94 protein-coding genes, 1 tRNA gene and 4 pseudogenes (1 of these 99 cut by a window edge) are annotated in these 113,980 nt (G+C 71.9%); 50 read left to right on the top strand and 49 right to left on the bottom strand.

Features of this window, described 5'->3' with window-relative positions; genetic code table 11:
* Together scpA and meaB are read left to right on the top strand one after the other, a co-directional pair.
* On the top strand, nucleotides 1-1,449 hold the 3' portion of the coding sequence (gene scpA / locus ACZ4VK_RS18445) for a methylmalonyl-CoA mutase (RefSeq protein WP_468353403.1). Its footprint begins 726 nt before the window's first position; only the last 1,449 of its 2,175 coding nucleotides appear in the window; its start codon lies beyond the left edge, outside the window; it ends in the stop codon at nucleotides 1,447-1,449.
* Nucleotides 1,446-2,429, top strand: coding sequence for a methylmalonyl Co-A mutase-associated GTPase MeaB (gene meaB / locus ACZ4VK_RS18440; protein WP_468353402.1), 984 nt, complete (start codon nucleotides 1,446-1,448; stop codon nucleotides 2,427-2,429). The genes scpA and meaB overlap by 4 nt, the downstream gene beginning before the upstream one ends.
* A gap of 148 nt (nucleotides 2,430-2,577) precedes the next feature.
* Here meaB and ACZ4VK_RS18435 read toward each other — a convergent pair whose 3' ends face one another.
* On the bottom strand, nucleotides 2,578-2,928 hold the full coding sequence (locus tag ACZ4VK_RS18435) for a winged helix-turn-helix transcriptional regulator (RefSeq protein ID WP_468353401.1): 351 nt from the start codon (nucleotides 2,926-2,928) through the stop codon (nucleotides 2,578-2,580).
* Nucleotides 2,929-2,991: 63 nt separating this feature from the next.
* Here ACZ4VK_RS18435 and ACZ4VK_RS18430 point away from each other — a divergent pair, with 63 nt between their 5' ends.
* Entirely contained in the window at nucleotides 2,992-3,906 is a 915-nt protein-coding gene (locus ACZ4VK_RS18430) for an NAD(P)-dependent oxidoreductase (protein WP_468353400.1), read from the top strand.
* A gap of 131 nt (nucleotides 3,907-4,037) precedes the next feature.
* A complete protein-coding gene (locus ACZ4VK_RS18425; RefSeq protein WP_468353399.1) occupies nucleotides 4,038-4,328 on the top strand; it encodes a hypothetical protein in 291 nt (96 codons plus the stop codon).
* 20 nt (nucleotides 4,329-4,348) lie between these two features.
* On the opposite strand, the gene ACZ4VK_RS18420 is transcribed toward ACZ4VK_RS18425, so the two are convergent.
* Complete coding sequence (locus ACZ4VK_RS18420) at nucleotides 4,349-5,560, bottom strand: nitric oxide synthase oxygenase (RefSeq protein WP_468353398.1); 1,212 nt, start codon at nucleotides 5,558-5,560, stop codon at nucleotides 4,349-4,351.
* 197 nt (nucleotides 5,561-5,757) lie between these two features.
* Here ACZ4VK_RS18420 and ACZ4VK_RS18415 point away from each other — a divergent pair, with 197 nt between their 5' ends.
* Nucleotides 5,758-6,402 (top strand): DNA alkylation repair protein, encoded by a 645-nt coding sequence (locus tag ACZ4VK_RS18415; RefSeq protein ID WP_468353662.1) that lies wholly within the window; start codon nucleotides 5,758-5,760, stop codon nucleotides 6,400-6,402.
* A 16-nt stretch (nucleotides 6,403-6,418) separates the two neighbouring features.
* Here ACZ4VK_RS18415 and ACZ4VK_RS18410 read toward each other — a convergent pair whose 3' ends face one another.
* The 13 genes from ACZ4VK_RS18410 to ACZ4VK_RS18350 all read right to left on the bottom strand — a co-directional run bounded on the left by ACZ4VK_RS18410 (nucleotide 6,419) and on the right by ACZ4VK_RS18350 (nucleotide 18,671).
* Nucleotides 6,419-7,210 (bottom strand): hypothetical protein, encoded by a 792-nt coding sequence (locus ACZ4VK_RS18410; protein ID WP_468353397.1) that lies wholly within the window; start codon nucleotides 7,208-7,210, stop codon nucleotides 6,419-6,421.
* Between the two features lie 112 nt (nucleotides 7,211-7,322).
* Nucleotides 7,323-7,865 (bottom strand): nuclear transport factor 2 family protein, encoded by a 543-nt coding sequence (locus ACZ4VK_RS18405; RefSeq protein ID WP_468353396.1) that lies wholly within the window; start codon nucleotides 7,863-7,865, stop codon nucleotides 7,323-7,325.
* Nucleotides 7,866-7,891: 26 nt separating this feature from the next.
* Nucleotides 7,892-8,581, bottom strand: coding sequence for a hypothetical protein (locus tag ACZ4VK_RS18400; RefSeq protein ID WP_468353395.1), 690 nt, complete (start codon nucleotides 8,579-8,581; stop codon nucleotides 7,892-7,894).
* A 23-nt stretch (nucleotides 8,582-8,604) separates the two neighbouring features.
* On the bottom strand, nucleotides 8,605-9,120 hold the full coding sequence (locus ACZ4VK_RS18395; protein WP_468353394.1) for a hypothetical protein: 516 nt from the start codon (nucleotides 9,118-9,120) through the stop codon (nucleotides 8,605-8,607).
* Complete coding sequence (locus ACZ4VK_RS18390; protein ID WP_468353393.1) at nucleotides 9,117-10,391, bottom strand: MCE family protein; 1,275 nt, start codon at nucleotides 10,389-10,391, stop codon at nucleotides 9,117-9,119. Before ACZ4VK_RS18390 ends, ACZ4VK_RS18395 begins: the two co-directional genes overlap by 4 nt.
* A complete protein-coding gene (locus ACZ4VK_RS18385) occupies nucleotides 10,388-11,605 on the bottom strand; it encodes an MCE family protein (protein ID WP_468353392.1) in 1,218 nt (405 codons plus the stop codon). The genes ACZ4VK_RS18390 and ACZ4VK_RS18385 overlap by 4 nt, the downstream gene beginning before the upstream one ends.
* Nucleotides 11,602-12,663 (bottom strand): MCE family protein, encoded by a 1,062-nt coding sequence (locus ACZ4VK_RS18380; protein WP_468353661.1) that lies wholly within the window; start codon nucleotides 12,661-12,663, stop codon nucleotides 11,602-11,604. The genes ACZ4VK_RS18385 and ACZ4VK_RS18380 overlap by 4 nt, the downstream gene beginning before the upstream one ends.
* A complete protein-coding gene (locus tag ACZ4VK_RS18375) occupies nucleotides 12,663-13,709 on the bottom strand; it encodes an MCE family protein (RefSeq protein WP_468353391.1) in 1,047 nt (348 codons plus the stop codon). The genes ACZ4VK_RS18380 and ACZ4VK_RS18375 overlap by 1 nt, the downstream gene beginning before the upstream one ends.
* Nucleotides 13,706-14,755 carry an MCE family protein gene (locus ACZ4VK_RS18370; protein ID WP_468353390.1) on the bottom strand — a complete coding sequence of 350 codons (1,050 nt, stop codon included), beginning with the start codon at nucleotides 14,753-14,755 and terminating at the stop codon, nucleotides 13,706-13,708. The genes ACZ4VK_RS18375 and ACZ4VK_RS18370 overlap by 4 nt, the downstream gene beginning before the upstream one ends.
* Nucleotides 14,752-16,005: an MCE family protein gene (locus ACZ4VK_RS18365; protein WP_468353389.1), complete on the bottom strand. Its 1,254-nt coding sequence runs from the start codon at nucleotides 16,003-16,005 to the stop codon at nucleotides 14,752-14,754. The genes ACZ4VK_RS18370 and ACZ4VK_RS18365 overlap by 4 nt, the downstream gene beginning before the upstream one ends.
* Nucleotide 16,006: 1 nt before the next feature.
* Nucleotides 16,007-16,813, bottom strand: coding sequence for an MlaE family ABC transporter permease (locus ACZ4VK_RS18360; protein WP_056555096.1), 807 nt, complete (start codon nucleotides 16,811-16,813; stop codon nucleotides 16,007-16,009).
* Nucleotides 16,814-16,816: 3 nt separating this feature from the next.
* The gene (locus tag ACZ4VK_RS18355; protein ID WP_468353388.1) at nucleotides 16,817-17,581 is read right to left on the bottom strand and encodes an MlaE family ABC transporter permease; all 765 of its coding nucleotides are present in this window, start codon (nucleotides 17,579-17,581) and stop codon (nucleotides 16,817-16,819) included.
* Nucleotides 17,582-17,657: 76 nt separating this feature from the next.
* On the bottom strand, nucleotides 17,658-18,671 hold the full coding sequence (locus ACZ4VK_RS18350) for an ABC transporter ATP-binding protein (RefSeq protein ID WP_468353387.1): 1,014 nt from the start codon (nucleotides 18,669-18,671) through the stop codon (nucleotides 17,658-17,660).
* Nucleotides 18,672-19,288: 617 nt separating this feature from the next.
* Here ACZ4VK_RS18350 and ACZ4VK_RS18345 point away from each other — a divergent pair.
* The 9 genes and pseudogenes from ACZ4VK_RS18345 to ACZ4VK_RS18305 all read left to right on the top strand — a co-directional run bounded on the left by ACZ4VK_RS18345 (nucleotide 19,289) and on the right by ACZ4VK_RS18305 (nucleotide 29,451).
* Nucleotides 19,289-19,924 (top strand): hypothetical protein, encoded by a 636-nt coding sequence (locus tag ACZ4VK_RS18345; protein WP_468353386.1) that lies wholly within the window; start codon nucleotides 19,289-19,291, stop codon nucleotides 19,922-19,924.
* Nucleotides 19,925-20,041: 117 nt separating this feature from the next.
* Nucleotides 20,042-21,679, top strand: a complete 1,638-nt coding sequence (locus ACZ4VK_RS18340) for a DUF6801 domain-containing protein (RefSeq protein WP_468353385.1) — start codon at nucleotides 20,042-20,044, stop codon at nucleotides 21,677-21,679.
* Nucleotides 21,680-21,752: 73 nt separating this feature from the next.
* Nucleotides 21,753-22,697, top strand: coding sequence for a hypothetical protein (locus ACZ4VK_RS18335; RefSeq protein WP_468353384.1), 945 nt, complete (start codon nucleotides 21,753-21,755; stop codon nucleotides 22,695-22,697).
* Between the two features lie 216 nt (nucleotides 22,698-22,913).
* Complete coding sequence (locus ACZ4VK_RS18330; protein ID WP_468353383.1) at nucleotides 22,914-24,125, top strand: PucR-like N-terminal domain-containing protein; 1,212 nt, start codon at nucleotides 22,914-22,916, stop codon at nucleotides 24,123-24,125.
* 157 nt (nucleotides 24,126-24,282) lie between these two features.
* Nucleotides 24,283-24,417, top strand: a complete 135-nt coding sequence (locus ACZ4VK_RS18325) for a hypothetical protein (RefSeq protein ID WP_468353382.1) — start codon at nucleotides 24,283-24,285, stop codon at nucleotides 24,415-24,417.
* Nucleotides 24,418-24,427: 10 nt separating this feature from the next.
* Nucleotides 24,428-26,896, top strand: coding sequence for an MDR family MFS transporter (locus ACZ4VK_RS18320; RefSeq protein WP_468353381.1), 2,469 nt, complete (start codon nucleotides 24,428-24,430; stop codon nucleotides 26,894-26,896).
* Between the two features lie 65 nt (nucleotides 26,897-26,961).
* On the top strand, nucleotides 26,962-27,420 hold the full coding sequence (locus ACZ4VK_RS18315) for a CBS domain-containing protein (protein ID WP_468353380.1): 459 nt from the start codon (nucleotides 26,962-26,964) through the stop codon (nucleotides 27,418-27,420).
* A gap of 301 nt (nucleotides 27,421-27,721) precedes the next feature.
* A pseudogene (locus ACZ4VK_RS18310) lies at nucleotides 27,722-27,922 on the top strand (carbonic anhydrase); the annotation flags it as partial.
* A 32-nt stretch (nucleotides 27,923-27,954) separates the two neighbouring features.
* Nucleotides 27,955-29,451 carry a SulP family inorganic anion transporter gene (locus ACZ4VK_RS18305; RefSeq protein WP_468353379.1) on the top strand — a complete coding sequence of 499 codons (1,497 nt, stop codon included), beginning with the start codon at nucleotides 27,955-27,957 and terminating at the stop codon, nucleotides 29,449-29,451.
* A gap of 66 nt (nucleotides 29,452-29,517) precedes the next feature.
* On the opposite strand, the gene pntB is transcribed toward ACZ4VK_RS18305, so the two are convergent.
* The 9 genes from pntB to ACZ4VK_RS18260 form a co-directional block, all read right to left on the bottom strand.
* Complete coding sequence (gene pntB / locus ACZ4VK_RS18300; protein WP_468353378.1) at nucleotides 29,518-30,936, bottom strand: Re/Si-specific NAD(P)(+) transhydrogenase subunit beta; 1,419 nt, start codon at nucleotides 30,934-30,936, stop codon at nucleotides 29,518-29,520.
* Between the two features lies 1 nt (nucleotide 30,937).
* Nucleotides 30,938-32,467, bottom strand: coding sequence for a Re/Si-specific NAD(P)(+) transhydrogenase subunit alpha (locus ACZ4VK_RS18295; protein ID WP_468353377.1), 1,530 nt, complete (start codon nucleotides 32,465-32,467; stop codon nucleotides 30,938-30,940).
* 222 nt (nucleotides 32,468-32,689) lie between these two features.
* Nucleotides 32,690-34,036, bottom strand: coding sequence for an NAD(P)/FAD-dependent oxidoreductase (locus ACZ4VK_RS18290; protein ID WP_468353376.1), 1,347 nt, complete (start codon nucleotides 34,034-34,036; stop codon nucleotides 32,690-32,692).
* A 59-nt stretch (nucleotides 34,037-34,095) separates the two neighbouring features.
* Nucleotides 34,096-35,643: a long-chain-fatty-acid--CoA ligase gene (locus ACZ4VK_RS18285; protein ID WP_468353375.1), complete on the bottom strand. Its 1,548-nt coding sequence runs from the start codon at nucleotides 35,641-35,643 to the stop codon at nucleotides 34,096-34,098.
* Nucleotides 35,644-35,688: 45 nt separating this feature from the next.
* A complete protein-coding gene (locus tag ACZ4VK_RS18280; protein ID WP_468353374.1) occupies nucleotides 35,689-37,179 on the bottom strand; it encodes an aldehyde dehydrogenase family protein in 1,491 nt (496 codons plus the stop codon).
* Complete coding sequence (locus ACZ4VK_RS18275) at nucleotides 37,179-38,276, bottom strand: Zn-dependent alcohol dehydrogenase (RefSeq protein ID WP_468353373.1); 1,098 nt, start codon at nucleotides 38,274-38,276, stop codon at nucleotides 37,179-37,181. Before ACZ4VK_RS18275 ends, ACZ4VK_RS18280 begins: the two co-directional genes overlap by 1 nt.
* Before the next feature lie 57 nt (nucleotides 38,277-38,333).
* Entirely contained in the window at nucleotides 38,334-40,673 is a 2,340-nt protein-coding gene (locus ACZ4VK_RS18270; protein WP_468353372.1) for an AMP-binding protein, read from the bottom strand.
* 168 nt (nucleotides 40,674-40,841) lie between these two features.
* Nucleotides 40,842-41,543, bottom strand: a complete 702-nt coding sequence (locus ACZ4VK_RS18265) for a transporter (protein ID WP_468353371.1) — start codon at nucleotides 41,541-41,543, stop codon at nucleotides 40,842-40,844.
* 26 nt (nucleotides 41,544-41,569) lie between these two features.
* The gene (locus ACZ4VK_RS18260; RefSeq protein WP_468353370.1) at nucleotides 41,570-41,842 is read right to left on the bottom strand and encodes a phytanoyl-CoA dioxygenase family protein; all 273 of its coding nucleotides are present in this window, start codon (nucleotides 41,840-41,842) and stop codon (nucleotides 41,570-41,572) included.
* Between the two features lie 201 nt (nucleotides 41,843-42,043).
* Here ACZ4VK_RS18260 and ACZ4VK_RS18255 point away from each other — a divergent pair, with 201 nt between their 5' ends.
* Nucleotides 42,044-42,634, top strand: a complete 591-nt coding sequence (locus tag ACZ4VK_RS18255; RefSeq protein ID WP_468353369.1) for a TetR/AcrR family transcriptional regulator — start codon at nucleotides 42,044-42,046, stop codon at nucleotides 42,632-42,634.
* A gap of 130 nt (nucleotides 42,635-42,764) precedes the next feature.
* Here the strand turns inward: ACZ4VK_RS18255 and ACZ4VK_RS18250 are convergent, their stop codons facing one another.
* Genes ACZ4VK_RS18250 through ACZ4VK_RS18240 form a run of 3 tightly spaced genes read right to left on the bottom strand, consistent with a single transcriptional unit; the run spans nucleotide 42,765 to nucleotide 45,560 of the window.
* On the bottom strand, nucleotides 42,765-43,538 hold the full coding sequence (locus ACZ4VK_RS18250; RefSeq protein ID WP_468353368.1) for a gamma-glutamyl-gamma-aminobutyrate hydrolase family protein: 774 nt from the start codon (nucleotides 43,536-43,538) through the stop codon (nucleotides 42,765-42,767).
* Nucleotides 43,535-44,905: a glutamine synthetase family protein gene (locus ACZ4VK_RS18245; RefSeq protein WP_468353367.1), complete on the bottom strand. Its 1,371-nt coding sequence runs from the start codon at nucleotides 44,903-44,905 to the stop codon at nucleotides 43,535-43,537. The genes ACZ4VK_RS18250 and ACZ4VK_RS18245 overlap by 4 nt, the downstream gene beginning before the upstream one ends.
* Nucleotides 44,898-45,560 carry a hypothetical protein gene (locus ACZ4VK_RS18240; RefSeq protein ID WP_468353366.1) on the bottom strand — a complete coding sequence of 221 codons (663 nt, stop codon included), beginning with the start codon at nucleotides 45,558-45,560 and terminating at the stop codon, nucleotides 44,898-44,900. The genes ACZ4VK_RS18245 and ACZ4VK_RS18240 overlap by 8 nt, the downstream gene beginning before the upstream one ends.
* A gap of 157 nt (nucleotides 45,561-45,717) precedes the next feature.
* Here ACZ4VK_RS18240 and ACZ4VK_RS18235 point away from each other — a divergent pair, with 157 nt between their 5' ends.
* The 3 genes from ACZ4VK_RS18235 to ACZ4VK_RS18225 all read left to right on the top strand — a co-directional run bounded on the left by ACZ4VK_RS18235 (nucleotide 45,718) and on the right by ACZ4VK_RS18225 (nucleotide 48,939).
* Nucleotides 45,718-46,728: an alpha/beta hydrolase gene (locus ACZ4VK_RS18235; protein WP_468353365.1), complete on the top strand. Its 1,011-nt coding sequence runs from the start codon at nucleotides 45,718-45,720 to the stop codon at nucleotides 46,726-46,728.
* Nucleotides 46,729-46,897: 169 nt separating this feature from the next.
* Nucleotides 46,898-48,562, top strand: coding sequence for a flavin-containing monooxygenase (locus ACZ4VK_RS18230; RefSeq protein WP_468353364.1), 1,665 nt, complete (start codon nucleotides 46,898-46,900; stop codon nucleotides 48,560-48,562).
* Nucleotides 48,559-48,939, top strand: a complete 381-nt coding sequence (locus ACZ4VK_RS18225; protein ID WP_468353363.1) for a hotdog domain-containing protein — start codon at nucleotides 48,559-48,561, stop codon at nucleotides 48,937-48,939. Before ACZ4VK_RS18230 ends, ACZ4VK_RS18225 begins: the two co-directional genes overlap by 4 nt.
* 235 nt (nucleotides 48,940-49,174) lie before the next feature.
* Here the strand turns inward: ACZ4VK_RS18225 and ACZ4VK_RS18220 are convergent, their stop codons facing one another.
* From ACZ4VK_RS18220 to ACZ4VK_RS18200, 5 genes are all read right to left on the bottom strand, one after another.
* Nucleotides 49,175-49,318, bottom strand: a complete 144-nt coding sequence (locus tag ACZ4VK_RS18220) for a DUF6126 family protein (protein ID WP_468353362.1) — start codon at nucleotides 49,316-49,318, stop codon at nucleotides 49,175-49,177.
* Nucleotides 49,315-50,889 (bottom strand): sodium:solute symporter family transporter, encoded by a 1,575-nt coding sequence (locus ACZ4VK_RS18215; RefSeq protein WP_468353361.1) that lies wholly within the window; start codon nucleotides 50,887-50,889, stop codon nucleotides 49,315-49,317. Before ACZ4VK_RS18215 ends, ACZ4VK_RS18220 begins: the two co-directional genes overlap by 4 nt.
* A gap of 4 nt (nucleotides 50,890-50,893) precedes the next feature.
* Complete coding sequence (locus tag ACZ4VK_RS18210; RefSeq protein ID WP_468353360.1) at nucleotides 50,894-51,208, bottom strand: hypothetical protein; 315 nt, start codon at nucleotides 51,206-51,208, stop codon at nucleotides 50,894-50,896.
* A 149-nt stretch (nucleotides 51,209-51,357) separates the two neighbouring features.
* Complete coding sequence (locus ACZ4VK_RS18205) at nucleotides 51,358-52,245, bottom strand: crotonase/enoyl-CoA hydratase family protein (protein ID WP_468353359.1); 888 nt, start codon at nucleotides 52,243-52,245, stop codon at nucleotides 51,358-51,360.
* Nucleotides 52,246-52,288: 43 nt separating this feature from the next.
* Nucleotides 52,289-53,263, bottom strand: coding sequence for an NAD(P)H-dependent flavin oxidoreductase (locus tag ACZ4VK_RS18200; RefSeq protein ID WP_468353358.1), 975 nt, complete (start codon nucleotides 53,261-53,263; stop codon nucleotides 52,289-52,291).
* A gap of 277 nt (nucleotides 53,264-53,540) precedes the next feature.
* Between ACZ4VK_RS18200 and ACZ4VK_RS18195 the strand changes: the two genes are divergently transcribed.
* Entirely contained in the window at nucleotides 53,541-55,685 is a 2,145-nt protein-coding gene (locus ACZ4VK_RS18195; RefSeq protein ID WP_468353357.1) for an ATP-binding SpoIIE family protein phosphatase, read from the top strand.
* Between the two features lie 41 nt (nucleotides 55,686-55,726).
* Here ACZ4VK_RS18195 and ACZ4VK_RS18190 read toward each other — a convergent pair whose 3' ends face one another.
* Entirely contained in the window at nucleotides 55,727-56,287 is a 561-nt protein-coding gene (locus ACZ4VK_RS18190) for a TetR/AcrR family transcriptional regulator (RefSeq protein WP_468353356.1), read from the bottom strand.
* 184 nt (nucleotides 56,288-56,471) lie between these two features.
* Between ACZ4VK_RS18190 and ACZ4VK_RS18185 the strand changes: the two genes are divergently transcribed.
* The 3 genes from ACZ4VK_RS18185 to ACZ4VK_RS18175 all read left to right on the top strand — a co-directional run bounded on the left by ACZ4VK_RS18185 (nucleotide 56,472) and on the right by ACZ4VK_RS18175 (nucleotide 59,066).
* Entirely contained in the window at nucleotides 56,472-56,747 is a 276-nt protein-coding gene (locus ACZ4VK_RS18185; RefSeq protein WP_468353355.1) for a hypothetical protein, read from the top strand.
* Between the two features lie 2 nt (nucleotides 56,748-56,749).
* Complete coding sequence (locus ACZ4VK_RS18180; protein ID WP_468353354.1) at nucleotides 56,750-58,000, top strand: acyl-CoA dehydrogenase family protein; 1,251 nt, start codon at nucleotides 56,750-56,752, stop codon at nucleotides 57,998-58,000.
* Between the two features lie 172 nt (nucleotides 58,001-58,172).
* Nucleotides 58,173-59,066 carry an MBL fold metallo-hydrolase gene (locus ACZ4VK_RS18175; RefSeq protein ID WP_468353353.1) on the top strand — a complete coding sequence of 298 codons (894 nt, stop codon included), beginning with the start codon at nucleotides 58,173-58,175 and terminating at the stop codon, nucleotides 59,064-59,066.
* 74 nt (nucleotides 59,067-59,140) lie between these two features.
* Here the strand turns inward: ACZ4VK_RS18175 and ACZ4VK_RS18170 are convergent, their stop codons facing one another.
* Nucleotides 59,141-60,496 (bottom strand): flavin monoamine oxidase family protein, encoded by a 1,356-nt coding sequence (locus ACZ4VK_RS18170; protein WP_468353352.1) that lies wholly within the window; start codon nucleotides 60,494-60,496, stop codon nucleotides 59,141-59,143.
* Nucleotides 60,497-61,079: 583 nt separating this feature from the next.
* Here ACZ4VK_RS18170 and ACZ4VK_RS18165 point away from each other — a divergent pair.
* The 9 genes and pseudogenes from ACZ4VK_RS18165 to ACZ4VK_RS18125 all read left to right on the top strand — a co-directional run.
* A complete protein-coding gene (locus ACZ4VK_RS18165; protein WP_468353351.1) occupies nucleotides 61,080-62,759 on the top strand; it encodes a type 2 periplasmic-binding domain-containing protein in 1,680 nt (559 codons plus the stop codon).
* Nucleotides 62,756-63,751: an ABC transporter permease gene (locus ACZ4VK_RS18160; RefSeq protein WP_468353350.1), complete on the top strand. Its 996-nt coding sequence runs from the start codon at nucleotides 62,756-62,758 to the stop codon at nucleotides 63,749-63,751. Before ACZ4VK_RS18165 ends, ACZ4VK_RS18160 begins: the two co-directional genes overlap by 4 nt.
* Complete coding sequence (locus ACZ4VK_RS18155) at nucleotides 63,748-64,668, top strand: carbohydrate ABC transporter permease (protein WP_468353349.1); 921 nt, start codon at nucleotides 63,748-63,750, stop codon at nucleotides 64,666-64,668. The genes ACZ4VK_RS18160 and ACZ4VK_RS18155 overlap by 4 nt, the downstream gene beginning before the upstream one ends.
* 43 nt (nucleotides 64,669-64,711) lie before the next feature.
* Nucleotides 64,712-66,205 carry a glycoside hydrolase family 43 protein gene (locus ACZ4VK_RS18150; protein ID WP_468353348.1) on the top strand — a complete coding sequence of 498 codons (1,494 nt, stop codon included), beginning with the start codon at nucleotides 64,712-64,714 and terminating at the stop codon, nucleotides 66,203-66,205.
* 94 nt (nucleotides 66,206-66,299) lie between these two features.
* Complete coding sequence (locus ACZ4VK_RS18145) at nucleotides 66,300-68,048, top strand: cellulase family glycosylhydrolase (protein ID WP_468353347.1); 1,749 nt, start codon at nucleotides 66,300-66,302, stop codon at nucleotides 68,046-68,048.
* 95 nt (nucleotides 68,049-68,143) lie between these two features.
* Entirely contained in the window at nucleotides 68,144-70,297 is a 2,154-nt protein-coding gene (locus tag ACZ4VK_RS18140) for a beta-galactosidase (RefSeq protein WP_468353346.1), read from the top strand.
* A gap of 94 nt (nucleotides 70,298-70,391) precedes the next feature.
* Nucleotides 70,392-71,441: a LacI family DNA-binding transcriptional regulator gene (locus ACZ4VK_RS18135; protein WP_468353345.1), complete on the top strand. Its 1,050-nt coding sequence runs from the start codon at nucleotides 70,392-70,394 to the stop codon at nucleotides 71,439-71,441.
* Nucleotides 71,442-71,845: 404 nt separating this feature from the next.
* On the top strand, nucleotides 71,846-72,217 hold the full coding sequence (locus ACZ4VK_RS18130) for a tyrosine-type recombinase/integrase (protein WP_468353344.1): 372 nt from the start codon (nucleotides 71,846-71,848) through the stop codon (nucleotides 72,215-72,217).
* 12 nt (nucleotides 72,218-72,229) lie between these two features.
* Nucleotides 72,230-72,361 (top strand): annotated as a pseudogene (locus ACZ4VK_RS18125) (ATP-binding protein); the annotation flags it as partial.
* A 254-nt stretch (nucleotides 72,362-72,615) separates the two neighbouring features.
* Here the strand turns inward: ACZ4VK_RS18125 and ACZ4VK_RS18120 are convergent.
* Both ACZ4VK_RS18120 and ACZ4VK_RS18115 read right to left on the bottom strand, forming a co-directional pair.
* A complete protein-coding gene (locus tag ACZ4VK_RS18120) occupies nucleotides 72,616-74,334 on the bottom strand; it encodes an aldehyde dehydrogenase family protein (RefSeq protein ID WP_468353343.1) in 1,719 nt (572 codons plus the stop codon).
* Between the two features lie 28 nt (nucleotides 74,335-74,362).
* Entirely contained in the window at nucleotides 74,363-75,727 is a 1,365-nt protein-coding gene (locus ACZ4VK_RS18115) for a flavin monoamine oxidase family protein (protein WP_468353342.1), read from the bottom strand.
* A 61-nt stretch (nucleotides 75,728-75,788) separates the two neighbouring features.
* On the opposite strand from ACZ4VK_RS18115, the gene ACZ4VK_RS18110 reads away from it, so the two are divergent.
* Together ACZ4VK_RS18110 and ACZ4VK_RS18105 are read left to right on the top strand one after the other, a co-directional pair.
* Nucleotides 75,789-76,397: a TetR/AcrR family transcriptional regulator gene (locus ACZ4VK_RS18110; protein WP_468353341.1), complete on the top strand. Its 609-nt coding sequence runs from the start codon at nucleotides 75,789-75,791 to the stop codon at nucleotides 76,395-76,397.
* A gap of 152 nt (nucleotides 76,398-76,549) precedes the next feature.
* Entirely contained in the window at nucleotides 76,550-77,173 is a 624-nt protein-coding gene (locus tag ACZ4VK_RS18105) for a TetR/AcrR family transcriptional regulator (protein WP_468353340.1), read from the top strand.
* A 52-nt stretch (nucleotides 77,174-77,225) separates the two neighbouring features.
* On the opposite strand, the pseudogene ACZ4VK_RS18100 reads toward ACZ4VK_RS18105, so the two are convergent.
* Nucleotides 77,226-77,999: pseudogene (locus ACZ4VK_RS18100) on the bottom strand (ferredoxin reductase domain-containing protein); the annotation flags it as partial.
* 59 nt (nucleotides 78,000-78,058) lie between these two features.
* Here ACZ4VK_RS18100 and ACZ4VK_RS18095 point away from each other — a divergent pair.
* Complete coding sequence (locus ACZ4VK_RS18095) at nucleotides 78,059-78,460, top strand: tyrosine-type recombinase/integrase (protein WP_468353339.1); 402 nt, start codon at nucleotides 78,059-78,061, stop codon at nucleotides 78,458-78,460.
* A 32-nt stretch (nucleotides 78,461-78,492) separates the two neighbouring features.
* Here ACZ4VK_RS18095 and ACZ4VK_RS18090 read toward each other — a convergent pair.
* Nucleotides 78,493-78,566, bottom strand: a tRNA-Pro gene (locus ACZ4VK_RS18090).
* A gap of 53 nt (nucleotides 78,567-78,619) precedes the next feature.
* Nucleotides 78,620-81,358, bottom strand: coding sequence for an AAA family ATPase (locus ACZ4VK_RS18085; RefSeq protein ID WP_468353338.1), 2,739 nt, complete (start codon nucleotides 81,356-81,358; stop codon nucleotides 78,620-78,622).
* 161 nt (nucleotides 81,359-81,519) lie between these two features.
* Between ACZ4VK_RS18085 and ACZ4VK_RS18080 the strand changes: the two genes are divergently transcribed.
* Nucleotides 81,520-82,050 carry a DUF309 domain-containing protein gene (locus ACZ4VK_RS18080; protein WP_468353337.1) on the top strand — a complete coding sequence of 177 codons (531 nt, stop codon included), beginning with the start codon at nucleotides 81,520-81,522 and terminating at the stop codon, nucleotides 82,048-82,050.
* A gap of 10 nt (nucleotides 82,051-82,060) precedes the next feature.
* On the opposite strand, the gene ACZ4VK_RS18075 is transcribed toward ACZ4VK_RS18080, so the two are convergent.
* Together ACZ4VK_RS18075 and ACZ4VK_RS18070 are read right to left on the bottom strand one after the other, a co-directional pair.
* On the bottom strand, nucleotides 82,061-82,432 hold the full coding sequence (locus ACZ4VK_RS18075; RefSeq protein WP_468353336.1) for a DUF488 domain-containing protein: 372 nt from the start codon (nucleotides 82,430-82,432) through the stop codon (nucleotides 82,061-82,063).
* A 130-nt stretch (nucleotides 82,433-82,562) separates the two neighbouring features.
* Nucleotides 82,563-83,165 (bottom strand): TetR/AcrR family transcriptional regulator, encoded by a 603-nt coding sequence (locus tag ACZ4VK_RS18070; RefSeq protein ID WP_468353335.1) that lies wholly within the window; start codon nucleotides 83,163-83,165, stop codon nucleotides 82,563-82,565.
* Nucleotides 83,166-83,373: 208 nt separating this feature from the next.
* On the opposite strand from ACZ4VK_RS18070, the gene ACZ4VK_RS18065 reads away from it, so the two are divergent.
* From ACZ4VK_RS18065 to ACZ4VK_RS18035, 7 genes are all read left to right on the top strand, one after another.
* The gene (locus ACZ4VK_RS18065; RefSeq protein WP_468353660.1) at nucleotides 83,374-84,237 is read left to right on the top strand and encodes a phosphatase PAP2 family protein; all 864 of its coding nucleotides are present in this window, start codon (nucleotides 83,374-83,376) and stop codon (nucleotides 84,235-84,237) included.
* Nucleotides 84,234-85,436 (top strand): DMT family transporter, encoded by a 1,203-nt coding sequence (locus ACZ4VK_RS18060; RefSeq protein ID WP_468353334.1) that lies wholly within the window; start codon nucleotides 84,234-84,236, stop codon nucleotides 85,434-85,436. The genes ACZ4VK_RS18065 and ACZ4VK_RS18060 overlap by 4 nt, the downstream gene beginning before the upstream one ends.
* A 109-nt stretch (nucleotides 85,437-85,545) precedes the next feature.
* On the top strand, nucleotides 85,546-86,553 hold the full coding sequence (locus tag ACZ4VK_RS18055) for an SPFH domain-containing protein (protein ID WP_468353333.1): 1,008 nt from the start codon (nucleotides 85,546-85,548) through the stop codon (nucleotides 86,551-86,553).
* Nucleotides 86,550-87,449, top strand: coding sequence for a hypothetical protein (locus ACZ4VK_RS18050; RefSeq protein WP_468353332.1), 900 nt, complete (start codon nucleotides 86,550-86,552; stop codon nucleotides 87,447-87,449). Before ACZ4VK_RS18055 ends, ACZ4VK_RS18050 begins: the two co-directional genes overlap by 4 nt.
* 194 nt (nucleotides 87,450-87,643) lie before the next feature.
* Complete coding sequence (locus ACZ4VK_RS18045) at nucleotides 87,644-88,510, top strand: GNAT family N-acetyltransferase (protein WP_468353331.1); 867 nt, start codon at nucleotides 87,644-87,646, stop codon at nucleotides 88,508-88,510.
* A gap of 582 nt (nucleotides 88,511-89,092) precedes the next feature.
* Entirely contained in the window at nucleotides 89,093-90,793 is a 1,701-nt protein-coding gene (locus ACZ4VK_RS18040) for a S8 family serine peptidase (RefSeq protein WP_468353659.1), read from the top strand.
* 226 nt (nucleotides 90,794-91,019) lie between these two features.
* On the top strand, nucleotides 91,020-93,908 hold the full coding sequence (locus ACZ4VK_RS18035) for an AAA family ATPase (RefSeq protein WP_468353330.1): 2,889 nt from the start codon (nucleotides 91,020-91,022) through the stop codon (nucleotides 93,906-93,908).
* A 159-nt stretch (nucleotides 93,909-94,067) separates the two neighbouring features.
* Here the strand turns inward: ACZ4VK_RS18035 and rox are convergent, their stop codons facing one another.
* Together rox and ACZ4VK_RS18025 are read right to left on the bottom strand one after the other, a co-directional pair.
* Complete coding sequence (gene rox, locus ACZ4VK_RS18030; protein ID WP_468353329.1) at nucleotides 94,068-95,495, bottom strand: rifampin monooxygenase; 1,428 nt, start codon at nucleotides 95,493-95,495, stop codon at nucleotides 94,068-94,070.
* 155 nt (nucleotides 95,496-95,650) lie between these two features.
* Nucleotides 95,651-96,454 carry a caspase family protein gene (locus ACZ4VK_RS18025; protein WP_468353328.1) on the bottom strand — a complete coding sequence of 268 codons (804 nt, stop codon included), beginning with the start codon at nucleotides 96,452-96,454 and terminating at the stop codon, nucleotides 95,651-95,653.
* 103 nt (nucleotides 96,455-96,557) lie between these two features.
* On the opposite strand from ACZ4VK_RS18025, the gene ACZ4VK_RS18020 reads away from it, so the two are divergent.
* The 3 genes from ACZ4VK_RS18020 to ACZ4VK_RS18010 all read left to right on the top strand — a co-directional run bounded on the left by ACZ4VK_RS18020 (nucleotide 96,558) and on the right by ACZ4VK_RS18010 (nucleotide 104,051).
* Nucleotides 96,558-97,445 carry a DNA/RNA non-specific endonuclease gene (locus tag ACZ4VK_RS18020; RefSeq protein ID WP_468353327.1) on the top strand — a complete coding sequence of 296 codons (888 nt, stop codon included), beginning with the start codon at nucleotides 96,558-96,560 and terminating at the stop codon, nucleotides 97,443-97,445.
* 177 nt (nucleotides 97,446-97,622) lie between these two features.
* Complete coding sequence (locus tag ACZ4VK_RS18015) at nucleotides 97,623-102,965, top strand: trypsin-like peptidase domain-containing protein (RefSeq protein ID WP_468353326.1); 5,343 nt, start codon at nucleotides 97,623-97,625, stop codon at nucleotides 102,963-102,965.
* A gap of 6 nt (nucleotides 102,966-102,971) precedes the next feature.
* Entirely contained in the window at nucleotides 102,972-104,051 is a 1,080-nt protein-coding gene (locus ACZ4VK_RS18010; RefSeq protein ID WP_468353325.1) for a trypsin-like serine peptidase, read from the top strand.
* A 15-nt stretch (nucleotides 104,052-104,066) separates the two neighbouring features.
* Here the strand turns inward: ACZ4VK_RS18010 and ACZ4VK_RS18005 are convergent, their stop codons facing one another.
* Nucleotides 104,067-104,732 carry a maltokinase N-terminal cap-like domain-containing protein gene (locus tag ACZ4VK_RS18005; protein WP_468353324.1) on the bottom strand — a complete coding sequence of 222 codons (666 nt, stop codon included), beginning with the start codon at nucleotides 104,730-104,732 and terminating at the stop codon, nucleotides 104,067-104,069.
* 301 nt (nucleotides 104,733-105,033) lie between these two features.
* Here ACZ4VK_RS18005 and ACZ4VK_RS18000 point away from each other — a divergent pair, with 301 nt between their 5' ends.
* Nucleotides 105,034-105,507 (top strand): GreA/GreB family elongation factor, encoded by a 474-nt coding sequence (locus tag ACZ4VK_RS18000; RefSeq protein ID WP_468353323.1) that lies wholly within the window; start codon nucleotides 105,034-105,036, stop codon nucleotides 105,505-105,507.
* Between the two features lies 1 nt (nucleotide 105,508).
* Here the strand turns inward: ACZ4VK_RS18000 and ACZ4VK_RS17995 are convergent, their stop codons facing one another.
* Complete coding sequence (locus ACZ4VK_RS17995) at nucleotides 105,509-106,351, bottom strand: family 1 encapsulin nanocompartment shell protein (protein ID WP_468353322.1); 843 nt, start codon at nucleotides 106,349-106,351, stop codon at nucleotides 105,509-105,511.
* A 5-nt stretch (nucleotides 106,352-106,356) separates the two neighbouring features.
* A complete protein-coding gene (locus tag ACZ4VK_RS17990; protein ID WP_468353321.1) occupies nucleotides 106,357-107,343 on the bottom strand; it encodes a Dyp-type peroxidase in 987 nt (328 codons plus the stop codon).
* Nucleotides 107,344-107,612: 269 nt separating this feature from the next.
* On the opposite strand from ACZ4VK_RS17990, the gene fdhD reads away from it, so the two are divergent.
* On the top strand, nucleotides 107,613-108,473 hold the full coding sequence (fdhD, locus tag ACZ4VK_RS17985) for a formate dehydrogenase accessory sulfurtransferase FdhD (RefSeq protein ID WP_468353320.1): 861 nt from the start codon (nucleotides 107,613-107,615) through the stop codon (nucleotides 108,471-108,473).
* Nucleotides 108,474-108,510: 37 nt separating this feature from the next.
* Nucleotides 108,511-109,788 carry a YhgE/Pip domain-containing protein gene (locus ACZ4VK_RS17980; protein WP_468353319.1) on the top strand — a complete coding sequence of 426 codons (1,278 nt, stop codon included), beginning with the start codon at nucleotides 108,511-108,513 and terminating at the stop codon, nucleotides 109,786-109,788.
* A 37-nt stretch (nucleotides 109,789-109,825) separates the two neighbouring features.
* Here the strand turns inward: ACZ4VK_RS17980 and recQ are convergent, their stop codons facing one another.
* The gene (gene recQ / locus ACZ4VK_RS17975; protein ID WP_468353317.1) at nucleotides 109,826-111,859 is read right to left on the bottom strand and encodes a DNA helicase RecQ; all 2,034 of its coding nucleotides are present in this window, start codon (nucleotides 111,857-111,859) and stop codon (nucleotides 109,826-109,828) included.
* Between the two features lie 234 nt (nucleotides 111,860-112,093).
* Here recQ and ACZ4VK_RS17970 point away from each other — a divergent pair, with 234 nt between their 5' ends.
* Both ACZ4VK_RS17970 and ACZ4VK_RS17965 read left to right on the top strand, forming a co-directional pair.
* Nucleotides 112,094-112,345 (top strand): EF-hand domain-containing protein, encoded by a 252-nt coding sequence (locus tag ACZ4VK_RS17970; RefSeq protein WP_468353315.1) that lies wholly within the window; start codon nucleotides 112,094-112,096, stop codon nucleotides 112,343-112,345.
* Between the two features lie 135 nt (nucleotides 112,346-112,480).
* Nucleotides 112,481-113,668 carry a thiolase family protein gene (locus tag ACZ4VK_RS17965; RefSeq protein ID WP_468353313.1) on the top strand — a complete coding sequence of 396 codons (1,188 nt, stop codon included), beginning with the start codon at nucleotides 112,481-112,483 and terminating at the stop codon, nucleotides 113,666-113,668.
* Between the two features lie 24 nt (nucleotides 113,669-113,692).
* On the opposite strand, the gene ACZ4VK_RS17960 is transcribed toward ACZ4VK_RS17965, so the two are convergent.
* Both ACZ4VK_RS17960 and ACZ4VK_RS17955 read right to left on the bottom strand, forming a co-directional pair.
* A complete protein-coding gene (locus ACZ4VK_RS17960; RefSeq protein ID WP_468353311.1) occupies nucleotides 113,693-113,839 on the bottom strand; it encodes a hypothetical protein in 147 nt (48 codons plus the stop codon).
* A 27-nt stretch (nucleotides 113,840-113,866) separates the two neighbouring features.
* Nucleotides 113,867-113,980, bottom strand: a pseudogene (locus ACZ4VK_RS17955) (IS5/IS1182 family transposase); the annotation flags it as partial.

The following is a 113,980-nucleotide window of genomic DNA, read 5'->3' as shown; positions in this document are numbered from 1 at the left end:
TACCACATCCAGGAGGCGGGGGCCACGGCCGACCTGGAGCTGGCGTACACCCTCGCCGACGGCGTGGAGTACATCCGGGCGGGCCGGGAGGCCGGGCTCGACGTGGACGCGTTCGCGCCGCGCCTGTCGTTCTTCTGGGCGATCGGCATGAACTTCTTCATGGAGATCGCGAAGCTGCGCGCGGCCCGGCTGCTCTGGGCCAAGCTGGTCAAGCAGTTCGACCCGCAGAACCCCAAGTCGCTGTCCCTGCGGACGCATTCGCAGACCTCCGGCTGGTCGCTCACCGCGCAGGACGTGTTCAACAACGTCACCCGCACCTGCGTCGAGGCGATGGCGGCCACCCAGGGCCACACCCAGTCGCTGCACACCAACGCCCTCGACGAGGCGCTCGCCCTGCCCACCGACTTCTCCGCGCGGATCGCCCGCAACACCCAGCTGCTCCTCCAGCAGGAGTCGGGCACCTGCCGGACCATCGACCCGTGGGGCGGCAGCGCGTACGTCGAGAAGCTCACCCACGACCTCGCCCGGCGCGCCTGGAAGCACATCCAGGAGGTCGAGCAGGCCGGCGGCATGGCGAAGGCGATCGACGCCGGCATCCCCAAGCTGCGCGTGGAGGAGGCCGCGGCCCGTACCCAGGCCCGGATCGACTCCGGACGGCAGCCGGTCATCGGCGTCAACAAATACCGGGTGGAGACCGACGAGCGGATCGACGTCCGGTCCGTCGACAACTCCTCCGTCCGCGCCCAGCAGATCGCCAAGCTGAAGCGGCTGCGCGAGGAGCGCGACGAGCAGGCCTGCCAGGACGCGCTCGCCGCGCTCACCCGGGCGGCCGGCGGCGACGGCAACCTCCTCGAACTCGCGGTGGACGCGGCCCGCGCGATGGCCACGGTGGGCGAGATCTCCGACGCCCTGGAGAAGGTGTACGGACGGCACGCCGGGCAGATCCGTACGATCTCCGGTGTGTACCGCAACGAAGCCGGCGAGTCCCCCTCCGTGGAGCGCACCCGGGCCCTGGTCGACGCCTTCGGCGAGGCCGAGGGGCGCCGGCCGCGCATCCTGGTCGCCAAGATGGGCCAGGACGGCCACGACCGCGGCCAGAAGGTCATCGCCACCGCCTTCGCCGACCTGGGCTTCGACGTCGACGTCGGCCCGCTGTTCCAGACCCCTGCCGAGGTGGCCCGCCAGGCCGTCGAGGCGGACGTGCACATCGTCGGGGTCTCGTCGCTGGCCGCGGGACACCTCACGCTCGTACCGGCGCTGCGGGAGGAACTGGCCGCGGAGGGCCGCGAGGACATCATGATCGTGGTCGGCGGGGTGATTCCTCCGCAGGACGTGGCGACGCTCCTGGAGATGGGCGCGGCGGCCGTGTTCCCGCCCGGGACGGTGATCCCGGACGCGGCCCACGACCTGGTGACGCGTCTGTCGGCCGGCCTCGGGCACGAGCGGTGATCGATCTCGACACGTACGTACGGGGTGTGCGGGAGGGGAAGCGGGCGCTTGTCGCCCGCGCGATCACCCTCGTCGAGTCGACCCGCCCGCAGCACCGGGCTCTCGCCCAGGAGCTCCTGACGGAACTCCTTCCGCACAGCGGGAACGCCGTGCGGATCGGGATCAGCGGAGTGCCCGGTGTCGGCAAGTCGACGTTCATCGACGCGTTCGGGACGATGCTCACCGGGCTCGGCCACCGGGTCGCGGTGCTCGCCGTCGACCCGTCGTCGAACCGCACCGGCGGCTCCATCCTCGGCGACAAGACCCGGATGGAACGCCTCGCCGTCGACCCGGCCGCGTTCGTCCGCCCCTCCCCCACCGCCGGCACGCTCGGCGGCGTCGCGAAGGCGACCCGCGAGTCGATCGTCGTGATGGAGGCCGCCGGATACGACGTGGTGCTCGTCGAGACGGTCGGCGTCGGCCAGTCCGAGACCGCCGTCGCCGACATGGTCGACTCCTTCCTGCTGCTCACCCTGGCCCGCACCGGCGACCAGCTCCAGGGCATCAAGAAGGGCGTCCTGGAGCTCGCCGACGTCGTCGCCGTCAACAAGGCCGACGGCCCGCACGAGCGTGACGCCCGCGCCGCGGCCCGCGAACTCGCGGGCGCGCTGCGGCTCATGCACGGCGTCGACTCCTTCTGGACGCCGCCCGTCCTCAGCTGCAGCGCCCGGGAGTCGGCCGGCCTCGACGAGGTCTGGGAGCGCCTCCGGCAGCACCGGACCCTCCTCGACTCGACCGGCCGCCTCACGGCCAAGCGCCAGGACCAGCAGGTGGACTGGACCTGGACCATGGTCCGCGACGAGCTGCTGCGCCGCCTCCACACGGACCCGGCGGTCCGGGACCTCGCGCCCGCCCTGGAACGGCGAGTCCGCGCGGGGGAACTCACGGCGACGCTGGCCGCCGAACGCGTCCTCGACGCCTTCGGCGAGCGCCGGGACTGACGACTCCTCCTGTTTCAGGGGGCCTTCCCTTTCGGGAAGGCCCCCTTTTCACGCTCCCCCGCATACCCACTTTTTTGTACGTACTTGTCGGGGCGCGCGCCCCGGGCGAAGCTGGAGGCGGCCCGGAGGAAGGGAGCGGGACAGGGCCTCAGGAAGCGGTCGGCACGGCCGTGAGCCGGTCCAGGCGGCGGTGCCCCCAGTCGGACAACGGGGCGAGCGCCTCGGACAGTTCGAGTCCGAAGCCGGTCAGGGAGTAGACGGTCTTCGGCGGCAGCACGTCGTACACCTCGCGGTGCACGAGACCGTCCTCCTCCATCTCGCGCAAGGCCTGGGTCAGCACCTTCTCGCTGATCTCGGGCAGCTTCCGGCGTATTTCGCCGGGGCGGTGCGGGCCGGTCTCCAGCAGCCACAGCAGGGCCGTCTTCCACTTGCCCTCGATGACCACGATCGCGGCGCTCACTCCGCAGACGTTGGTGTCCTGGGCCCGGGCGCGATTCATCCGCGTCCTTCTCCTTCTCCTCCGGCGTTTCTTACCTTCACCTTTCTACAAGGGAGTTCACCCATGTCTTCTTCCGCCCTGCCTTCTTCCGGTGCCTCCTCGGCCGGGCCGCGTGCCGTCACGGTTCTCGGTCTCGGGCCGATGGGACGGGCCCTTGCCGCCGCGTTCGTGGCGGCGGGCGTACGGACCACCGTGTGGAACCGCACCCCGGGCCGGGACGGGGAACTCGTCGCCGCGGGTGCCGTGCCGGCCGCGAGCGCCGAGGAGGCGGTCGCGGCGAGCCCGCTCACCGTGGTCTGCCTGGTCAACTACGACGCCACCGACTCCGTCCTGCGAGAGGAGGCCGTGACGCGTGCGCTCAAGGGGCGGACCGTGGTGAACCTCAGCGCCGACACCCCCGAGCGGGCCAGGGACACCGGCCGCTGGGCCGATGAGCACGGCATCGGCTATCTCGACGGCGCGATCATGACCCCCGCCGCGACCATCGGGACGCCCGCCGGCGTCTTCCTGCACAGCGGCCCGGAGCCGCTCTACCGCGAGCACCGGTCGGTGCTCGACGCCCTGGGCGGCACCCACACCCACCTCGGGGAGGAGGTCAGCCGGGCGGCGGCGTACGACATCGCGCTGCTCGACATCTTCTGGACGGCGATGACGGGGTACGTCCACGCGATGGCGCTGGCCCGCGCCGAGGGCATCACCCCGACCGAGCTCGCGCCCTTCGCGCAGGGCATCGGCGCGATCCTGCCGCCGCTGTTCGGGGACCTGGCCGAGGACGTGGAGAGCGGTACGTACTCCGGTGAGGGCAACCCGCTCACCTCCGCGGTGTCGACGATGGCGCACATCGTGCACGCCTCGGAGGCGCACGGCATCGACGCGGGGGTCATGCGGGCCGCGGAGGGCCTGGCGCGCCGCACGGTGGCCCTCGGCCACGGCGCGGAGGGCTTCACGCGGGTCGCCGAGGTCCTCGGGCGCCGCTGAGGCACGCCCGGACGGGGACGGCTCCCTCGGATGCCGTGCCCGGCGGGGCGTGATGTGCTGGCTTGTAGGGGGAGTGGCCCCATCGGGGCGGCGCCGACGGTACCGCCCCGCCTCACAAGGAGTGATCCGCCATGGCGGTCTTCGTCCACAGCGTCCTCCCGGATGTCACAGCGGACCAGTACGACACCCTCAACGCCAAGCTCCAGGAGACTCCCGAGATCTTCGACGGCTGCATGTCCCACGCGTGCGTCGAGACCGACGGTGGTCTGGAGATCTTCGACCTCTGGGAGTCCGAGCAGCAGATGAACGCGTTCGTGGAGCGCATGATGCCGGTCGCTACCGGCCTCGGCTGGCCCATGACGGGAGACCGGCCCAGGATCATGCCGGTGCACAACCAGTGGGTCCCCGGCGCGGGCCGCTGACGGCCCCGGCGTCCCACGGCTCACGTCCGCGCGAGGAAGGCCGGCCGGAGCGAGGCGTCCACCGGGTCGTAGTACCGGTGGAAGACCGGGGTGGCGGAGCCGGACACCGGAGGGACGATCCAGCTCCAGTCGGCGGGCGTGGACCTGCCGTGGCGGCTCTCCTGGTCGATGTGCCGGAGGAAGCGCCGGGACTCCGTGTGGTGGTCGGCGATCGTCACCCCCGCCTCCTGGAAGGAGTGCAGCACCGCCACGTTGAGCTCCACGAGCGCCCGGTCCCGCCAGAGGGTGCGCTCGGTGGAACGGTCGAGCCCGAGCCGGTCGGCCACCACCGGGAGGAGGTCGTACCGCTCGGTGTCGGCGAGGTTCCTCGCGCCTATCTCCGTGCCCATGTACCAGCCGTTGAACGGCGCCGCCGGATACCGTACGCCGCCGATCTCGAGCGTCATGTCGCTGATCGCGGGCACGGTGTACCACCGCAGCCCGAGCTCCGCGAACCACGCGTGCCCGGGGTGGGTCAGCGGCACCTCGCGTACGGCGTCGTCCGGCAGTTCGTACCACCGCGGCCTCCCTCCGGGGTGCTCCCGCACCATCAGGGGAAGGACCTGGAAGGGCCCTTCGTCGCGCTTCCATCCCAGGTCACGGGCGTGCGCGGTCAGGGCGGCGCTGCGCGGATCGCCGCACCGGCGGCCTTCGGGCGTGCGGTGTCCCGCGTACCGGACCAGCTGGTCGTTGACGATCCGGGGCGCGGGGCGGCCCGGCCGGTCGGGGGCGAAGACGGTGATCACCGGGCGGATCCTGCCGCCGTTGCCGGCCAGCCGCAGATGCTCGAAGCAGGCGTCGGCGACGGCGTCGGCGGAGGTGACGTGACGGAGGTCGCGCACGACGAGGCTGCGCCAGTAGAGCCTGCCGATGCAGCGGGCCGCGTTGCGCCAGGCGACCCGCGCGCCGAAGGCGAGCTCGGCCGGTGTGTGCTCGTAGGTTCCGGTGCGGTCGATCTCGGCGAGTACCTCGCGGACCCGGCTCTCCCGTTCTCCGGCGCCGGGCTGCTCGTCGTGGAACTGCCTGATGAATCGTTCCGCCTGCTGCCGGTCGGTGAGCTGCGGCGGAGGGGCGGGATACCCGGGGGCCGGGACGGCCGGCTCTCCGGACGCGTAGGGGCAGGTGCCCGTGCTGGGGACAGACTTCCGGCGGCGGCTGCGACTGAAGATCAAGGTGTTCCTCCCGGCGTCCATGACTACCGTAGGAACACGCGTGGGCGCGGAGGGTAGGTGAATTCCCGTCCCCGGATGTGCCTTGGCTGGTAGCCTGCCCCGCCCGCCGGGACAGGGCGCTGTCCGACCTCCGCCGTAGGGTGAGAACCGCACGCGACGGGCAGGAGGCGGACGTGGCCGGGACGACGACACCCACCGGGACGACGGTGGCCGAGGTGATGGCCGAGCTGGCCGGACTCGAGGATCCGAAGGCACGCGCGGTGAACGAGCGACACGGCGACGACCACGGTGTGAACCTCGGCAGGCTGCGCGCGCTCGCGAAGCGGCTGAAGACGCAGCAGGACCTCGCGCGCGGGCTCTGGGAGACGGGTGACACCGCGGCGAGACTCCTGGCGCTCCTGATCTGCCGCCCGAAGGCGTTCGGGCGGGACGAGCTCGACACCATGGTGCGCGAGGCGCGCGCCCCCAAGGTGCACGACTGGCTCGTGAACTACGTGGTCAAGAAGAGTCCGCACGCCGAGGAGCTGCGCCTGGCGTGGTCCGCCGATCCGGATCCGGTGGTCGCGAGCGCCGGGTGGGCGCTGACCACCGAGCGCGTGGCGAAGAAGCCCGAAGGCCTCGACCTCGAAGGACTGCTCGACGTCATCGAGGCGGAGATGAAGGACGCCCCGGACCGTCTGCAGTGGGCGATGAACCACTGCCTGGCCCAGATCGGCATCGGACACCCCGGGCACCGCGCCCGTGCCCTCGACATCGGTGAGCGTCTGGAGGTGCTCAAGGACTATCCGACGTCACCGGGGTGCACGTCTCCCTTCGCGCCCGTCTGGATCACCGAGATGGTGCGCCGGCAGCAGACCCCGTGACCGTACGGGCCGGGTCTCAGCGGCCGAAGGTGTCGATGTTCTCGACGAGCCAGCGCCCGTCGCGGCGCACGACGTCCACGGCGAACATCGCGCCCGCGTAGACCCCCTGGTCCTGGGCCTTCGGCTGCTGTTTCGCACCGCCGGCCCTGCCGGTCCCCGCCGTGCTCACGCTGCTCTGGTCGGCGTAGACCAGGACCCGGGCGCGGTCGCCGTCGATCCGCTCGACGGCGCTGTCGGTGACCGTCGTGGTGATCACCGTCTTCTGCCGCGCGGCCTGGGCGAGCACCCCGCCGAGCAGCGCCCGGTGCTGGGCGACGGCCTTGCCCGTGAGGAGGGTCTTCCCTGCCCGCTCGAAGGGGCCCGTGTCGGCGTGGTCGTACGAGAAGAGGGCGGCGACGGCGGCCGAGGTCTGCCCCTTGATCTCGCTGGTACGGGCGAGGTCGGTGAGGGCCGTGTTGCCGCGGGCGGGGTCGTCGCGGAGCTCTCCGGCCCTGCTGTACGCCCATCCGGCGAAGCCGCCGAGAAGGAGCGTCAGGACGCACAGGACGACGAGGGGCACGAGGTGACGCGGCCGCGCCCGCTCCTCGGCCGCCTGACCGGAGGACGACGCGCTCCGGGTGGCGTCGTCGGCGCGGCCTGTGGTCTCGGCAGCGGCCTCCCGCCCTGGTGTTCCGGCCGTTCCCCGCGCGGGCGCCGCCGCCGGCCGCTGCCGGGTCCGTGGGCCGGCCTCGGCCCTCACGCCCGTCGGCTGCTCGGCGAGGGCCAGGCGGCGGCGCTGGCGGTTGAGGTGATGGCGGGGCGTCGGCATCGTGCGTGTCCTTTCGGGGTGCGGGTGGCTCTCGCGGTGGGGGTGCCCCGACGGTCGGGCCGGATCGGCGTCACGAGCCCGGTCCGATCGGCACGGCACCCCCGGGGGCCGGTCAGCCGGCCGCCGTGCCGCCCACGGGGGCCTGCCCCAGTCCGCTGAGCTTCCAGTGGCCGTCGGTGCGGGTGAGTTCGCCGAGCATGCGGCTGTCCTTCTCGGTGCTCTTGCTGTCGGAGGTCGTGACGGTGATCCGCAGGGCGACCAGCACCCGGGCCCGCCCGGCCCGGTCGTCGAGCTCCGTGACGGCGCCGGAGAGCACCCGGGCCTTGGTCACCGTCTTCGCGGACCGCACCTGCGTGGTGAACTCCTCGCGGCCCTCCACGAGTTGCTTGTTCAGGTCGCCGGTCGTCGAGGACTCCCAGAGGTCAAGGCCCTGCTCCACACGCCGGTGGTCGAGCGTGTTGAGGTTCTGCACGGCCTGCTCCCCGGCCGCGAGCGCCCGGTCGCGCTGCACGGCGTACGCGGCGGAGTCGTCGTGGGCCGCGGCGTACCAGTCACGGCCGGCCCAGGCCGCGAACCCGCCCGCGACGAGGGTGAGCGCGAGGGCCCCGGCCAGGGCGGGCCGGATGCCCGCCGGGGTGCGGACCGCGCGTGTCATGGGGTGCTCCCGTCTCCCGCTCATCGTCAGCGGGCCTTGATGTCGACGATCAGCCACCGGTCGCCCTCGAACCTCGCGGTGACGGTCAGCTGGGCCGCGGCGGACGTGGCGGCGGCCTTGTCCCGCCGCGAGGTCTGGTCGAGGAACACGAGGAGGCGTGCGCTGTCCCCGTCGAGTTCGATCACCCCGGTGCGGACGGCCTGGGTGGTGAGGGTGATGCGCTGCTCGGCCAGACGCGCGCGGACCTGGGCGAACAGGTCGCTGTACTGGCGGCCGGCGCGTCCGGCGAGCACGGTGCGGGCGGAGCGTTCGGCGGCGTCGGCCCTGGCGGGGGCGTAGGAGAAGACCCGGGCGAGTCCTTCGCCGACGTCGCCGCTGACGCGGGTGGTGGCCCCGGTGTCGGTGAGCGCGAGGTTACGCGCGGAGGGAGTCGAACGGAGCTGGTGGGCGCCGTAGAAGAAGCCGCTCCCGGCGAGGAGCGGGGCGACGACGGCGACGACGAGGCCGGCCCTCCGCCAGGAGGCGGTCGAACGCCGACCGGCCTGGCCCGAGTCCCCCGGCCCGTCCCCGCCCGAGGCCTCGGGACCGTCCGCGTCCGTGGACGCCGACCCAAGACCGCCCGAGGCCTCGGGACCGTCCGCGTCCGAGGCCTCCGGCCCGGGAAGGTTCGTGACCTCCGGACCGCTGTTCTCGTCCGTGGCCGTCTTGCGTGGCACTCGCAGCGCCCTCAGCACTCGTGTCACTCCTCCTCGCTCTCCTCGGCTCCGGCGACGGGCACCGCGCTCAGTGCCGACACCCGCCATGTGTCCTCGCCGGTGCGCGTCAGGACGGCCTCCAGGCGCTTGCGGTCGGTGGTCGCGCTTCCCGCGCCGCGTGGGGTGACGTCGACGCGGACGGTCGCGATGAGCTTCGCCGTACCGGCTCTCGCGTCGAGCGCGGTGAGGGCCGCCTCGGTGACCGTGGCGCGCGCCGAGGCGCCCACCGAGGGCTCGGTGCGCCCGAGTTCGGTGCGGAGCGCGCCCGTGGCGGCGTCGCGCCAGGCCCGGATGCCCGCTTCGGCGCGCTCGCGGGTCGAGGCGTCGAGCGTGTTCAGGACGGTGATGCCGTGCCGGCCCTCGGCGAGCGCGGTGTCCCGTTCGCGGCTGAAGGCGAGCTCCTGGTCGGTGCGGGCCTGTGCGTAGGTCCACGCGCCGGTCCCGCAGAAGCCGAGGGCGGCGACGAGGGCGCCGGCGCCGAGGACCCCGGCCCGCCTCATCGCGTACTCCCGGTGTCCAGGCCGAGGAGGCCGGCCATGTCCGTCGGTCCGCCGGACTGGCCGGGCAGCGCGAGCGCGCCGGGCAGCGCCGCCCGTGTGTCCGCCGCGGGGCGCGCGCTGCCCGAGGGCAGGGAGCCGGGCTTGGCGGGGACGGGCACGCGGCCGCCCTTCGGCGCCTGGGCCGAGCCGCGCACGTTGACCCCGGCCGCCGCGGAACCGGTGCAGGAGGCGCCGGTGTTGAGGGCGGGCGCGGTCCCGAGGTCGAGTCCGTTGCGGTAGCGGGTACCGCCGTATCCGGAGGTGCAGGGCAGCGGTTTGAAGAAGGTGACGGCGAGGCCGATGTTCAGGCGTCCTCCGTGGACGGCGGTGGCTCCGGCCGACACGGCCGCCGGGAGCCTCACGAGCAGTTCCTCCGTGCCGCGCTGCCGGGTGACGGCGATCTCGGAGGTGGTGAGGAGGTTGGCGAGGACGACGCTGAGGCTCGGGTCGAGGTCGCGCAGGAGGCCGCTGATCTGGCCGCTCGCGTCGGGGGTGACGGCGAGGAGGCGGCGCAGGTCGGCGTCGGAGCCCTTGAGGGTGGCGGCGAGGTCGCGCGCGCCGGTGGCGAAGTCCCTGATGGCGCGGCTCTCCTCGGCCTGGGTGCGCAGGACGACCTCGCCGTCCTCGATGAGCCGGGTGGTGGCCGGCAGTGATCGGTCGGCGGCCTCGACGAAGGCGCTGCCGTTGTCGAGGAGGACCTGGAGGTCGTCGCCGTGTCCTTCGAAGGCCTTGCCGAGTTCGTCGACGACGGTGCGCAGGGACTCCAGGGGCACGGAGCGGGTGAGGTCGTTCATGCCGGCGAGCACGTCGGTGACGGGCGCGGGCACCTGGGTGTCGGACTGTTCGATGCGGGCTCCGTCGGCGAGGAAGGGGCCGTCGTCGCTCTCGGGGCGCAGGTCGATGTACTGCTCGCCGACGGCGGAGAGTCCGGCGACGACGGCCCGCGCGTCGGCGGGGATGCGGGGGGCCGACTTCTTGATGCGCAGCTCGGCCACGACGCCTTCGGCGGTGAGGCCGATGTCTCCGACGCGGCCCACGGAGACGCCCCGGTAGGTGACGTCGGAGTGGGTGAACAGGCCGCCGGTGCGGGCGAGATGGACGCGGACGGTGTAGTGGTCGGCGACGCCGGCGTAGCGGCCGAGGTCGGCGTAGCGGACGCCGACGAAGCCGAGGACGAGCACGGCGATGACGAGGAACGCGAGGTTCTTCAGCCGTACGGTGCGGGTGATCACCGGTTCTCGCCTCCGTCCTTGGGTGGGGTGGCGGACTCCGGCCGGCTGCCCGTCGGGACCGGTGGCAGGGGCAGGGGTGTCTCCGGGCTCTGCGCGGTGCCGTTCGTTCCCGGTCGCCGCTGGGAGGCCGGGGCCGAAGGGGAGGGCGTGGGCGCGGGCTTGGGGATCAGCGGCGGGATCACCTCGGTCCCGGGGGCGGCGGCGAGGTGCAGATAGGTGTTGAGGTAGTCGCCCTTGACACCCCGCATCACCTCGTCGGTGAAGGGGTACGTCAGGAGGACCTGGAGCGATTCGGGCAGGTCGGCGCCGGCGTCCGCGAGTGCCTTCAGGGTCGGTGCGAGGGCCTTGAGGTCGGCGACCATGTCCTTCTTGCTCGCGTCGATGGTGGAGACGGCGACTCCGGACAGGGTGTCGAGGGCGCGCAGCATGGTGAGCAGGGAGCCTCGCTGGTTCTCCAGGGTCTTCAGGCCGGGTGAGAGGCCGGTGAGGACCGTGTCGACGTCCTTCTTGCGGCCGGCGAGGGTGGCGGAGAGCCGGTTGACGCCGTCGAGGGCGCGGGTGATGTCGCCGCGGTGCGCGTCCAGGTTCGTCACCAGGGTGTTCACCCGTCTCAGCATCGAGCGGACCTCGGGTTCGCGGCCGCCGAGTGCCGCGTTGAGTTCCCTGGTGATGGTCTTGAGCTGGTTGACGCCGCCGCCGTTGAGGAGCAGGGACAGCGCGCCGAACACCTCCTCGACCTCGGTGTTGCGGCTGGTGCGGGCCAGGGGGATGACGCTGCCGTCGGTGAGCCGTCCGCCGTCGTCCTTCCGCGGGGCGACGAGCTGGATGTACTTCTCGCCGAGGAGGCTGGACTGTTCCAGGCGGGCGCTCGCGTCGGCGGGGAGCCGGACGTCGCCGTTGATGGCGAGGGTGACGCGGGCGGTCCAGGTGTCGGTGCCGAGTTCGATGCGGGTGACGCGGCCGACGGCGACGTCGTTGACCTTGACCGCGGACTGGGGCACGAGGCTGAGGACGTCGTCGAGTTCGGCGGTGACGGTGTAGGGGTGGGAGCCGAGGTCGGCGCCGCCGGGCAGGGGCAGGTCCTCGATGCCGTCGAACCGGACGGGGTGCGCGGGGAGCGCTCCGAGGACGACGGCGAGACCGAGGCCGAGGGCGATCACTCCGGCGGCTCCGGCGCCGGCGGCCTTGCGGGAGGGCAGGGTGCCGCGTCTCACCGCTCCCCCTCTCCGGTGCTCGCCGCGGAGCCGCCGGTGGCCGCTGGGCTCCCGGTCGCCGCGGAGCCGCCGGTGGCGGGCAGCGGGAGGAGGGGGCCGCCCATGCTGATCTCGTTGAGGTTGGCGCGGCCGTCGATGGTACGGGTGTCCGGGTCGTACGCGTTGACGAGGTTGCCGGCCGCGAGCGGGGCGACGTCGAGCGCTTCGGCGAGGGAGGCGCGCTGGTCGACGAGGGTCTGGGTGAGGGGGACGAGCCGGTCGACGTTCTTCTTCAGTTCGCCGCGGTTGTCCTTGATGAACGTCTTGACCTGGGCGAGGGCCGTGCCGAGTTCCTTGAGGGCGCCGGCGAGGTCGTCCTTGTTCTCGGCGAAGTAGCCGACGACCTCGTCGAGGCGTTCCTGCGCGGTGCGGACGTCGCCGTCCTTGTTCTTGAGCATGGTGGTGAAGGTCTGGAGCTGGCGGAGGGTGGTGAAGAGGTTCTCGCTGCTGCCGTCGAGGGTCTTGGCGGCCTTGCCGAACTGTTCGATGGAGGTGCCGATGGCGGTGCCGTTGCCCTTGAGGTTCTTCGCGCCGGTGTCGAGGAGTTCGGACAGGGCTCCGGCGGAGTTGGCGCCGTCCGGGCCGAGCGCCTTGCTCAGTTCGGTGAGGGAGGCGTACAGCTGGTCGATCTCGACGGGGGTGCGGTTGCGGGAGGCGGGCAGCTGGGCGCCGTCGGCGAGGGTGGGTCCTGTGCTGTACGCGGGGCTGAGCTGGACGTACCGGTCGGCGACGATGCTGGGGGCGACGACGAGGGCCCGGGCGTCCGCGGGGACGCGTACGCCCTCGTCGAGGCGGAGGCCGACGCGTACCCGGGTGCCCTGTGGCTCCACGGACTCCACCTCTCCGACCCGTACGCCGAGGACGCGGAGGTCGGATCCGGCGTAGATGCCGACCGCCCGGTCGAACCAGGCGGTGACGCGGGTGCCGTCGTCGTCGAGGACGCGTACGGCGACGAGACCGCTGGCGGCGAGCACCGCGAGGGCGAGTCCGGCGACGAGGGGTCTTCTGGTCCTGGTCATCATTCACCGCTCCCCTTGGCCGTCGCCGTCTGTTTCGGCGGCAGGCATCCGGTCGTGGGCTGCGAGGCCTCGGGCAGATAGGTGCGGGGCACCACGCCGCACAGGTAGCTGTCGAACCAGCGGCCGTTGCCGAGGGTGTTGCCGACGAGCCGGTAGTACGGGCCGATGAGCGCGAGCGTTCTGTCGAGTTGGCCGCTGTTCTTCTCCAGGACGCCGGTGACGCGGCTGAGGGCCTTCAGGGTGGGGCCGAGCTGCCGGTCGTTGTCGCCGACGAGGCCGCTGAGCTCGGTGCCGAGGGCCCGGCTGCCCTTGAGGAGGGCGCGGATGGCGTCGCGGCGCTTCCTGAGCTCGCCGAGCAGCGAGCCGCCGTCCTCGATGAGCGTCTCGAAGCTGGACTTCTGGGTCTCCAGGGTCTTGGTGAACTTCTTGCTGTTCCGCAGGAGCCGGTCGAGTTCGGTGTCGCGTGTGGAGACGGACCGGGAGAGTTCGGACAGGCCGGTGGCGGCGTTGCGCACGTGCGGCGGTGAGTTCTTGAAGGTGGCGGACATCGTCTCGAAGCTCTCCGCGAGTTTCTCGGTGTCGAGGGCGTCGACGGTGCCGCTGAGGTCCTGGAAGGCCTGTGTCACGTCGTACGGGGAGGTCGTGCGGGTCCCCGGGATGCGGGTTCCGGGGTCCTGCGGCGCGGAGCCCAGCGGGTCGAGCGCCAGGTACTTCTCGCCGAGGAGGGTCTTGATGGCGATGGCGGCGGTCGACCGGTCGCCGACCCAGGCGTCGCCGACCTCGAAGGTCACCTTGACCTTGGGGCCGTCGAGGGCGACCTCGGTGACCTTGCCGACCTTGACCCCGGCGATCCGCACCTCGTCGCCGGTGTCGAGTCCGGCGGCTTCGGAGAAGTCGGCGCTGTAGGCCGTGTCGCCGCCGACGAGGGGGAGCCGTTCCACGTTGTAGGCGAGGGCGGCGAGGAGGGCGAGGACGAGGAGTCCGACGACGGCGACGGCGATCGGGTCGCGTTCCTTGACCGGCCCCAGCCGGGGGCGGGGGCTCATCCGCGGCACCTCGGTTCGGTGACGGCGATGCCGGTCGGCGGCTTGGAGCCGTCGGAGGTTCCCACACCGCTCACGCGCGCCTCGCAGAGGTAGAGGTTGAACCACGATCCGTACGAGGAGAGCCGGGCCAGGGCGGTCATCTTGGCGGGGGTGTTGGCGAGGAACCGCTCGATGGCGGGGGTGTGCTCGCCGAGGGTGCCCGAGAGCCGGCCGAGTTCGCTGATGTCCTTCTTGAGGGGGGCGCGTCCGTCGTGGAAGAGCCCGGCGGTCGTCGTGGTGAGGTCGCCGATGGCCTGGACGGCCTCGCCGAGGGGTTTGCGGTCGGTGTTGAAGCCGGTGACGAGTTTCCTGAGGGTGACGACGAGGTCGTCGAAGGCGGCCTCGCGGTCGTTGAGGGTGGTGAGGACGGTGTTGAGGTGGGTGACGACCTGGCCGATGACCTCGTCCTTGGCGGCCACGGTCTTCGTGAGGGAGCCGATGTGGCGCAGGAGGCTGTCGACGGTTCCGCTCTCGCCCTGGAGGACCTGGACGAGGGAGCCGGCGAGCTCGTTGACGTCGCCCGGCGAGAGTCCCTCGAAGAGGGGCTTGAACCCGTTGAACAGCAGGGTGAGGTCGAGTGCGGGTGTGGTGCGGTCGAGCGGGATGGTGTCCCCGGCCCGGAGGGTGCCGGTCACGTCGCCGCTGCCGCGGTCGAGGGAGACGTACCGCTGCCCGACCATGTTGAGGTACTTCACGGCGGCGGTGGCCGACCGGGGCAGGGAGCGGTCCTCGCGGACCGAGAAGGTGACCTGGGCGGTGCGCCGTTCGACGACGCGTACGTCGGTCACCTCGCCCACCTTCACTCCCGCGATGCGCACGGAGTCGCCGGTGACGAGCCCGGTGACGTCGGTGAACAGCGCCTTGTACGTGCGGGTGGCGGAGCCGACACCGGTGTTGGCGATGCTGAAGCCGAGGACGGTGGTGGCGAGCGCGGTGACGAGGACGAACGCGAGGGACTTCAGGAGGGTCCCGGTGAGGCCGCGTCGGCGGGTGTGGGTGTTCGTCATCGGAGGGTCACCTCCGCGCCGCGGAACGCGGGTCCCGCGAGGAGGCTGCTCCAGTCCGGGAGGTCGCCGGGCCGCTGCTTCGCGGCGGGGGCGAGGAGTTCGTTGACGAGGTCGTTCTCCTGCGGGGAGTTGGCGGGGCCGAGCTGCTGGTCGGCGGCGGCGGACGCCCGTGCGGCGGGGGCGGCCGGGACGCCGAGGTAGGGCACGGGGTAGCAGCGGGGCCCGCCGCCGGATCCGTACGAGGGTGTGTCGCGGCCGGGGACGTAGGCGCCGCGCGAGGGCACGGTGGTCACGTCGACGTGGAGTCCGGGCCGGTCGGTGCCCTTGCCGAGTGCCTTGTCCATGGCGGGCACGAACTGGGCGAGGGTGCGCAGAGTGCAGGGAAAGGACGGGGAGTACTCGGCGAGCAGTTCCACGGTGGGTCTGCTGGTGGCGCTGAGCCGGATGATGTTGTCCTTGTTCTGTCGGAGGAAGGCGGTCAGGTCCTGGGCCGTCCGGGTGGTGGTCCCGAGGGTGCCGGCAAGCTCGCCCTCCTTCTCCGCGAGGGTGCCGCTGGTCGTGGTGAAGTCGGTGAGCGCCGTGACGATGTCGGGGGCGACGTCCGCGTAGAGGTGGCTGACCTTCACGAGTTCTTTCAGGTCGCGGGTGAGGGCGGGCAGCTGGGGGTTGAACTTCCGCAGGTGCGCGTCGAGTCGGGCGAGGGTGTCGCCGAGCTTGTCGCCGCGTCCTTCGAGGGCCTGGGAGACGGCCGACAGGGTGGCGGACAGTTTCTGCGGCTGGACGGCGGTGAGCAGGGGCAGGACGTTGTCGAGGACCTGCTGGAGTTCGACGGCGTTGCTCGACCGGTCCTCGGGGATGACGTCGCCGGGGCCGAGCGGTCGCGCGGAGGGGTTCCCGGGCGGTACGAGGGCGACGAACCGTTCGCCGAAGAGCGTCGTGGGCAGCATCTGCGCGCGGACGTCGGAGGGGACGTGGCGCAGGGTCCCGGGCCGCATGGCGAGGGTGAGCCGGGCTCCGCCGTCGGTGGCGTCGATGGCGCGGACCTCGCCGATGACGACGCCGCGGAGTTTCACCTCTGCGCCGAGGTGCATCTCGTTGCCGATGCTGCCGGTCTCGACGACGACCGGGTCGGAGTCGGTGAAGCGCTTGTCGTAGACGGCGACCGCCAGCCACGCGAGCAGGGCGGGTACGAGCAGGAAGACGACGCCGGCGAACCGGCGGCGCAGTGTCTCGGCCGTGGAGTCGCTCATCTCACCCCGCCACCTTCACGGTTGTGGTCGCGCCCCAGAGGGCCAGCGACAGGAAGAAGTCGGTGACGCTGATCAGCACGATCGCGTTGCGTACGGAACGGCCGACGGCGATGCCGACGCCGGCGGGGCCGCCGGAGGCACGGAAGCCGTAATAGCAGTGGGCGATGATCACCATCACGCTGAAGATCAGCACTTTGAGCACCGAGAGGAGGACGTCCGTCGGTGACAAGAAGAGGTTGAAGTAGTGGTCGTACGTCCCCTGGGACTGGCCGTTGAACAGGACGGTCACATAGCGGGAGGCCAGATAGGAGGAGAGCAGGCCGATCGCGTACAGCGGGACGATGGCGACGACGCCCGCGATGATGCGGGTGGTGACCAGGTACGGCATGGAGCGGATGCCCATGCCTTCGAGGGCGTCGACCTCCTCGTTGATGCGCATGGCGCCGAGCTGGGCGGTGAATCCGGCGCCGACGGTCGCGGAGAGGGCGAGTCCGGCGACGAGCGGGGCGATCTCCCGGGTGTTGAAGTAGGCGGAGACGAATCCGGTGAACGCGGCGGTGCCGATCTGTTCGAGGGCCGCGTGCCCCTGGAGGCCGACGACGGTTCCGGTGAACAGCGTCATCGCGATCATGACGCCGATGGTGCCGCCGATGACGCCGAGGCCGCCGGAGCCGAACGCGACCTCGGCGAGCAGCCGTTGCACCTCCTTGAGGTAGCGGCGCAGCGTCCGGGGGATCCAGAGGAGGGCCCTGACGTAGAAGAGGAGTTGGTCGCCGGAGCGGTCGAGCCAGACGAACGGGGAGGCCATCGGTCAGCCCCCCTTCGGCGGGACGATCTGGAGGTAGATCCCCGTCATCACCATGTTCACGAAGAACAGCAGCATGAAGGTGATGACGACGGACTGGTTGACGGCGTCGCCGACGCCCTTGGGGCCGCCGCGGGGGTTGAGTCCGCGGTAGGCGGCGACGATGCCGGCGATGAACCCGAAGATCAGGGCCTTGAGTTCGCTGATGTAGAGGTCGGGCAGCTGGGCGAGGGCGGAGAAGCTGGAGAGGTAGGCGCCGGGGGTGCCGCCCTGGAGGACGATGTTGAAGAAGTAGCCGCCGAGGGTGCCGACGACGGAGACCATCCCGTTGAGGAGCACGGCGACCGCCATGGTGGCGAGGACGCGCGGGACGACAAGCCGCTGGACGGGCGAGACGCCCATGACCTCCATCGCGTCGAGCTCCTCCCGGATCTTGCGGGAGCCGAGGTCGGCGCAGATGGCGGAGCCGGCGGCGCCGGCGATCAGGAGGGCGACGATGAGCGGGCTCGCCTGCTGGATGACGGCGAGGACGCTGGCACCTCCGGTGAACGACTGGGCGCCCAACTGCTGGGTGAGCGAGCCGACCTGGAGGGCGATCACGGCGCCGAAGGGGATGGAGACGAGGGCGGCCGGGAGGATGGTGACGCTCGCGATGAACCAGAACTGTTCGAGGAACTCCCGGAACTGGAAGGGCCGCCGGAAGACGGCCCGGCTCACCTCGGCGGTGAGCGCGAAGAGACGGCCGGTCTGCCGCAGCGCGCCGGTGATCACGAGCCGCTCCCGGTGGCGCGCCGGGCGTTTCCCGCGGCGGGCTTGGCGCTCCCGGAGGCCGGCACGGTCAGGATGGTCACGAGACGCTCCCCGGGGCCGGCATGGACAGGGTGGGCGCCGCGGCGCTCCGCGCGTAGGTGTCGCGGATGGCGGCGCGGGCGGCGGGCGGCAGGCTGTCGAGCATGCCGAGGACCCGTTCACGGCGTCGCGCGACGGCCGCGCGGGGCGGCAGACCGGGCGAGGGTTCCAGCTGCGGGACGATGACGGGGGGTCCGGGCGGCCGGTGGTGGGCGGCGTCGACGAGCTCGGCGGCGAGGAGGGCGGCGTCCTTCTCCTCCGACATGCCGATGGGGCCTTCGCGGCGCCCGGCGAGGAACTGGGTGACGACCGGTTCCTCGCTGGTGAGGAGCACCTCGCGGGGGCCGAAGGTGACGAGGTTGCGCCGGAAGAACATCCCCATGTTGTCGGGGACGGTGGCGGCGATGTCCAGGTTGTGGGTGACGATCAGCATCGTCGCGTCGATCCTCGCGTTGAGGTCGATGAGGAGCTGGGACAGATAGGCGGTGCGTACGGGGTCGAGGCCGGAGTCCGGTTCGTCGCAGAGGACGATCTGCGGGTCGAGCACGAGCGCGCGGGCCAGGCCGGCGCGCTTGCGCATGCCTCCGCTGATCTCGCCCGGCAGTTTGCCCTCCGCGCCGAGGAGGCCCACGAGTTCGATGCGCTCCATCACGATGCGCCGGATCTCGGACTCCCGCTTGCGGGTGTGTTCGCGCAGCGGGAAGGCGATGTTGTCGAAGAGGGTCATGGAGCCGAAGAGGGCGCCGTCCTGGAACATGAGGCCGAAGAGCTTCCGGGTCTCGTAGATGTCGCGTTCGGGGCTGCTGACCATGTCGACCCCGTTGATGAGGACGCGGCCCTGCTGGGGTTTGAGCAGCCCGATGAGCGATTTCAGGAAGACCGTCTTCCCGGTGCCGGAAGGGCCGAGCATCACGCTCACCTCTCCGGCCGGCAAGGTGAGTGTCACGTCCTGCCAGATGTTCTGCTTGCCAAAGGACATGGTCAGACCCTCAACGACTACTTCGATTCCCATCCCACCTCCAGCAAGCGTGCGCCGCGGGCGCACGGTAAGTCGGTGCGGATCACCCGGACAATAGCCGGGCGGCAAAATCCTTGATCCGCTCCCGTATTTGTCACCGCGGAGACAAGGCGTGGCTCGTCGTTTGTCTCCGCCGAGACAGGTCGGGCCCGGGGAACTGCGCCGACCTGCGGCTGGTCGCCGCCCCCGGAACGCTACGGCCGAGTAACCTTCCTCGGCAATACCGGAATCCGAGTTTTCCCGGGACGTGACCGAACGCCGGAATACTTGTCAGACGGGCAACAGTTTTCCCTCGCCTTTTGTCACCGGCGAGAGCAGGTGACATCCCGCCGGCCGTCGCGGGCGTCGAATGCGGGCCACCTTCCACAGTTCGCCTGATCGATCATAATTGTCGACATTGCGCACCCCGGAACCAAGCGGGTCGCTGACACCGCTCACCCGCCTGACAGGCAATTCGGCCTCTTCAAAGAATCATGAACTGCGCCATTGTTCAGCTAAGTTTCCCGCAAGTAACGTCAGGTTTCGCGGCCGAGAATCACCGGGCCGCGGGCCGCTCGACCCCCACCGCGGCCACCCTCTGCCGGTCAATCCCCAAGGAGAGTCCCAGAGCTATGAAGAAGCCCATGAGAAACGTCGCCGTCGTCGCCGGTGCCGCCACGGCCGCGTTCGCCCTCGCCGTCAGCCCCGCCTCCGCGGTGGCCTCGACGGTCTGGACCGTCACCCCGTCGCCCGCCAACTTCGCCGCGACGAACAGCGGGAACGTCGTCCTGAGCGTCAACGGCATCGCCATGACGTGTACGAAGTCGAACGCCTCGGGCACGATGCAGAGCGCCAACGGCAACCCGGCGACCGTCGGCTCCATCAGCGCCATCGCCTTCGGCGCCAGCGGCGCACCCTGCACCAGCGTCCTGGGCAACGTGACCACCGTCGCGACCACCCCGTGGACCGTGGTGGCGCAGGACTACACCGCCTCGACCGGCGTCACCAAGGGCTACGTCGGCAACGTCGACGCCAAGGTGACCGTCGGCGCCTGCGTCTTCCGCGTGACGGGCAAGGCGTCCGGCACGTACACCAACTCGACGGGCGCGCTCGCCGTCAACAGCCTCGCCGGTGAGCTCACGGTCGTCTCGTCGACCAACTGCGGCTCCGCCGTACCGGTCGGCGCCAAGCCGACCTTCAAGGGCACCTACCTCGTCAAGGTGGCGGGAACCACCACCATCCCGAAGATCGTCGGCTCCAACCCGTAACACGCGGGAACCCGCGTCCGCCCGGCCGGTGACCCCGGCCGGGCGGACGCGGGCCTGTCCGTACCCCGACCGCACCCCTTTCGCGCCCGCGCGCGCACGACCCGAGCGGAGCACCAGATGAGAGGCCAGCGAGCCGCCCTGCGACCCTCCCGCGCCCAGGCACGCGGCGCGGCGATCGCCGCACTCATGGCACTCGCCCCCCTGCTCCCCGCGGCGGCCGTCGCCCTGGGCTCGTACGACATCGACACCGAACTCCCCTATCGCTGCGCCCTGCCCTCGGGCGAACAGCCCGCGACGGTACGGATCAAGGCGACCGTCCCCGACCGCGCGGCCGTCGGCGAGGCGGTCCAGCCCTCCGACGTCAGCACGACGGTGGAACTCCCGGCAGCGGCAGCGGCCGACCTCAGCTCGCTCCAGGCCGCCACCGCACGGGCGGAGACGGTGCTCACGGTCGGCGCGGGTCAGAACGGGCAGCGCACGGAGGCCGGTTGGCGCGGAACCGCGCAGCCCGTCCCCGTACCCGCCGAAGGCTCCCTCACCCTCACGACGACCGGCGCCGTCCCCGCCCTGACGACCGACAGCGCCGGCGAACTCACCCTTACGGCGGAGGCGTTGCGCATCGACCTCGCCCTGGCCACGGCCGACGGCGCCGCCACGACGCCCCCGTCCGTCGCCGTCACCTGCGTCCCCGGCGAAGGCCCGGAGGGCGGCCACGTGCTGGCCACGGTCCCGATCGGCGCCGGGGCCACCGGAGACCCGAGCGCGCCCCCCGCGCCGTCGGCCGACCCCTCGTCGTCCACTCCCCCGGCACCCTCCCCGTCCTCCGGCCCACCGCTGCCCTCACCCCCGACGGACCGGGAGACGCCCCCGGACGGACCGCGGACGCCCCCGAAGGACCCGGAGTCCGGTCCACGGCCGGACCGGGGCCCCAGGACCGCCGAGGCGGACGCGCCCGACGCCGCCCCCGGGGAACGCCCGGCCGCGCCGCCCTGCGTCAAGAAGGAACCGACCTCCACGTCGCTGACCGCGTACATCACCGGCTACGCCAACGTGGGGAAGCTGAAGGGCGCCTCGCTCATCCCGGTGTCCTGCGTCCTCATCGAGCAGGGCAGTCCGGAGATCGTCTTCCCGCCGGAGGGACCCCCGCACTTCCTCCAGACGTCGGACGCCGCCCTCGACCACCAGGGGCGCAAGGAGACCCCGCCCTTCACGTCCACCTTCCTGACCTTCGACTTCATGCCCGCCACGGCGACGATGGTCCTGGAGCAGGCGGGGCCCATGACGGTCTCGTCGGACATGACCCTCTCCTTCCCCGACAACACCGCGGAGACATACGTCCGCGCCCCCCTGGTCCTGCGCGTCCTGGACGTCCGGGTCAACGGCACCCTCCTGGACGTCGGCCCCTCCTGCCGCACGGAGAAACCGCTCCGCTCTCCCGAGCCCGACCCCGCGAAGTACCCCGGAGACCACCTGGTGCTCCTCGGCGAGGGACAGCTCATCAACGGCAGCGACGCCGTCGGCTACCTCCTCACCAGCGGTGGCCCGCTCACCGGCGAGGTGACCATCCCCGCCTTCAAGAACTGCGGCGCCGGCGGCGAGAACCTCGACCGGCTCCTCACCGCTTCCATCTCGGGCCCCGGCAACCACATCAAGCAGATCCAGGGCCAGACCTGCGCCGTGATGGTGGAAGTACCCACCGAGGGCCAGTGCACCGAAGACCGGCAGCCGTACGTGGTCCCCAGGCCGGAGCGCTGAGCCGACGGTTCCCGCCCCCTCGTTCCACCCCGACCACACCTCGTTCCTCCTCCCGTCAACGGAAGGCTCCGCCATGCCCCTCGTCTCCTCCCGCACCCGCCTGGCCACCCTCTCCGCCCTCACCGCGCTCGGCGCCTTCGCCTCCCTGGGCACCGCGACCGCGGCCGCACCCGAACTGGACGGCAGCTGGGCGCCGTTCACCCGCTGTCCCGTCGACGCGCCGGCGATGCTCGCCGCCGACGGTCTCGACAAGGCGCCGCAGTGCGTCTCCTCCTCCTCCGCCAGCGGCTCCATCAAGCTGGGCAACACGACCGTGGTCACCGGCAGGACCGACCTCCAGATCGGCGTCGTCCAGAACGCCGACGGCACCAGCACGGTCGTCGCACCCCCCGCGGGATCGCTCATCGCCGACTCCGCCACCGTCCCCGGCGGCCTCCTCGGTCTGATGTGCCCGAGCGACATCCCGTTCATCACCGACATCTGCCGGCAGCTGTCCGACGCCCGGCTCAACAAGATCACCGCCACCGTGGAATCGGTCGGCACCCCCTCGGAGTTCGACCAGATCGCGGGCGTGCTCACCGACATGCCGATCGTCAAGATCCCGGTCCGCATCCACCTGCAGAACCCGTTCCTCGGCAGCAACTGCTACATCGGGACCAGGTCCAACCCGATCATGCTGCGCCCGAGCAACGCCACGTCCCCCTCCTTCGCGGTCGAACGCTTCAACGGTGACGGCTCCCCGAACGAGGAGGGCGACATGAGCCGCCTCAACCTCCTCGGCTCCACCCAGGTCGACAAGACCTTCGCCGTCCCCGGCGCCAGCGGCTGCGGCCTCGGACTCCTCGGCCTGATCGACGGCGCGGTCAACCTCAAGACCGGGCTGCCCTCCGCCGCCGGGAAGAACAGCCTCACCCTCAACAACACCCAGACGTATCTGACGGGCCTGTACGCGCCGGGCGTCGTCGCCCCCGACGCCGGAAAGGTCATGTCCCAGAACTGGCACTCCGCGGTCAAGTAACGGCCATCGAAGGGCGATTCCCGGCCGACTCCACGGCGCACGCCCTCCCCGGGCGCCAACTCTTGCGCAAGTTGTGTACAGCACCGAGCAGTTGATTTAGCTTCGGCAGTCCCCGCAGGTACGCACCTGACGGCCGTGGCGGCGCCCCGCACATCAGGCAGGGCGCCGCCACAGCCGTCCCCCCACCGGTCGCGCAGAAGAGCAAGGGATCGGTCCATGCCCGCAATCGCACACTCACCGAGCACCGGTGAACCGCTCGACCCGCTCCCCCGCGAGTTCGCCGACCTGATGAGGCCGGAGATCCCCGGCCTCATCAAGGAGATAGGCGTGGAGATCCAGCGGGCCTACCCCGTGTACGCCCACCTCTTCAACGGACCCCACTCGGACGCCATCCGCCAGGGCGTCGAGCAGGCCCTGGCCGCCTTCGTGGAACGGGTCGCGGTGCCGGGGACGCACTCGGCCCTCCGGGACGAACTCCTGCGCAAGTTCGGCCGGGTCGAGGCCTACGAGGGCCGCGACCTCGACACCCTGCAGGGCGCCTACCGCCTCGGCGCGCGCATCGCACTCCGCCGGGCCAAGAGCATCGGCCGCACGTACAACCTCTCCCCCACCCTCATCCTGGCCTTCGCGGACGCCCTCTTCGCCTACGTCGACGAGCTCGAAGCCCTCTCCCGCGAGGGCTACGTCATGGCCCAGGCCCGCACGGTGACCGACGTGGCGGCGCTGCGCAGACAGCTGCTCCACCTCGTCGTCGCCGGCCCGCCGCTGCCCCGGGCGACCATCGCCGAACTGTGCCGGGAGGCCTCCTGGCAGCTCCCCGCCGCATGCACCCTGGTCGCCCTCCGCCCGCCGGTCGCCGAACTCGTCCAGGCCGGTCTCGACCGGGACGTCCTCGCCGACCTCAGCCTCCCCCAGCCGCATCTGCTCATCCCCGGCCCGCTCACCGCCGAACGCCTCGCGATGCTCGGCTCCGCCCTGGCCGGCACGCCCGCCGTCGTCGGCCTCACCGTGCCGCCGGGGCAGGCGGCCCACTCCATCCGCTGGGCCCGGCGCGTCCTCGAACTCATCGACGAGGGCGTCGTGCCGGACGCCCCCGTCGTGCACTGCGAGGAGCATCTGACAACGTTATGGCTGTTGTCCGACCCCGCCCTCGTGGCCCAGCTCGCCACCCGCGAACTCGCCCCGCTGGACGGCCTGTCCGGCACCCGACGCGACCGGCTGATCGAGACCCTGCGCGTCCACGTCTCGACCCGGGCCCCCGCCGAGCAGGTCGGCGAGATGCTCGGCGTACACGCCCAGACGGTCCGCTACCGGCTGCGGAACCTGGACAGCCACTTCGGTGACCGCCTCCTCGACCCGGACCGTCGCTTCGCCCTGGAAGCGGCCCTGCGCTCCCTCCACCTCTCCGGCCGAAGACACGCCGACTGACCGGATCCGACGGGGCCTGCTCCCCCTCGGCCGGATCCGCCCGGACGGGTCGGGCCCGTGACCGGCCAAAGGTCCGGGCCTTTTCCGGCAATCCATGGCACCGCCAGGGCGGTTACTCTAATTTTGATCTCCTCAGCCTATCCAGGGGGATCACCGCATGACCGACGACGAGATCGCGCACCTCCGCACCGAGCGGCCACCCGCGCGCGTCGCCGCTGCCGCCGCCCGAACCGGCCCGGACGAGTGGACCGACACGGTGTGCCGCCGTCCGAGCCCGCACCTGAGGGGCTGACCTCTCCGCCATGGAACAGCTGACGGGGCAGGACCCCACGCACATCGGCCCCTACCGCCTGATAGCCCGCCTCGGCGAGGGCGGAATGGGCCTGGTCTATCTGGGCCGATCCGATCTCGGCCGTACGGTCGCGGTGAAGGTCGTCCAGGCCGAGCACGCCCAACACCCCGAGTTCCGCAGGCGTTTCGCGCGCGAGGTCGCCGCGGCCAGGCGGGTGGGCGGCGACTGGACGGCTGCCGTCCTGGACGCCGACACCGAGGCGGCCGTGCCCTGGGTCGCGACCCAGTACATCCCCGGCCCCGACCTGACCACCGTGGTCGGCAAGGACTTCGGCCCCCTGCCCGAGCACTCGGTCCACACGCTCGCCGACCGTCTCGCCCTCGCCCTGCAGACCGTCCACGAGGCGGGCCTGATCCACCGCGACCTCAAGCCGTCGAACGTGCTGGTGACCGTCGACGGCCCTCGGGTCATCGACTTCGGAATCGCCCGCGCACTCGACAGCATCGGCGGGGACAGCCTGCTCACCCGCACGGGCATGCTGATCGGCTCCCCCGGCTTCATGTCTCCGGAGCAGGTCCGGGGCCGCGAACTCACCCCTGCGAGCGATGTGTTCTGCCTGGGCGCGGTACTCGTCTACGCCGCCACCGGACGCCTGCTCTTCGGCGCCACGGACACCGGCCTCAACGCGCATCTGTTCCGGATCGCGGAGGAGGAGGCGGACCTCACCGGCGTACCGGATTCGCTCGTCGATCTCGTGCGCGCGTGTCTGGACAAGGACCCGGCGAAGCGGCCCACGCCCGCGCAGGTCAGGGAGCGCACGGTCACGGACCGGGCCGAGGAGTGGCTGCCCGGGTCGGTCCTCGCCCATCTGGGGCGAAGAGCGGCGCAGTTGCTGGACTTCACCCCGGAGGTGCGGGGCGCGCGGCCGGACCCACGGGTCCAGTCCGCTTCCCCCGCCGCTCAGGCCCAGCCGACCTCGTACCCCCTGCCGCCGTCCACGCCACCGCCCACCTACGCCTCGAACCCCTACGATCCGACGGCCCCGGCGGGATTCGGACCGCCGACGCCCCCGCTGCCCGGCGCCTGGTCCGCAGCCGCGCCCCTCGGCCCGGCGGACGAGGGCGGGGGACCCCACGTCACGCGCTGGTGGGGCCTCGCGATGGCCGTGCTCGCGCAACTGCTCGTGGTGCTCGACGTGACGACCACGGCCCGGATGCTGCCTCAGATCGCCGCCGACGTGGCTGTGAGCTCCTCGGTCCTGCAGTGGGTGTACTTCGGCTACGCCCTGGCATTCGGCGCGCTGCTGCTCGTCGGCGGGCACCTCGCGGACCTCATCGGCCGCAAGGCGACGCTGCTCATCGGCCTGACCGGTTTCGCGGTGGCCACCGCCGTCGCCGCCCTGTCCGCCGGGCCCGCCATGCTGGTCTCGAGCCAGGTCCTCAAGGGTGCCTTCGCCGCCTTGATCGCCCCGGCCTCCTTCGGTCTGGTCGCGGCTCAGTTCACCGAGCCGAAGGCACGCCGGAAGGCGATCGGGATCTACGGCCTGATGGGTCTCGGCGGTTCCGTGCTCCCCCTGTTCCTCGCGGTGCCGCTCGCCCATCTGATGGACTGGCGTATGTCCCTGTTCCTCACGGTCCTGCTGGCCGTCTTCGTCCTCATCGGCACCGCGGCCCTGGTCCGCGACCGGTCCGGCGGCCGGGCTCCCGCCCGTTTCGACGCGCTCGGCGCGCTGCTGAGCACCTGCGGCGTCGCCGTCCTCCTCTACGGCTTCACCGAGTCCGGGGCGTCCGGATGGGGAGCTCCCCTCCCTCTCCTCGCTCTCCTCTGTGGCGTCCTCCTGATCGCGGCCTTCGCCGTGCGGCAGCGGGAGGCCTCGACGAGCGCGATCCTGCCGACGTACCCGGCGAGGACCCGCGACGGTCTCGGCGCGTCGCTCACCCTGTTCCTGATGGGGCTCGCCCTGACGGCCGTGATTCCGCCCCTCGACCATTTCCTGAACGCCGACGTCGGAACGGTGTCCACGGTCGTGGCCGTCGTGCTGTTGACCGTCTCGTTCCTCATGGGCTCCTTGCTGATCTCCGCCCGGCTGCTGCCCCGCGTCGGGCCGCGCGCCCTGCTGGTGCCGGGTCTGCTCGTCGCGGCGGTCGGGCTGCTCGTCCAGCCGGTCATGGGCGGCTCCGTCCTCAGCACCTTCCTCGCCATGGTCTGCCTCGGCCTCGGGCTCGGAGTGGCCGGCACGGTGCTCTACTCGACCGTCATGGAGGGCATCGCCGCGCGGGACTCCGGCGGCCGGGCCGGCCTCGTCATGGTGAACCAGCACGTGGGCGCCGAGTTCGGTTTCGTGCTGCTCGGCGGAGCACTCGGGCACTTCTATCTGGACCCCGCGCTGCAGTACGCGGCGGCCGGGGTCCTGCTGGTCGGGGCGCTGGTCGGAGGGGTGATGGTCAGGGTGAGGCCCTCGGAGGGCGCGGCGGGCTGAGGAACCACCGGACGCACGGTGGGCGGGTGCGTGCGTGGAGGCCGGTCGGGATGAGAGCCTCTCGTATGCGCGCATTTGAGCTGGTTGAGCCGTATCCGTCGGTATCCGCGGATGACGACGCCGTCACAGCCGCCCGCCTGTTCGTCGAGCACCGGCTGCCCGCTCTGCTCGTCCTCGACAGGGATCAGCGGCCGTACGCGATCGTGCCGGGCTCGCAGCTGCTCAAGGTCATGGTGCCGGAGTTCGTGGTGCAGGACCCCACGCTCGCCGGCGCGCTGCGGGGCGGGGACGCCGAGTCGTTCACCGAGCAGCTGCGTGGGCTGACGGTGGCTCAGTGGCTGCCGCCGCACCGCACCATGCCCACGGTGGTCGGCCCGGACGCGACCGCGCTGGAGATCGCCGCGGTGATGGCCCGTACGCATACACCCCTTGTGGCGGTGGTGATGGCCGACGGCGACGGCATCCGCACGGCGGGCGCGATCACGGCGGCCCGGCTGATGGAGCACTTCCTCACCGTCCCGTGAGCCGTCGGGGAGAGGGCGGCCGCTGCCCTCTGCGGGGGCTGCTGTTTCACGCCAACCGACTTCGGTTTTCAGGCTCTCTTCGGATGGAAACGTTCAGTTCACCCAGCGAACCACTTTGCCGAGCTATGGTGATTCTTGACCGGCCTTTGACCATTCGTTGATGAACGCATGAGGTAGTGAACAGACGGTCCGTCACACCTCAACCCCCCAGCGCTCTCGACGGAGTGAGCCCTCATCGGCCGGCCTTCTGTCCTGTAGGCCCGACGCGCCCCCACGCGCGCCAGGAGGAGTCACCGCGACCATGCAACCCCTCATCGACAACGCCCGCACCTTCGGACAGCGCCCTGAGGAGTTCGTCAGACTGGCCGAGGGCCCATCGCCCGAGGTCCTGTTCATCACCTGCTCCGACTCCCGGGTCGTGGTCTGCGACCACTCCCACTGCGGCGCCATCGGCGCCCTCGTGCGCGGTGACGATCTGACCGCCGTACCGGCCGTACGCGAACACCGCCCGGACACCGACGCGTTCGAGGCGCTGTGAGCGGGGCCGCGCACGGGAGGGCGCCGGGCACCGCGAAGGCCCGGTTTCCCCATCTGCGTCAGGACTTCGCGGCGTCGCTCGTCGTGTTCCTCGTCGCCCTGCCCCTGTGCGTGGGCGTCGCCGTCGCCTCCGGCGTCCCGGCGGAACTCGGACTCGTCACGGGCATCGTGGGAGGCCTCGTCACCGGACTCCTGCCGGGCAGCAGCCTTCAGGTGTCGGGCCCGGCCGCCGGCATGACCGTGCTGGTCTTCGAGGCGGTCCGCGCGTACGGGCTGCCCGCGCTCGGTCTGATCGTCCTGGCCGCGGGGCTGCTCCAGCTGGCCATGGGCGCCCTGAGGCTGGGGCGGTGGTTCCGGGCGATATCGGTCGCCGTGGTCGAGGGCATGCTGGCCGGTATCGGCCTGGTGATCGTCGCCGGTCAGTTGTACGCGGCGGCCGGCCTGCAGGCGCCGGCCTCCGGCATCGACAAGATCCTCGGGCTGCCGGGGGCCACCGTCGACGCGCTGGCCGGCACCGAGGCGCTGGTCTCGGTGGCGGTCGGAGCGGGCACCGTCGCCGTGCTCGTGCTGTGGAAGAGGCTGCCCAAGGCTGCCCGTACGGTGCCGGGCGCGCTGGCCGCGGTGATCCTGGCGACGGTGGTCACGCTCGTGTTCGGACTGCCCGTCGCCCGTGTCGAGGTACACGGCCTGCTTGACGCCGTCCAGTTGCCCGGTGCGGACGCCTTCGGCGCGCTCGCGGGACCGGCCGTCATCGGGACGGTCCTCGCCTTCACGCTGATCGCCTCGGCCGAGAGCCTGTTCAGCGCCGCGGCGGTGGACCGGCTGCACGACGGTCCGCGCACCGAGTACGACAAGGAGCTCATGGCGCAGGGCGCGGGCAACGCGGTGTGCGGTGTGCTCGGTGCCCTGCCGATGACGGCGGTCATCGTGCGCAGTTCCGCCAACGTGGCGGCGGGAGCGAGGACCAAGACGTCCCGGGTGCTGCACGGCGCCTGGCTGCTGCTGTTCGCCGCGCTGCTGCCCTGGGCGCTGGCCCTGATCCCGCTGCCCGCCCTCGCGGGCATCCTGGTGCACGCGGGCTGGAAGCTCATCCCCTTCCGCCAGCTGGTGTCACTGTGGCGGGCGCACCGGGGCGAGGCGCTGATCCTCGTGGTCACGGCCGTCTCGATCGTCGCGGTGAACATGTTCGAGGGCGTCCTGATCGGTCTGGCGCTTTCGGTGGTCAAGACCGCCTGGGAGTCCTCGCACGTCCATCTGGAGGTCGTCGACAAGGGTGCCGGGCCGATCCGGGCGTATCTCTCCGGCAACGCGACCTTCCTGCGGCTGCCCAAGATGCTCGACAGTCTGGAGGCACTGCCGCAGGACCGGCCGGTCGAGCTGGACCTGTCCGGTCTCCACCACCTCGACCACGCCTGCCGTTCGGCCTTGGAGAGCTGGGCCGAACGGCACAGCGCGGTCGGTACGGAACCCGTGAAGGTGACGGCGAGCATCTGACCCGGGGGCTCCCCCGGGCGGTGCGCCGTGAGGTGCACCGCCCGGGTGGCGTTCCTGTCGCGCTGCTCAGAGGGCGGCGACGATGTCCTCGACCCGGGCCTTCGCGTCGCCGAAGAGCATCGCGGTGTTCTCCCGGAAGAACAGCGGGTTCTGCACGCCGGCGTATCCGGAGGCCATCGAGCGCTTGAACACAATGACCTTGTCGGCCTCCCAGACGGTGAGCACCGGCATGCCGGCGAGCGGGCTGCCGGGGTCCTCGGCTCCCGCCGGGTTGACGGTGTCGTTGGCCCCGATCACGAGGACGACGTCGGTCCGGGCGAAGTCCTCGTTGATCTCGTCCATCTCGAGCACGATGTCGTACGGCACCTTGGCCTCGGCGAGGAGCACGTTCATGTGACCGGGCAGGCGGCCGGCGACGGGGTGGATGCCGAACCGTACGTCGACGCCCTTCGCGCGCAGCTTCGAGGTGAGCTCCGCGACCGGGTACTGCGCCTGGGCGACGGCCATGCCGTACCCGGGCGTGATGACCACGGACCGGGCCGCGTCCAGGAGTTCGGCGACGCTCTGCGCGGTGGTCTCCTGGTACTCGCCGTAGTCGACGTCCGTGCCCGCCGGCGCCTCGATGCCGAAGCCGCCGGCGATCACGGAGAGGAACGAGCGGTTCATCGCCTTGCACATGATGTAGGACAGATAGGCACCCGAGGAGCCGACGAGCGCACCGGTGATGATCAGCAGGTCGTTGCCGAGGAGGAAGCCGGAGGCCGCCGCCGCCCAGCCGGAGTAGCTGTTGAGCATCGAGACGACGACCGGCATGTCGCCGCCGCCGATCGAGGCCACCAGGTGCCAGCCGAGGGCCAGCGCCAGGACCGTCACGGTGATCAGCAGCCACAGCTCCGGCGTGATCACGAACCACACCGTGAGGGCGAGGAACAGGACGAGCGAGCCGAGGTTCAGGGCGTTCTTGCCCGGCAGCACCAAGGGCTTGGAGTCGATCTTCGCGGCGAGCTTCAGATATGCCACGACGGACCCGGTGAAGGTCACCGCGCCGATGAACAGGCCGATGAACACCTCCGCGTGGTGGATGTCCAGGGTGCCGAGCACGTCCAGGGTCCTGGCCTCGTGGCCGTCGGGGTCGTACTCGACGTTCAGGAAGCCGTTCCAGCTGACCAGTACGGCGGCCAGACCGACGAAGGAGTGCAGCAGCGCGATCAGTTCGGGCATTCCGGTCATCTCGACGCCGCGGGCCCGCTGCAGGCCGATCAGCGCGCCGATCAGCATCGCGACGGCCATCAGGCCGAGGCCGGCCCCGCTGACGTCGCCGTCCAGCGCGAGCACGACCGTCGCGACGAGCGCGACACCCATCCCGAGCATGCCGAACGCGTTGCCGAGCCGTGCCGACTCGTGCTTGGAGAGTCCCGCCAGGGCAAGGATGAACAGCAGCGCGGCGACGAGGTAGGCCGCCTGTGCGGCAAGGGTCGCAGACATGTCAGCTCCGGTTGAACATGGCGAGCATGCGACGCGTCACCGCGAAGCCGCCGAAGACATTGATACTGGCAAGGAGGATGGCGACGGACGAGAGCGCCGTGACGGCCGTGCTCGTGTGCCCGATCTGCAGGAGCGCGCCGACGACGATGATCCCGGAGATCGCGTTCGTCACCGACATCAGCGGGGTGTGCAGCGCGTGGTGCACGTGCCCGATCACGTAGTAGCCGATCACGATCGCGAGCACGAAGACCGTCACGTGGGGCAGCAGCGCCGCGGGGGCGAACGCGGCGGTGAGGAACAGCGCGAGGGCGCCGAGCGCCACGCCGCCGAACCTCTGCTTCGCCGTCGCCGGAGCCTTCTTCGGCCTCGCCTGCTCCGTCGCCGCCGCCGCGGACGCGGGGGCCGGGGCCGCGGAGACCTGGACCGGCGGGGGCGGCCACGCCGACTCGCCCCCGCGTACGACGGTGATCGAGCGCTGCACCGGGTCGTCCCAGTCGAGGACCAGCGAGCCGTCCTTGCCCGGTGTCATCAGCTTCAGCAGGTTCACCAGGTTCGTGCCGTACAACTGCGAGGCCTGCGCGGAGAGTCGGCCCGCCAGGTCGGTGTAACCGATGATCGTCACACCGTTGTCCGTGACGGTCTTCTCGCCCTTCACGGTGCCCTCGACGTTGCCGCCGTTGGCGGCCGCCATGTCGACGATCACCGAACCCGGCTTCATGCTCGCCACCATCTCCGCGGTGATCAGCGTCGGCGCGGGGCGGCCCGGGATCAGCGCGGTGGTGATGACGATGTCGACCTCGCGGCACTGCGCGGCGTACAGCTCGACCTCGCGCGCCTTGTAGTCCTCGCCCATCTCCTTGGCGTAGCCGGTCTTCGAGACCTCGACCTCCGCGGACTCGATCGACAGGTACTCGCCGCCCAGCGAGCGGACCTGCTCGGCCACCTCCGGCCGCGGGTCGGTCGCCCGTACGATCGCGCCGAGCGAGCCGGACGCGCCGATCGCCGCGAGACCGGCGACGCCGGCACCCGCGACGAGCACCTTCGCCGGCGGCACCTTGCCCGCCGCGGTCACCTGACCGGTGAAGAAGCGCCCGAACTCGTGCGCGGCCTCGACGACGGCCCGGTAGCCCGCGATGTTCGCCATGGACGACAGCACGTCCATGGACTGGGCCCGGCTGATGCGGGGCACGGCGTCCATCGAAAGCGCCGTGAAGGGACGCCGGCCCAGCTCCTCGACCATCGCCGGGTCGAAGGCCGGCGCGAACAGGGCGATCACCGTCGCCTCGGGGCGTACGCGGTCCAACTGCGACGGGGACGGGGCGTTGACCCCGAGCACCACGTCCGCGGCCTCCGCCTCGCCGACGGTCGCGCCGGCGGCCTCATAGGCACTGTCGGTGAAACCGGCCGCGACCCCCGCGCCCGGGGCGACGACCACGTCGTACCCCAGCCCGCGGATCTGTTCGATCGTGGCCGGCGTCGCCGCGACGCGATTCTCACCTGCCCGCGCTTCCTTGAGGACTCCGACAATCACGAGTGTTCTCCGTTCGCTGTTCCGGCTGTCAACGGCGTGTTCTCAGAAAGGTGCGTCCACGATGATCCGGAGCACGACGCACAGCTTGGCCGTCGAGGGCTCTCCTTGAACAGCTCCCACCGGTGAGGCACACGCAACACTCGACACGGCCGGGATCCCGTGCTTCACGGGACGTCGTCGCCCGAGCACGTCGCTGAACCTGGTGAACAGGGGTTAGTCCGGTCAGTTCACCGGAGCCGCGCCGCGGCGGGCGTTCCGTCGGCTTCCGTTGACCAGGTCGTTGAAGCGGTCGACGGCCCAGACGGCCCGCAGCGCCAGAGCATTCATCATCACGGGGCGGGGGAAGGCGGGCTTCTTCGCCCAGAGCGCCTCCAGGTCCTCGTGCTGTTCCCCGTCCACGATCAGGTCGGCGATGAGGGAACCGATGTACGGCGCCTGGGCCAGGCCGTGGCCGTTGCAGGCGAGCGAGTAGAAGACGTCGTCGCCGATCGAGCCGGCGACCGGGAGGAACGACGAGGTGATCGCGACCCATCCGCCCCAGGCGCGCGCGGCCGCGACGTCGGCGAGTGCGGGGAAGCGCCTTTCGAAGGCGCGTGCGAGGTCGGCGACGACGGCCTCGTCCGCCTTCCTCGAGGGCAGCGGGTGGTTCTTCCGCGGCTGGAGCCGACGGACGCCGAACACGATGGTGCCGCGTGAGGTCAGCCGGTAGTTCTCCATGATGTTGTGCTGGGTCGCCAACCCCGACCGGCTGGTCCACTCCAGCGCGGCCAGGCGCGCGGGGTCGATCGGCTCGGTCTCCACCTCGTTGACCCAGATCGGCGAGGAGAGCCGCTTCGGAGCGATGGAGAGCTCGCCTCCGAAGGCGTTCGTCGCGAGCACGACCTTGTTCGCGCGTACCTCACCGCCGGCTGTCCTGATGGTGACGCCACCGGCGTCCCGCGTCACGTCGGTGACGCGCGTCCGCTCGTAGACCCGGACGCCCGACGCGAGGACGGCGCGGCGGATGCCCAGGCTGAACTTGCCGGGGTTCAGCATCCCGCCGACGGACTCGCGCATACCGCCGAGGAATCCGCGGGGGATCCCGAGCTCGGCGCTCGTGCCCAGCTCGACCTTCGCGCCGGCCTTCTGCAGGAGCTTAGTCACACGACGCACCCGGCCCATCTGCCCCCGGGACACGGCGACACAGACATTGCCGGTCGGCTCGTAGTCGCAGTCGAGATCCAGTCGTTCGATCAGGCGCTCGAGGAAATGTGCGGAGTTCTCGGCGAACCGGACAACGCCGGGAAACCGCTTGGGATAGAACATGTTCAGGAGCTGGATGTCGCCCCCCGGGGCCCCCGCCACCTGCCCCGCGTTGCGCGACGCGGAGCCGTACCCGCAGAACTCGGCCTCAAGCAGCACCACGTCCTGTCCGCGCTCGGCCAGCCGCAGGGCCGTCGACATGCCCGCCAGGCCGCCGCCGACGACCGCCACCTCACAGGTGACGTCCTCTCGCAGGGCGGACCGGACATCGCTCGGCGGGTCGACCCACCCGGTGAAGGTGGTGTATTCCACGTCGTCCGTCTTCATCTCAGTGTTCCTTGTGTCGCGTGTACGGGGCGGGGGCGCTGTTCCGGCTCTGCTCGGCCTCAGCTGAGCTCGCGCTTGAGGATCTTTCCGGTGCCGGTCATCGGCAGGCTCGGCACGAGCTCGACGACGCGGGGGTACTTGTAGGAGGCCATCTGCTCCTTGCCCCAGGCGACGAGCTCCTCGGCGGTGACGGCGGAGTCCTTCTCGGGGATCACGAACGCCTTGATCTCCTCGCCGTGGCTGTGGTGCGGGACGCCGATGACCGCGGCCAGGCTCACCGCGGGATGGGTGAGCAGGACCTCCTCGATCTCGCGGGGGTAGACGTTGAAACCGCCGCGGATGATGAGGTCCTTCACGCGGTCGACGATGTAGTAGAAGCCGTCCTCGTCGCGTCGGGCGAGGTCTCCGGTGCGGAACCATCCGTCGTGGATCGCCTCGGCCGTCGCCTCCGGGCGGTTGTAGTAGCCCTTCATGACGTTGTGGCCCCTGACCGCGATCTCGCCGACCTCGCCGGCCCCGGTGACCTCCGTCCCGTCCGGCCGGATCAGCTTGAGCTCCACACCCCAGATCGGGACGCCGATCGAACCGGGCCGGGAGGCGAGCCGGGGGTCGCTGAACGTGGCGACGGGCGAGGTCTCGGACAGTCCGTACCCTTCGAGCACGGTGATGCCGAGGCGCTCCTTGACCTTGCTGATGATCTCGACCGGCAGGGCCGCCCCGCCGGAGATCCCGATCCGCAGGTTCGTGGCGATCCGGTCGACGTCGATGTCGTCGGTGAGGGCGGCAAGGAGGCCCCACCACATGGTGGGAACACCGGCGAAGAAGGTGATGACCTCGCGGTTCATCAGCTCGACCACGTCACGGGCGGCGAAGCGCGGCACGAGGTGGAGGGTCGCGGCGACCGAGAAGCCCGCGTGCATCTGCACCGTCGCGCCGAAGGTGTGGAACAGCGGAAGGGACACCAGATGGCTGTCGGCGGCCGGTTCGCTGCGGAACAGCCGGTTGCAGGCCATCACGTTCATCATCGTGTTGGCATGGGAGAGTTCGGCGCCCTTGGGCCGGCCGGTCGTCCCCGAGGTGTACAGGATGATCGCGGTGTCGGTCGGCTCCCTGACCACCGGCTCGAACGCGGTGCTCATGCCGGCGAGCGCCTGGCCGAGCGTCTCGGTACCGGCGATCGGACTGGGGGCGTCCGGGTCGGCGGTGATGACGAAGAAGTGCTCCACCGCCTCGACCTCGCGGTAGCCGGCATGGCCCTCCGCGGCCATGGCCAGCTCCGGAGTCCCCTCGAAGCAGAAGTACGCCGAGACGTCCGCGTCGTCCAGGTGGTAGGCGATCTCGCGACCCTTGAGCAGGACGTTGAGCGGCACCACGACCGCCCCGGCCTTCAGGGCGCCGTAGTAGACGATGGGGAAGGAGGGGAGGTTGGGACAGCTCAGCGCGACCTTGTCGCCGGGTCGGACTCCCCGGGAGACCAGCAGGTTGGCGACCTGGTTGGCCGCCGCGTCGACCTGACGGTAGGTCAGTCGCTGGGAGCCGAGTACGAGCGCCTCCCGGTCCGGGTACGTGCGGGCGGAGTCTTCGAGGAGGATCGAGAGGTTCAGCATGGGGGTTCTCCAGCGGCGGTGGGTTCGTTCATGGGGCGGCGCGTCTCACAGCGGAAGGTCCGGCGAGTCGACACCGACCACCCGGTCCCCGCAGAACACGCGCACCGATTCGGCCGGGCCGTGGCCTCCGATGCCGGCCGGCCCCCAGAAGCTCTGCGCGGAACCGTCGCCGAGGTCCGCGACCTTCGCGCCGTTGACGCGCACCTCGCCGGACAGCACCCGCGAGCCGACCTCGATCGCACGCTCGGTGTCGCCGCCGAAGACATAGGCGTCGAGACCCGAGGGGTGGGCGTTCGCGATGCGCAGCGCCTCCTCGTCGGAGTCGACGGCGTGCACGGAGACGACGGGACCGAACAGCTCCGCGGTGGCCTTCGCCGGGTCGGCCCCGGCGGCGACGGTCGGCGAGAGGAAGAATCCGTCGAGATCCGGCAGCCGGGCCGGCTGGTGGACGGTGGCTCCCAGGGCGCGCAGTCCTTCGATCCGGCTCTCCAGCGTCGCGAAGTGCGGTGCGTTCGAGATCGGGCCGAGCTCGGTGCTCTCGTCGAGCGAGTGGCCGGCCACGACCTTGGAGATGCGCTCGGTCAGCGCCTCGACCAGCGGCCCCACCAGACTCCGGTGGGCGAGCACCTTGCCCGGCCCCTCGCACCACTGCCCGTTGAGTTTGGTCATTCCCTCGAAGATGCCGTCGGCGGCGACCTCGACGTCGGCGTCGTCCAGGACGAGCGCGGGGTTGTTGCCGCCGAGCTCCAGCTGGAGGACCTTGAAGTCCTCGGCGCCGGCGCGGGCGATCGCACGGCCGGCGACGGGACCGCCGGTGAACGAGACGATCCTGACGCGCGGGTCACCGGTCAGCGCGGCGCCCACCTCGCCGCGGCCGTGCACGAGCTGGAGGGCACCGGCGGGCAGTCCGGCCCCGACGAAGCACTCGACGATGATCTGGGCGCTGCCCGGAGCGTGCTCCGAGGGCTTCAGAATCACCGGGCAGCCCGCCGCGACGGCGCTCACGACCTTCGCCGCGGGGATGAAGCTCGGCCCGTTCCACGGGGTGAGGATCGCTGCCGGTCCCCACGGGACCTTGTACAGGCGGACGTCACGGCCGCCCGCCGCGAGGGCTCGTACGCGGGGGATGTCCCGCAGCTCCGCCGCCGTCGCCCGGATCCTGGCGGGCAGGAAGGCCGCCACCTTCCGCGTGACGCCGATCGGCACGCCGCTGGTCAGGGCGTCCGTGCGGGCGATGTCCTCGGCGCGGGTCTCGACGAGCGCGGCGACGCGTTCGAGCATGTCCGCGCGCTCTCGACGGGCCTCGTCGTCCCACCGGCCGGCGCTGTACACGCGCTCGGCGTGCCGCAACGCCCGCTCGACGTCCCCGGGTCCGGTCGTGACCATGGGGTGCACCCGTTCCCGGGTGTTGGGGTCGACGTTCCATGCGTCCCGGACCGTCTCGCAGTCGCTCCAGGCGTCCGCGATGTAGTTCACCGGCCGGGGGATCTTCGTCTCGCCGCTCGACATGTGCGTCACCTCTGCATCCGTGTTCATCAGGCCTTCAGGTCGACGACGACGCGGGTCACGTCGCCGGATCGCATCGCCTTGAAGCCCTCGTTGATCTCGCCGAACGGGATGACCTGCGTGACCATCTCGTCGAGCAGCAGCCGCCCCTGCTGGTACAGGCGCGCGAGCTGGGTGATGTCCTGGCGCACCTGACCGGAGCCCATGTACGAGCCGATGAGGCGCTTCTCTCCGAAGAAGAAGTCCGAGGCGGGCAGCGTGAGTTCGGTGCCCGCCGGGGCGATGCCCACCAGGCACGCGGTGCCCGTCGCCCGCAGTACGGACAGGGCCGTGGCTGCGGTACGGGCCGAGCCGACGGCCTCGAAGGCGTAGTCGACCCCGTCGCCCAGCAGGTTCCGTACCTCCGCGGCGACGTCCTCGGCACGCCCGTTCACGACGTGGGTCGCGCCGTAGCCGCGCGCGGCCTTCAGCCGTGCCTCGTCCAGGTCGATCGCGACGATCGCGGAGGCTCCCGCGAGCCTGGCGCCCTGGATGATGGCCGACCCGACGCCGCCGCAGCCGATCACCGCGACCGTGCTCCCCGGACGTACTTGGGCACCGCGGAAGACGGCGCCGACGCCGGTGATGACGCAGCACGCCAGGAGGCATCCCACGTGCAGGGGCACCGCGTCGTCCAGCTTCACCAGCGCGTTCTCCCGCATGAGGGTGTGCCGCGAGAACGCGCCGACGTCGCCGAGCCGCTCGACCGGCCGGCCGTCCGGCAGCCGGAAGGCGGGCCGCGGGCGACGCCGGATCTCCTCGACGCGCAGGCACTGCGTCGACCGGCCGGCCTCGCAGTGGACGCACCGGCCGCACGACGGCGTCAGCGCCCCGACCACGCGGTCGCCCGGGCGCAGCCCGGTCACCGCGGAACCGATCGCCTCGACCACGCCGGCCACCTCGTGGCCCACCACCACCGGCAGTGCGGTCGGCACCGTTCCGGTCATGTAGTGCAGGTCGCTGTGGCAGAGACCCACGTGGGAGACGGCGACGCGCACCTCGTCGGGCTCGGGATCGTCCACCTGGATCGCCGTCATCTCGAGCGGCTCGTTCACCGCGGTGAGCACCGCGGCCTCTGTGTCGATCACGTTCGGTTCTCCTCTGTCGTTCGTGTCGTTGACGTGCGGCATCGCCCCGTCCCGGAGTTATGCGCGGGCGCCCTTCGCGGCCCAGAAGCCTTCGACGCCGGCGCTGAACACGCCGCTCTCCCAGGCCTTCCGCGCGGCGACGTCCTCGCGGGCGAAGGCCTGCTCGATCTCCTCGGGCCGCGGGCGCAGGAGCGCGAGGTGAAGCGCCGTCGTATTGCTCTCCGGCGTCCATGCGTGGACCAGGTCGACGGCCCGGCCGACGAGTTCGTCCGGCGCGACGATCTCGTCCAGGAGGCCGATCCGCAGGGCCTCCTCGGAGCCGATCCGCGGCGAGCCGAGGACCATGCGCATCGCGTGGTTCCGTACGAGACGGGTCAGCAGCAGGCTCGACGCGTTCGAGATGGTGATGCCCCGGCCGTTCTCCGGCTGGTAGAACTCCGTCGCCGGGGTTCCGATCCGCGCGTCGCAGCAGAGGGTGATCTCCGAGGCGCCGCCCACCGCGAGACCGTTGACCGCCGCGATGACGGGGACGCGGGTCTCCACGACGGCCCGGGTGATGTCGTGGAAGCTCTCGAACGCCTCGCGGACCTCTTCGTACGAGGTCGGCACGGCCGTGAGGTCCTCACCCGAGGAGAAGGCCCGGCCCTCGCCGGTGAGCACGATCCCGCGCACGTTCCCGCCGGAGCCGTACTCCCGGATGACGCTCGCGAGCCGCAGCCGCGTGGCGACGTCCAGGGCGTTCAGCTTCTCCGGCCGGCGCAGCGTCAGCACCGCCACGTCGCGGACGACCTCGACACCGAGGAAGTCCGGGGACGGAACGGCGGCGGGCACGTCCGCGGTCCCGCGCCGGGCGCCGAGGTCGTGGGTGACGCCGGGCTCGGCCGCGGCGCGCTCCTTGAGCGCCGGCTTGGACACGCGCTCGGACGGTGTACGGGGGAAGTCGGCGACGAACTCGACGTAGCGCGGGATCTTGAAGCGGGCGAGCTGCCGACCGGCCCGCTCGATGATCCGCGCCGCGGTCGTCCGGTCGGCCGGCACCCCGGCGGCGAGCTGGACGAAGGCCTTGACCTCTTCGCCGAACGTCTCGTCGGGTTCGGCGACGACCGCGCAGGCCACGACCGTGTCGTCACGTTCGAGAACGGCCTCGACCTCGGCGCTCGCGATGTTCTCACCACCGCGCCGCACCATGTCCTTGATCCGCCCGACCAGGTGGACCCCGCCGCTGTCCGGTCGGCGGACGACGACGTCGCCGGTGTGCAGCCAGCCGTCCCGCAGCACCCGGGCGGTGTCCTCCGGACGGTTCCAGTAGCCGAGCATCATCGGCTTCCCCGAGACGATCAGCTCACCGGGCTCGCCCTCGGGCACGTCGGCGCCCTGCGGATCGACCACCCGGACCCGCTTCGTCGGCACCGGAAGCCCCAGGCTCCCGCTCCCCACGGCGGTCACGTCGCCGACGGGGCTGAACAGGTCGACGCCGGACTCCGTCATGCCGTAGATCTCCCGCCACGGCGCGCCCCAGCGCTGCTCGAGGTCGGCGTGGATCGCGGCCGGGACGCCCGAACAGAGGACCAGACGCACGTCGTTGTCGAGGTCGTCGGGGCTCGGCGGCTGCTTGAAGAGCAGCGTCGGCATGGACCCGAGGACGTAGAAGAAGGTCGCGCGATGGCGGCGGACGTCGGCGAAGAAGCCCGAAGCGGAGAACCGCGGCAGCACCACCAGCGGGGCCCCGATCGTCAGGGCGAGCGCGGTGTTCCACTGCGGGTCCATGTAGGAGAACGGCTGAGCGGTGAGCAGGACGTCATCGGAGCCGAGGCCGGTCACCGCGGCGCAGGTCCAGCCGATGCGCACCCAGTAGTCGTGGGTGAGCATGCACGCCTTGGGGAAACCGGTGGTGCCGGACGTGTACTGCAGGTTCGCCAGCTTCTCGGAGGTGACGCGCACCTTCGGCGCGGTCGCCGGGAAGGCCGCGGACCCGTCCTCGGCCACGTCGACGATGCGCAGGTCCGCCAAGTCGCCCTCGGTGGCGGCGACTTCCTTCAGGAGACCGGCCCGCTCGTGGTCGGTGAACACGACCCGGGCCCCCGAGTCCCGCAGGAGGAACGTGAGATCCGCCTGCTTGTACGAGGAGTTGACCGGTACGGCCACGGCGCCGGCCTTCAGTGCGGCCAGCCACACGACCGGCCAGTGCACGATGTTCGGAAGCATGATCGCGACGCGGTCGCCGGCCCGGACGCCGTCGACGTCGATCAGCCGATGCGCCAGCCTGGAGGTCCAGGCGTCGATCTCGGCGAAGGTCCAGGACGCGTCGCCGAAGCGCAGGAACTCCCGGTCCGGCGAGCGCCGCGCGCGCTGGGACAGCAGTCCGGTCAGCGTCGCGGTGGGCGGGGCCTCCCCCATCCGCTCGGGCCTGACGGCCGGTCGCGGCCGGTGCGGGGCCACTTCTCCCCCTCGCTGAGGTGTTTCTTTCACGACCACGACTGCTTCCTCCGCATGGGACGTCTTCTTTCTCGGTTCTCTGCCTCGATCGCGGGCGGGCTTGCCTCGCCGCGCCCCGATCGCGGCTGTTCAGGCTCCGGCGACGCGGCTCTGTTCGCTCCGCTCCGGCTCCGCGTCGGCCGACTCGTTGTGGGCGTGCAGGGCGCGGTAGGCGACGTAGTACATGCACATCTGGAATCCCCAGGTGCTCAGCGCGGCGGTGTAGAAGAGGGTGTGCGCCTCGTCGTCGCCCGGGATGGGGAAGAAGTCGTAGGTCGCGGCGATGACGAACGCGGCAGCGGTCGCGAGAGCCGCCCCGATGGCCGGTCCCTTCGCGCCGATCGCCCAGAGCCGCTTGGAGAAGTAGACGAGGAAGAGCGTGGTCAGCACGTTGACGAGGACGTAGAAGACGGCCAGGCCCAGACCCAGCTGTTCACCGAACAGCTGCAGGAAGAGCCCGACGGCGGCCGCGAACGCGAACACCCCGACGTCGGTCGCCTTGGACGGCTTGTACCGGTGCGTCGCCCCCATCAGGCCCATGACGAGGATCAGCGTGATGCCGACCGACCGGGAGAACGCGTCGAGGAAATGCGCCGCGGTGTACATGGGGCTCTCGTCGTCGGCGCCCAGGAGCGCGTAGACGAAGAAGTTCGACCCGGAGGTGGCGACGATGATCCATTCGAGGCCGAGCAGGTAGTTCCCGTAATTGCGGATGAACTTCCAGCCGAAGGTGAATCCGGCGGCGATCATGAAGAGATCGGCGAGCAGGAAGAACAGTTCCTTGAGTGCCATGTGTTGTCCTCGGTTCCTGAGCGACGTCAGATCGTGGTGGGCAGGCCGGCGTCGATCGAGGTGCAGTCGTCCCGCTTGAGCAGGTCCGCGGGGTCGGACATCTGGCCGGCGACTTCGGCCCAGGCGAGGCAGTGCTCCGACGACCAGTCGATCCAGATGAGCGCGGAGCCCGCCTTCATCTCGGTGGGGACCGCCTCCTCGCGACGCGGGGCGCGGTGGTCGTCCCAGAGGTGGGAGCCCGGAATCACCAGCGTCCCGCCGTTCTCCGCGGTGATCCGCGCGAGTGATGGGTTCGACATGGTTCTTCCCTCCGGTGGAGAGCGGCGAGGGCGGAACGCCTTCGCGAGGGGTGAGGTTTATGCTGCGCCATCTTGGTCGTCCGATCAAGTCATCTGACCAACTATTTGCGCGCAAGGCCACGGCCAGGGCCGATGCGGACAATCCGCCTGTTAGCCTGGTCGTTGACTTGATCGATCGTCCAACTTCTGCAGGGGGAACCAGTGGCACGCGTACCGGCGGCCGAGCGGCGCAATGACCTGGTGAACGCGGCCATCCAAGTGATCGCGAGCCACGGCGTCGACGGTGCGACGACCCGGCGGATCGCCGAGCAGGCCAACGCACCCCTTGCGACGCTGCACTACTGCTTCCAGTCCAAGGAGCTGCTGTTCGCGGCCGTCTTCGAGAAGCTCTCGGAGCGGTACCGCGAGGTCCTGGTCGCGAACGACGTGCACGGCGACGTGGCCACGACGGCGCGTGCGATCCTCCGCGGACTCATGGACTGGTATCTCGAGTCCTCGGACTTCGCCTCCGCGACCGTCGAGCTGATCAGCTGGGCGCAACGCACGAAGGAGCACCCGGCCGAGGCCGTGTACAGCGAGGCGTTCAAGGTCATGGGCTCGATCCTCGAGAGGGCGGCCTCCGGACAGGACATCGCACCCGAGACGATCGACCGGATCGGCTACGTGGTCGGCACCCTGTCGGACGGCTTCGTCATGAACTGGCTGACGCACGCCGACCGCGCCAAGGCCGCCGGGCAGGCGGAGGTCGTCATCGACGTCCTCGACGCGTGGCTGGCCACGCAGCTCCCCTGATCACGAGCATCTCCGCGAGCAGCGGCGCCGAGTCCGCCCCGCATCGGCGGGCAGCGAACGACGGACGGTGACCGGCGGACCCGAGTGCGTCGGCCGCCGGCCGCGTCCGGACGCACTCGGATCCCCCTCGTCACAGGCGTTTCACGGATTCCTCGACGATCCACGTCATCGTCGGGTCGTCGCTCTCCATCCACTCCGGATGCCACTGGACACCCAGCACCGGTGCGTCCGGGAGCTCCACCGCCTCGACCACACCGTCGGACGTCCGCCCCGTCACGACGAGTCCCGCGCCGCAGCGGTCGACGGCCTGGTGGTGCCACGAGTTGGTGACGGCCCGCGCTCCGAAGAGTCCCGCCACGATCGAGCCGGGCTCGAAGGCCACGAGGTGATCGGCCGTGCCGTCGGTGAGCGCGGCCTCCTGCGACAGATGCCGCACCTCACCGGGCGGCAGGTCGGCGACGAGCGTGCCGCCGAGCGCCACGTTGAGGACCTGCATGCCCCGGCACACGGCGAGCACCGGTATCCCCCGGTCGAGCGCGGCGCGTACGAGGGCGAGCTCGTGCGCGTCCCGCTCGGGGTCGTGGACCATGGGGTCCGTCCGCGGGTCGACGTCGCGGACCACGGACGTGTCCCCGCCCCAGCACGCCGGATGCAGGTCCTGCCCGCCGGTGATGACGACGCCGGCCAGCCAGTGACAGACCGCCTCCGGATCCGTCTCGTACGAGAGGTTCACCGGGAGACCGCCGGCCCGTGCGATCCGGATCCCGTAGTCGGACATGTAGCTGTCGACGCAGCGATCGCCGTACCGGCGGTCCGCGCCCCGGATCAGGTCCAGCCGGATCCGCCGGCCGGTGACGCCGATCAGCGGCCGCACGGCGGCCGCCTCGATGCCCTGCGCGCTCACGGCAGTTCGAAGTATCGGCTGGACTCCCACGGGGAGAGTTCGGCGAACGGGTCACCGCCCGCGGTGTGGAACTGCATCCACTCCCACCGGCGCGATCCGACCCAGTAGTCCACGAATTCGGATCCCAGGAGGTCACGGAGGAGCGGATCCGCCTCGAGCGCGGCGGCGGCCTTCGTGATGGTGTCCGGCAGGCGTGTGAGGATCCCGGGCGGCATGCACCAGGCCATGTCGGTGACCGGCTCCGGCGGTTCGATCTTGCGCTCCAGGCCCGCGATCACCCCGGCGAGGACGCCGGCGAGCGCGAGGTACAGGTTCGCGTCCGCGCCCGGGACCCGGTACTCCAGGCGGGAGTACGAGGGGTGTCCGCAGACCGCCCGTACCGCGGTGGTCTTGTTGCTGATGCCCCAGCTGACGGTGACCGGCGGGCCGCTGAGATCCACCAGGCGCCGGTACGAGGTGATCTGCGGGAGCACGATCGAGCAGTTGCCCTCCAGCGTCGCGAGCAGACCGCCGACGGCGTGGAGCATCGTCTCCGACGGTCCGTCCTCCGCGAAGAACGCGTTGACGCCGTCGCGCTGGAGAGACAGGTTGATGTGCGAGGCCTGTCCGTAGCCCGCGGTGGGCTTGGCCATGAAGGTGACCGTGTGCCCGAGGTCGAACGCGACCTCGCGCATGATCTGGCGGGTCCGCGCCCAGGCGTCGCAGACCGTGATCGGGTCGCCGGGCGCCAGGTTGATCTCGATCTGGCCGGCGGCGTCCTCGTCGCTCCAGGCCTCCCACGCGATGCCGACCGCGTCGAGCCGGTCGGCGACGGCGTTCATGTACCCGGTCCAGTCCTTGGACTTCGCGAGGTGATAGGCCGTGCCCGCGCTCCCGCCGAGGGGCGTCAGGTCGCGGTATCCGCGGGCGCGCGCCTCCTGGATGGACTCCTCGAAGACGGTCGCCTCGATCTCGACGGCGACGGTCGCGGTGAAGCCGAGCGCGGCGAGGCGGGCGGTCATCTTCCGCGTGAGGTTGCGGGGACAGAGGGGGACCGGCGTGCCGTCCTTCAGCCAGTAGTCGCCGATCACGGCGTCGAGACCCGGCTCCCACTCGACCTTGGTCGACATGTCGGGGCGGAAGTAGACGTCGTCGAGATGCCCGCGCCAGTCGGGGAAGACGCATCCCAGGGCCGGGGCGTTGCCGAGGTCGAGTCCGAAGAGGAGGTCGGCGAAGGCGAACCCCGAGTTCACGCCCGAGGCGAACTTCTTCGGCGCCAGGGTCTTGCCGAGGAACGAGCCGTCATGGTTCGTCGCCTCAAGCCGGACGGCCCGGGTTCCGGCATCGCGGGCGTCAACTCCCGCGCCGGCCTTGGTGAGTTCAGACATCGTAACGAACCTTCCAGGATGCGCCGACCATGACGGACAGCTGGGAGAAGGTGCCCTGAACCCCGAGCACACCTGTGGACAGGACGGCGAGGAGGTCGTCGGCTCCGGAGAACACGCCGGCGAGCGTCTCGGGGGCTCCGGCGATCAGGTAGTGCGTCGCACCCTCGCCGAGCACGACCTGCTCCAGGCCGTCGGGGCCCTCCGTGACCGCGACGAGCACGTCCGGGATCCCCGGCACGGAGCGCGCGGCGGTCCAGAAGTGCTCGGCGGCCGCCTGCCAGTCCGGCACCGGCGGCGACAGCGCGAGCAGCGCGTCCGCGGCGAGTTCGGCGTCGCCCGAGGGGGCTTCGGCGGGCGCGAACCGGGCGTTCAGGTCGACGGTGAGCGCCGCGTCGGGTTCGGCGGCGGCTCCGCTCGCCACCTCGACGACGCCGTCGGCGAAGGTGATCGTCGCCGCCTGCGGCGTGTCGTGGGACCGGATCGCCACCGTGGCGGCCGGCTTCCGCAGCACCGGGAGCGCGTGGCCCGCACGGGCGGAATCCCGCAGGGTGCGGCCGATCAGCCGAACGAGGGGAGTCGCGTCGTCCTCGATCCGTACGTCGATCTGTAGGGCCGCCGCATCGGACACCGCAGGAACCGTCGTGGTTTCGGTCATCCTCCAGTCCTTTCGCCTTGGGGAGATCGCGCGTGCCACGCATCGGCCGCTTCGGATCTCCTATGGGGGTGATCGACATGGTCAATTGACTCGATCAGATGACTAGGATGGTGGAGCACGGGTTACCCCATGTCAATGACTTCGGAGAGGTCCCACCGTGAACGAAGCGCAACCGTCGTACTGGGATCAGCTGGACGCCGACGCCCGGTTCGTCGCGCAGGTCATCGCCGAAACCCTCACGACACCGGTACGCGAACTGGGCGCGAAGGCGGCACGGAGACTCCTGGCGAGCTCACCGCCGGAGCAGCCCCTCACCCCCCTCGACCGGGTCGAACACCTGACCCTGCCCACCCGGTCCGGCGAGCTCCGCGCCCGCCTCTACCATCCGGACGGGTCGTCGGCGTCGGAAGGCACACGACCGGCGCTGATGTACCTGCACGGTGGCGGATTCGTCCTCGGCACCCTCGACGGAGTCGACGAGGTCTGCCGCGCGACAGCCGCCCGGTCCGGGTGGGTGGTGTTCTCCCTGGAGTACCGGCTCGCGCCGGAGAACCCCTATCCGGCCGCGCTCGACGACTGTTTCGACGCGTTCGCCTGGCTGCGCCGGTCGGCTGCCGGGTTCGGCATCGATCGGGACATGATCGCCGTAGGAGGAGATTCCGCGGGCGGCAATCTGGCCGCCGCGCTCTGCCTCAAGCTCCGGGACCTCGGGCGCACCCAGCCCGTCTCGCAGGTGCTCGTCTACCCCGCCGTCGACGACGCGTTCGCCACCCCGTCCTGGACGGAGTTCGCCGACGCGCCGCTGCTGACCAGTGCGGACGCCCGCTGGCTCTGGGAGCAGTACATCGGGCCCGACCACACGGGCGAGGTCGACCACCTCGCGGCCCCGATGCGCGCGGCGTCCCTGCGCGGTCTCCCGCCGGCGCTCGTGCTCACCGCCGAGGTCGATCCGCTGCGCGACGACGCCGAGGCGTACGCCGAGAGGCTGCGGCAGGACGGCGTCGAGGTCACCCTGACCCGCTGCGCCGGCGTGTTCCACGGCTTCTTCACCGAAGTGGGCGTGTTCGCCAGGACGGACGAGGCGATCGCCCAGGTGGTGCGCCACCTGCGGGACCTCGCCGCGCCACTGGTGAAGGACACCCGGCTGCGGCGCCCCGGCGACGCGTAACTCGATTGCGATTCGACTATTGACGGCCGATCGCGCCGCTGATTAGCCTGCCTAGGTCATACGACTGAGTCAAATGACCAACTCGTCCTCTCGGCGTACCGAGGGTGCACGGCCCCCGCCGCAGCCCTGACGGCCGCCACCCGCGTTTCGACTACCCGAAGGCACATGCATGACTGACAAGACCCCAGCCCCAGCCCCCGTCGTCGACGTCCTCTGTGTCGGCGCGGGATTCTCCGGCCTCTACGCCGCCTACAAGGTCGCCGAGAAGGGCTGGACCTTCGCCGGCTTCGAGGCCGCGCCCACCGTCGGCGGCACGTGGTACTGGAACACGTACCCCGGTGCCCGGTGCGACGTCGAGAGCGTCTACTACTCGTACTCGTTCAGCGAGGAGCTCCAGCAGGAGTGGACGTGGAGCGAGCGCTTCGCCCCGCAGGCCGAGATCCTCAGCTACATCAACCACGTCGCCGACCGCTTCGACCTGCGCCGGCACTTCAGCTTCGACACCCGGGTGACCTCGGCGACCTGGCTCCCGGACGAGCGGCTCTGGGAGGTGGCCCTCGACTCCGGCGAGACCCGGCGGGGCCGCTACCTGCTCGCCGGCTCGGGAGGCCTCTCGACGCCCAAGGCCTTCGACGTGCCGGGACTCGAGAACTTCACCGGGACCACGGTCTCGACGAGCCGGTGGGACATCCCGCTGAGCGATCTGGCGGGCAGGCGCGTCGCCGTGATCGGCACCGGATCGTCCGCGGTGCAGTGCATTCCGCTCATCGCCGAGGTCGCCGAGCACCTCACCGTGTTCCAGCGCACCCCCAACTACGTGTTCCCGGCCCGGAACGCCCCGCTGGCGGCGGATGTCGTCGACGAGATCAAGAGCAACTACGCGGCGATCCGCGAGGAATGCCGCCACTCGCTCGGCGGAATCCCGGACCGCGTCCCCGACGCCGCGGCGTTCGACGTCTCCGACGAGGAGCGGCGCGAGCGCTATGAGAAGGCCTATGAGCGCAGTGGATTCAACGGCGTCGGCGGCGAGTTCTCCGATCTGCTGACCGACGCGCGGGCCAACGAGACCGCGGCGGAGTTCGTACGCGAGAAGATCCGCCAGATCGTCAAGGACCCCGGGACCGCCGCCGTCCTCGAGCCCCGCTTCCACGCGCTCGGCGCCAAGCGGAGCTGCTTCGGCACCGACTACTACGAGACGTTCAACCGCCCGAACGTCTCGGCGGTCTCGCTGCGCGACGAACCGATCGAGACCATGACGAGCGACAGCATCGTCACGACGGCCGGCTCCTACGAGGTCGACGCCATCGTCCTCGCGATCGGATTCGACGCCTTCACCGGCCCGCTGTACGCGCTCAACATCTCCGTCCCGGAGTCCGGCAGGCTCCAGGACGCGTGGAGCGACGGAGTCCGGACGTACCTGGGCATCATGACCGCCGGGTTCCCGAACTTCTTCATGATCGGCGGACCGCAGAGCCCGGCCCTCGCGAGCAATGTCGTGGTCACCATCGAGCAGGCCGTCGACTGGATCACCGATCTCATCGGACACGCGAAGGCCGGGGGCGCCGGCGTCATCGCGCCGACGGCCGAAGCCCAGGACGACTGGGTGAGGATCACCGAGCTCACGGTCGGCCAGACGCTGTACGCGACCACCGACTCCTGGTACCGGGGTTCGAACGTGACCGGCAAGCCGTCGACCTTCCTCGGCTACGTGGGCGGAGTCGGCAAGTACCGCAGGATGTGCGCCAAACTCGCCAAGCACGGCTACCCGGGCGTCGAGTTCGACGGTGTGGCCGTCGCCCGCCGCATCGCCCGCATCGACAGGGAGACGGCATGAAGGTCGTGCACCAGCGCTACGTCGCCCACTCCGAGGCGCACTACGCGGGGAACCTGGTCGACGGGGCCTTCGGTCTGAAGCTGTTCGGAGACGCCGGAACGCACCTGGCGATCACCGTCGACGGCCACGAGAGCCTGTTCGCCGGGTACGCGTCGGTCGAGTTCCTCGCCCCGGTCCGCGGCGGCGACGTCGTCGAAGCCGAGGCGCGCCTGGTGTCGAAGGGGACCCGTAGCCGGACCGTCGAGTTCGAACTCCGCGTCATCTGCCGCACGGTCGACGACACCGGCCGGGCCGAAGTGCTGGCGGAGCCCGTCGTCGCCACCCGGGCACGAGGAACGGCCGTCGTGCCGGCCGACGCAGGGACGACGGCACGCTGACCGTCGGGGGGCCGTGCACGCGACGCGTGCACGGCCTTTTCGGTGGGCGCTGTTCTCCTTCCCCGGGAGGGAGTTCGGCCCGGTCGGCCCGCGGTGGTGCGGGACGACCGGGCCGACGCCCCGGTGGGGGGGGGGGGGGGGGGGGGGGGGGGCGGGGGGGGGGGGGGGGGGGGCCCCCCCCCCCCCCCCCCCCCCCGGGGGGGCCCCCCCCCCCCCCCCCCGCCACCGGGGCTCGCTACTTCTGGGCGTGCGCGCCCAGGAGGCCCACCACGTTGAGGAACACGTACGTGCCGAAGACGTAGAAGAAGACCCGCCATGCGACGCCCTTCGCCTTCCACCTCTCGTTCGCCCGGCCCGTGCCGGCGTCCTTGCCGCTCACGCCAGTTCCCCTTTCGGTTTGTCGAGGGTGCTGCCGAGCCATCCGAGCAGGAAGGCCGCCGGGACCGAGACCAGCCCCGGGGTGTGGAACGGGTACCAGTCGAAGGCCGCGTCCGGCCACAGCGCGTACGCGGTCCCGGAGACGGCCGGGGAGAACAAGGTGAGGACGGTGCAGAGCGCCAGTCCCCCGTACACGGACCACAGCAGCCCCCGACGGTTGAACCCCGGCCAGAAGAAGGAGTAGGTCAGGACGGGAAAGACGCACGTCGCCGCGACGCTCAGCGAGAAGATGACCAGGAACTCGACGGGATAGCGGTGGACGGAGGCGGACAGCGCCACCCCTCCGAGACACAGGACGGCGACGCCGATACGAAGGGCCAAGACCTCGCCCGTGGCGCTCAGAGGGCGCTTGGTCCGGGCGAGGACGTCGTGCGTGAGGGAGACCGCGGCCGAGAAGGTCACGCTCGTCACGGCCGTAAGCACCGCGAGGAAGGCCACGCAGGCCACGACGGTGATGAGGAGCACGCGTACCGTCGATCCCTGGCCGAGGACACCGGAGGCGAGGAGGATCGGGGCCGCCTGACCGTTCGCGTCGACCGCGCCGATGCTCTCGCCGCCGACCACGGCCGCCGCCGCGAATCCGGTCGTGATCAGCAGGAGGTAGAAGGCCCCCGTCAGTCCCACGGCGATGCTCGTGGACCGTCGGGCCGACGGCCCGCTCCGCGACGCGGCGACCCGCAGGATCAGATGCGGCATCATCGCCATGCCGAGGATCACGATCAGGTGGTCGCTGATCGTGTTCAGCGGACCCAGACCCGCCGCGTGCGCCCAGAGTCCCCGGCTCAGGTATCCGTCCGGCACCGCGCTCCGCTCCACGGCGGCGTCGAGCAGGCCGCCGGGGCTCCACGAGAACTTCCGCAGGGCGAGCAGGGTGATCACCGCGAGCGTCACCAGCGTGACGGGCACCTTGACGACCTGGACGAAGCTGGTGCCCCTCAGGTCCGCCACCGCGGCGAAGCAGGCCACGAGGCAGCCCATCAGCACCGTGCAGGCCACCTGGGCCGTTTCGCTCGACATGCCGATCAGGAGCGCCGCGCTGATGCCGGCGGCCCGCAGCTGGACGATGAGCAGCGGGAACGTGATGACGAGCGTCACCACGGCCGCCGCCGTGCGCGGTCCCTGGCCCGGGGCCCGCAGGGAGAAGAGGCCGCCGAGCGTGTAATGACCGCTCTCGCGGATCTTCCGGGCGAGGAGGAGCAGGAGCCCGAGCGCGATGACGCTGTCGATGGCGGAGGCGAGCCCGTCGTATCCGAAGAGGGCGATCGCTCCGGAGGCCGCGAACAGGGTGATGACGGTGATGTACTCGCCCGCCAGGGCGAAGCCGTTGAAGGCCGGCGAGAGGGACCGGTCGGCGGTGTAGAGCCTTTCCGGACGTTCGTCCGGGCTCGCGAGGGTGAAGGTCCACAGCAGGCAGAGCCCGATGAAGATCAGAAACGCGCTGATCACGGGCGTCCGGGCGGCCGGGCCGACCGGATCGAGTACGCCCGCGCTCAGGAGGAGCGGAGTCGTCACCGGCTCACCATCCCGGCTCTCGGACGACACCGGGCGGCGGGGAGGCCGGTGGCCACTCACCGGAACCGCACAGTCGCGTGGACCGGGCCTCGTACCACCACGCGCTGCCGACGAAGACACCGAGTTGCAAGAGGCCCCACACGACACCGAGCGTGAGGCGTCCGTACACCTGGATACCGGTGAGCGCGGTGGAGCAGGACAGCACGACGCCGATGCCGAGGGGCACCGCGTTGACGACCAGGAACGCCCGCCCGACCTGCCGATCGGGACGGGGCGCGGGCGGTCGGGCGGCCGGAGTGGGGACGGGAGGGGAGTGCACGGAGCCTCCGGGGTGGTGGGGTGATGGGTGAGGTTAGGGCATGCGAAGGGGCCGGCCGCCGCGCCCGGGAGCACGGGGCGCGGCAGCACGGCACAGGGAAGGGCACAGAGGTGGGGCGGCGGCTGCCGAGGGCGAACCGCCGGTGGTCCTCAGCCGCTCTCGGTGGCGGCGATCCACTCGTCGTAGAACGGCGGCATGCCGGACGCCGGCCGCATGAAGCGCGGGGAGCGCTTCTCACGGAAGGCCGAGACTCCCTCGGCTCCGTCGCCGATGCTGGAGTAGAACATCGCCAGGGACTCCACCCGATGGGCGTCCTGCGGCCGCTCCAGGTTCGCGTTGCGGACCGTCATCTGCCGCGTCAGCGCGGTCGCCACGCGCGAACGGCCCAGCGTCCAGCGGTCCGCAAGCGCGCGAGCCTCCTTCACGAGGCGGTCGGGTTCGTGGACCGCGTTCGCCAGGCCGACGGCTTCAGCGGCCTCCGCGTCGAGGATCTCCGCGGAGTACAGCAGGTCCAGCGCCTTGGGCAGACCGACCAGGCGGGGCAGGAACCAGGTCGAGGCGGCCTCGGGCGTGATGCCCAGCCGGCCGAAGACGAGGCCGAACCGCGCGTTCGTCGACATCAGCCGCGCGTCCATCGCGAGCGTCATGGTCGCCCCGATCCCGACGGCGGGACCGTTGATCGCCGCGATCACGGGCTTCCGGCACGCGTGGATCGCCAGCGTGACCCTGCCGCCGGTGTCTCTGACCCGGCGGATGTCCGGGCTGTCCAGATCGCTCATGTCGGCGAGCGTGGGCGTACGGGACTCGTCGAGCCCGAACACGTTGCCGTCCGAGCCGAGGTCCATGCCGGCGCAGAACGCCTTGCCCGCACCGGTGACGATGACGGCCCGTACGTCGTCGTTCTCGTTCACCTCGGTGAACGTCCGCTCGAGCTCCCCGGCCATCGTCGGCGTGAAGGCGTTCAGACGGTCCGGCCGGTCGAGGGTGACGGTGAGGACGCCGTCGTCGACGCGGTGATGGAGGGTGGTCCAGGTCATCAGGGGGTGCTCCTGCTTCGTACGGCGGGCGGCGCGGCCGGGTTCATCCGCGGAGGTCGGCGAGCCGGCCGATGATCTTCTCGGCGTCGGCCACGATGCCGCTGACGATCTCCTCGCAGGTGGCCACGGACTCGATGAGCCCCTGCGCCTGACCGGCCCACCACAGGCCGTCGTCCATCTGCCCCTGTTCGAGCACGCGGGTACGGCCCCGGACGCCGGAGGCCAGTTCGGCGACGTCCTCGAAGACCGCGCCGGGGCGCTTCGACCGGGTGACGATCTCCTCGGAGATCGCGTTGCGCGCGACCCGGCCGGTGTTCCCGAACTCGCGGAAGACCAGCTGCGTGGCCCGTTCGTCGTTGGCCACGATCTGGTCCTTCACGTTCCGGTGCACCGGCGCCTCCGCACTGGCGACGAACCGGGTGCCCATGTTCACGGCGCAGGCCCCGAGGGCGAGGGCGGCGGCGAGACCGCTGCCGTTCGCGAAGCCACCGCTGGCGATCACGGGGATGTCCAGACGACGCACGGCGGCCGGGATGAGCACAAGGCCGGGGATGTCCTCCTCGCCGGGGTGTCCCGCGCACTCGAAGCCGTCGACGCTGACCGCGTCGACGCCGATGCTCTGCGCCTTGAGCGCGTGCCGCACGGCCACCGCCTTGTGGATCACCTTGACTCCCGCGGCCTTGAACGCGGTCACATGCTCGGCCGGGTTGCTGCCGGCCGTCTCCACGACCCGTACGCCGCTCTCGATGATCGCCGCCCGGTACTCCGCGTACGGCACCGGCTTGAGGGTGGGCAGGATGGTGAGGTTGACGCCGAACGGCCGGTCGGTCATCTCGCGGCACCGCGCGATCTCCCGCGCCAGCGCCTCCGGGGTGGGCTGGGTCAGCGCCGTCAGGAAGCCGAGGGCTCCCGCCTCGGCCACCGCGGAGATGAGGTCCGCGGTGCCCACGCCGGTCATGCCGCCGCAGACGATCGGATGGTCCACTCCGAACAACTCGGTGAAGGAAGTCGAAATCATGAGTGAGGCCGGCCAGGGCCCTCTCCGTTCTCCTGCTGTCGCCGGACGCGAGCCCCACGGCGACCTCCATGTCGCCGGCGGCTTGGCGGGCCGAGAGCGAGATTCGATTTCGAATCGAGTTTGAGTTTAGAGTCGACCTGTGAGCAACTGTCAAGGCCCCGAGGGGGAGACGCACACTCCCGCGCCGGGGCCGTCGGCGCTGACGCCGGCTTCCGCCCCCGCTCGGCCGCTCCCGTCCGGACAGGCGGGCGACCGGGTCCTTGGATACGTTTCACTCATGGAGAAGGACGTCTCCGCGTTCCTCAGCCGCCTGGCCCGTGAGCTGAGGCCACGCTCGGAGCAATGGGCCGGCATCCTCATGGAGCGCATGCGTGGGGAGCTCCCGGAACTGTGGCGGCACGAGGATCTTGCACAGGCCGCGCCGCGGGAGACCGCGGAGCACGTCACGGCCTTCCTCGACGCCCTGGAGCGCGACCGCGACGTGACGCGGGCCGAGGTGCCTCCCACCGCCCTGGAACTCGCTCGCCGGTTCGCCGAGGACGGCGTACCGATCAGCAAGCTGCTCCGCTCCTACCGCCTCGCACACGTCGTCCTGCTCGAGCTGCTGCAGGGGGAGGCCGTCCGGCTCGCCGACGACCAGGGGCTGGCCAACGCCGCGACCCGGCGGCTGATCTCCACGGCGTTCGAGTACATCGACCGCAGCTCGGAGGAGGTGGTCACCGCCTACCAGGAGGTACGCGACCGGCGGATGCGGCGCAGGCTCGTCCTGACCGACGAGGCGAGCAGGCGGATCGGGACCACGCTCGACACCACCCGTACCGCCCAGGAGCTGGCGGAGGTCGGCGTCGACCACTTCGCCGACCTCGTCACCGTCGACCTCCTCGACTCCGTCCTCCTCGGCCCCGCCCCGGGCGACGGGGAGCCACAGCCGCCCACGGACGCACCGGTGCTGCGGCGCCTCGCCCAGCGTTCCGTACGGGACGACTCCGCGGACTCCCCCGTCGGCACGGGCCGTTCGCACACCTACCCGGCGGACTCGGCACCTGCGGAGGCACTGGCCTCGGGGCGGCCCATGCTGCTCCGGGTCACGGCGACGGACGCCCCCGCGCCGCCCGCCCCGCCCGACGACGGCATCCACTCGGTCCTGCTGCTGCCCCTGCACGCACGGGGGGCCACCCTGGGCCTGGCCCAGTTCGCGCGCGACCGCACCGCCGCGCCGTTCGACGACGACGATCTCCTGCTGGCCCAGGAGATCGCGGCCAGGGCGGCGGTGTACATCGACAACGCCCGCCGGTACACCCAGGAACACGCCACCGCACTCACCCTCCAGCGCAGCCTGCTGCCACAGGGCCCGGTGGAACAGTCCGCCGTCGACACCGCCGCACGCTACCTCCCCAGCGGGTCCCGGGCGGGCGTGGGCGGCGACTGGTACGACGTGATCCCGCTCTCCGGCGCCCGCGTCGCCCTCGTCGTGGGCGATGTCGTCGGCCGCGGCCTGCACGCGGCCGCGACCATGGGCCGCCTGCGGACCGCCGTCCGCGCCTTCGCCGACATCGACCTGATGCCCGACGAACTGCTCACCCACCTCGACGACGTGGTCATCCGCCTCCAGAGGGAGGAGGCCGGCGAGGACGTCGAGATCAGCGCCACCTGCCTGTACGCGGTCTACGACCCCGCAACCCGGCTCTGCTCCCTCGCCAGCGCCGGGCACGTACCGCCGACCGTGGCGACTCCTCCGGCCGCTTCCGGGACGGTCGACCTCGCGGAGCTGCCGATCGGTCCGCCGCTGGGGCTCGGCGGACTTCCGTTCGAGACCGCCCAGTGGGAACTGCCGGAGGGCAGCCTGCTCGCGCTCCACACCGACGGCCTCATCCAGGGCCGTGCGCGCGACGTGGGCGCCTCGCTGGAGCTGCTCGGCGACACCCTCGCACAGGCGTCACGGTCCTCGATGTCGCCGGACGAGATCTGCGACCGACTGCTGACCGCCCTGCTCCCGGGGCGCCCCGCCGACGACGTGGCGCTCCTGGTCGCGCGCACCCGGGCGCTCGATCCCAGCCACGTCGCCACGCTGCACCTCCCGTCCGACCCGGCAGCGGTCTCCGGCGCCCGCCGCTTCACGGCCGAGACCCTGACCGCCTGGGGCGCGGAGGAGCTCTCCTTCACCACGGAACTGATGGTCAGCGAACTGGTGACGAACGCGATCCGCTACGGCAAGCCCCCGGTCCACCTGCGGCTCATCCTCGACTCCACCTTGACCTGCGAGGTCTTCGACACCAACAGCACCTCACCCCACCTGCGCCGCGCCCGGATCTTCGACGAGGGCGGACGCGGCCTGCTGCTCGTCGCCCAGCTGGCCGAACGCTGGGGCACGCGGCACGGCCGCGAGGGCAAGGTCATCTGGGCGGAGCAGGCACTCGCGTAGCGGCGCGTGTCGCCGCCGTACTCGGCAGGTCCGGGGCCTGCCTATACGGCGTAGGTCTCCAGATACGCGGTGACGAGGCGGCGCGCTTCGGCGATTGTGGCGTCGTCACCGGCCGGCGAGCGCCGGAACGCGATGTCGAAGAGCCCCGTGCCCACTTCGAAGGCGAGAAGCAGGGCGAGCAGGGGCGTACCGGAGGAGAGGAGGCCCCGCTCGACGAGATGGCGCCAGAACCGCTCCGCCTGCACCTCGTCGAAGGCGCGGACGAGTTCGCCGAGCGAGGTGTGACGTCCCACGAACCAGAGCTCGGTGCAGCTCCGATGGCGGCGGAGGTAGTCGGCGACCAGGTCGATCATGATGTCGACCGCCTCGCGCAGCGTCTGGGCCCTGGGCTCGGCCAGGGCCGCCTCGAAGAGCCTGTCGAGCTCGCTCAGGTGCCGCTGCAGCAGCTCGGCGTCGACCTGGTGCCGGTCGGCGAAGTAGTGGTACATGGAGGCGATCGGGATGCCGGCGCGGTCACCGGTCGCCTTCAGGGTGGCGGCCTCGTACCCCTGCTCGGCGAGCAGGGCCTGGGCGGCGTCGAGGATGGCCTTTCTGCGCTCCATCCCGCGACGCTGCGCGCCTGAGCGAGCCGGTGTCTGGGTTGTCGCATTTCTATCGAACACGATTCGAGATCGTATCAGCCGAGGGCCCGAGCTTCCTGCTGAAACGTATTGACGGGCGACGAACACCCCATAAACTCGAATACGAATCGAGATCGGATCCGTGTTCCGACCGCAAGGAGAGACCATGGCCGAGAGACGCGCGGGACAGACCGACACCGGCGACGCACCCGGCTTCCTGAGCGAGCCGGAGATCATCACCCGCCACGCCGCCCGCAGCGGGCGCGACCTCCGCGGCCTCGGCTTCCCCCTCGGCCTCGCGGCCTTCAAGCTCGCCGCGATCCTCGAAGGCATCCACTTCCGCCACCTGGGCGGGCAGACCGTCAGACCCGGCTTCGACCGCATCGGCGAGGCAATCCCTCCCCTGCTCGACGCCGAACTCGCCGCACTCAAGGAACACTGATCATGCACTTCGCCTTCGACCCCCGCACCGAACTGCTCCGGGAGAACCTGCTCGATCTGATGTGGAGTCATGTCTACGCCGCCGAGCCGGTGTTCCGGGAGCAGCTCGGGGCTCTCGACGACCGCTGGGCCTGGGACTCGGTCCGGGTGCTCGGCGACCTCCGGGCCGAGGCCCGCCGGCGTGGCCTCTGGAACCTCTTCCTCCCCGGTGAGGAGGGCGGCGGACTGACCAACCTGCAGTACGCGCCTCTGGCCGAGATCACCGGCCGCTCACCGGAACTCGCGCCCGCCGTCCTCAACTGCGCGGCGCCGGACACCGGCACCATGGCGGTGCTCTCCCAGTTCGGCACCGAGGCCCAGCGCAAGGAGTGGCTGGAGCCACTGCTCGTCGGCGAGATCCGCTCCGCGCACGCGATGACGGAACCCGATGCCGCCTCGTCCGACGCCACGAACACCGCCACGTCGATCGTGCGCGACGGCGACGCGTACGTGATCAACGGCCGCGAGCAGTGGATCACCGGAGCGATGAACCCCAACGCCCGGGTGTTCCTCGTCATGGGCAGGACCGACCCCGACGCGGACCGGCACCGAGGGCACTCGATGATCCTCGTACCGCGGGACACCCCCGGGCTCGGGATCAGGCGCACCATGGAGGTCTTCGGGTACGACGGCCACGAGCACGGCGGCCACGCGGAGTTGGAGTTCCACGACGTACGGGTCCCGGCCTCCCGGCTCATCGGGGAGGAGGGCGACGGGTTCGCGATCGCCCAGGCCCGGTCGGGCCCGGGGCGGATCCACCAGTGCATGCGCTCCCTCGGCGTCGCCGAGCGGGCCATCGAGCTGATGTGCGCCCACGCCGAGGAGCGAGTGGCCCTCGGCAGGCCGCTCTCCCGTCAGGGCGTGATCCGCGACTGGATCGCGGAGTCGCGGGTTCGGATCGAGCAACTGCGCCTCCTGGTGCTCAAGACGGCCTGGCTGTTGGACACCGTCGGCGGCAAGGGCGCCCATGCCGAGATCCAGGCCATCAGGATCGCCACGCCCCGGACGGTCCAGTGGATCCTCGACAAGGCGATCCAGACGCACGGCGCGGCCGGCCTCTCCCCCGACTTCCCGCTCGCCCGCGCCTACGCCGGCCTCCGCTCAGGGCGCTGCGCCGACGGCCCCGACGAGGCGCACAAGAACGCCCTCGCCCACGCCGAACTCGGCCGAAGGGCCGCGACGGGCGACTGCCGACCGGCACGCGTACGTGTGTGACCAGCACTTTCGCAAGCGGCTGCGCGGCCGGTGCGGGAAATCGGCTCGCGAGCTCATGGGGCGGATGGCAGGGTGCGGCGCCTGGCACCCCGACAGTGGGAACCGGAGCGCTCGCCGCGCTCAAGCACCACAGCACGTTCCGTACTCCGTACGCACACGAAGGAGTTCGACCTTGCTCAGTACCGGATACGCGGAAACGGTGTACGGCGGCGGAGTCACCGTCATCGTCGGCGCGGAGCGAGGCGCCTACCCGTACGCCCACTCGCTGCTCGTACGCGGCACCGCCGAGACCTTGGTCATCGACCCGTCGCTGTCGCTCCTCGGAACGGCACCACCCGCGGACGTGGTCCTCGTGAGTCACGCTCACGAGGACCACATCGCGGCTCTGGGTGAGTACGAGACGCCGGTCCACGTCCACACGAACGACCTGGCCTCGCTGCGATCCCGCGCGGCCATGGTCGCGGCCTACGGCTTCCCTCCGGACACCGCCGAGCACACCGACCTCATGCTGCGCGACCACTTCCACGTCCGGGACCGCCCCGATGCCACGGGTTTCGAGGACGGCACCGTCTTCGACCTCGGCGGCCGCACGGTGACCGTCGTGCACCTGCCCGGCCACACGGCGGGCCACTGCGGTTTCCTGATCGAGCCGGACGGATTCCTCTTCGTGGCGGACATCGACCTGACGTCGTTCGGCCCCTACTACGGGGACGTCGGCAGCAGCCTCACCGACTTCGAGGCGTCCATGCGCCGCTGCCGGGAGATCGACGCCCGCTGGTACGGCACGGCCCATCAGAAGGGCGTGGTCGAGGGCGCCGCCGCGTTCTCCGCACGCCTCGACGCCTTCGCCGGCGTGCCGGCGCGGCGCGACGCGACCCTCCTGGCGTTCCTCACCGAACCACGGACCGTCGACGAGATCGCCGATCGCCGACTGGTCTACCGCCCCGACGTCAAGGGCCCCCACGTGCTGCCCGTCGAGCGCCGGACCGCGGTGCAGCACCTGAACCGGCTGACGGGCGCGGGCCGGGTCGCGGAGGTCGAACCGGGACGGTTCCGCGCGACGTAGCGCGACGAACGTACGGACAGCCGTCCTCTCGATGGACGAGAGGACGGCTCCTGGCCGGCTCCAGGCCGGAAGGGTCAGCGCCCCAGGCTCGAGAGAACCGCCTTGGCCGCGTTCTCGCCCGATGTCGCCGCGTCAGCGAGCGACGGCATGTCGAGCTGGTAGTCGCCGACCAGGTGGATCGGCCCGAGGGGATCGCGCAGCGTCGGCAGCGACTCGCGTCCCCGGGGCGCCCAGAACGGCACCACGCGGTGGTGGCGTCGTACGATCCCGTCCCCGAGCTTGCCTTCAAGCTGGGGGTAGACCGAGAGCAGGTCCTGGGAGAACCGAGCGACGATCTCTTCGTCGGAGAGCTCGAACAAGGCGTCGGCCGAGGCGCCACCGGCGAAGCATGCCAGCGCACCGCCCGGCTTCCGGGGGCCGGCTTTGCGCAGGGCGGCAGCGTGGTTGAACATCGCTTGGAAGGAGAGCTGCGGCGTGGATACGCCGAGGAGTCCGTCCCAGGGCTGAGGCCCCTCCTCTTCGGTGAAGAAGCCGACGATCACGTACCGGCCGTAGCGGATGTCGGCGAACGCTTCACGGTGTGCCTGCGGAAGTTCGGGCAGGATGCGCAGGGCGACGTCGCTGGGAACCGAGACGATGGCGCGTTTCGCGGCTATCCGCACGGGGCGGCCCGCGTCGAGGTAGTACACGACGACCCCGTCTCCGCTCCTCTCCACGGACCGGACGGTCGACCTGAGCCGAAGGCGTTCGCCGAGGTCCGCGGCGAGAACGTCGGTCAAGGTCTGATTGCCGCCGACGGGCAGGGCGAAGTTCGGCACCTTCGCCGGGTCCGCGAGGGCGAGTCCGATCGACACCACGAGCTGGGTCGCCGCCGTCTCCTCCGGCTCACACCCCATCCACTGCCCCGACCAGGACCGGACGACGGCCCGGGTCAACTCGGAGCGGACACCGCGCAGGAGGTCCGACGCGAGACGCCTGTCGAGCTTGGCGCGCACCTTCTTCGCCAGGCGGCTGTCCGACTCGAGGAACGGGACGGCGGAGAGGATGCGAGCCCCGACGATCGCCATGCCGACCCGGTCCATGAGAGTCATCCGCGTACGGAACATGAGGGCGGCCACATTGGACGTGTCGACCAGTCCCCCGTTGAGAACGAGCGCCACGCTCGTGTCGGCGAGGGATCCCATCTCGATGCCGTGCCGGTGAAGAGCGTCGATCAGCGGCCCGGTCCCCTCGGTGAACTGGGTCCCGACGTTGATCCAGTAGTCCCCCTTCCGAACCGTCTCGACGCGCCCGCCGGGCCGTTCATCCGCCTCGAGCACAACGACGTCGGCCTTGCCGGCGAGGGTCGTGGCCGCCATCAGACCCGACATTCCCGCGCCGATGACGACGACGTCGCAGGTCTCCTCATCCACACCTTGCACTGCGGCCATGACTGGGGACTCCTTCTGCCTGTCTGCCATCGTTCTCCCCCGTCTCCACGCGTGCGAAGGGGAGCGTCGCAGCCTGCGCGGGAGGATTACTGAAACTCGACTCGACTTCGAGAATACATCAGAGGCCGCACCATGGAGCGGTTCGGGGGCCCACGAATCGTCGACAGCCACCACGCTGGTGGGACTCGGGGCCGGCACTCCGGCTCGCGGGGCGGGGCGACCGGATCGCCCCGGGGACACGGCACCGCCGCAGACGGTGCGGCCATGCGATCAGCGGCAACGATTTCGACCGCGTTGTCGACGCGCTTCGACAGCGACAGGGCGGGATCGCGTCACGGGGCCGGTCGGTTTCCAGCCGGAAAGCAGAACTCACGGGGCGGCCACCTCAACATGCAGCGCTGGGCGGGAAGTTGGGGACGCATATCGACGCTGCCATCCCTCATCACAGGGAGTCAATGCCCCGAACCGAAGAAAGTTTCTTTCTGTTGCACCTCTTGTTTCGAACGAAACACCTCGTTAACTTCCACCTTCAGCGAAGCGCTTCGACAGTTCCGGCGCCACCGAGGGCGAAAGGGCAACCCCCATGACTCAAGAGCTCAACCGCAGAAGGTTCGTCGGCGCGGCAGCGTCGGTCGCCGCGGTCGCCGCGGCGGGTCCCCTGCTGTCGGCCTGCGGTGGCGGGGGCGAGCGGAACACCGGCGGCAACTCCAGATCCGGTCTGAAGGCGGCCCTGCCGGCCTACGTACCGCGCGACGCCGTCAAGCCCGACATCTCCCCCGTCCAGGGCAGCGAGGGCGCGGTGACGGACCCGGGCTTCCTGCGCTACCCGTCCGACCGCGCCACGACCGTCGACGGGGTGCCGGGCAAGGGAGGCAAGTACACCGCGGTCACTCCGCTGTGGGGCACGGTGCCGTCGCCGGGCAACTCGTTCTACCAGGCCATGAACGAGGCGCTCGGCGTCGAACTGACCATGAAGCCGGCCGACGGCAACAACTACGCCACCATCGTGCCGACCATGACGGCGGCCGAGCGGCTGCCCGACTGGATCCAGCTGCCGGCCTGGTGGAACAACAACCTCAACGTGGGGCAGCTGGTCGGGTCACAGCTCGCCGATCTCACCCCGTACCTGTCCGGAGACAAGATCAAGGAGTACCCGAACCTTGCCGCTCTCCCGACCGGAGCCTGGCAGGCCGGCGCCTGGCGCGACAAGCTCTACGGCATACCCTGCTCGTCCAGCCGCTTCGTGGTCGCCGGCACCACGTTCTTCCGGCGGGACATCCTGGACGCCAAGGGCATCACGGCCGACCAGGTCACGTCCGCGGCCGATCTGATGAGCCTGGGCAAGGAGTTGACCGACGCCAAGCGCGGCGTGTGGGCCTTCGACGACGTGTGGACGTATCTCTTCTCCTTCTGGGACGTGCCCCCGAAGTGGAGGGTCGAGGACGGCAAGCTGGTCAACGCTTTCGAGACGCCCCAGTTCCTGGAGGCTCTCGACTGGCACCACAAGCTCGCCACGTCCGGCTGTATGCACCCGGACGCGCTCGCCGGCGACAACGCGGGCGGCGTCACCCGCTTCTACTCCGGCAAGGTGCTCATCCAGGGCGGCGGTACCGGCGCCTGGTCGCTGGCCGATCACGAGGCCGGGCGGGCGGCCGACAAGAACTACCGGCGCGGCGCGTTCGACATCTTCGCCGCCGACGGCAGGAGCACCCCGCGCACCTTCATGGGTGCCTCCACCAGCCTGCTCGGCTACCTCAACGCCAGGCTGGAGCCCGCGCAGATCAGGGAACTGCTCGCAGTCGCCGACTATCTTGCCGCGCCGTACGGTTCACGCGAGTACACCCTCACGAACTTCGGTGTCGAGGGTGTGCACCACACGCTGAAGGACGGCGTGCCGACGGCCACCACCGAGGGCAGGAAGTCCACCCAGGTGCCGACGTACCCCTTCCTCGCCTCGCCGACCGCCGTGATCAGCAGCATGGGCGCCGACGACGTCACCCGGGACTACGCCGCCTGGCAGGCCACCAACGTCAAGCGCCTGTACAAGCCGACCTTCTGGAACATGAACATCGCGATGCCGCAGCAGATGGCCACGGCCACCGCGGCGCAGTCCGTCAACGACACGGTCAGGGACTGCTACTTCGGCAAGAAGACGGTCAAGGACGTCCAGGCCGCGATCTCGAGCTGGCAGTCGGGCAGCGGAGACCGGCTCAAGCGCTGGATGACCGAGAACGTCCTGGAGAAGTACGGGACCGGCCAGTGAGCACCACCGACGCGCTGCCGACCGCCGAGCGGCATCGGGCCCAGGCGCCTCAGGCCGGGCCGCCCGAGCCACGGCAGCCGCAGCGGCTCACCCGGCGGATGAGGCTGCGCCGCGACCGCTCGCTGCTCATCATGACGGTCCCCGCGGTCGTCCTGCTTCTGGTCTTCGCCTACGCACCGCTGGTCGGCCTCGTCACCGCCTTCCAGTACTACGACCCTCTGACCGGCATCCGGAACAGCGAGTGGGCCGGGCTCGGCCAGTTCCAACAGCTCCTGAACGACCAGCGGTTCTGGGGTGCGCTGCAGAACACGCTCTATCTCAGCTTCGTCCAGCTGATCCTGTTCTTCCCCGTGCCGATCGCGCTGGCGCTGCTCCTCAACACGCTGCTCAGCGAGCGGATCCGCAACGTCATCCAGTCGATCGTCTACCTGCCCCACTTCTTCTCGTGGGTCCTCGCCATCACGATCTTCCAGCAGATGCTGGGCGGCGCCGGCGTGCTCAACCAGTTCCTGCGCACCCACGACATCGGCACGTGGGACATCATGACCGACCCCGACACGTTCGCCCTTCTGGTCACCTCGCAGGCGATCTGGAAGGAAGCGGGCTGGGGGATCATCGTCTTCCTCGCCGCGCTCGCCGCGATCAACACCGATCTGTACGAGGCGGCCGCCGCCGACGGCGCGGGCCGGTGGCGGCGCACTTGGCACATCACGCTGCCGGGGCTGCGCGGAGTCATCGTCCTGATGCTGGTGCTGCGCCTGGGCAACGCCCTCACCGTCGGTTTCGAGCAGTTCCTGATCCAGCGCAACGCGGTCGGCCATGAAACGGCCGACGTGCTCGACACCTTCTCCTTCTACTACGGCATCGCCACCGGCAACTACGGCTACGGCGCGGCGGCCGGCCTCTTCAAGAGCGTGATCTCCCTGCTGCTCATCTGGGGCGCCAACCGCCTGGCCCACGCTTTCGGCGAGGACGGGTTGTACCGGAAATGACCAACATCTTCACGATCAAGGCGGCGCGGGCGCCGTGGGAGGAACCGCCGACCGCGCTCGGACAGACGGCCAAGGGCCTGACCCTGACCGCCGTGGTGGGCGCGGTGCTGATCCCGCTGTGGATCATCGTCGTGACCAGCCTGTCGACCTCGGGCGCCATCAACCGGGCCGGCGGCCTGGTCCTGTGGCCGGACGGCCTGACCCTGCGGGCGTACAAGGAGATGCTGGGCGAGCCGACGGTCCGCACGGCGCTCCTGGTGAGCCTCGGCATCACCGCGGTGGGCACCGTGGTGTCGATGGTGGTCTCGGTGCTGTGCGCGTACGGCCTGTCCCGTCCGCGTTCGTACGGGCACCGGGCCGTGCTCTGGCTGCTGATCGTCACGATGTTCGTCAGCGGCGGCCTGATCCCCACCTTCCTGGTCGTCACAGGGCTCGGCGGCTACGGCCAGTTCTGGGCGCTGATCCTGCCGAGCGCGGTCTCCGTCTTCAACATCCTCGTCCTGCGCGCCTTCTACTCGTCGACCTCGTCCGAGCTGATCGACGCGGCGCGCATGGACGGCGCGGGCGACTGGCGGATCCTGTGGTCCGTCGTGCTGCCCACCTCGCGCGCCGTGACCGCGGTGATCGCCCTGTTCTACGGCGTGGGCTACTGGAACTCCTTCTTCAACGTCATGTTGTACATGCCGACGGACAGCGAGAAGTGGCCGCTGCAGTACGTGCTCCTCACCTACGTGAACCGGGGCATCGGGCTGCCGGGCCAGACCAACGGGGGCTTCGGCGACATCCACGCGCAGACCGCCCCGCTCTCGCTGCAGATGGCGGTGGTCGTCCTCACGCTGGTGCCGCTGCTGATCGTCTACCCGTTCCTGCAGAAGCACTTCCGTACGGGTGTCCTCACCGGCGCCGTCAAGGGCTGACCGGCAGCCCCGTCCGCACCCCGAACCTCCGAGGAAAGGCCCCATGGTGTCCGATCAGCCCGTCGTCCCGGGTTTCCACCCCGATCCCAGCGTCTGCCGCGTGGGCGACGACTACTACCTCGTCTGCTCCAGCTTCGAGTACTTCCCCGGCATCCCGCTCTTCCACAGCCGCGACCTGCTGCACTGGACCCGGATCGGCAACGTCCTCGACCGGCCGGAACAGCTGCGTCTGCCCCTCGGCATGCCGTCCTCCGGGGGGATCTACGCACCGACGCTGCGCCACCACGACGGCCGCTTCTTTCTGATCGTCACCAACTGCTCCGAGGGCGGCGGCAATCTGCTGGTCACCACGACCGACCCGGCCGGCCCCTGGTCCGATCCCGTGTGGCTTCCCGGCGTCCCCGGCATCGACCCGGACCTGGCCTGGGACGAGGACGGCACCTGCTGGTGCACCTTCGCCGGGGTGGGGCAGGTCGCGATCGACCCGTACACAGGGCGCACGCTCGGTGCGGAGCGCAGGCTGTGGTCCGGGGCGCCGGGCGCCAAGGCCCCCGAAGCGCCGCACCTCTACCGCGTCGGCGCGTACTGGTACCTGCTCATCGCGGAGGGCGGCACCGAGCGCGGGCACGGCGTCTCCATCGCCCGTGGGCCCGGCCCGAGCGGCCCCTTCGAGCCCTGCCCGCACAACCCTCTCCTGACCCACCGCGGCACGGACCACGCCGTGCAGAACACCGGTCACGGAGACCTGGTGCAGGCCGCGGACGGCTCGTGGTGGATGGTGTTCCTCGGCGTCCGGCCGCACGGCGGCACCCCGGGCTGGCACGTGATGGGCCGCGAGACGTTCCTCGCACCGGTCACCTGGACCGACGACGGCTGGCCCGTGGTCGGTGAGATCGTCTCCCCCGCCGACACCGGCAGCGCCGCCGACGCACCGTTCCGCGACGACTTCGACCTCCCCGAGCTCCACCCGTCCTGGATCTCCGTGCGCGACCGGTCCCCCGAGCACTGCACGACCAAGGAGCGCCCGGGCCGGCTGACACTGCGGGCCCGCGGTACGTCCCTCGACGAACCGGACGCCGTCTTCATCGGCCGCCGCCAACAGCACGTCACCTGCCGGGCCTCCGCGTCGATCGACGCGACACAGGGCGCCGGCGGCCTCGCCGTACGCCTCGACGAGCGGCACCACTACAGCATCGAGGCGGACGGTACCCAGGTACGGGTCATCTCCCGGGTCGGCTCGGTCCGCGCCGTCGTGGCCACGCTGCCGGTGCCCGCGGGGCCGACCGTTCTGTCCGTACGCCTCACGCCGCCGCCCGAGCCGCACGACGCGCGCACCGGACCCGACGTCGTCACCCTCGGCGTGGAGCAGCCGGACGGCGCCTTCGCCGTACTCGCCACGCTCGACGGCCGCTATCTGTCGACGGAGGTGGCCGGCGGATTCACGGGCCGCGTCATCGGCCTGTACGCGGCCCGAGGCACCGTCCACGCCGACTGGTTCGCGTACGAACCGGCAGTCCGAGCGAGCCCGGCGACCTGAGCCCGCCCGTGACCCCCTGGATTTCCGCCTGTACGCACGTCCCGCAGGCGGGGCACCCCCACACCATCCCGAAACCGAAAGGGACCCGAGGGACATGACCCACGCGTACCAAGCCGCCAGGCGACTCCCGAGTCGCCTGGCGAGCATACTGCTCGCCCTTGTCGCCACCGCCGGCCTACTGCTCGGCGCCGGGCTCACCGCTCCGGCGGCCGACGCCGCCCCGCTGGCGCCGCGCGTGCCCGCGAACGCCACGTCCGCCATGGAAACAGTCGCCGCGATGCAGCCCAGCTGGAACCTGGGCAACACCCTGGACGCCTTCCCGAACGAGTCCTCCTGGGGCAACCCGCTCACCACCAGGGCGCACTTCGCGAAGGTCCGTTCGGAGGGCTTCCGCAGCGTCCGTATCCCGGTCACCTGGACCGACCGCCAGTCCCCCACCGCCCCGTACGCCGTCGACGCCACGTACATGGACCGGGTGGAGGAGGTCACCGACCTCGCGCTGGCCGAGGGTCTCCACGTGGTGCTCAACGTGCACCACGACTCCTGGCAGTGGGTCGACCGGATGGCCACCGACCATGACGGCGTGATGGCCCGCTTCGACTCCCTGTGGACGCAGATCTCGTCGACGTTCAAGGACAAGCCGCGCACCCTGCTCTTCGAGAGCATCAACGAGCCCGAGTTCGAGAACGCCACGGCCGCGCAGAAGGCCACGTTCCTGAACGAGCTGAACACCTCGTTCCACAAGATCGTCCGCGGCTCGGGCGGGCAGAACACCGACCGCCTGCTCGTGCTGCCCACGATCTACTGCACGCCCGACCAGCCGCTCATGGACACGCTCTACAACACCATCACGTCCCTCGACGACCCCAACCTGGTCGCCACCGTGCACTACTACAGCTGGTTCCCGTTCAGCGTGAACATCGCCGGCGGCACCCACTACGACGAGGCCGCGCGGAAGGACCTCGACGGCGCCTTCCAGCGCATGCGCGACACCTTCGTCGCGCGCGGCATCCCCGTCTACCTCGGTGAGTACGGGCTGCTCAGCTGGCCGGACCACCACCACCCCTCCCGTGTGGAGCGGGGCGAGGCCCTGAAGTACTTCGAGCACCTCGGTCACGCGGCACGCCAGAGCGGCGTGACCACCGCCCTGTGGGACCCCTTCGCCTATCTGAATCGCGAGACCTTCCAGTGGCGGGACCAGGAGCTCTTCGACCTGATCAGGACGAGCTGGACCACCCGCTCGGGCTCGACGTCCTTCGACCGCCTCTTCGTCCCCAAGTCCGGCCAGATCACGGACCAGTCGCTCACACTGAACCGCAACGGCCTGGCGTTCCGCGGCCTTTGGCAGGGTGACCGGCAGCTCGTCGCGGGCCGGGACTACGCGGTCTCCGGTGACAGGCTCACCCTGAAGGCCGCCGCACTGACCCGCCTGGTCGGAGACCGTTCGTACGGTGACAACGCCACGCTGCAGGCCAGGTTCTCGCAGGGCCGGCCCTGGAAGCTCCATGTCACGACGTACGACGTCCCGCAGCAGACCGGCACGTCGGGCACCACCTCCGCGCTCACCATTCCCACCCGGTTCCGCGGGGACCAGCTCGCCACCATGGCAGCCACGTACGCCGACGGCACCAACGCCGGGCCCACCGACTGGACGGAGTTCCAGGAGTTCAACATCTCCTTCACCCCCGACTACGCGGGCGACACCATCACCCTCACCGACAAGTTCCTCACCTCGCTGCGTGACAACGCCCCGGTGAAGCTGACGTTCCACTTCTACAGCGGAGCGAAGATCACCTACCAGGTCGTCAAGTCCGGTACGTCGGTGACCGGCTCGACCGTCTGATCCCGCGTCCCGTCGTCCCGGCTGCCGGGTCCTACGTCCGCTCCCGGCAGCCGGGACCCCTTCACGAGGACTTCCCTTCCATGACGAGGACTTCCATGACCACACTGCCCCCGCGCGTCCTGTTCGGCGCCGCCTACTACCACGAGTACCAGCCGTACGAGCGGCTGAAGACCGACCTCGATCTGATGGCTCAGGCGAAGTTCACCGTCATCCGGGTCGGCGAGTCGGTGTGGTCCACCTGGGAGCCCGAGAACGGCCGGTTCGAGCTCGACTGGCTGCGGCCCGTCCTCGACGGCGCCCACGAGCGCGGCATCTCCGTCGTCCTCGGAACTCCCACCTACGCGGTGCCGCCGTGGCTGGCCCGGCAGTATCCGGAGATCGCCGCCGAGGACGCCTCCGGGAAGCCTGCCGGGTGGGGTGCCCGCCAGGAAGTCGACATCACGCATCCGGCGTTCCGCTTCCACGCCGAGCGGGTCATCCGCGCGATCGCCGCCCGCTACGCCTCGCACCCCGCGGTCATCGGCTTCCAGGTCGACAACGAACCGGGCCTGCGGCTGCCGCACAACCACGGCGTGTTCCAGCGGTTCGTGGACGATCTGCGCCGGCGGTACGGCGACGTGGAGACCCTCAACCGCGAGTGGGGCCTGGTGTACTGGTCGCATCGGCTGTCCACCTGGGCCGACCTGTGGAAGCCCGAAGGCAACGCGCAGCCGCAGTACGACCTGGCCTGGCAGGCGTTCCAGGCGCGACAGACCACCGAGTTCATCGCCTGGCAGGCCGGCATCGTGCGCGCGTACGCCCGGCCGGAGCAGTTCGTCACCACCTGCCTCGCCTACGGTTCCCCGGGTCTTGAGGACGACGCGATGACCGACGCCCTGGACGTCACCGCGGGCAACCCGTACTACGACATGCAGGACAGTCTCACGATGCCCGAGCCGCCGCGCGAGAAGCTGCCGCGGCAGTGGATGGCGTACGGGGCGTGGGCCCTGCACCACGGCGCCGACCGGATCTACTCCTCGCGCCAGGAGCCGTTCCTGATCACCGAGACCAACGCCCAAGCCATCGGCGGATCGTCCGACAACCGGCCCGCCTTCGACGGGCAGTGGCGGCAGGCCGCCTGGGCACTGGTCGCGCGCGGGGCCCGCATGATCGAGTACTGGCACTGGCACACGCTGCACTTCGGCGCCGAGACCTACTGGGGCGGGATCCTCCCGCACAGCGGACGACCGGGGCGCGCCTACCGCGAACTCGCCCGTCTGGGGGCCGAGTTCGAGCGGGCCGGCGACCTCGTGGCCGGCATCACCCCGGACGCCGACATCGCCCTGGTGTACTCCGCGCCGAGCAAGTGGCTGATGCGCGGGCACCCGCCGCTGGCCGGAGCCGACGGCGGCCCGGACGCGTATGCGTACGAGGGGATCTTCGAACCGTTCTACCGGGGCGCGTTCGAGGCGGGACGGCAGGTGCGGATCCTGCACGCCCGCCAGCTGCACGATCGGGACGGTGAACGCCCGGGCCTCGCACCGGAGTCGGCCGCCGTACGGCACCCCGTCCTCATCGCGCCGGGCCTGTACGTGGCGGACGACGGGATGCTCGACTGGCTCGCCGCGTACGCCGAAGCCGGCGGCCATCTCGTGCTCGGTCCGCGTACCGGCTACGGCGACCACGAGGCGCGGGCCCGCCACGAGGTGACGCCCGGGCGGCTCGTCGAGGCCGCGGGCGTGCGCTACGACGAGTTCAGCAATCTGCACGCCGACCTGCCGCTGCGCACCGCACCCGGCAGCCCCCTCGCGCTGGGCACCGACGCGGTGGCCACCCGCTGGGTCGAGGGGCTGGCCGTCGAGGACGCCGACGTCCTGGCCACGTACGACCATCCGCACTTCGGGCGCTGGCCGGCCGTCACCACCCGCCGCCACGGTGCGGGCCGCGTCACCTGCGTCGGCACGGTGCCAGGCCGCGATCTGGCCCGCGCGCTCGCCACGTGGCTCGCACCCACCCCGCGCAGCGGCTGGCGGGATCTGCCCGGGTCGGTCACGGTCTCGACCGGCACCTCCCCCGACGGCCGCCGCGTCCACGTGGTCCACAACTGGAGCTGGGAGCCCGCGACCGTCCCGGCACCCGTGCGGCTGACCGACGCCCTCGACGGCGGCGTGCTCCCGGCCGGCACCGCCGTGGAGCTCCGGGCGTGGGACGTCCGCGTCCTCGCCGCCGAACCGGACGCCCCCTCGGGCGAGCGGCCCGGGAGCGCGTGAGCCCGCTCGGGCTCCGATGCCAGAATGGCGCCGTACGGGCGAGCGCGCACAGGGGCGGGCGACAGGCCCGTCCCATGAACGAGGAAAGGCAGCCGTGGCGGACAAGAGCGAGGATGCGGCGAAGGACAGCAAGGAGGCCACGTCGGGGGGCGGGCTCCCGTCGGTGACCATCGCGTACATCGCGGAGTCGGCCGGCGTCTCGGTCCCCACCGTGTCCAAGGTGCTCAACGGCCGCTCGGGGGTGTCCGACGAGACCCGGGCCCGGGTCGAGAAACTGATCAACAAGTACGGGTACCGCAAGCCTCCGGGAAGCCGCCGCCAGAAGATCGTGGAGCTGGTCTTCCGCGAGCTGGAGAGCATGTGGGGCGTGGAGATCCTGCGCGGCGTGGAAGAGGTGGCCAGCAGGAACCGGATCGGCGTGATGGTCTCCAAGTTCGGCCTGCACGACTCGAAGGCCGCGATGGACGAGACCGCGGGGCGGCGCCCACAGTGCGTCCTGTCGGTGTCCTGGCTCTCCGAGGCGGAGCGCGACCGGCTCGCGGCGAACAGCATCCCCTACGTCGTCTTCGACCCGATCGACGACGTCCCCGACGGTGTCCCGTACGTCGCCGCCACGCACTTCAGGGGCGGACAGTCCGCGGCACGCCACCTGATCGGCCTCGGCCACCGGCGCATCGCCATGATCAGCGGCCCCGATCACGCGTTCTGCCTGGCTCGGATGGCCGGTTACCGCTCGGCGCTGGAGACGGCCGGGCTACCGGTGGACCCGGAGCTGATCGTCCGTGTGCAGCTCACCCGGGAGGACGGGCACGCCGCGGCGCGCGCGCTGCTGGGCCGCCCCGACCGGCCGACCGCGATCTTCACCGCGAACGACATGCAGGCGTTCGGCGTCTACCAGGCGGCGCGCGAGGCCGGTCTACGCATCCCGGAGGACCTGAGCGTGGTCGGCTACGACGACGTCCCGGTCACGGCCTGGGTGGACCCGCCCCTGACGACCGTGCACCAGCCACTGACCGAAATGGCCGCGGCGGCGACGGAGTTGGCCTTGACCCTCGGCCGGGGCGAGAAAATCCCTCAGCTCGGCCTGGAGATCGCCACCCACCTCGTGGTCCGCGAGAGCACGGCTCCGCCGCCGCAGGACTGAGCCTCCGGGGACGGGAGCAGCGTCCCGTCCCCGGAGGGCACGTATCAGCGGGTGGCGAAGGAGTGGACCGTCGTCGAGCGGTAGGTCTGTGGCCTTCCACCCAGCCGTTCCGCGCCTCCCGAGACGAACGCCGAGGCCGTTCCCACAGCCGCTGCCGCCACCTCGGCCGCCCCTTCGCCGACGTCGGCGAGCCGATCCACCAGACCTCGATGGCGTCGAGGGCCGCCTCTCACCTGGCCCGACAGTTCGACGACGCTCCGGGGTCCGCGTCCGGGACATCGACACCGACAACTGGATCTGTACCGTCCACCGGCAGACCACCCCCGCCCGTGGCGGGCTCGTAGACAAGGCCACCAAGGGAAAGCGCGCCCGCAAGGTGCCTCTCATCGAAAGAAGTCCGCCCGATGGTCGCCCAGCGCCTGCTGGCGGCCGGTGACAGCCCGGACGCCCGGGTCTTCTTCGGTCCTCGCGGCGGACGCATCTCCACCGCCGTCCTGCGTGACGCCACGCACCGGGACGACGTCGTGACCGAGCTCGGCTTCGAACACCTTCGACGACACGACCTGCGCCACACCGGGCTCACGTGGCTCGCAGACGCCGGGGTCCCCCTGCACGTCCTGCGCAAGATCGCCGGGCACGGCTCGCTGACGACCACCCAGCGCTACCTACACCCCGACGCAGACCAGATCACCGCGGCCGGCGCCGCGCTCTCCGCGCACCTCATGGTGCTCCGTGCACCTCGTTCGCTGCCACTCCCGGCAGTCGCCGCCGTCTGACCGGCACCGACCCCCGGAGTTCTCGTCGTCGACGAAGTCGGCTACCAGCCCCTCGAACGCGCTGAGGCCAACCTGGTGTTCCAGGTCATCTCCAAGCGCTACGAGAAGGGATCGATCATCCTGACATCGAACAAGACCTTGGCGCACCTGGTACGACGAGGACCACCTGTCGCTGCAGGCCATCGCCGACCGCGAAGGAACCAGCCTCGCCACCGTGCGGCCGGCTCTGTTCAAGAACGCTGTCCTGCTTCGGGCCGCCGGGTCCTATCCAGGTCACCCGAGGAGGAAGTGACTCTCCGGAAGCGGACAGCTTCACGTCTGGTTCTGCTCCCTTGCGGAGGTGGCAGGGGGTATGCGCACTGGGGCGTGGCGCATACCCGTCGCCGACGAGGTGGGGATCAGCCGCGGAGGGCAGAGGCGAAGAGGGCGGGGAGGTCCTGCCATCGGGGGTGGGCGGCGAACTCGGTGAGGAGGCGGCCGGTGCGGGCGGCGGTGGTGTTGGTGACGAACCACGGGGGCTTGGGGGAGATGGACGCGTCGCCGTTGAGGACGGAGCGTGGTGCGGGGCGGAAGGGGCCGGTGACGACGGTGCGTTCGGTGTGGTCCAGGAGGAGGGCGTTGTGGACGATGCCGATGCCGCTCTGGACGTCGTCGAGGGTGTGGCCGGGGTAGGCGCCCCAGGTGGCGCGGGGTGTGGCGTAGCCGACGCCGGTCCAGGCGTTGACCCCGATGGTTCCGTAGCGCAGGTCGGCGATCGCGGCGCGGAGGCGGTGGCCGAGGGCTTTGACGGTGTCGGGGTGGGCGATGAGGTTGGCGCCGAGGGTTCCGTGGAGGCGGTCGTTGGCGGCGGTGACGGCGGCGCCCAGGAACCGTGAGCCGGTGCCAGGGAGTTCGGAGACGCCGAGGACCGGTCCGAAGTACTCGGTCGTGAAGGCGGACTCGTCGGCGTCGGTGAGGTCCAGGCCGGTGAGGAGGGTGCGTTCCGGGGTGCCGCCGGGCTTCTCCGCGTGGCCGGGGTGCAGCTCGCGGGCGGATTGGACGCGGGCTTCGCAGCCGGGGTACCAGGCCGGACGGGCCGGTGCGATGGCGAGGGCCCTGCGCAGGGCGGTGAGGAAGGCGTTCTTCTGGGGCCAGTCGGAGCTGAGGATGAGGATCTGGCCGGCGATGCAGTTGCAGCCGCTGTTGTGCAGGCGCATGGTGGCGACGTGTTCGGCCTGGTAGCGCAGGTCCGCGTCGGACCACGCTCCGGGGAGGACGATGATCGGGGCTACGCCGCCGAGTTCGCTGGTCATGGGCTTGGACAGTTTCGGTGTGCCGGCGGCTTTGGCGGCTGTCGCCGTCTCGCCGGTGCCCCAGACCACGGCGTCGTGGGTGGCTTCGCTGCCGGTCATGTGGACGGCCGTGATACCGGGGTGCTCCGCCAGCGCTCCTCCGACCTCGGGTCCGCCTGTGACGATCTCGACCAGGCCCCGGTCGATGAGCGGCTTGAAGGCTGCGCGGTAGACGTCGGCGAGGGGGTCGGTGGTGGGGTTGAGCTTGAGGACGGCGGTGCGGTTCTCGGCGTACAGCTGGTACAGCACGTCCAGGGGCGGGATGGAGAAGATGTTGCCGGCGCCCAAGACCAGGGCCACACCCCTGGTTCGTCGCGGGGTGCGCTGGGTGAGGCCGGCCGTGGCGCGCAGCTGTTCCTCGGTGGTGCCGGGGGTCGTCCAGACCTCGGCGTGGAAGCCGTTCATGAGCAGCTTGTCGTAGGTGTCGTACGGGAGGACCTGGACGGCGAGCCGGCCGCCCGGGGCCCGGGTGATGCGGGTGCCGGCGAGAATGTCACCTCCCGCGTCCAGGCGTCGCAGGGTCTCCTGGAGGGCCTGGAGGTAGGTGAGCAGCGCGTACGGTCCGCTCATCCACTCCTCTCCGACGAGCGGCGAGGCGGGGTTCAGCTGCTTGATCCCGGCCGCGGTGCGGACCCACTGGTCCGCCACGGCCGCGGTGGCCGCTGCCACGTCGCGGAGCAGCTCGCGCCGTTCGGCGAGGGAGGTGTCGGCCCAGGCTCGCTCGCCGGTGGCGAGTCGTAGGACGAGGGCGTCGAGGTCGGAGAGGGTGGTAGGCGCGGTGGTCATGGTGGGGGCCTCGCTCACGTGTCGGGGGTCAGGAGAGCTTGGGGAGGATCTCGTCGGCGACGCGGTGGCCGGATTCGGCGGCTCCGTCGATGTAGCCGGCCCAGCGGGTGGCGGTCTCGGTGCCGGCCCAGTGCAGGGGGCCGACGGGGCGGCGCAGGGCGGGGCCGAAGCGGGTGAGGGTGCCGGGCACGGTGAAGGCTCCGTAACAGCCGCGGCTGTACTCCTCCTCCGCCCAGTCGCGTTCGATGTAGGCGAGGGGGTTGCGGGCCTGGGGCCCGAAGTAGCCGACGAGGTCGTTGATCACCTGCGCGCGGCGCTCGTCGGGGTCCATGCGTGAGCCGGTGTCGGCGTGACGGCCTTCGAGGAAGCCGACGAGGACGCCGCACGAGCCGTCGTGAGGGGTGTTGTCGAGGACGGTGCCGAAGGGGCGGTGGGTGCTGTTGGCCTGGCCGCTGAGGCCGGCGTGGCGCCAGAAGGGCTCCTCGTAGGCGACGTTGACCTTGATGACCCGGCCCATGGGCATCCGCTGGACGAGCTGGTCGCGGTCCCCGGGCAGGCCCGGGGTGTAGCGGATGCGGGCGGCGAGCGGCGGGGGGACGGCGATGACGGCCCGCCTGGCGCGGACGGTGAGCCCGCTGCGGGTGGTGACGCGGACACCGGAGGCCGCCGCGGGCTGCCAGTCGATGTCGGTGACGGGCGCTTCCAGGACGACCCGGTCGCCGAGCTCCTCGGCCAGTTCGAGGGCGATGCGCTGCATCCCGCCGACGACGCGGTCCTGCTGGGCCCCGCCGGCGACGTTGATCAGCGGGTCGAGGCCGCCCGCGGCGCCGACGTAGAAGGCGGCCCAGAGCGCGGACATGTCCTCGGGCTCGATGGAGAAGACCGCCTCGGTGATCAGCCGGAAGAAGTCCCGGCCGCCGGCGGTGCGCGCGGTCCTGCGCAGCCAGGTGTCGAACGTCTGCCGGTCCAGCTCCTCGGCCCCGGGCGCCCGCCACGGGTCGGTCGCGGCGACCCGGCGGGCGACCCGGTCCAGGCGGTACTGGGCCTGTCCGATGTCGGCGAGGACCAGCGGGTTCAGCTTGGGGATCCGGCCGGTGTACTGGCAGCGCGTGGCGCCGAACTCCCAGATGTGCTCGCCGTCGCCGTACGTGGGGTAGGTCCGCAGGCCCAGTTCCCTGACCAGCTCCATGGCGTGGTGCTGGGTGGGGCCCACCCACTGCCCGCCCACCTCGATGGGGGCGCCGCCGGGCAGCTCGCCGTTGAGGAGCCGGCCGCCGACGCGGTCGCGGGCCTCCAGGACCAGTACGTCCGCTCCGCTCCGTACGAGGTCGCGTGCGGCCACCAGGCCCGCCACCCCGGCTCCGACGATCACGACGTCCACTGACTTCTCCATCACGCCCACCATTCATGCATAGTGCATCTGACATACACAACGTATGTGATATCCATGGCGTATGGAAACCCTGCGCGAGAAATACGCCGAGAACACGCGCCGTACCCTGCTGGACACGGGGCTGCGGCTCTTCACCGAGCGGGAGTACGCGAGCGTCTCCGCGGAGGAGCTGGTGCGCACCGCCGGGCTGACGCGGGGTGCGCTGTACCACCACTTCGACGGCAAGCCCGGGCTCTTCGAGGCCGTCTTCGAAGACCTGGAACGGCAGGCCACCGAGCGCATCCAAGCGGCGATCGCTCCCGTGGCCGATCCGCGCGAGCGCGCCTACCGGGGGGTAGACGCGTTCCTCGATGTCTGCGCTGATAACGCCTACCGGCACATCGTGCTCCAGCAGGGGCCCGTCGCCCTGGGCTGGCAGCGGTGGCGCGAGCTGGACCAGCTCCATCTCGGCGGCCTGGTCCTGGACGTCGTGAACGCTGCTCTCGACGCCGGCCGCCTGCGGCCCCACCCGGCCCACCTGGTGGCCCGGGCCTTCTACGGCGCGCTCACCGAGCTGTCGATCGCGATCACGGAGACCGACGAGCCGGAGCAGGCCCGCGCCCAGGCGGCCGCCCTCGTCCGCGATCTCATCGGCGGAGTGGTGACCGACAGCGCCCCGCCTTCGGCGTGACCTGTCACACCCCCGCCAAGGGACGCCCTGGAGCGGGCTCATCCCTCGCAGGCGGGGAGCACAGCGGGCTCGGGACACTCCGGCGAGGGCGGGCGGCCCCCTGGGACCGGAGGCCGACTTGGTCGAACGACTGAGTCGATATAGTCGTCTGTGTGGCTCATGTTTCCGCGGCCGAGCGCCGGCCCCAGCTGATCAATGCGGCCATCGCCCTCATGACGCGGGAAGGGGTAGCCGCCGGCAGCACGCGTGCCATCGCTGCGGAGCTGGGCGTGTCCCAGATGACGGTCCACTACACCTTCGGTTCGAAGGAGGACCTGTACCGGGCGGTTCTGGAGCAGCTCACCGGCGACCTGGTCGGGCGGGTCGAGCGTGCGGTTCCGCAGGACGCGGGCTTCGAGAAGACGATCGCGGTCCTGGCCGGCGCTCTTTGGCGCACGGTCGAGGAGGAGACGAGTGACTACCAGCTGCTCATGGAGCTGTCCATGCTCGCTCTGCGCACCCCCGGCCTGGCCGAGGCGCGCAGGGCGCACTTCCGGCAGGTCAACGAGGTGACCGAACGTATCCTGACCGAGACCGCGTCCCGCACCGGATACACCCTCGCCCGGCCCGCGGACCTGGTCGCCCGGTTCTTCCTCTCCGGCTTCGACGGCCTGACGATGCAGCGCCTCTACGTCCCGGAGGAGCCCATGGAGAACACGGGCCTGCGGGCCCTGGTCGCCGCGACCGTTGCCCTGGCCGGCGGCAGGCTCGACCTCGCGGACGTCCCCACCGGCTGACGGCCACGGGCGCTCGTGGCCCGTGGCCCCAGGCCGTGTCCGAGGCGCCGGGTCAGCCGGCCCAGACGTCCTCGACGTAGTGGCCGGACTCGACGAGGCTGATGAGCCAGCCGGCCGCCTGTCCCTCGTCGGCGCCGGTCCGCTCGCGGTAGACGGCCATGAACGCCTCGCGCACCGCGGGCGCCATCCGGCGCCCGTCGCCGCAGACGTAGACCCTGCCGCCGGCTTCCAGCACGGCCCAGACCTCGTCGGCTTCCCGGGCGATGCGCTCCTGCACGAAGCGGGCACCGTCGACGGGCGCGTGCATGAAGGTCGGGCGCATGCTGACGGCGCCGGCGGCCTCGGCGGCTTCGAACTCCTCGCGGTGGAGGTAGTCGACGTCGGGGTGGTCGCAGCCGAAGTAGCAGAGCAGGGTGCCGGTGGTCCCGGCGTGGTGCCGGTCGAGGACCGCGCCGCGGAAGGGCGCGAGGCCGGTGCCCGCGCTGACCAGGATCACCGGCACGGCGGGGTCATCGGGGAGGCGGAACGACTCGCTGCACGGCAGCACCCGGGCCTGGACGGTGTCCCCGGCGTTCACGCGCTGGACGTAGTGCGAGGCGATGCCGCGGAAGGTGCCCTCACCGGAGCGGTGGGGCGCGGCGAGCAGCGACACCATCAGGTCCACCTTGCCCGGGGACGCCTCGGCGGAGGACGAGATGGAGTAGTGACGGGGCCGCAGGACCGGCAGCAGCTCCAGGAAGAGCTCGAAGGGCAGTTCGCAGGCGCGGTGCTCCTCAAGGAGGTCCAGGAGGCTGCGGCCCTGTGAGGTCACCCGCTCCCGGAAGGGCCGCCCGCTCGGACCGCACCTGGTGCTCGACCGACTCCACCGACTGTCCGAGGAAGCCGGTGTCCCGGGTCACGGTCCATGACCTGCGACATCTCGCCGCCACGATCACCATCACCGCGGGCGTCCCGCTCACCGTGGTCTCCAAGACGCTGCGGCACTCCACCCTGTCGACCACCGCGAACCTCTACAGCCACCTCACCCAACAAGCCGCGCACCAGGCCGTCGACACCATCGACCACGTCCTCAGCGGCGCCCAGCAGAAGGCCGACCGTACGGACCGGCCCGCGTGGCTGCGCCCACCGCGCGACCACCTCCACCGCCTCCGCGAGGTCGTCGGCCGGCTCCACTCCCCCGCACCGCCCGCCTCCAGCGCTGCAGCCAATCAATCCCAGCCCGGGCGTGCGACCACACTGCGACCACCACGCCCCCGAACGCACGAAAGGCCGCCCTCTCATGGATGAGAGAACGGCCTCCGACCTGCGTTTCCGCACAGTCGGGACGACAGGATTTGAACCTGCGACCCCTTGACCCCCAGTCAAGTGCGCTACCAAGCTGCGCCACGTCCCGTTGCGCGTCTTCGCGGGGTTTCTCCCGCGTCGGCGTGCAGGGAAAACATTACCTCACTCCGGAGGGTGGGATGACGCACGGGCTGTCACCGGGTCCGGGGTGGTGGTGTCCGCGCCGCAGGTGGCGGCCAGGGACGTCGCCTCGGCGAGGGCCGCGGCGGAGCCCGTCGCGTGGGCGAGGTCCTGGCGGGCGCGGGCCTCCTCGTAGCGGGAGGGGGAGGCGGCCAGGTGTGCGACGGCCTGGGTGAGGAGGCGCCGGGACTCGTCGGGCTCGGCGAAGAGGGCCAGGCAGCGGAGCGCTTCGCCCAGGACGGTCGGGGTGCCGAGGCGTTCGGCGTGGGCGTAGGCCTCGGTGGCGATGCGGGCCGCCCGGTCCGGGTCGGTGCCGGCGAGGGCGCGGGCCAGTTCGAAGGGCCAGGGCGCCCAGAGGCCGTGGTGCCGGCCGCGCCCGGCCAGCGACTCGGCCGCCGCTTCGAGGGTGGCCACCGCTTCCTCGCGCCTGCCCTCGGCGAGCAGCAGCCGGCCGAGGACGCTGGGGCCGTCGGGCAGGACGATGGCGCCCGGCCACGGCGGCCCGAAGGCGTACTGCTCGGCGACGCTCCGCGCCTCGGCCGTACGGCCCCGGGCGACCAGGGTGTCGATGAGGAGGCAGGCCGTGTCCCAGTGGACGGGGAGCCCGGTGCCGACCCGGTCCGCGAGCCTGAGCCCCTCCTCCAGGTGGTGCTGCCCCCGGGGCAGGTTTCCGCGGCGCCGGTGGACCAGGCCGAGGAGGGTGTGGGCGAAGGCGAGGTGGGCGCCGCTCCAGCCGGAGATCTCGAAGGCCCGGACCGCTTCGCCGAACAGGGCCTGGGCGCGGTCGGGACGGTCGGAGAACGCGTACGCGATGCCCGTGAGCGCCGGGATCTCGAAGCCCCAGGTGGTGTCGGTCCAGCCGAGGCCTCGGGCGGGTGCTCCGTCGACGAGGGTGCGGTCGCAGAGCCGTACGACGTCGTCGGCGGGCTCGCCGCGCATCATCCCGTCGAAGGCCCGTACGGCCACGAGGGCCCGCTCGGAGTTGTCGGAGCAGGTGAAGTGCTCGGTGAGCTCGGCGAGGCGGCGGGAGCGGCCGATGCCGTCCTTCTCCTCGGCCTGGAACCCCTCGAACATGAAGTGCGCGGCCTGGAGGCGTCGGCGGCCGATACCGGACGGTGTCCGGGCCGCGGCGGCGCCCGCGGTCCTCGCGGCCTCCTGGAGCTGGTTGTCGTGGGCGAGGGCCTGGGCGAGCCGGTGGGTCGCGTCGATGCGGAGGGCGTCGTCGAGACCGGGCAGGTCGAGCGCGGAGCGCAGATGCCGGACGGTGGCGGCGGGTGCCGTGAGCAGGGACGCGCAGCCGAGTTCGTAGAGGACCCTGGCGTACGTCTCCGGCCGGGGCGGTTCGGCGAGGGCGCGCGCCAGACACCGGCGGGCCGCCTCCGGCGCTCCGACGGCGAGGTGCTCGACGGCGGCGGCCCGCAGCTGGCTGACGACGTCCTCGTCGTCGTCCGGGTGCACTTCGAGGAGGTGCCGTGAGACGGCGGCGGGGCCGAGTCCGGCCGCGGTGAGCGCCCAGGCGGCGCGCCCGTGCAGGGCGGTCCGGAAGGCCGTCGGTACCGATCCGTAGACGGCGGTCGCGATGAGGGGGTGCGAGAACTCCAGACGGTCCGCGGCGGAGGCCGTGACCGCCGGCCTCGTCTGCACGATCCTGGCGTGGCGGAGCCGGTCGGTGTGCTCGGCCACCTCGGCCGGGCGCATGCCCGTGAGCTCGGCGAGGAGCTTCGGCGTGCTGTCCGAGTCGAGGACGGCGATGGCCCAGGCGAGGCGGGTGGGACCGGAGCCGAGCTCCTCCAGGCGGGAGACGAGGCCTCCGCCGCGCGCGGCGGCGCCGAGGTCGCGGAGCTGTCCGGCCGAACCGGCGACGGGTTCGAGCATCCGGTCGCGGACCTTGGCGAGCAGCTCGACGGTCTCGTACGGGTTCCCGGAGGTGACGGTCCACAGTTCGTGGCAGAACGGCTCGTCGACGTTGCCGCCGAGCGTGTCACGGGCCAGCGCGGCGGTGGCGGCGGGCGTCAGGGCGTGGAGGCCGAGCGTCAGGACGGCGCGGTCGCCGAGCTCGGCGAGGGTGGTGGGTACGCCGGGGCCGCCCGGTTCGGACGGCAGGGGGCGGTGGGCGAGGACGACGAGGGCGGGCAGCCTACGGTCCGGGCGGATCCGGGTGAAGGTGTCGAGCCAGGCGAGGGATTCGGCGTCGGCCCATTGCGCGTCGTCCACGAGCAGCACCGGCGGCCGGTCCCCCAGCCGTTCCGCGAGGCGGTTCAGGAGCCTGGCGAGTCCGTCCCGTACGCCCTGGGGGTCGGCGGGCGCGGCCGAGGGCGAGGGCGGCGGTGCGAGCCCGAGCGCGGGGGCGAGCAGGTCGTAGTGGTCGCCGAAGAGGTGGCGGACGTCCTCGGCGCCGAAACCGTCCAGGGCGGGCTGGAGCAGCTGGCGGGTCAGGTGGAAGGGGACCGAGGTGAGGGTCTCGCCGCCTCGGGCGGTCAGGACGGTGCACCGGTCCTGAGCGGTGCGGCGTATCTCGGCGAGCAGCGCGGTCTTGCCGATTCCGGGCTCTCCGCGGTAGACGAGGATGCCGCCGTGCGCGGGTCCGCCCGCCACGGCCGAGGCGACGAGTTCGTCGACGGCGTGGACGGCGGCGGCGAGCTCCGGACCGCGTTCGAGCAGCCCGTCGTGGCGCGTGGCGACGGAGGCCGCGGCACGCGCGGGCCCTTCGGGGGTCTCCAAGGGCCTGACGGGTGGCGACTGTTCGGATTCCGACGGCACCGGTGACTCACTCCCCACACGAGCAACTGCCTTGACGTGACCCGCGCGACCCACGCGGACCAGTGATTCACTGGATCGTTGAGCCTAGCGCCCCTGATCGTCCAAGGGGTGACAATGGGCGGGTGAAACGGACGGCGAATGACGGTGGCAGGGACCGTGACGACGAGGGACGGGCCCGCAGCGCGCGTCCACGGGACGGTCTCGGCCGACCGCTGCCGTACGGGGCGGAGGGGGTGCCCCGGCAGCCCGAGGGTGTCGTGCGCGGCCCCGCCGAGACGCTGCGTGAGGCGCAGCGGCTGCTCGACGCCGGAATGCCCTTCCACGCCCATGAGGTCTTCGAGGACGCCTGGAAGTCCGGCCCCGAGTCGGAACGGGAGCTGTGGCAGGGTCTCGCGCAGCTCGCCGTGGGTCTGACGCACGCCGCCCGGGGCAACGCGGCGGGCGGGGCGCGGCTGTTGCGCCGTGGCGCCGACCGCCTGGCGGGTCCCGGCAGTCCGGCGGCCGGCGCCGCGTACGGCATCGACACGGGCGGCCTTGTGGCGTGGGCCCGGGAGTTGGCCGACCGTACGGATCCCGCACGTGCGGGGGAGGTGGCCCCTACAGCGGTCGACGCGGCCGGCGAGGCGCCCCGGTTGTGCCGGGACGTCCCCTAGGGGCGGAGGGTCATGTCTGGGAGCCCAGTGCGCGTCGCAGCACCGAGGTGTGGCCGGCGTCCGGGTCCTTGGCGGCCGTGAGGAGGGTGACCGTGCTCCCGGCCGCGAGGTCACGGAGCCGGTCGAGGGCCGCGGCGGCTTCGGGGGCGGCGAGTTCGGCCTCGTACCGCCGGCAGAACTCCTCGTACTCCCCCTCCGGCCCGTGGTACCAGCGGCGGAGTTCGGTCGACGGGGTGAGGGCCTTGGGCCATTCGTCGATGTGGGCGTCCGTCCTGGCGAGTCCGCGCGGCCAGAGCCGGTCGACGAGGACCCGGATGCCGTCGTCGGGCGACGGGGTCTCGTAGATCCGGCGGACGCGGACGTCGTGGCTGCTCGCGGGCATGGCTCCAGGGTGCCGGAGGGGCCGGGAAGTGTCCTGTCGACGCTGCTCCTGGCGGGGGCTGCCTGGCGCCAGGCTGTCCGGCGGGTGGTCCCGGGTCGTTCGGCGGCGGGCTGCGGGCGGCCCGCGGGGCTCAGACCTTGGCGTGCAGCGCCGGGAGGAGGACCGCGTCCACGAAGGTCCGCATCGTCGAGGCGTCCGTGAAGCGATCCTCGAAGAGCCGCTCGATGCGGAGCATGCCCAGGAAGCAGGGGGCGACGAATCCGATCGCCGGGTTGTCGGCCTCGATCTCACCGCGCTCGACCGCGCGCGCCACCACCGCGTCGATCGCCGCGACCTCGGGGGCGATGACGGTCTCGCGCAGCGCGGCGCGCAGGTCGGGGTGCTGGATGAAGGCCTGGGCGACGGCCTCCATGAGCTCGGCGTCGCGTTCGTGGTGGGAGGCGGCGATACGGGCCGCCTCGCGCAGGTCCCCGGCGAGGGTGCCGGTGTCGATGCCGGTGAACACGGTGCAGCGCCGCCGGGCCAGCGCCGCCGTGACGAGCTGCGGTTTGGTGCCCCACTGGCGGTAGAGGGTGGCCTTGCCGCACTTGGTGCGGGCCGCGACGCCCTCCATGGTCACCGAGTCGTAGCCGCCCTCGCGCAGGAGGCAGAGGACGGCGTCGTACAGCTCCGTCTCGCGCTCCGGCGTGATCTTGCTGCGGCGGGCTGCGGCGGTCGCGGCCTCTGTGGACATCGAACCCTCCCGGACACCTGTGGCTGCACATACGAGAGTAGGGGGTGCACAATCGAGACGCAAACGTATCGAGACGGTTGCGTCTCGATGAAATCGGATCTAGGCTTCCTCCGTTTCTGCCGATTTGACTGATTGCTGATGAGCGAAGGGCCGCGCGATGGCTGCCGGGATACGCGGGATACGAGGACCTCGTCCTGCAGGACCGGGGCTGACGCCTACCCCCGGCCCCGCCGGGCGCGTCGGGCATGTCGGGAGCGCCGGACGCGTCGAGGGCAACGGGGGCACGCCGGAGGAGGGCGCGGGCGACGAGCCCTCCGGCGAATCCGCCAGACCGCCGCTCCTGCGCGAGCTCGCGCTCGTGACCGCGCTCTTCCTCGTCTACAAGTTCGGCCGGCTCTTCGCCAACGGCCACGAGACCCGCGCCTTCCGGAACGCCGACCTCGTCTGGGACGCCGAGCGCGCGGTCCACCTGCCCGGCGAGGGAACGATCCAGCAGCTGCTCCTGCACGGCGAACCGCTCATCCGGGCGGCGAACACCTACTACGCGGCCGTGCACTTCCCGGCCACGCTCGCCTTCCTCGTCTGGCTCTACTGGCGTCGCCCCGCCCACTACGTGTGGTCGCGCCGTGTGCTCGCGCTCCTCACCGCCGCCGCGCTCGCCCTGCACCTGCTGATGCCGCTCGCGCCGCCGCGCATGCTCGCCGCCAGCGGGCTCGTCGACACGGCCCGGGTCTACGGGCCCTCCGTGTACGGGGCCACCCCGGAGGCGGACTCCATGGCGAACCAGTTCGCGGCCATGCCGTCACTGCACTTCGGCTGGGCCCTGATGGTCGCGATCGGCCTGATCGCCGCCACCCGGTCCCGCCGACGGGTCCTGTGGCTCCTCCATCCGCTGATCACGCTGCTCGTCATCGTCGGCACCGCCAACCACTACTGGTTCGACGCGCTCGCCGCCGCCGCGCTCCTCGGCCTCGCCCTGCTCGCGGTCCGCGCGCCGGGCCACCGGACGGCGCCCCCACCCGCACCCCGCACGCTCGGGACCACCCCTCTCCCGGCCGGAGCCCTCCGATGAACCCCGCCGCCGGCACCGTGATCGCGGTGCTCCTCTCGCTCTTCTCCGCGGCCGGATACGCGCTCGCCGCCGTCTCCCAGTCCCGGCTCGCCGCCGCCTCCCCCGTCCAGGACGGGCGCGGGGCGCTGCGCTCCCTGCTCGCCCGCGGGCAATGGTGGTCGGCGGTCGGCCTGAACGCCGCCGGAGCCCTCGCCCACGTGGCCGCCCTGCACTACGGTCCGCTGACCCTGGTGCAGCCGCTCGGCGCGCTGACGCTCGTGGCGGCGCTGCCGCTGGGCGCGTACTACGCACGGCGCCGGGTCACCCGTACGGAGTGGCGCGGGGCTCTCTTGACCCTCGGCGGCCTCGTCGGACTGGTCGCCGTGACCGGTCCCGCGGCTCCCGGCGAGGCGCTCAGCCTGCGCGAGTCCCTGGTCGTCGCCGCGGCGACGGTGCTCCTGATCTCCGCGCTCGCCTCCGGCCGGCTGCGCGGGCGCGCGCCCGGCGGCGCGCAGGGGGCGGGGCCGGACGCGGCGGGAGAACGGGCCGCTCGCGGACTCGGTCACGCCACGGCCTCCGGTATCGCCTCGGGCGTCGCCTCCGCGCTCACCCAGACGCTGACGGCCGCGTTCGCGCGCGAGCTGCCGGGCGGCACGCCGGCCTGGTGGCAGACCACACTGCTCGCGCTCCTCATATCGGGCTTCGCGACGGGCGGACTCCTGCTCTCGCAGACCGCCTACCGGGGCGGCCTCGCCGCGCCCCTCGCCGTGGTCAACCTCGCCAACCCGGCGGCGGCGGCCGTGATCGGGGTGGCACTGCTCGGCGAGACGTTCCGCGCGGGCGCGTGGGGCTGGCTGGTCGCCGCCGCCGCGTCGCTGGTCGCGGCCCGGGGCGTGGTCCTCCTGACGAAGGGATCCCCCGAACCGGCTCCGCCCCAGGAAGCCGGGCGGGCGGGCCGCACGCGCGCGCGTGAGGTCGGGACCGGGGAGAGGCGGGCGGCGCCGACGCGCAGCGAGGTCACCGTCGGGGAGTGGGCGGCAAGGGGCACGGTCGGTGTCGGCGTCGTCGCCGAGTCCGGTGCCCTCACCCCGGCTCGCGTCGAGCCGGCCGCGCCCAGCCGGTCCGCGGCCGCCGCCACCGAACAGGCCGTCACCGGCCTTCCCCTCTTCGGTCCGGCCGGGCCTAAGGCCGAGGCGGTACACGCGCCCGTAGCGGGGTGAGGGCGGCGGAGCCCGGAGCTCCGGGACGGCCGAGCACCAATATTCGTCACCTTGACGACAACCCACCTCACCGCCTATCGTCAATGTGACGACAAGGGGGTACTCCACCATGGCAGACATCACCCGGCGAGCCGGCTGGCGTCATCTGCGTTCCGCGCCCACCGCGCACATCCGCCACCAGCGCCGCGGGCGACTCGTGCATGACGGGGAGGGGCTGAGTTTCTGGTTCCGGCCGCTCACCGCCGCCCTCTCCGAGGTTCCGGTGAACGACCGCGAACTGGCGATGGCCTTCCACGCCCGTACCGTCGACTTCCAGGACGTCAGCGTCCAGTCCACCGTCACGTACCGGATCGGGGACCCCGCGGTCGCGGCCACGCGGCTCGACTTCTCCATCGACCCCGACACGGGCGCGTGGCGCGGCGCGCCGCTGGAGCAGATCGCCACCCTCCTCACCGAGACGGCCCAGCAGCACGCCCTCGACGTCCTCGCACGCACCTCGCTCGCCGAGGCGCTGGTCGACGGCGTGGCGGCGGTACGGGACCGGGTCACCGCCGGGCTCGGGGCCGAGCCCCGACTGCCGGCCACCGGCATCGAGGTCGTCGCGGTCCGGGTGGTGGCGATCCGCCCCGAACCCGAGGTGGAGCGGGCCCTGCGCACCCCCGCACGCGAGCAGATCCAGCAGGAGGCCGACCGGGCCACGTACGAGCGCCGCGCCGTCGCCGTCGAACGCGAACGCGCCATCGCCGAGAACGAGCTCGCCAGCAAGATCGAGCTGGCCCGGCAGGAGGAGCGGCTCGTCGAGCAGCGCGGCACCAACGCGCGCCGCGAGGCCGAGGAGAACGCCGCCGCCGACGCGGTACGGGCCGAGGCCGAGGCCGTACGGAAGGTCCGCCTCGCACGCGCCGAGGCCGAGGCGGCGCGCGAGGTCGGCGAGGCGCGCGCCGGAGCGCAGTCCGGCTGGCTGCGGGCGCACGCGGAGGTCGATCCCGCCACCCTGCACGCTCTCGCGGTGACGACGGCGGCCGAGAACCTGCCCCGGATCGAGCACCTGACGCTCTCGCCCGACGTGGTGACCGGGCTGCTCGCCAAGCTGGGCGAGGGTGGGGCACGGTCGTGAGCCTCGCGCCGCGCGCGGTGCTCGTGCACCGGACCACGGAGTACGAGGAGCTGCTCGCCCGGCACGGCACGCACGGCCAGGCCGCGTTCTTCCTCGCCGCGCGCGGCCGCTCGATCGAGGCCGTGCGCGAGCGCCACGAGCGCACCCGCCGGGCGCTCGCCGAGGTGGCGGGCGCGGTGCCGCTGACATGGCGGCAGACCCGGGTGGAGCGCGCCGATCTGGACAGGTTCCTGTTCTGTCCCGAGGACGTGGTCGTCGTGGTCGGGCAGGACGGCCTGGTCGCCAACGCGGCGAAGTACCTCACCGGTCAGCCCGTCATCGGGATCGACGCCGACCCCGGGCGCAACGCCGGCGTCCTGGTCCGCCACCGCGCGGACCGGGCGCGCCGGCTGCTGCCGTACGCGGCGGGTGCCGGGGCGACGGTCGACGAGCTGACGATGGTCGAGGCCGTCACGGACGACTCCCAGCGGCTGCTCGCCCTGAACGAGATCTACGTCGGCCCCCGCGGCCACCAGACGGCCCGCTACACGCTCGGCCTGGACGCGACGGAGGCGCCGCCCGAACCCCAGGCCTCGTCGGGAGTGCTGGTCGGCACCGGCACCGGTGCCACGGGCTGGCTGCGGTCCCTGTGGGAGCAGCGGTCCAGCGCGCTCGCGCTGCCCGCACCCGCCGATGCCCGGCTCGCCTGGTTCGTCCGCGAGGCCTGGCCGTCGCCGACGACCGGCACGACCCGGGTGGAGGGCCTCCTCGACCCGGGCGAGGGGCTGCGTCTCACCGTCGAGTCGGACCGTCTCGTGGCGTTCGGCGACGGTGTCGAATCGGACGCTCTGGAACTGACATGGGGCCAGACCGTCCGTCTCTCGCTCGCCGGCCCCCGCCTGCGCCTCGTCCACTGAGAGGCGCCGACGCGGCCGCGGGGCGCCATCGGGCGGCCTGGGCGGAGGGGGCGAACCACCGGCTGCCCCGCGGCCGGAATCGATCGGCCGTCAACGGGCCCGGCCCCGGGCGGCGCTATGCTCGGCGCGCTTTGTCTGGATTTCCGTGCGCCCGGACACCCGCCCGCCCGCTCCCGGCTGTTGAAGGATTCCCCGTGGCCTCCGCCTCCTCCGGCTCGCTGTCCATCTCCCGCGCCACGGCGGCAGAGTGGGAACTCGTGCGTTCCTGGGCCGCGGAGGAAGGGTGGAATCCAGGACATTCCGACGCCCGGGCCTTCTTCGCGCAGGACCCCCGGGGCTTCTTCCTGGGGCGGATCGGCGGGGAGCCCGTATCCGCCGTCTCCGTCGTCACCTACGACGACGCGTACGCCTTCCTCGGCTTCTATCTCGTACGCCCGGAACTTCGCGGCCACGGTCACGGCGTGGCCACCTGGCAGGCCGCGCTCGCCCACGCCGGCGGCCGGTCCGTCGGGCTCGACGGGGTGCCCGCACAGCAGGACAACTACCGGCGCTCGGGCTTCTCCACGGCGTACCGCACGGCGCGATACGTGGGCGAAGTCCCGGCCACCGACGGCCCGGTGGCCGGCGTGGTGGCCGCCTGGCGGGTCGATCCGGCCGCCGTCGCCGCGTACGACAGCACCTGCCACCACGCCGACCGGCCCCGGTTCCTCGCCGCCTGGCTGGTGACTCCCGGCCATCGTGCGCTGGTCCGGGTCGTCGACGGACGGGTGACCGGATATGGGGTGGTTCGCCCGGCCCAGGACGAGGCCCGGGTGGGACCGCTGTTCGCCGACACCCCGGCCGACGCGGCCGCCCTGCTCGACGCGCTCGCCGCCGAGGCGCGGGACTTCGGCTCGGCCCGGATCGCGGTCGACATGCCGGAGTCGAACCCGGCGGCGGCGCGGCTGGCCGAGGAACGGGGTCTCCGGCCGACGTTCGAGACGGCCAGGATGTACACGGGTCCGGTCCGCCCGGTGGCACACGAGCGCGTCTACGGCGTCACGACGCTCGAACTCGGCTGAGATCCCGACCCGCGCCCGACGATCCCGAACCCTCGCCCCGGCGAGGACCGACGACGACCCCGTAGCCCCTCGCCCCAGCCCCGACCCGACGACGCCCCAGCGGTCCTCGCCGCCCCGTCAGGACATCCCCGCAGGACAACCGGCGTCCCCTCCCCTCGCCGACCCCCCGCCGCGCCCTGAGGGGTGACAAGGGTTTTCCCCGTATCGGGTTCACCCTCCCGTTCCCTACTGTCCTCCGCACCGGCAGATACCATCCCCCGAACGCACCCTGACAGGTGCATGAGGAGGGTGGTGTCCGCCGGGGGCGGCCTTGACCCGGGCCGTCGCGCCGGTGGCGGCGCACGGGCTCCCCAAGCCCAGGGACCGACGGACAGCGACCCCACTTCGCCCCGTGTGTCCCGCGCCGCCGCCACTGCTCCGCAGTTACGTCGTACTCGAAAGGGCCACACCTTGAACGGTTCCAGGCGGAGAGTCATATCCGTGGTCGCGAGCGCCGCGATCCTCGGCGCCGCTGCCACCACCGGGGCGTTCGCCGCCGCCCCGGGCGCTGCCACCCCGAAGCCGGCTCCGGCTTCGCAGACGATGCGGGCGCTCCCCAGCGCCCCGGTCGAGAAGGTCATCGTCACCTACAAGAGCCAGGCCGCCGAGGCGGGCTCCAACACCGCCGCGAAGAGCGACACGGCCGAGAAGGCCGCGAAGACGGGCGAGAAGCTCTCCTTCGAGCGCCGCCTCGCCGGCGGTGGCGCCCTGGTCGACCTGGGCGACAGCGCCAGCAAGCAGGACGTCACGGAGGTCATGGACGCCTTCCGCGCCGACCCGTCGGTCGCCTCGGTCGAGCCCGACATCCGCGCCTACGCGATGGCTGTCACGCCGAACGACACCGACTACGCCAAGCAGTGGGACCTCTTCGAGCCCACCGGCGGCATGAACGTTCCCGCAGCCTGGGACAAGACGACCGGCTCCGGCGTGACGGTCGCCGTCATCGACACCGGCTACGCCGCCCACTCGGACCTGGCGACCAACGTCGTCGCCGGTTACGACTTCATCTCGACCTCCGCCGACGCCCGCGACGGCAACGGCCGCGACGCGGACGCCAAGGACGAGGGCGACTGGAACGCCACCGACGGCGAGTGCGGCACCGGCTCGCGCGCCTCGAACTCCTCCTGGCACGGCACCCACGTGGCCGGCACCATCGGCGCCGTCACGAACAACACCAAGGGCATCGCGGGCATCGCGTACAACGCGAAGATCCAGCCCGTGCGGGTGCTCGGCAAGTGCGGCGGCTCGTCCGCCGACATCGCCGACGCCATCACCTGGGCCTCCGGCGGCACCGTGCCGGGCGTCCCGGCCAACGCGAACCCGGCCAGGGTCATCAACCTGAGCCTGGGCGGCGCCAGCGCCACCTGCCCGAGCGTCTACCAGACCGCGATCAACGGCGCCGTCTCGCGCGGTACCACCGTCGTCGTCGCCGCGGGCAACAGCAACGCCAACGCCTCCGGCTTCACCCCCGCGAACTGCTCGAACGTCATCAACGTGGCGTCGACCAGCCGTGAGGGCAACCGGTCGTACTACTCCAACTTCGGCACCATCGTGGACGTGGCCGCACCCGGCGGCGAGACCCGCCGCGCCACCGACACCCCCGGTACCGTCACCACCCCCGAGAACGGCATCTACTCCACGCTGAACTCGGGCTCGACGACCCAGTCGGTCGAGAACTACAAGCCCTACCAGGGCACCTCGATGGCGGCGCCGCACATCGCCGGCCTCGCCGCGCTGCTCAAGTCGGCCAAGAGCACCCTCACCCCGGCCGAGATCGAGTCCGCGATCAAGACCAACGCCCGCCCGCTGCCCGGCACCTGCTCCGGCGGCTGCGGCACCGGTATCGCGGACACCGCGAAGACCGTGGACGCCGTCACCGGCACCACCACGCCGCCGACCGGCACGGTCTTCTCCAACGCGACGAACGTGACGATCTCCGACAACACCACCGTGTCGTCCTCGATCGCCGTCACCGGCCGCACCGGCAACGCCCCCGCCGCCCTCAAGGTCGACGTGGACATCAAGCACACCTGGCGCGGGGACCTGGTCATCGACCTGATCGCCCCCGACGGCACGGTGCGCAACCTGAAGGCGTCCTCCTCCTCGGACAGCGCCGACAACGTCCTGACCACGTACACGGTCGACGCGTCGAGCGAGGTCGCCAACGGCACCTGGAAGCTTCAGGTCCGCGATGTGGCCTCGGGTGACACCGGCTACATCGACTCCTGGAGCCTCACCTTCTAAGGCACCACCGCTCCACCCCTGAGACACCCCCCACAACAGCATCATTGCTGGTCAGCGGCGCGCTCGTGGTCTACACCACGGGCGCGTCCTGGCGTTCGGACACACCGCTCCGGCGGGGTGCCCTGTCCGTATGCCGGACAAGGGGCCTGGACTCCGCCCCCTGGCTCCGTATTCTCTGCGCACGGGGCTCTTGGGCCGGGGGCCCGAGCGGCGGAGGTGATGGACAGTGACGACAGCTCCGTACCTCGCTCTGCGTCCTGCGGGCGTGGGGGGCAGCAACCCGGCGCCGGTGGGCCGTGAGGAACTCCTCGGCCGGCTCGAACGCGTCCTGCACACCCGGGGCCGCGCCCTGCTCACCGGACCCGCCGGAGTCGGCAAGACCGAGCTCGCCCTCGCCGAGGCGACCCGCGCCGAGGCGCGCGGCGAGACCGTGCTGTGGCTGGCGACCCTGCCGTCCGACCGTGAGATACCCGGGGCCTCCGCCGCCGCACTCGTGGCCTCCGTCGCGGCCACCGTGGCCTGGCCGGATCTCGACACCCCCCGGCCCGAGGCCTGCGGCGTCTTCGACGAACTGCCCGGACCCCAGCGCACCGCCATCGCGATGCTCTGCCGCGAGGCACCGCTCGACGCGGGCGGCTGGGACCCGATCGCGCTCCGGCTCGGCATCGCCCAGATCCTGCGCACGCTGACCTGCCGGGGCCCCGTCCTCCTCGTCGTCGACGGGGTGCAGCACATCGACGCGGACAGCGCGGACCTGCTGCGCTTCGCCCTCCACCTGGCGCCGCCCGCGCTGCGGGTGGTTGCCGTCGAGACCCCGGAGCCGTACGGCGAGTCCAAGGAGGCCCACCGCCCCGACGACCCGCACGCCGCCCACCTCTGGGTGCCGTCCGAGGCGGACGTGCTGCTCGTGCCCCCGCTGCACGCCGACGAGATCGCCGAACTCCTCATCCACCACCGGCTCCCCTCCCGGATGGCCGGCCGCATCCACCGCGCCAGCGGCGGCAATCCCCGGCTCGCCCTCGCCGTGGGCCGCTCGCTCGCGGACGCGCGGACGCCCGTGCACCACGCGGAGGCGCTGACGCTCTCCGGGCGGGCCCGCGACCTCGCCCGCCAGCTCCTGGGCGCCGCGCCCCTCGCCGTACGCGAGACGCTGCTGCTCGCCGCCCTCGCGCTGCGCCCCTCGTCGACGCTGGTACGGCGGGCCGGGCGCCCCAACGCCGAGGCGGACCTCGCCGCGGCCGAACGGGCGGGGCTCGTGTCGCTCTCCGAGGACGGCTCGGTGACGTTCACCGCCGGGCTGCTCCCCTCCACCCTGGTGCACGACGCGTGTTGGGCCGAACGCAGCGCGGGGCACGCGGCGCTCGCGGAGGTCGTGGACGACCCCGTCGAGGCGGTACGCCACCGGGCCCTCGCCACCGACAGCCCGGACGAGGACCTCGCCGCCGAGGTCGCGGCCGCCGCCGATCTGGCCCGGCGGCGCGGCAACAGCGCCCTCGCCGCCGAACTCGCCCTGCTCGCCGCCGAGTCGACGCCCGGACGGCACGGCACCCGGCGGATCGCCCGGCTCGTCGACGCCGCCGAGGAGGCCGCCCGCGCGGCCCGCGCCGACCTCGCGATGCGGGCCGCCACCGATCTGCTCGCCCGGGACGCCAAGCCCTCCGACCGGGTCAGGGCGCGGCTCGCCGTACTCGACACGGCCGGCCAGGGGCTGACCGGGCTCGACGAGATGTACGTCCACGCCATGGAGGACTCGGAGGGCGACACCGCCCTGCGAGCCGCCGTCCAGCTGCGCCTCGCCGTCAAGTACGTCCTCGCGGACGGCGACCCGCAGCGCTCCCGTACCGCGGCCGTCGAATCGGCCGCGCTCGCCGCCTCCATGGGCGATCCGCGCACGGCGGCGCAGGCCCTGACCGTGCAGGCACGGATGGAGCGGGCCCTCGGCTCGCCGGACGCCGAGGCTGTGCTCGCGCAGGCCCGCGCCCTGGAGCTGGCCGAGCGCCCGCTCGGGATCCGCAACGCCGCCCAGATCCTGACGATCCGTCACGCCCTCTTCGACGACCGGCTCACGGACGCCCGCGACGAACTGAACGCCCTGCTGCCGCTCGTCCAGCGGCGCGGCTCGGTCGAGGACGCCATCGAGCTGTACGGCACGCTCGCCCAGATCGAGGCGCGGATCGGCCCCTGCTCCGCGGCCCTCGCACACGCTGGGCAGTCCCTCGCGCTCACCCTGGAGGCAGGCCTCTCCCCCGGCCCCGCCTGGTACGCGCTCGCGCTCGCGGAGACGGCGGGCGGCAGTTTCGCGCGGGCGGCGAGCTACGCCCGGCGCAGCGTCCAGGCCTCCGAGGAGGAGGGCGACCGCGTCTTCCTCTCCCGCAGCCGGTACGCGCTCGGCCGGGTCCAGCTCATCAACGGCGATGTCGCCGCCGCCCTGGAGACGCTGCGGCGGGTCCAGGCCGACGAACGCGCCCAGTCGACCGTGGACCCGTCGATGCTGCGCTGGCACGAGGAGCTGGCCGAGGCGCTGATCGCCCACGACGCGGGCGACGAGGGCCTGGCGCTCCTCGACGAGGTACGGCCGGTGGCGTCCCGGCTCGGACGGTCCACGGTCCTGCTGGGCTGCGACCGGGCGTACGCCCTGTGGCTCGCGGCGGAGGGACGGACGGACGAGGCCGCGGAGCTGCTCACCCGCACGGCCGAGGCCTTCGGGCGGGCCGGGCTTCCCCTGGAGCGGGGCCGGGCGCTGATCGCGCTCGCCCGGGTGGAGCGCCGCAGACGGCGCCGTTCGGCGGCGCAGGGCGCGCTGCACGCGGCGGCCTCGGTGTTCGAGCGGGCCGGGGCGGCTCCCTGGCTGGCCCTGGCGAGCGAGGCCCCCGCGGGCGCGGCGGGCGAGAACGCCGGGGGCGGCTCCGGGGGCGAGGAGGCTCCGGCCGCGCTCTCCACGCTGACGGAGGCGGAACTGCGCCTCGCCCGTCTGGTGGGCCAGGGCGCCAGCAACCAGGAGGCGGCGGCGAAGCTGTACCTGAGCGTGAAGACGGTCGAGGCGAGGCTGACCCGCATCTACCAGAAACTCGACGTCCGCTCACGGGCGCAACTGGCAACCGCGCTCAGGCCGTGAACGGCGGTGGTAAGGGCGGGAGTTCGGGCGGTGCCGAATCCACTCCGCCCGCTTCCCCGCCCGTACGGGAGGCTTGCGCGGAAGGCTCGTACGTGCGACTCGTGCGGCGGCTCGCGCGGAAGGCTCGTACCGCCGCCGTACGAGCCTCCGCGCCCGCGCTCAGACCGCGGCCGCGCCGAACCACTCGGTCAGGCGGGCGGACAGCTCCCGCTGGTCCTCGCCGACCCACACGACGTGACCGTCCGGCCGCAGCAGCACCGCGGGCACGTCCAGTTCCTCGCTGACGTCGACGACGTGGTCGACCCGGTCCGCCCAGCCCTCCGCCGAGAGCCGGCCGGTCTGGTCGAGCAGCAGTCCCCGGCCGCCGCGCATCAGCTCGTAGAGACGTCCCCGCTTCAGTCCGACGTCCCGCATGCGCAGGCCGAGCAGTTCGTGGCCCTCGCCCAGGTCGTAGCGGACGTCGACCGCGGTGATCATGCCCGTCATGTACCGGTTGACCTCCTCGAAGTCCATCAGCTTCGAGAACAGCGCGCGCAGGGCCGTCGCGCCCGGGTCGGTTCCGAGCAGCGTCATCTGCGCCCGGGTGTTGTCCACGACGCGGGCGCCCGCCGGGTGCCGCTCGGTGTGGTAGGTGTCGAGCAGGTGCTCCGGCGCCCAGCCGTTCACCTCCGCCGCCAGCTTCCAGCCGAGGTTGAAGGCGTCCTGGATACCGAGGTTGAGGCCCTGGCCGCCGGTGGGCGGGTGGATGTGCGCGGCGTCGCCTGCCAGGAACACCCGGTCGACCCGGTAGCGCTCGGCCTGCCGGGTGGCGTCGCCGAACCGGGAGAGCCAGCGCGGTGAGTGCACGCCGAAGTCGGTGCCGGCGAAGGCCCGCAGCTGCTTCCTGAACTCGTCGAGGGTCGGCGCGGTCGCACGGTCCTCCGCCACCCCGTCGGCGGGGACGACGATCCGGAACACCCCGTTCTCCCCGGGGGTCACGCCGAACCGCAGCTGGGTCTTACGGACCTCCTCGACGACGGCGGCGATCGTCGCCGGGTCCTCGGTCACCTCCATGTCGCCGAGCAGCGTCTCCACCGTGGCGGGCTCGCCGGGGAAGTCGACGCCGATCAGCTTGCGCACCGCGCTGCGGCCGCCGTCGCACCCGACGAGGTAGCGCGAGCGGAGCCGGGTCCCGTCCGCGAGCTCGACGGTCACCCCGTCCTCGTCCTGGCTCAGCCCGACCACCTCGCGGCCGCGCCGGATCTCGGTGCCGAGTTCGAGGGCACGCTCGTTGAGCAGCCGCTCGGTCACCGGCTGCGGCGTGGCGACGCCGTACGGGTGAGCGGTGTCCAGGCGCTCGGGCCACGGCTTCATGATGCCGCCGAAGAGGCCGCCCACCTGGAACTTCTCACTGGCCGCGAGGAACCGGTCGAGCATCCCGCGCTGGTCCATCATCTCCACGCTGCGCGCGTGGAGGCCCTGCCCACGGGACTCGTCGGTCGGCTCGTCCCTCTTCTCAAGGACGACCACACGCACGTCGTGCAGCCGCAACTCGGCTGCGAGCATCAGGCCGGTCGGTCCGCCGCCGACCACGATCACGTCACACATTCACTGCCCCGTTCGAAGAACTGCCAGAGTCACTGGCCACGAGCGGAGATTCTGCAGCAGGACGGGGGTCTTGCCGCAAGGCCCCGTGTGCGCTATACCTTGAGAGTGGCAAGGAGCGGTCGACTCTCCTTGCCTTTCTTGTTTCCCGGATCTCCTCAGATCGTGAACGGGCGCTGGTTCAGGAAGTCCGCGTCCGGCGTTCCCGTCAGATGGAGGTTCGGCCTCTGGGTCGGGGGCAGCCGGCGCTGGATCGCCCGGTGGAAGTCGCGGTAGCCGCCCCGGAAGACGCCGTCGTCCCACACCCGGAGCAGCGCCTCGGTGAACGCTCCGTTGACGTCGCCGTCCAGGGCCACCTGGTCGTCCTGGCAGGCCGACACGAGGAGCGCGTCGGGGGCCGCGCCGTCGGCCGGCGCGTCCTTCGCCAGTGACCGCCTGAGCTCCTCGTAGAAGTCCCGGTCACGGTCGTACAGCTGCAGCTGCCGGGGCTCGGGCAGGTAGCGGGCCCTGACGACGGCCGCCTCGCCGGGGACCTCGATGCTGCTGCCGCTGTGGCAGCAGTCGAAGAGGGCGACGAGCCGTACGCCGTCGGCGAAGGCGCGGAAGGCCCGCTGGACCTCGTCGTCGAGGAACTGGCGGTCGTAGAGCACCAGGGTCTCGTCGAGCGCGTCCGGCTCGTCGTCGGAGCCGGTGGCGGGCAGCCGGCCGCCGTGCCCCGAGTAGGTGAAGAGCAGGATGTCGCCGGGGCCGAGTCGTGCGGCGGCCTCGGCGAGCACGGCGGTGACCTGGGCGACGGTGCCGTCGGGGGTGAGCAGGACGGTGCTCTCGAACCCGGCGGCGCGGGCGAGCCGTGCCATGTCGTGGGCGTCGTTCTCGCAGGCGACCAGGGTGCCGTCCCAGCCGTCGTAGCGGGCGGGGTCGACCCGGTTGAGTCCGACGTGGAGGGCGAGTCCGGTGGCCATGGGATGCCTCCTGACGGGAAGCGGAGGGGACGTGGGGGCGTCTGATCGAGTGGCCTGTGGTCCGGCGCCGAGCGCGACCCTCTCCACGCGGTACTTACATCGTATGAACCCTTCGGATCTCCCGCCCCCTCCGGGCGCGGGCGGCGCCCGCCGTGACCTGCTCGCCGACCGTGCCGGCTACGACGAGGGCTTCCTCGGCCCGGTCGTCCCGCTGCCGCTCCCGGCGCGGGAGGCGGTCCGGACGGTCATCCTGCCGTACACCCACTTCACCGTGGTCTTCCGGCCCGACCGCCGACTCGCGGCCGCGACGGCGGTCTGCGTCGAGGGCCGGGAGCTCGTGGAGGACGTACCGCGGGACGACGTCTGGGAGTTCGACCCCCGGCTGCCCGAGGAGCTGCAGGCGGGCGACGAGATCTACCGGAACAACAGCCTCGACCGCGGGCATCTGGTGCGCCGGCTCGACCCGGTCTGGGGGCCGACGGCCGTGGCGGTCCGCGCGAACCGGGACACGTTCCACTTCACCAACGCCGCACCGCAGGCGGACCTCTTCAACCAGGGCAAGCAGCTCTGGCAGGGCGTGGAGAACCACCTCCTCGACCATGCCGCCGTGTTCGACCGGCGCCTCGCGGTCCTCACGGGCCCGGTGCTGCACGACTCCGATCCGCCGTACCGGGGGATCCAGGTGCCGATGCGCTTCTGGAAGGTGGCCGCGTTCCTCCAGGACGGGGTGCTCGCCGCCGCCGCGTACGTCCTCGACCAGAGCCCCGACCTCAGCCGGGACGCGGATCGGGCGCTCCTCGGTGCGACGCCCGGCGCGCCGCCGCCGCTGGGCCCGTTCCGTACGTACCAGGTGCCCGTCTCGGACGTCGCGGAGATCACCGAGCTGGAGTTCGGGCCGCTGCCGGACGTGGACGTGATGCCGGCGACGCGGGCGCCGGAGGAGCGCTGGCGGCGCCTCGAGTCGTACGAGGACATGGTCCTGCACCCCTGACGGCCGAGCCGCCGCATCCCTGCCCCGCCGGCCCCCCGCACCGCTCCACGGCCGCGATTGCGGCCCTTCCTGGCCGGTGGAACGATGGGAGGGATCGGTCGTCCCGTCCGATCCGTCATGTCACGTCCCGGCGCCGGAGCGACCGGCGCTGCGCGAAGAGCGCCGGGCAGGTGCGGTATGCCGCTCACCGAGACCGAATGGGGGCTGGTCGCCGGCTGGGTGCGGGACCATCTCCTCGACTCCCCCGAACCGTGCGAACGCCTCCTCGCCGCAGGCCTCCCCGCCGACTTCGTCGAGGATCTGCCCCTCACCCCGGATCGCGAACGGAACGCGTCGATCGTGGTCGCGGCCGCCCGCCGGGACGTCGCCCACCAGCGTCGTCTGCTCTCCGTCCTGGCCGGTCTCGACGCGCTGTCCGCCATCGACGAGCCGCACGCCTTCGAACAGGGTGCGGAGGCCCGGAACCTGCTCACTCGGCTGCGGGACGACGAGCGGCTGCTGCGCTCACCGCGTGATCCGCTCGACAGTCTGCTCCTGAAGCACGGTACGGCGGTGTTCCTCGACCGCTCCGAGCTGCGCGAGAAGCTCCGGAGCTTCCTCGCCGACCCGGAGCGGACGGTGCTGATCGTCGACGGTCCCCCGGACAGCGGCCGCTCCTACACGTACGAGCTGATCCGTCACCTCGGCCAGCACCGCGGCTTCCGTCCGGTACGGGTGACCCTGTCCCGTACGTCGACGGCGGCGCGGCTGATGGAGCGGCTCGCGGCCTTCGTCGCGGGTCCGGAGGCAGACGGGTTTCCGTTGAATCCCACACGGTTGAACGATCCACTGCCTTCCTTCGAGGACGCCGCCCACCGGATCATCGCCCGCGCGACCGCCGCCGAGGACCGCTTCTGGCTGGTCCTGGACGACTGCGACCGGCTCGACCCGCAGTCGGACGTGTGGGACGTCATCGGTGTCCTGGCGCGGGCGATCTACGAGCACACGCCGGTACGGACGGAGTCCGTGCCCCGTCTCGTCCTCCTCGGCTACGAGCCGACGATGCGTCAGCTCCCGTACGAGATACGCAAGAACGAGTGCCGGGACACCACACGTCTCGCCGACGAGGGTGATCTCCGCCATTTCTTCCGGGAGTTCTTCGGCGAGACGGCCGACCTCGGCCAGGAGGAGACCGTCCGCGAGCTGACGGAGACGGCGGTGGAGGAAGTGCTGCGGGTCGTCAGTTCGCCTGCGGGCGAGGACAGTTACATGCGGCGGCTCTGCACGGCCGTGGAGGACGTCGTACGGCTCCACCGGGCCCTGCCGCCGACGTCGGCGCCGCCGGGCGAGGCCGCCCGTCTGCTGCGTGACGCCCTGCGCACGAGCCTCTCCGCCCCGGCCGTCGCGCTGCCCGACCCGCGCCGCTCGTACCGCGAGGCCGCTTGCCTGCTCCTGGAGTTCGACCCGGCACTGCTCCGCCTGCCCGGCGAGGAGCACTCCACCGGCCGGGCCGTCCTGGAGCTCGTCGACGACTGCGTCGCCCTGCCGTCGCCCGGCGCCGCGGTCTGGACGCTCAAGCCGGAGGTCCGTGACGCGACGCTCGCGGGGCTCGCGGGCCCCGCTGCCGCGCTGAGCGCCCTGCGGGCCAACATCGGGCTGCGCCCCGAGGGCCCGGGCCCCGAGCGCACCGCCCTTGCCCTGCTCTCCGGCACCGGCCTTCCCCACAGCCGTCCCACGCCGTCCCCGCCCCCGGCGGAAGACGACGACGACGTCGAGGAGCTGTCCGACACGCTTCAGGCCGTGCTCTGGCTGAGCCGCGTACCGGGCGTGACCGGGCTGCCCTCGGTCGACGAGGTCCAGCACCGCCTGGAGGAGGCCCGGCTGCTCCAGCCGATGCGCCGGCTGATCCGGGGAACCTTCCACGGCCGGACCGCCGAACTCGACGCGCTGCACGCCTACCTCGCCCTGCCCGAGGAGCCGGCGGAGCCGCCGGTGATCCTCCACGGCGTCGGCGGGATCGGCAAGAGCACCCTGCTCGCCAAGTTCCTCGTCGACGCCCTGGCCGCGGCCCCCGACGGATTCCCCTTCGCCTACATCGACTTCGCCCGTCCCACGCTCTCCGTCCACGAACCCGCCACCGTGATCGCGGAGACGGCCCGGCAGCTCGCCGTCCGGCACCCCGGTCTCCGGACCTCCTTCGAGGCCCTCGCCGACGAGTGCGAGCGGACGGCGGCGGCCCAGCGCGGCGAACGCAACGAACTCGACGAGCTCCAGCAGCTGGCGGGCACCCGGGCCACCCTCGCCCGCGACTACTCGTCCGACTTCCACGCCCGTGCCAGCGCCCGCGAGCAGGAACTCTCCCACCGGCTCGCGTCCCTGGTCTCCGACGCGGTCCGGCCCGCGCCGGGCGGCACGGCACCGCCGTTCCTCATCGTCATCGACTCGTTCGAGGAGGCCCAGTACCGGGGCTCCCCCGTCATCACCCGGATGTGGGCCATCTGGACCGCGCTGCGGGCCGCCTACTCGCGCCTGCGGTTCATCATCTCCGGGCGGGCGCTCGTCGACCATCCGGCCCGGCTCCTCACCCCGCGCACCATGGAGCTGACCGAGCTCGACCACCCGGCGTCCGTGGACCTCCTGATGTCGTCCGGGGTGCTCGACGAGACGCTCGCGGAGGACCTCGCGGACCGGATCGGCGGCCATCCGCTGAGCCTCAAGCTGGCGGCGCGGACAGCCGTCACCATGGGCGCGGAATCCGCCTCGCTCGGCGGGCTGCTGCGCGGACTCCCCTCCCGGCGGCGGTACTTCGACCGCCAGGTGGACCAGATGCTCATCCAGGGCACGCTGTACGACCGCATCCTCAAGCACATCGCGGACGACGACGTCCGGGCGCTCGTCCAGGCCGGCCTCGCGCTCCGCTTCATCACCCCCGACCTGGTCAAGGAGGTGCTCGCGGGACCGGCGGGACTCCGCGTGGAGACGGCGGCGGAGGCCCGCCGCCTCTACGGGCTGCTGACCTCCCGGGTCGACCTGATGGAGTCGGCCGGGCCGGACGCCATCCGGCACCGGGCCGATCTGCGGGCCATCATGCTGCGCCTCTCGGACAGCGCGCGGACCGATCTGATGCGGGCCGTGGACCGCGGCGCCGTCGCGTACTACGCGGTCCGCGAGGGCGCCGGGAACCGTGCCGAGGAGATCTACCACCGGCTCCGGCTCGGCGAGAACCCCCGTACGGTGGAGGGCCGCTGGGAGCCGGGCGTCGCCTCCTACCTCGGCGGGTCGACGCACCTGGAGATGGCGCACCGCTCGGCGGCGTTCCTCCTCGGCAGGATCGGCGGCCACGTCCCCGACCAGATCATGACCGAGGCGGACCAGGAGGACTGGGAGCGGATCGCCGCCCGTGAGGTCGAGGACCTGCTCACCCAGGGATACGTGGACGCCGCCGCGCAGCGCCTCGGGGAGCGGCGCCCGTGGACGCCGTGCAGCAGGCTGCACGCGCTGCTCGCCGAGACCCTCGCCCGGTCCGGGCGGACGGCGGAGGCGCGCGCGAGCGCGGAGCGTGCCGTGGACGGGGCGGCGGAGGCGGGCTGTGCGGAGACCCAGCTCGAACTGCTCCAGCTGTCCGCGCGGCTCGCGCAGGACACGGGCGACTTCCCGGCCGCGGACCGGGACCTCCAGGAGGCGGAGGAGATCGCGGCGGGTCTCGGGCTGCGGTACGAGTCCCTGGGCGTGCTCGTCGCCCGCTCCCGGCTCGCGGCGCTCGCGGACGTCGACGCCGCTCCGGCGCGGGAGCGGCTCGCCAGGACGCTGCGCGGGATGCCCGACGCCGACCTGGCGAGGCAGCCGTCCCTGGCCCGTACGGCGGCGGCCGCTGCCTGCCCGTCGGACCCTCAACTCCTTGAGCACACCCTGCGGTTGGTCGGGCTTCCGGCGGACGAGGAGACGGTGGTGACGGAGCTCGCCCGCTGGATCGACAGCACGCTCACCGACGAGCCGCGTCTGCGCGAGCCGCTGACCCGCATCCTGGCGTCGGCGGCCGGGGAGGCGTACCCGCCGGCCGCCGACGAGACGTACGGGGCGGCCCGGCCGGACCGTGACCGGATCGAGCGGGACCTGCGGGAGGCGCGGCGGCGCGGCACCCTGGACAGCGTCGCCCGGCAGGCGCTGACGCTCCGGGACGGCAGCGGTGACCTGCTGCTTGGCGTCGCCTCGGCGATGGACGCGGGTCCGCTGCCGCGCGGCAGCGCGCGGGGGACGCCCTCGCACGGCCCGGCGACCGGGGACGAGCCGGGCCTCTGGGCGGGCTCGCGCCCCCGCCGCGGTGGTACGGGGCTGTGGACGCGTCCTCCGCCGAACGCCGCCGGAGCCGCGCTCCGCGAGGAGCCGTTCCTGCCGCAGCCGGAACTCGTCCGCGTCCGCAACGCCGCCATGGAGGCGGGCCTCGCCGACCGGGCGCTGCGTCCCGCCCTGCTCAAGGGGGTCCCCGGCTACTTCGCGGCCACGCTCGAACCCCTGGACGACCCCCGGGAACAGCTGCACGCCGACCTGAACGCGATGAACCAGGTGGAGCGGCTCATCGACGGCCTGGTGCCGCTGGAGATCTGGCTGCACAACGCGATCGAGAAGACCCACGAGCCGGGCCCGCGCGCCGTCCTCCAGGGAGCGCTCGACGCCGTGGCCCGCGCGATCACCGGCGAGGCGGAGCTTCCGCCGGAGATGATGCCCGGGGAGATGAAGGAGGAGATCATCCTCCAGGACGACACCGTGCCGTACGAGTTCCTGCACGGCGGCATCCGGGCGGGCGCCTCCGTCGCCCTGCTGAGGATCCCCCCGTACGAGTCGGGCGCCCCGCTCCTCCCGTCCTATCCGCACGGCGGGACGGGCTGGATGATCGCACCCGACCTGCTGATCACCAACCACCATGTGGTGATGGCCCGTTCGCACGACCCGGGTGTCCGTCCGTACGTCAGCGACGAGGACCTGCGGCTCCAGGCGCTCATGTCCCGCTCCCGCTTCGACTTCGTCGAGAACACGGCGGCGGCGCCGGAGGCGACGGCCGGTGAGCTCGCCGCCTGGGACGCGGCGCTCGACTACGCCATCGTGCGGCTCACCCCCGACCAGGAGCGTCGCCCGACACTCAGGATCGCCACCCGGCCGCTGCTCGTCCGGGAACGGCAGCGCGTCCCGGTCAACATCATCCAGCACCCCGGCGGTCTGCCGAAGCGGGTGGCGCTGCGCAACAACCTGGTCTACCGGGCGGACGAGCACGACATCCTCTACTTCACCGACACCCGCGGCGGCTCCTCGGGCTCGCCGGTCTGCCTCGACGACTGGACGGTGGTGGGGCTGCACCGCGGGACCCGGAAGGTGGACGAGGTCGAGTTCCAGGGCGCCAGGACACGGTTCGTGAACGTCGGCACCCAGATGAGCGGCATCCTGGCCCATCTCCGGGAGTTTCGGCGGGAGTTGTACGAGGAGGTCATGGCGGCCCAGTCGGGCAGGCCGGGGCCCGCGCACGCGACGAACGGAAGGCCGAGGTGAGTGACGATGCCGAACGGACCACGGAGCGTGTCTCCGGTCGCGACCGCGACGGAGCAGATCTTCGGCGATCTGCGGGAGGTCGCCGCGCGGGTGCGCGGGGCCCTGGAGGCGGAGATCGCCGAGTCCACGTTCGAGCTCCCCGCCGATGTGGCACCGGCGGCCGAGATCTCCCGCTTCGCCCGTGAGGAACGGGCCCGGGTCCTGGAGGCCGGGGTCAGCGGTCTGGAGAAGCTGGCCGCGCACCGGGAGGACGAGCTCGACGGGGACGAGGCCTTCGGGGTGGAGGCGATCGTCCTCCTGGAAGGCCGCCCGGCGATCCTGGTCCAGCGCCAGGACTTCGCCCCGCAGCGCGACGAGTGGGCGGTCCTCGACGGCCAGCGGCCGTCCATCCGCGAGTCGCTGGCGCGCGTCGGACGGGTGGAGGTCACCGGGCACCCGCGCCTCGACTGGGTCGGCACGGGCTTTCTCGTCGGCCCGCGCACGGTGATGACGAACCGTCATGTGGCGGTGGAGTTCAGCCGCCTCCAGGGCGACGGGGCCCCGTGGGCCTTCGAGTACGGCATGTCGGCGCGGATCGACCCGGCGGAGGAGCTGCCGGCCGAAGGCGAGCCGGCCGGGGCCACCGCACCGTACGAGGTCACGGAGATCATCGGCATCCACGAGGAGGTCGACATGGCCCTGCTGCGGGTCGAGCCCTCGGCCGACGGCGGACTGCCGACCCCGCTCGCCGTCGCCGCGGACGCGCCGGCGAGCCTCCCCGGCCGCCCGGTGTACGTGGTGGGCTACCCGGCCTGGGACGGCCGGCGCAACGAGCCGGAGTCGATGCGCCGGATCTTCATGGACGTGTACAACGTGAAGCGGCTGCAGCCGGGCGTGGCGACCGAGTTCACCCCGGGCGGTCTGGTGATGAAGCACGACTGTTCGACGCTCGGCGGCAACAGCGGCTCCCCCGTCTTCGACCTGACCGACCACCGTGTCCTCGGCCTCCACTTCGGCGGCCGCTACCGCACGGGGAACTTCGCCGTCCCGCTCTGGGAGCTGGTGGACGATCCGCTGCTCGCCGCGGCGGAGGTCCACTGGGTCTGACGTCCACCCGTACGGTCACGCCTCCCCGGGGCCTGTGAGGAGGGTGGCGAACTCGCCCCGGGCGGTGGTCCCGTCGGGCAGCAGCCACGCGGCGGTGACCCGGCCGGCGGCGCCGTCGGGTGCCGTGCCCGTACCGACGCGGAGGACCCGCCGCATCCGCAGCGTCAGCGGTGCGGGCACGCCGGGGACCCGCACCTCCAGGTCGGTGTGGTCCGCGCCTTCCGTGACCCGTACGAGCTCCACGTCGGCCGCCTCCGCCGGGGCGGGTGAGACGGCGACGGTGGTGTCGACGGCGTCCGTCTCCGACTGGGCCTGGGCCTGGGCCCGGCCGGTGAGGAGCGCGTACAGCTGGGAGACGAACACCGGGTCGTGGGCGGCGTCGTGGACCCAGCGCTTGCCGAGGACGCCGTGCTCCATGGTGCCGATCAGGGCGTCCTCGGCGCCCGCCAGGGGCCCGGAGCGGTACGTCATGGGCGCGAGGTAGGTGACGGCCGTGTCGCCCTCGCCGTCGGTCACCACCATGAGTTCGATGCCGACCTCGCCCGCCGGGTCGTCGAGCCGGAAGCCCCCGGCCTTCCCGGGGCGCGCCTCGGCACCGGTGTGCCACGGCCGGGTGGGGAGCCACTCCGTGAGCAGTTCCAGCTTGGTGGGCCGAAGAGTGGTGTGGTGGATGACGGCCATCGTGCGGGCTTCCTCTCCTGGCGTGATCAAGACCTCGGCAACGTAACAGACCGGTCCTGAGGGCCACCCGTGCGAGCCGGTCCTGCCCGGCCCAGCCTGAAGAAGGAGTGTTGCCCCCGGCCGGCAGGGGCCCCGCGTCGTGACCCCGGACCACGTCTTCGACATCCCGCTCACGGCGGCCGCACCGAGACCGAGCACGAACTGACGGCACACGGCCGCAGGGTGACGACACGACTGATAACGTCAGAAATGCCATATATCGTCCGGTACGCAGTCGTGCCGTCGCACAACGGGAGCAGGAATGACCGGTGGACCCGAGCCCATCAGCGCCGTCGGCCGCGAGGCCCTGGAGCGGGAGCTCGACGAGCTGCGGACGGAACGCGAGGCCGTCGCCGTCACCCTGCGGGACGGCGGCGGGGACGAGACGGGCGACCGGGCCGACCAGGCCGACGAACTGCGGCGCGGCACCCAGCTGACCCGCCTGGACGCCCGCATCGACGAGATCCGCGGACGCCTGCGCGAGGCGGACGCCGCCGGGGCTCCCCGTACCGACGGGGTCGGCGTGGGGAGCACCGTGACGGTGCGGTTCGAGGACGGCACGGAGGCGACCGTCCAGATCGGCGAGGTCGCCGCGGTGCTCGACCGGACGATGGTGACCGCCGACAGCCCGCTCGGCAGCGCGCTCCTCGGCCACGGTCCGGGCGACACGGTCACGTACACGACACCCGACGGCCCGGCGACCGCGGTCGTGGTCTCCGTCGGGGACGCCCCCTAGCTCACGCCTCCAGTACGACGACCGCCTCGTCGGTGTACGTCCGGAAGGTCAGGGTCTCCTGGAAGTACAGGTGGACACTGTCCGCGTCGTGCCCCGTGTAGCCGATCGCCAGGTCCTGGCCGAGGAGGAGTTCGAAGTCACCGCCACGGGTGGACAGGACGAAACCGCCGCTGAGGGCCGGCGCCCAGATCGGGGTGCCGTCGATCATGCGCCCGAGGTGCGCCGCGATCGGGTAGCCGTGGTCGGAGGTCTCGCTGACCGCCCGGTACTCCTCCGCGCCGAGCAGCAGGGCGTACGGGCCGTCGACCCCGGCGAGGCGCAGCGCGGTCAGCGCCCGGCTGACGGCGTCGGGATAGTCGCGCGGCTCGGCGGGCAGCCGTACCACCGGGTTCGAGGACCGGGCGCGCAGTCCGTCGACGCCCGCCGCCCCGTACCCGTCGAAGATCGTCCGGTCCTCGACGAACGCCATCGCGCGTGCCGCGTCCTTGACGGGCTGCCAGTCGGAGTCCTTCGAGCCGCGCTCGACGTCGTCGACGGCCGCCCGGTCCACGGTGAACGGCACCCTGAGCTCCACGAGCGGCTTCACCTCGCGCAGGCGCGCCGTGACGCCCGGCGCGGGCGGGTTCATGGCGGTGAGGTGCCCCGTGCCGACGGCGGCGAGTGCCGGACCCGCCGGGTCGGGGACGTCGACGACGCGGCGGCCCGCGACGTTGCGCCGGAAGGTGCGGCGGGCCTCCTCCTCGATCTCGGCCCAGGCCGCCGGGGTGATCGGGGCGAGTTCGCGGTGCAGGTTGCCCGTGTCGGATCCGTGGTGCGGGTCGCTCATGGCGTCGGGGGTCGTCATGGGGCTCAGGCTCCTTTCAGGCCGCCGATGCCCAGGGACTCTCCCGGGCGGGCGGCGGCGGACGGCGGCGCGGCGGGCAGGTCGTCGAGGAAGTCGGCGCTCGGCACGAAGAAGAGGCCGCCGGTGACGGCCCGGGAGAAGTCGAGGATGCGGTCGGTGTTGCCCGGCGGATCCCCGAGGAACATGTTGCGGAGCATCAGCTCGGTCACGGCCGGCGTGCGCGCGTAGCCGATGAAGTAGGTGCCGAGCTCCCCGGCGCCGACCCGTCCGAACGGCATGTTGGCGCGGACGATCTGGCGGGTGACGCCGTTCTCGTCGACGACGGTGTTGAGCGCGACGTGCGAGTCGGCCGGTTTGACGTCGTCGGGCATCTCGACGTTGGCCGCCTTGCTGCGGCCGATGACCCGCTCCTGCTGTTCGACGGTGAGCGCGTCCCAGGCCGCCATGTCGTGGAGGTACTTCTGCACGATGACGTAGCTGCCCCCGCGGAACTCGGGGTCCTCGTCCCCGATGTGGACCGCCTCCGCGCCCACCGCGCCCCCGGGGCTCTCGCTGCCGTCGACGAAGCCGAGGAGGTCGCGCTCGTCGAAGTAGGCGAAGCCGTGCACCTCGTCGACGACGGTCACCGCACCGGCGAGCCGTTCCACGATCAGCCGGGCCAGTTCGAAGCAGAGGTCCATGCGCCGGGCCCGCAGATGGAACAGCAGGTCGCCCGGGGTGGCCGGGGCGCGGTGGCGGGGGCCGCGCAGGGGGACGAAGGGGTGGAGTTCACGGGGGCGCGGCCCGTCGACGAGCCGGTCCCACAGCTCGGAGCCGATACCGGCGACGCAGCTCAGGTGGTCGTCGGGATACCGGAAGGACACCGAACGGGACAGGCCCGTCAGATCCTGCAGCGCCGCCGCCACGACGGCCTCGCCGCCGGAGTTGACGGTGGCCACCAGGAACACGGCGGCCCGCTCGGGCGTCGCGACGACGGGCTGGACGACGACCATGGGACTCCCGTAGGACAATCATCATCATGTATCAACAAGAGGGATGTAAGGGGCAGCGTCAGCCTAGGCGGGCGTGATCGGATGCGCAGCCCGGCACTCCGGCGCCCCGGTGTTCCCGCGCTCCCGCGCCCCGGCGCCCCGGTGCTCCGCTCCTCCACCCGCGTGGCAGAGTCTCGGGGTACGACCACATCAGAACCGTGACGACCACATCAGAACCGTGACGACCACGGCACACCGTCGGGGCGGCGCTCCGAGGAGAGGAGCGGACCATGGGGCGAGTGACCGTACGGCGGCGCGTCCTGCGCGTACGGGAGGGGGAATCCTCCTACCGCCCGGACACCCTGGCCGCCGAGGAACCCATGGAGATCCGGGTGGGCGGCCGGCCCCTGACCGTCACCATGCGCACCCCGGGCGACGACTTCGACCTCGCCGCCGGGTTCCTGGTCAGCGAGGGGGTCGTCCACAGCGCCCAGGACGTCACGGGAATCCGCTACTGCGCGGGCGCCACGGCCGACGGCGGCAACACCTACAACGTCGTCGACGTCGCCCTCGCCGCCGGTGTGGCCGCCCCCGACGCCTCCCTGGAACGCAACTTCTACACCACGTCCTCCTGCGGCCTCTGCGGCAAGGCCAGCCTCGACGCGGTCCGCACCACCGCCGCCTGGACGGTCACCGAAGACCCCCTGCGCGTCGGGACCGACATACTGGCCGCCCTCCCCGACAAGCTCCGGGCCGCCCAGCGGGTCTTCGACACCACCGGTGGTCTCCACGCCGCCGGACTCTTCACCTCCGACGGCGAACTGCTCTGTCTGCGCGAGGACGTCGGCCGCCACAACGCCGTCGACAAGGTCATCGGCCACGCCCTCCGGGAAGGCCTCCTCCCCCTGCGGGGCACCGTCCTCATGGTCAGCGGCCGCGCCTCCTTCGAACTCGTCCAGAAGGCCGTCATGGCCGGCATCCCGCTGCTCGCCGCCGTCTCCGCCCCCTCCTCGCTGGCCGTGGACCTCGCGGCCGACACCGGGCTCACCCTCGTCGGCTTCCTCCGCGGCACCTCCATGAACGTCTACACCGGCGACGAACGCCTGGACGACGAGGCGTCGACACGCCCGCCCGCCCCGTACGGGCCGTAATCCCCGCCACGGCGGCGCTCGCGCCGACGATGAGTCCATGACGTCCGCGATCCCCCCGAACACCCCGGACCCGCGGGTCCGTGCCGGTGCCCTCGCCCGGCGGCCCAAGCTGTGGCTCGTACCGACCGTCCTGAGCGCGCTGGTCGCCGTGGGCCTCTCCCTGCTCTACATGGGCGGCATCCTCAATCCGACGGACAACCTGCACAGGCTCCCCGTCGCACTGGTCGACCAGGACCGGGGCGACCCGCTGCCCGGTCAGCGCGAGAACCTGGGGAAGCAGATCACCGACGCGATCGTCGCCACCGGTTCGTCCGGGACGACCGTCGACTGGCGGCGGCTCGATCGAGCGCGGGCGCAGGACGCGCTGGCGTCCGGTGAGGTCTTCGGCGCCCTGGTCGTCCCGGAGGACTTCACCGCGTCCGTCGCGGCCCTCTCCACGAACCGGGCGACGGCCCGGCCGACCCTCACCGTGCTGACCAACCCCGGCGTCGGCAGTCTGGGCTCGTCGCTGACCGCCCAGATCAACCAGAACGCGGCCCGTCAGGCCTCCCTGACCATCGGAAGGCAGCTCGCGGCCACCGCCACCACACCGACGACCCGGCTGCTCCTGACCGACCCGGTGGCCGTCACCACCCAGGTCGGCCATCCGATCGGCCGGCACAGCGGCCTGGGCCTGACCGCCTTCTACTACACGCTGCTGCTCGTCCTCGGCGGTTTCATCGGGGGCAACCTGGTCAACAGCGGCGTCGACACCGCGCTCGGCTACGCGGACAGCGAGATCGGCCCCTGGCACTCCCGCCACCCGACGGTGCCCATCAGCCGCACCCAGACGCTCGTCCTGAAGATGCTCATGACCGCGGGCATCTCGGTCCTCACCACCACGCTCGTCATGGTGGCCACGGTCTCCGTCCTCGGGATGGACGCCTCGCACCTGCCGATGCTGTGGATCTTCTCGTTCTGCGCGACGGTCGCCGTCGGTCTGGGCGTCCAGGCCATCAACGCGGCCTTCGGCGGCATCGGCCAGCTCGTGTCGATGTTCGTCTTCATCGCGCTCGCCCTCCCGTCCTCAGGAGCCACCGTCCCCCTGGAGGCCACGCCCGGCTTCTACCGCTTCCTGGGCGTCTTCGAGCCGATGCACCAGCTCAGCGCGGGTGTGCGGTCCATCCTGTACTTCGATGCCCGCGCGGACGCCGGCCTGGCCCGCGGCTGGATCATGATCGCGGTGGGAACGGCCGCCGCCCTGGCGTTCGGTTTCGCCATGACCCACTACTACGACCGCAGAGGCCTGCGCCGCCTCACCCCCCAGCCCGCCTGAGCGGTACGGAAGCGGGGCGGCGGGCCCGGCGGACCGGCTACCGCCAGTCGTCCCAGGGCGGCGGCTCCTCCATCCCGTCCATGTCGTAGGGCGGCTCCTCGTCGTACGGCGCCTCGGCCTCCCGAGCGGCAGGCACCGAGCCCTGGCCGGCGACCTCCGGGGAGGCCGCGGCGGCCGGCACGGGATCGTGCGAGGCGGCGGGATCGGGCGAGGCTCCGGCTCCCGACTCCGCCAGGGCGCCGAGGACACCCTCGGCGTACTTGGTGAGCTTGGCCTCGCCGACACCGCCGATGGTGCCGAGCTCCTCGACCGTGCCCGGCAGCCGCGTCGCGATCTCCCGCAGCGTGGCGTCGTGGAAGACGACGTACGCCGGGACGCCCTGCTCGCGGGCCGTCGCGGCCCGCCAGGCGCGGAGGGCCTCGAAGACCGGAACGGCGGCCGCGGGCAGGTCGACCGGCACCCGGGCGCCCTTGCCCGAGCGGGCCCCGGACTCCTTGCGGGACGGGGCGGCCGGTGTCTTCTCCTTCCGCATGGTGACGGTACGGCGCCCGCCGAGGACCTCGCCGCTCTCCTCCGTGAGCACGAGCGTCCCGTAGTCGCCCTCCACCGTGAGGAGGCCGAGCGCGAGGAGCTGACGGACGACCCCGCGCCACTCCGCGGTGCTCACGTCCGCCCCGACGCCGAACACCGAAAGGGCATCGTGGTCGAACTGGATGACCTTGGCGGTCCTCTTGCCCTGCAGGATGTCGATGATCTGGCCGGCGCCGAACTTCTGGCGCCGCTCCTTCGCGAGGCGCCACACGGTGGACAGCAGCTTCTGCGCCGCGACCGTGCCGTCCCAGGACTCGGCCGGGGTCAGACAGGTGTCGCAGTTGCCGCACGGCTCGCCGGACTGGCCGAAGTACGCGAGGAGGCGCACCCGTCGGCAGTCGACCGTCTCGCAGAGCGCCAGCATGGCGTCCAGGTGCATGCCGAGGGCGCGCCGGTGCTGTTCGTCGCCCTCGGAGCCGTCGATGAGCTTGCGCTGCTGGACGACGTCCTGGAGGCCGTACGCCAGCCAGGCCGTGGCCGGTTCGCCGTCGCGGCCGGCCCGGCCGGTCTCCTGGTAGTAGCCCTCGACCGACTTGGGCAGGTCGAGGTGGGCCACGAAGCGCACGTCCGGCTTGTCGATGCCCATGCCGAAGGCGATCGTCGCCACCACGACGACCCCGTCCTCCCGGAGGAAGCGGGCCTGGTTCGCGGCGCGCGTCCGGGCGTCCATGCCGGCGTGGTACGGCACGGCGTCGATGCCGTGCTCCACGAGCAGGGCCGCGGTCTTCTCCACCGAGGCCCGGGAGAGGCAGTAGACGACTCCGGCGTCGCCCTCGTGCTCGGTCCTGATCAGTTCGAGCAGCTGCTTGTGCGGGCTGTTCTTCGGGACGATGCGGTACTGGATGTTCGGCCGGTCGAAGCCGGCGACGAAGTGCCGGGCGTCCTCGAGGCCGAGCCGGGCCGCGATCTCCTTGTGCGTGGCCTCGGTGGCCGTCGCGGTGAGGGCGATGCGCGGCACCTTGGGCCAGCGCTCGTGCAGCATGGACAGCGCGAGGTAGTCGGGCCGGAAGTCGTGACCCCACTGGGCGACGCAGTGCGCCTCGTCGATCGCGAAGAGCGACACCGTGCCGCGGTCGAGGAGCCGCTGGGTGCCCTCGGTGCGGAGGCGCTCGGGGGCCAGATAGAGCAGGTCGAGCTCGTCGGCGAGGAAGGCCTGCTCGACGGCCTGGCGCTCGTACGGATCCTGGGTCGAATTGAGGAATCCGGCCCGCACCCCGAGGGCCTTGAGCGCGTCCACCTGGTCCTGCATGAGGGCGATGAGCGGCGAGATCACGACGCCCGTACCCTCTCTGACGAGGGCGGGGATCTGATAGCACAGCGACTTGCCGCCGCCGGTCGGCATCAGCACGAGGGCGTCGCCGCCCCCGACGACCTGCTCGATGATCTCCTGCTGCTCCCCTCGGAAGGAGCTGTAGCCGAAGACGCGGTGGAGGACGCCCGCGGCCTCGGAGATCACGGCGGAGTCGTCGGAAAGGACCATTCACCCACCCTATCGGCCCCCACGGACACCCCGGCCGCGTCCGATGGAACCTGTGGAAAACCTCTCGGCCGCTCCGGCCCGCCGTACGAGCGGGTGGGTGCTGGAAGGACGCTCCCTGCGCGGCCCTCCGGAGGCATGCAGCCGGAGGCAACGCGCGGGGCGTCCCCGGCGTCCTTCCTCACAGGGACGCACCGGCCGACACGACGGCCAAGCCCACAGGGAACAGGACACACCATGAGCGACAAGGCCCGCACTCTCTTCGACGCGCTCGATCTCGACCACGACGGCACCCTGACGCGTACCGAGGTGATCAGCGCCCTGCGGGCCAAGGGTCCGACGCTCGCCGCGCAGGGAGTGATCCCCTCCTGGGGCGTGGGGAGCGCCGACGACGCCTCGGCGCTGTTCGACGCCGCCGACCAGAACGGCGACCGCGTCCTGTCGTTCGAGGAGTTCGCCGCCCTGGTCGACCGCCGCTTCGGCTGGTGACGCCGGGGAACCGCCGGGCGGCTCACCCGGCGGCCGCGTTCCACGGGGAAACTTGCACTGCTAGTTTGGAGGGCGGGCTGTGCACCCACGCCCGCGCGCCCGTGTGATGACCGACCCCCATCTGGAGCCGTGACCATGCGTCCCGTGTACTTCGCCGCCGCCCGGCGCACCCCGATCGGCCGCCTCCGCGGCGCTCTCTCCGGCGTACGGCCCGACGACCTCGCCGCCACCGCCGTCCGCGCCGTCCTGGACACCGTCCCCTCGCTCGATCCGGCCCGGGTCGACGACGTCTACTGGGGCGCCGCGAACCAGTCCGGCGAGGACAACCGCAACGTCGCCAGGATGGCGGTGCTGCTCGCGGGACTTCCGGACTCCGTGCCCGGCGCGACCCTCAACCGGCTCTGCGCCTCGGGCCTCGAGGCCGTCACCACCGCCGCCCGGGCCATCGCGTCCGGCGAGGCCGACGTCGTCCTCGCCGGCGGCTCCGAGTCGATGAGCCGCGCCCCGTTCGTCCTGCCCCGTGCCGAGACGGCCCTCCCCCACCATCAGGAGATCTTCGACACCAAGCTCGGCTGGCGGCTGACCAACCCGCGCATGGAGGAGCTCCACGGGGTGCTGTCCATGGGAGAGACGGCCGAGGAGGTCGCCGCCCGGTACGGCGTCAGCCGCGAGGACCAGGACGCCTTCGCCCTCCGCAGCCACCGGCTCGCCGCCGCCGCCCGCAAGGACGGCCTCTTCGACGCCGAGACCGTCGCCGTGACCCTTCCCGACGGCACGGTCGTCGCCCACGACGAGTCGATCCGGGCCGACACCACGCCGGAGAAGCTGGCCGCCCTCAAGCCGGTGTTCCGGCCCGACGGCACCGTGACCGCGGGCAACGCCTCGCCGATGAACGACGGCGCGGCCGCGCTGCTCCTGGTCAGCGAGGAGGTCCTGCACGAGCTCGGCCTCGAGCCGCTCGGCCGGTACGTGGCCGGTGGCAGCGCCGGCGTCCACCCGGACGTCATGGGCATCGGCCCGGTCCCCGCCGTACGCCGGGTGCTCGCCCGTACCGGCCGGGCCCTCACGGACGTCGACACCGCCGAGTTCAACGAGGCCTTCGCCGCCCAGGCCCTCGCCTGCGTGCGCGAACTCGGCATCGATCCCGAGCGGGTCAACCCGCAGGGCGGCGCGATCGCCCTCGGCCACCCCCTGGGCGGCTCCGGCGCCCGCATCCTCACCACCCTGCTCCACCGCATGCGCCGCACCGGGGACCGGCGCGGCCTCGCCACCATGTGCGTCGGCGTCGGCCAGGGCACCGCCGTCCTCGTCGACCGCGACTGACCACCCGCCCCGCCCCCGCTGCCGTCACTCCGTGGCGAACCACGCCTCCGCGAGCGACGGCAGCGTCCCCTCCTCGGGTACGGGCAGTTCCCGCATGTACCAGGGCGGATCGCTGTCCCGTAGGCCGCCCCACGAGGGGCGGCAACGCCGCGAGCCCGGCCTGATCGGCAAGACACCCCCTAGGGGGTGTCCGGAAAGTCATGGCAGCCAGAGGCGAAGGCAGGCGAGGGTGACCATGGCTTGGTAGTGCCGGGCTCGTTTGTCGTAGCGGGTGGCGAGGGCCCGGTTCTGCTTGAGCCGGCTGAAGCAGCG

It is taken from the genome of Streptomyces sp. NPDC028711 (genome assembly GCF_055565415.1).
This window is presented reverse-complemented; position numbering and strand designations above follow the sequence as displayed.

Excerpts from the sequence above, each read along its gene's own strand:
- ACZ4VK_RS18435 (WP_468353401.1), bottom strand. The coding sequence starts at position 2,928 with ATGAATCGCGCCCGGGCCCAGGACACCAACGTCTGCGGAGTGAGCGCC.
- ACZ4VK_RS18430 (WP_468353400.1), top strand. The coding sequence starts at position 2,992 with ATGTCTTCTTCCGCCCTGCCTTCTTCCGGTGCCTCCTCGGCCGGGCCG.
- ACZ4VK_RS18425 (WP_468353399.1), top strand. The coding sequence starts at position 4,038 with ATGGCGGTCTTCGTCCACAGCGTCCTCCCGGATGTCACAGCGGACCAG.
- ACZ4VK_RS18420 (WP_468353398.1), bottom strand. The coding sequence starts at position 5,560 with ATGGACGCCGGGAGGAACACCTTGATCTTCAGTCGCAGCCGCCGCCGG.
- ACZ4VK_RS18415 (WP_468353662.1), top strand. The coding sequence starts at position 5,758 with ATGGCCGAGCTGGCCGGACTCGAGGATCCGAAGGCACGCGCGGTGAAC.
- ACZ4VK_RS18410 (WP_468353397.1), bottom strand. The coding sequence starts at position 7,210 with ATGCCGACGCCCCGCCATCACCTCAACCGCCAGCGCCGCCGCCTGGCC.
- ACZ4VK_RS18405 (WP_468353396.1), bottom strand. The coding sequence starts at position 7,865 with ATGACACGCGCGGTCCGCACCCCGGCGGGCATCCGGCCCGCCCTGGCC.
- ACZ4VK_RS18395 (WP_468353394.1), bottom strand. The coding sequence starts at position 9,120 with ATGAGGCGGGCCGGGGTCCTCGGCGCCGGCGCCCTCGTCGCCGCCCTC.
- ACZ4VK_RS18380 (WP_468353661.1), bottom strand. The coding sequence starts at position 12,663 with ATGACCAGGACCAGAAGACCCCTCGTCGCCGGACTCGCCCTCGCGGTG.
- ACZ4VK_RS18375 (WP_468353391.1), bottom strand. The coding sequence starts at position 13,709 with ATGAGCCCCCGCCCCCGGCTGGGGCCGGTCAAGGAACGCGACCCGATC.
- ACZ4VK_RS18370 (WP_468353390.1), bottom strand. The coding sequence starts at position 14,755 with ATGACGAACACCCACACCCGCCGACGCGGCCTCACCGGGACCCTCCTG.
- ACZ4VK_RS18365 (WP_468353389.1), bottom strand. The coding sequence starts at position 16,005 with ATGAGCGACTCCACGGCCGAGACACTGCGCCGCCGGTTCGCCGGCGTC.
- ACZ4VK_RS18360 (WP_056555096.1), bottom strand. The coding sequence starts at position 16,813 with ATGGCCTCCCCGTTCGTCTGGCTCGACCGCTCCGGCGACCAACTCCTC.
- ACZ4VK_RS18350 (WP_468353387.1), bottom strand. The coding sequence starts at position 18,671 with ATGGGAATCGAAGTAGTCGTTGAGGGTCTGACCATGTCCTTTGGCAAG.
- ACZ4VK_RS18345 (WP_468353386.1), top strand. The coding sequence starts at position 19,289 with ATGAAGAAGCCCATGAGAAACGTCGCCGTCGTCGCCGGTGCCGCCACG.
- ACZ4VK_RS18340 (WP_468353385.1), top strand. The coding sequence starts at position 20,042 with ATGAGAGGCCAGCGAGCCGCCCTGCGACCCTCCCGCGCCCAGGCACGC.
- ACZ4VK_RS18335 (WP_468353384.1), top strand. The coding sequence starts at position 21,753 with ATGCCCCTCGTCTCCTCCCGCACCCGCCTGGCCACCCTCTCCGCCCTC.
- ACZ4VK_RS18330 (WP_468353383.1), top strand. The coding sequence starts at position 22,914 with ATGCCCGCAATCGCACACTCACCGAGCACCGGTGAACCGCTCGACCCG.
- ACZ4VK_RS18325 (WP_468353382.1), top strand. The coding sequence starts at position 24,283 with ATGACCGACGACGAGATCGCGCACCTCCGCACCGAGCGGCCACCCGCG.
- ACZ4VK_RS18320 (WP_468353381.1), top strand. The coding sequence starts at position 24,428 with ATGGAACAGCTGACGGGGCAGGACCCCACGCACATCGGCCCCTACCGC.
- ACZ4VK_RS18315 (WP_468353380.1), top strand. The coding sequence starts at position 26,962 with ATGCGCGCATTTGAGCTGGTTGAGCCGTATCCGTCGGTATCCGCGGAT.
- pntB (WP_468353378.1), bottom strand. The coding sequence starts at position 30,936 with ATGTCTGCGACCCTTGCCGCACAGGCGGCCTACCTCGTCGCCGCGCTG.
- ACZ4VK_RS18290 (WP_468353376.1), bottom strand. The coding sequence starts at position 34,036 with ATGAAGACGGACGACGTGGAATACACCACCTTCACCGGGTGGGTCGAC.
- ACZ4VK_RS18285 (WP_468353375.1), bottom strand. The coding sequence starts at position 35,643 with ATGCTGAACCTCTCGATCCTCCTCGAAGACTCCGCCCGCACGTACCCG.
- ACZ4VK_RS18280 (WP_468353374.1), bottom strand. The coding sequence starts at position 37,179 with ATGAACACGGATGCAGAGGTGACGCACATGTCGAGCGGCGAGACGAAG.
- ACZ4VK_RS18270 (WP_468353372.1), bottom strand. The coding sequence starts at position 40,673 with ATGGGGGAGGCCCCGCCCACCGCGACGCTGACCGGACTGCTGTCCCAG.
- ACZ4VK_RS18265 (WP_468353371.1), bottom strand. The coding sequence starts at position 41,543 with ATGGCACTCAAGGAACTGTTCTTCCTGCTCGCCGATCTCTTCATGATC.
- ACZ4VK_RS18260 (WP_468353370.1), bottom strand. The coding sequence starts at position 41,842 with ATGTCGAACCCATCACTCGCGCGGATCACCGCGGAGAACGGCGGGACG.
- ACZ4VK_RS18245 (WP_468353367.1), bottom strand. The coding sequence starts at position 44,905 with ATGTCTGAACTCACCAAGGCCGGCGCGGGAGTTGACGCCCGCGATGCC.
- ACZ4VK_RS18240 (WP_468353366.1), bottom strand. The coding sequence starts at position 45,560 with ATGACCGAAACCACGACGGTTCCTGCGGTGTCCGATGCGGCGGCCCTA.
- ACZ4VK_RS18230 (WP_468353364.1), top strand. The coding sequence starts at position 46,898 with ATGACTGACAAGACCCCAGCCCCAGCCCCCGTCGTCGACGTCCTCTGT.
- ACZ4VK_RS18225 (WP_468353363.1), top strand. The coding sequence starts at position 48,559 with ATGAAGGTCGTGCACCAGCGCTACGTCGCCCACTCCGAGGCGCACTAC.
- ACZ4VK_RS18205 (WP_468353359.1), bottom strand. The coding sequence starts at position 52,245 with ATGACCTGGACCACCCTCCATCACCGCGTCGACGACGGCGTCCTCACC.
- ACZ4VK_RS18200 (WP_468353358.1), bottom strand. The coding sequence starts at position 53,263 with ATGATTTCGACTTCCTTCACCGAGTTGTTCGGAGTGGACCATCCGATC.
- ACZ4VK_RS18195 (WP_468353357.1), top strand. The coding sequence starts at position 53,541 with ATGGAGAAGGACGTCTCCGCGTTCCTCAGCCGCCTGGCCCGTGAGCTG.
- ACZ4VK_RS18190 (WP_468353356.1), bottom strand. The coding sequence starts at position 56,287 with ATGGAGCGCAGAAAGGCCATCCTCGACGCCGCCCAGGCCCTGCTCGCC.
- ACZ4VK_RS18185 (WP_468353355.1), top strand. The coding sequence starts at position 56,472 with ATGGCCGAGAGACGCGCGGGACAGACCGACACCGGCGACGCACCCGGC.
- ACZ4VK_RS18180 (WP_468353354.1), top strand. The coding sequence starts at position 56,750 with ATGCACTTCGCCTTCGACCCCCGCACCGAACTGCTCCGGGAGAACCTG.
- ACZ4VK_RS18170 (WP_468353352.1), bottom strand. The coding sequence starts at position 60,496 with ATGGCCGCAGTGCAAGGTGTGGATGAGGAGACCTGCGACGTCGTCGTC.
- ACZ4VK_RS18165 (WP_468353351.1), top strand. The coding sequence starts at position 61,080 with ATGACTCAAGAGCTCAACCGCAGAAGGTTCGTCGGCGCGGCAGCGTCG.
- ACZ4VK_RS18155 (WP_468353349.1), top strand. The coding sequence starts at position 63,748 with ATGACCAACATCTTCACGATCAAGGCGGCGCGGGCGCCGTGGGAGGAA.
- ACZ4VK_RS18150 (WP_468353348.1), top strand. The coding sequence starts at position 64,712 with ATGGTGTCCGATCAGCCCGTCGTCCCGGGTTTCCACCCCGATCCCAGC.
- ACZ4VK_RS18145 (WP_468353347.1), top strand. The coding sequence starts at position 66,300 with ATGACCCACGCGTACCAAGCCGCCAGGCGACTCCCGAGTCGCCTGGCG.
- ACZ4VK_RS18140 (WP_468353346.1), top strand. The coding sequence starts at position 68,144 with ATGACCACACTGCCCCCGCGCGTCCTGTTCGGCGCCGCCTACTACCAC.
- ACZ4VK_RS18130 (WP_468353344.1), top strand. The coding sequence starts at position 71,846 with ATGGTCGCCCAGCGCCTGCTGGCGGCCGGTGACAGCCCGGACGCCCGG.
- ACZ4VK_RS18120 (WP_468353343.1), bottom strand. The coding sequence starts at position 74,334 with ATGACCACCGCGCCTACCACCCTCTCCGACCTCGACGCCCTCGTCCTA.
- ACZ4VK_RS18115 (WP_468353342.1), bottom strand. The coding sequence starts at position 75,727 with ATGGAGAAGTCAGTGGACGTCGTGATCGTCGGAGCCGGGGTGGCGGGC.
- ACZ4VK_RS18110 (WP_468353341.1), top strand. The coding sequence starts at position 75,789 with ATGGAAACCCTGCGCGAGAAATACGCCGAGAACACGCGCCGTACCCTG.
- ACZ4VK_RS18075 (WP_468353336.1), bottom strand. The coding sequence starts at position 82,432 with ATGCCCGCGAGCAGCCACGACGTCCGCGTCCGCCGGATCTACGAGACC.
- ACZ4VK_RS18070 (WP_468353335.1), bottom strand. The coding sequence starts at position 83,165 with ATGTCCACAGAGGCCGCGACCGCCGCAGCCCGCCGCAGCAAGATCACG.
- ACZ4VK_RS18060 (WP_468353334.1), top strand. The coding sequence starts at position 84,234 with ATGAACCCCGCCGCCGGCACCGTGATCGCGGTGCTCCTCTCGCTCTTC.
- ACZ4VK_RS18055 (WP_468353333.1), top strand. The coding sequence starts at position 85,546 with ATGGCAGACATCACCCGGCGAGCCGGCTGGCGTCATCTGCGTTCCGCG.
- ACZ4VK_RS18040 (WP_468353659.1), top strand. The coding sequence starts at position 89,093 with ATGCGGGCGCTCCCCAGCGCCCCGGTCGAGAAGGTCATCGTCACCTAC.
- rox (WP_468353329.1), bottom strand. The coding sequence starts at position 95,495 with ATGTGTGACGTGATCGTGGTCGGCGGCGGACCGACCGGCCTGATGCTC.
- ACZ4VK_RS18025 (WP_468353328.1), bottom strand. The coding sequence starts at position 96,454 with ATGGCCACCGGACTCGCCCTCCACGTCGGACTCAACCGGGTCGACCCC.
- ACZ4VK_RS18020 (WP_468353327.1), top strand. The coding sequence starts at position 96,558 with ATGAACCCTTCGGATCTCCCGCCCCCTCCGGGCGCGGGCGGCGCCCGC.
- ACZ4VK_RS18015 (WP_468353326.1), top strand. The coding sequence starts at position 97,623 with ATGCCGCTCACCGAGACCGAATGGGGGCTGGTCGCCGGCTGGGTGCGG.
- ACZ4VK_RS18010 (WP_468353325.1), top strand. The coding sequence starts at position 102,972 with ATGCCGAACGGACCACGGAGCGTGTCTCCGGTCGCGACCGCGACGGAG.
- ACZ4VK_RS18005 (WP_468353324.1), bottom strand. The coding sequence starts at position 104,732 with ATGGCCGTCATCCACCACACCACTCTTCGGCCCACCAAGCTGGAACTG.
- ACZ4VK_RS18000 (WP_468353323.1), top strand. The coding sequence starts at position 105,034 with ATGACCGGTGGACCCGAGCCCATCAGCGCCGTCGGCCGCGAGGCCCTG.
- ACZ4VK_RS17995 (WP_468353322.1), bottom strand. The coding sequence starts at position 106,351 with ATGACGACCCCCGACGCCATGAGCGACCCGCACCACGGATCCGACACG.
- ACZ4VK_RS17990 (WP_468353321.1), bottom strand. The coding sequence starts at position 107,343 with ATGGTCGTCGTCCAGCCCGTCGTCGCGACGCCCGAGCGGGCCGCCGTG.
- fdhD (WP_468353320.1), top strand. The coding sequence starts at position 107,613 with ATGGGGCGAGTGACCGTACGGCGGCGCGTCCTGCGCGTACGGGAGGGG.
- ACZ4VK_RS17980 (WP_468353319.1), top strand. The coding sequence starts at position 108,511 with ATGACGTCCGCGATCCCCCCGAACACCCCGGACCCGCGGGTCCGTGCC.
- recQ (WP_468353317.1), bottom strand. The coding sequence starts at position 111,859 with ATGGTCCTTTCCGACGACTCCGCCGTGATCTCCGAGGCCGCGGGCGTC.
- ACZ4VK_RS17970 (WP_468353315.1), top strand. The coding sequence starts at position 112,094 with ATGAGCGACAAGGCCCGCACTCTCTTCGACGCGCTCGATCTCGACCAC.
- ACZ4VK_RS17965 (WP_468353313.1), top strand. The coding sequence starts at position 112,481 with ATGCGTCCCGTGTACTTCGCCGCCGCCCGGCGCACCCCGATCGGCCGC.